The sequence below is a fragment of the Fibrella rubiginis genome, from assembly GCF_017353185.1.
GTDB lineage: Bacteria > Bacteroidota > Bacteroidia > Cytophagales > Spirosomataceae > Fibrella > Fibrella rubiginis.
Genome location: NZ_JAFMYV010000001.1, coordinates 576,716 through 692,058, shown reverse-complemented (window position 1 = coordinate 692,058; position 115,343 = coordinate 576,716). Strand labels below are relative to the sequence as shown.

At 56.1% G+C, this 115,343-nt stretch carries 94 protein-coding genes and 1 pseudogene (1 of these 95 cut by a window edge); 51 read left to right on the top strand and 44 right to left on the bottom strand.

The window, feature by feature from the left end; translation table 11 throughout:
• Positions 1–107: 107 nt before the first annotated feature.
• The 4 genes from J2I47_RS02665 (at position 108) to J2I47_RS02650 (ending at position 6,060) form a co-directional block, all read left to right on the top strand.
• Positions 108–929, top strand: a complete 822-nt coding sequence (locus J2I47_RS02665; RefSeq protein ID WP_207362995.1) for a universal stress protein — start codon at positions 108–110, stop codon at positions 927–929.
• Positions 930–1,056: 127 nt separating this feature from the next.
• The gene (locus J2I47_RS02660) at positions 1,057–3,492 is read left to right on the top strand and encodes a heavy metal translocating P-type ATPase (RefSeq protein ID WP_207362994.1); all 2,436 of its coding nucleotides are present in this window, start codon (positions 1,057–1,059) and stop codon (positions 3,490–3,492) included.
• Between the two features lie 279 nt (positions 3,493–3,771).
• The gene (locus J2I47_RS02655; RefSeq protein WP_207362993.1) at positions 3,772–4,980 is read left to right on the top strand and encodes an ATP-binding protein; all 1,209 of its coding nucleotides are present in this window, start codon (positions 3,772–3,774) and stop codon (positions 4,978–4,980) included.
• A gap of 81 nt (positions 4,981–5,061) precedes the next feature.
• Positions 5,062–6,060: a hypothetical protein gene (locus J2I47_RS02650; protein WP_207362992.1), complete on the top strand. Its 999-nt coding sequence runs from the start codon at positions 5,062–5,064 to the stop codon at positions 6,058–6,060.
• Between the two features lie 41 nt (positions 6,061–6,101).
• Here the strand turns inward: J2I47_RS02650 and J2I47_RS02645 are convergent, their stop codons facing one another.
• The 3 genes from J2I47_RS02645 to J2I47_RS02635 all read right to left on the bottom strand — a co-directional run bounded on the left by J2I47_RS02645 (position 6,102) and on the right by J2I47_RS02635 (position 7,918).
• On the bottom strand, positions 6,102–6,500 hold the full coding sequence (locus J2I47_RS02645; RefSeq protein ID WP_207362991.1) for a group III truncated hemoglobin: 399 nt from the start codon (positions 6,498–6,500) through the stop codon (positions 6,102–6,104).
• Between the two features lie 322 nt (positions 6,501–6,822).
• Positions 6,823–7,245, bottom strand: a complete 423-nt coding sequence (locus J2I47_RS02640; RefSeq protein ID WP_207362990.1) for a hypothetical protein — start codon at positions 7,243–7,245, stop codon at positions 6,823–6,825.
• Between the two features lie 112 nt (positions 7,246–7,357).
• A complete protein-coding gene (locus J2I47_RS02635) occupies positions 7,358–7,918 on the bottom strand; it encodes a cupin domain-containing protein (RefSeq protein WP_207362989.1) in 561 nt (186 codons plus the stop codon).
• Between the two features lie 208 nt (positions 7,919–8,126).
• On the opposite strand from J2I47_RS02635, the gene ccoS reads away from it, so the two are divergent.
• From ccoS to J2I47_RS02600, 7 genes are all read left to right on the top strand, one after another.
• A complete protein-coding gene (gene ccoS / locus J2I47_RS02630; protein WP_207362988.1) occupies positions 8,127–8,318 on the top strand; it encodes a cbb3-type cytochrome oxidase assembly protein CcoS in 192 nt (63 codons plus the stop codon).
• On the top strand, positions 8,315–10,519 hold the full coding sequence (ccoN, locus tag J2I47_RS02625; RefSeq protein ID WP_207362987.1) for a cytochrome-c oxidase, cbb3-type subunit I: 2,205 nt from the start codon (positions 8,315–8,317) through the stop codon (positions 10,517–10,519). The genes ccoS and ccoN overlap by 4 nt, the downstream gene beginning before the upstream one ends.
• Positions 10,520–10,636: 117 nt before the next feature.
• Positions 10,637–10,795 carry a hypothetical protein gene (locus J2I47_RS02620; protein WP_207362986.1) on the top strand — a complete coding sequence of 53 codons (159 nt, stop codon included), beginning with the start codon at positions 10,637–10,639 and terminating at the stop codon, positions 10,793–10,795.
• A 151-nt stretch (positions 10,796–10,946) separates the two neighbouring features.
• A complete protein-coding gene (locus tag J2I47_RS02615; RefSeq protein ID WP_207362985.1) occupies positions 10,947–11,729 on the top strand; it encodes a cbb3-type cytochrome c oxidase N-terminal domain-containing protein in 783 nt (260 codons plus the stop codon).
• 12 nt (positions 11,730–11,741) lie between these two features.
• Positions 11,742–13,151 carry a cytochrome c oxidase accessory protein CcoG gene (gene ccoG / locus J2I47_RS02610; RefSeq protein WP_207362984.1) on the top strand — a complete coding sequence of 470 codons (1,410 nt, stop codon included), beginning with the start codon at positions 11,742–11,744 and terminating at the stop codon, positions 13,149–13,151.
• A gap of 260 nt (positions 13,152–13,411) precedes the next feature.
• On the top strand, positions 13,412–13,843 hold the full coding sequence (locus tag J2I47_RS02605) for a FixH family protein (RefSeq protein WP_207362983.1): 432 nt from the start codon (positions 13,412–13,414) through the stop codon (positions 13,841–13,843).
• On the top strand, positions 13,840–14,556 hold the full coding sequence (locus J2I47_RS02600; protein WP_207362982.1) for a sulfite exporter TauE/SafE family protein: 717 nt from the start codon (positions 13,840–13,842) through the stop codon (positions 14,554–14,556). Before J2I47_RS02605 ends, J2I47_RS02600 begins: the two co-directional genes overlap by 4 nt.
• 111 nt (positions 14,557–14,667) lie before the next feature.
• On the opposite strand, the gene J2I47_RS02595 is transcribed toward J2I47_RS02600, so the two are convergent.
• Entirely contained in the window at positions 14,668–14,823 is a 156-nt protein-coding gene (locus J2I47_RS02595) for a hypothetical protein (RefSeq protein WP_207362981.1), read from the bottom strand.
• 93 nt (positions 14,824–14,916) lie between these two features.
• Positions 14,917–15,243 (bottom strand): thioredoxin family protein, encoded by a 327-nt coding sequence (locus J2I47_RS02590; protein ID WP_229374212.1) that lies wholly within the window; start codon positions 15,241–15,243, stop codon positions 14,917–14,919.
• 152 nt (positions 15,244–15,395) lie between these two features.
• Between J2I47_RS02590 and J2I47_RS02585 the strand changes: the two genes are divergently transcribed.
• From J2I47_RS02585 to J2I47_RS02565, 5 genes are all read left to right on the top strand, one after another.
• Positions 15,396–17,012, top strand: a complete 1,617-nt coding sequence (locus J2I47_RS02585) for a sensor histidine kinase (protein WP_207362980.1) — start codon at positions 15,396–15,398, stop codon at positions 17,010–17,012.
• Positions 16,990–18,036: a response regulator gene (locus J2I47_RS02580; protein ID WP_207362979.1), complete on the top strand. Its 1,047-nt coding sequence runs from the start codon at positions 16,990–16,992 to the stop codon at positions 18,034–18,036. The genes J2I47_RS02585 and J2I47_RS02580 overlap by 23 nt, the downstream gene beginning before the upstream one ends.
• Positions 18,037–18,256: 220 nt before the next feature.
• On the top strand, positions 18,257–18,733 hold the full coding sequence (locus J2I47_RS02575) for a hypothetical protein (RefSeq protein ID WP_207362978.1): 477 nt from the start codon (positions 18,257–18,259) through the stop codon (positions 18,731–18,733).
• A gap of 18 nt (positions 18,734–18,751) precedes the next feature.
• Positions 18,752–19,744, top strand: a complete 993-nt coding sequence (locus J2I47_RS02570; protein ID WP_207362977.1) for a 2-hydroxyacid dehydrogenase — start codon at positions 18,752–18,754, stop codon at positions 19,742–19,744.
• A gap of 8 nt (positions 19,745–19,752) precedes the next feature.
• Entirely contained in the window at positions 19,753–20,448 is a 696-nt protein-coding gene (locus J2I47_RS02565) for a hypothetical protein (RefSeq protein ID WP_207362976.1), read from the top strand.
• 116 nt (positions 20,449–20,564) lie between these two features.
• Here J2I47_RS02565 and J2I47_RS02560 read toward each other — a convergent pair whose 3' ends face one another.
• Positions 20,565–21,101 (bottom strand): pyridoxamine 5'-phosphate oxidase family protein, encoded by a 537-nt coding sequence (locus J2I47_RS02560; protein WP_207362975.1) that lies wholly within the window; start codon positions 21,099–21,101, stop codon positions 20,565–20,567.
• A 275-nt stretch (positions 21,102–21,376) separates the two neighbouring features.
• Here J2I47_RS02560 and J2I47_RS02555 point away from each other — a divergent pair, with 275 nt between their 5' ends.
• The 3 genes from J2I47_RS02555 (at position 21,377) to J2I47_RS02545 (ending at position 23,387) form a co-directional block, all read left to right on the top strand.
• The gene (locus J2I47_RS02555) at positions 21,377–21,790 is read left to right on the top strand and encodes a T9SS type A sorting domain-containing protein (protein ID WP_207362974.1); all 414 of its coding nucleotides are present in this window, start codon (positions 21,377–21,379) and stop codon (positions 21,788–21,790) included.
• A 305-nt stretch (positions 21,791–22,095) separates the two neighbouring features.
• Complete coding sequence (locus J2I47_RS02550) at positions 22,096–22,596, top strand: hypothetical protein (protein WP_207362973.1); 501 nt, start codon at positions 22,096–22,098, stop codon at positions 22,594–22,596.
• Positions 22,597–22,607: 11 nt separating this feature from the next.
• Complete coding sequence (locus tag J2I47_RS02545) at positions 22,608–23,387, top strand: LOG family protein (RefSeq protein ID WP_207362972.1); 780 nt, start codon at positions 22,608–22,610, stop codon at positions 23,385–23,387.
• A gap of 130 nt (positions 23,388–23,517) precedes the next feature.
• Here J2I47_RS02545 and J2I47_RS02540 read toward each other — a convergent pair whose 3' ends face one another.
• Positions 23,518–24,657, bottom strand: a complete 1,140-nt coding sequence (locus J2I47_RS02540) for a L,D-transpeptidase family protein (protein WP_207362971.1) — start codon at positions 24,655–24,657, stop codon at positions 23,518–23,520.
• A 186-nt stretch (positions 24,658–24,843) separates the two neighbouring features.
• Here J2I47_RS02540 and J2I47_RS02535 point away from each other — a divergent pair, with 186 nt between their 5' ends.
• The 4 genes from J2I47_RS02535 to J2I47_RS02520 are packed head-to-tail and all read left to right on the top strand — an operon-like array spanning position 24,844 to position 27,731.
• On the top strand, positions 24,844–25,086 hold the full coding sequence (locus J2I47_RS02535; protein WP_207362970.1) for a FixH family protein: 243 nt from the start codon (positions 24,844–24,846) through the stop codon (positions 25,084–25,086).
• Between the two features lie 21 nt (positions 25,087–25,107).
• On the top strand, positions 25,108–25,938 hold the full coding sequence (locus J2I47_RS02530) for a universal stress protein (RefSeq protein WP_207362969.1): 831 nt from the start codon (positions 25,108–25,110) through the stop codon (positions 25,936–25,938).
• 39 nt (positions 25,939–25,977) lie between these two features.
• Positions 25,978–26,847: a universal stress protein gene (locus J2I47_RS02525; RefSeq protein ID WP_207362968.1), complete on the top strand. Its 870-nt coding sequence runs from the start codon at positions 25,978–25,980 to the stop codon at positions 26,845–26,847.
• An 11-nt stretch (positions 26,848–26,858) separates the two neighbouring features.
• A complete protein-coding gene (locus J2I47_RS02520) occupies positions 26,859–27,731 on the top strand; it encodes a universal stress protein (RefSeq protein ID WP_207362967.1) in 873 nt (290 codons plus the stop codon).
• Positions 27,732–27,787: 56 nt separating this feature from the next.
• Here J2I47_RS02520 and J2I47_RS02515 read toward each other — a convergent pair whose 3' ends face one another.
• From J2I47_RS02515 to purE, 7 genes are all read right to left on the bottom strand, one after another.
• Entirely contained in the window at positions 27,788–28,666 is an 879-nt protein-coding gene (locus tag J2I47_RS02515; RefSeq protein ID WP_207362966.1) for a universal stress protein, read from the bottom strand.
• Positions 28,667–28,690: 24 nt separating this feature from the next.
• Positions 28,691–29,644, bottom strand: a complete 954-nt coding sequence (locus tag J2I47_RS02510) for a 1-phosphofructokinase family hexose kinase (RefSeq protein ID WP_207362965.1) — start codon at positions 29,642–29,644, stop codon at positions 28,691–28,693.
• 212 nt (positions 29,645–29,856) lie between these two features.
• Positions 29,857–30,354: a hypothetical protein gene (locus tag J2I47_RS02505; protein WP_207362964.1), complete on the bottom strand. Its 498-nt coding sequence runs from the start codon at positions 30,352–30,354 to the stop codon at positions 29,857–29,859.
• Positions 30,355–30,600: 246 nt separating this feature from the next.
• The gene (locus J2I47_RS02500; RefSeq protein ID WP_207362963.1) at positions 30,601–30,900 is read right to left on the bottom strand and encodes a GIY-YIG nuclease family protein; all 300 of its coding nucleotides are present in this window, start codon (positions 30,898–30,900) and stop codon (positions 30,601–30,603) included.
• Positions 30,901–30,930: 30 nt separating this feature from the next.
• Entirely contained in the window at positions 30,931–31,452 is a 522-nt protein-coding gene (locus J2I47_RS02495; protein ID WP_207362962.1) for a hypothetical protein, read from the bottom strand.
• A 387-nt stretch (positions 31,453–31,839) separates the two neighbouring features.
• Positions 31,840–32,574, bottom strand: a complete 735-nt coding sequence (locus tag J2I47_RS02490; protein ID WP_207362961.1) for a LysM peptidoglycan-binding domain-containing protein — start codon at positions 32,572–32,574, stop codon at positions 31,840–31,842.
• 133 nt (positions 32,575–32,707) lie between these two features.
• Positions 32,708–33,184, bottom strand: a complete 477-nt coding sequence (purE, locus tag J2I47_RS02485; protein ID WP_229374211.1) for a 5-(carboxyamino)imidazole ribonucleotide mutase — start codon at positions 33,182–33,184, stop codon at positions 32,708–32,710.
• A 165-nt stretch (positions 33,185–33,349) separates the two neighbouring features.
• On the opposite strand from purE, the gene J2I47_RS02480 reads away from it, so the two are divergent.
• Complete coding sequence (locus tag J2I47_RS02480) at positions 33,350–34,435, top strand: endonuclease/exonuclease/phosphatase family protein (protein WP_207362960.1); 1,086 nt, start codon at positions 33,350–33,352, stop codon at positions 34,433–34,435.
• Positions 34,436–34,482: 47 nt separating this feature from the next.
• On the top strand, positions 34,483–34,740 hold the full coding sequence (locus J2I47_RS26450) for a four helix bundle protein (protein ID WP_229374210.1): 258 nt from the start codon (positions 34,483–34,485) through the stop codon (positions 34,738–34,740).
• A 192-nt stretch (positions 34,741–34,932) separates the two neighbouring features.
• Here J2I47_RS26450 and J2I47_RS02470 read toward each other — a convergent pair whose 3' ends face one another.
• Both J2I47_RS02470 and J2I47_RS02465 read right to left on the bottom strand, forming a co-directional pair.
• On the bottom strand, positions 34,933–36,456 hold the full coding sequence (locus J2I47_RS02470; RefSeq protein ID WP_207362959.1) for a tetratricopeptide repeat protein: 1,524 nt from the start codon (positions 36,454–36,456) through the stop codon (positions 34,933–34,935).
• Positions 36,443–37,309 (bottom strand): DUF481 domain-containing protein, encoded by an 867-nt coding sequence (locus J2I47_RS02465; protein ID WP_207362958.1) that lies wholly within the window; start codon positions 37,307–37,309, stop codon positions 36,443–36,445. The genes J2I47_RS02470 and J2I47_RS02465 overlap by 14 nt, the downstream gene beginning before the upstream one ends.
• A gap of 95 nt (positions 37,310–37,404) precedes the next feature.
• On the opposite strand from J2I47_RS02465, the gene J2I47_RS02460 reads away from it, so the two are divergent.
• From J2I47_RS02460 to J2I47_RS02450, 3 genes are all read left to right on the top strand, one after another.
• Complete coding sequence (locus J2I47_RS02460) at positions 37,405–38,394, top strand: Gfo/Idh/MocA family protein (RefSeq protein WP_207362957.1); 990 nt, start codon at positions 37,405–37,407, stop codon at positions 38,392–38,394.
• 121 nt (positions 38,395–38,515) lie between these two features.
• Complete coding sequence (locus J2I47_RS02455) at positions 38,516–39,703, top strand: AIR synthase related protein (RefSeq protein ID WP_207362956.1); 1,188 nt, start codon at positions 38,516–38,518, stop codon at positions 39,701–39,703.
• Positions 39,704–39,761: 58 nt separating this feature from the next.
• A complete protein-coding gene (locus tag J2I47_RS02450; RefSeq protein ID WP_207362955.1) occupies positions 39,762–41,063 on the top strand; it encodes a T9SS type A sorting domain-containing protein in 1,302 nt (433 codons plus the stop codon).
• On the opposite strand, the gene J2I47_RS02445 is transcribed toward J2I47_RS02450, so the two are convergent.
• The 3 genes from J2I47_RS02445 to ffh form a co-directional block, all read right to left on the bottom strand.
• Positions 41,052–42,533, bottom strand: a complete 1,482-nt coding sequence (locus J2I47_RS02445; protein ID WP_207362954.1) for a S41 family peptidase — start codon at positions 42,531–42,533, stop codon at positions 41,052–41,054. The genes J2I47_RS02450 and J2I47_RS02445 overlap by 12 nt on opposite strands.
• Before the next feature lie 133 nt (positions 42,534–42,666).
• Complete coding sequence (locus J2I47_RS02440; RefSeq protein WP_207362953.1) at positions 42,667–43,125, bottom strand: hypothetical protein; 459 nt, start codon at positions 43,123–43,125, stop codon at positions 42,667–42,669.
• Between the two features lie 131 nt (positions 43,126–43,256).
• Complete coding sequence (gene ffh / locus J2I47_RS02435; RefSeq protein WP_207362952.1) at positions 43,257–44,576, bottom strand: signal recognition particle protein; 1,320 nt, start codon at positions 44,574–44,576, stop codon at positions 43,257–43,259.
• Positions 44,577–44,788: 212 nt separating this feature from the next.
• On the opposite strand from ffh, the gene J2I47_RS02430 reads away from it, so the two are divergent.
• Positions 44,789–45,091, top strand: a complete 303-nt coding sequence (locus J2I47_RS02430) for a superantigen-like protein SSL4 (RefSeq protein ID WP_207362951.1) — start codon at positions 44,789–44,791, stop codon at positions 45,089–45,091.
• Between the two features lie 94 nt (positions 45,092–45,185).
• Here J2I47_RS02430 and J2I47_RS02425 read toward each other — a convergent pair whose 3' ends face one another.
• From J2I47_RS02425 to J2I47_RS02415, 3 genes are all read right to left on the bottom strand, one after another.
• The gene (locus J2I47_RS02425) at positions 45,186–46,415 is read right to left on the bottom strand and encodes an aldose epimerase family protein (RefSeq protein ID WP_207362950.1); all 1,230 of its coding nucleotides are present in this window, start codon (positions 46,413–46,415) and stop codon (positions 45,186–45,188) included.
• Positions 46,416–46,624: 209 nt separating this feature from the next.
• Positions 46,625–47,545 carry a malate dehydrogenase gene (gene mdh / locus J2I47_RS02420; protein ID WP_207362949.1) on the bottom strand — a complete coding sequence of 307 codons (921 nt, stop codon included), beginning with the start codon at positions 47,543–47,545 and terminating at the stop codon, positions 46,625–46,627.
• 125 nt (positions 47,546–47,670) lie between these two features.
• The gene (locus J2I47_RS02415) at positions 47,671–48,471 is read right to left on the bottom strand and encodes a Rossmann-like and DUF2520 domain-containing protein (RefSeq protein WP_207362948.1); all 801 of its coding nucleotides are present in this window, start codon (positions 48,469–48,471) and stop codon (positions 47,671–47,673) included.
• Positions 48,472–48,629: 158 nt separating this feature from the next.
• Here J2I47_RS02415 and J2I47_RS02410 point away from each other — a divergent pair, with 158 nt between their 5' ends.
• From J2I47_RS02410 to J2I47_RS02395, 4 genes are all read left to right on the top strand, one after another.
• Entirely contained in the window at positions 48,630–50,135 is a 1,506-nt protein-coding gene (locus tag J2I47_RS02410; protein ID WP_207362947.1) for a 4Fe-4S binding protein, read from the top strand.
• A gap of 287 nt (positions 50,136–50,422) precedes the next feature.
• Positions 50,423–51,148 carry a DNA methyltransferase family protein gene (locus J2I47_RS02405; protein ID WP_207362946.1) on the top strand — a complete coding sequence of 242 codons (726 nt, stop codon included), beginning with the start codon at positions 50,423–50,425 and terminating at the stop codon, positions 51,146–51,148.
• Positions 51,090–52,610 carry an Eco57I restriction-modification methylase domain-containing protein gene (locus J2I47_RS02400; RefSeq protein ID WP_207362945.1) on the top strand — a complete coding sequence of 507 codons (1,521 nt, stop codon included), beginning with the start codon at positions 51,090–51,092 and terminating at the stop codon, positions 52,608–52,610. The genes J2I47_RS02405 and J2I47_RS02400 overlap by 59 nt, the downstream gene beginning before the upstream one ends.
• Before the next feature lie 5 nt (positions 52,611–52,615).
• The gene (locus J2I47_RS02395; RefSeq protein WP_207362944.1) at positions 52,616–55,120 is read left to right on the top strand and encodes a GIY-YIG nuclease family protein; all 2,505 of its coding nucleotides are present in this window, start codon (positions 52,616–52,618) and stop codon (positions 55,118–55,120) included.
• A 289-nt stretch (positions 55,121–55,409) separates the two neighbouring features.
• Here the strand turns inward: J2I47_RS02395 and J2I47_RS02390 are convergent, their stop codons facing one another.
• On the bottom strand, positions 55,410–56,627 hold the full coding sequence (locus J2I47_RS02390) for a hypothetical protein (protein WP_207362943.1): 1,218 nt from the start codon (positions 56,625–56,627) through the stop codon (positions 55,410–55,412).
• Positions 56,628–56,956: 329 nt separating this feature from the next.
• Here J2I47_RS02390 and J2I47_RS02385 point away from each other — a divergent pair.
• The 5 genes and pseudogenes from J2I47_RS02385 to J2I47_RS02365 all read left to right on the top strand — a co-directional run.
• Positions 56,957–57,226 (top strand): annotated as a pseudogene (locus J2I47_RS02385) (4Fe-4S binding protein); the annotation flags it as partial.
• A 265-nt stretch (positions 57,227–57,491) separates the two neighbouring features.
• Positions 57,492–58,103, top strand: a complete 612-nt coding sequence (locus J2I47_RS02380; RefSeq protein WP_207362942.1) for a hypothetical protein — start codon at positions 57,492–57,494, stop codon at positions 58,101–58,103.
• 87 nt (positions 58,104–58,190) lie between these two features.
• Positions 58,191–58,475: a hypothetical protein gene (locus J2I47_RS02375; protein WP_207362941.1), complete on the top strand. Its 285-nt coding sequence runs from the start codon at positions 58,191–58,193 to the stop codon at positions 58,473–58,475.
• A gap of 156 nt (positions 58,476–58,631) precedes the next feature.
• Complete coding sequence (locus tag J2I47_RS02370; RefSeq protein ID WP_207362940.1) at positions 58,632–59,612, top strand: pyruvate dehydrogenase complex E1 component subunit beta; 981 nt, start codon at positions 58,632–58,634, stop codon at positions 59,610–59,612.
• A gap of 202 nt (positions 59,613–59,814) precedes the next feature.
• The gene (locus tag J2I47_RS02365) at positions 59,815–60,135 is read left to right on the top strand and encodes a hypothetical protein (RefSeq protein ID WP_207362939.1); all 321 of its coding nucleotides are present in this window, start codon (positions 59,815–59,817) and stop codon (positions 60,133–60,135) included.
• Between the two features lie 27 nt (positions 60,136–60,162).
• On the opposite strand, the gene J2I47_RS02360 is transcribed toward J2I47_RS02365, so the two are convergent.
• The 6 genes from J2I47_RS02360 to J2I47_RS02335 form a co-directional block, all read right to left on the bottom strand.
• Positions 60,163–60,624, bottom strand: a complete 462-nt coding sequence (locus tag J2I47_RS02360; RefSeq protein WP_207362938.1) for a DUF6691 family protein — start codon at positions 60,622–60,624, stop codon at positions 60,163–60,165.
• Between the two features lie 196 nt (positions 60,625–60,820).
• On the bottom strand, positions 60,821–61,396 hold the full coding sequence (locus tag J2I47_RS02355; protein ID WP_207362937.1) for a YeeE/YedE family protein: 576 nt from the start codon (positions 61,394–61,396) through the stop codon (positions 60,821–60,823).
• Between the two features lie 53 nt (positions 61,397–61,449).
• Positions 61,450–62,856 carry an MBL fold metallo-hydrolase gene (locus J2I47_RS02350; protein ID WP_207362936.1) on the bottom strand — a complete coding sequence of 469 codons (1,407 nt, stop codon included), beginning with the start codon at positions 62,854–62,856 and terminating at the stop codon, positions 61,450–61,452.
• Positions 62,857–62,953: 97 nt separating this feature from the next.
• On the bottom strand, positions 62,954–63,754 hold the full coding sequence (locus J2I47_RS02345; RefSeq protein WP_207362935.1) for a sulfite exporter TauE/SafE family protein: 801 nt from the start codon (positions 63,752–63,754) through the stop codon (positions 62,954–62,956).
• Positions 63,755–63,813: 59 nt separating this feature from the next.
• Complete coding sequence (locus tag J2I47_RS02340; RefSeq protein ID WP_207362934.1) at positions 63,814–64,521, bottom strand: hypothetical protein; 708 nt, start codon at positions 64,519–64,521, stop codon at positions 63,814–63,816.
• Between the two features lie 118 nt (positions 64,522–64,639).
• Positions 64,640–65,995 carry an NAD-dependent succinate-semialdehyde dehydrogenase gene (locus J2I47_RS02335; protein ID WP_207362933.1) on the bottom strand — a complete coding sequence of 452 codons (1,356 nt, stop codon included), beginning with the start codon at positions 65,993–65,995 and terminating at the stop codon, positions 64,640–64,642.
• 194 nt (positions 65,996–66,189) lie between these two features.
• Here J2I47_RS02335 and J2I47_RS02330 point away from each other — a divergent pair, with 194 nt between their 5' ends.
• Together J2I47_RS02330 and J2I47_RS02325 are read left to right on the top strand one after the other, a co-directional pair.
• Positions 66,190–69,291, top strand: a complete 3,102-nt coding sequence (locus tag J2I47_RS02330) for a SusC/RagA family TonB-linked outer membrane protein (protein ID WP_207362932.1) — start codon at positions 66,190–66,192, stop codon at positions 69,289–69,291.
• 14 nt (positions 69,292–69,305) lie between these two features.
• Positions 69,306–70,949, top strand: a complete 1,644-nt coding sequence (locus tag J2I47_RS02325; RefSeq protein ID WP_207362931.1) for a RagB/SusD family nutrient uptake outer membrane protein — start codon at positions 69,306–69,308, stop codon at positions 70,947–70,949.
• Between the two features lie 86 nt (positions 70,950–71,035).
• Here the strand turns inward: J2I47_RS02325 and J2I47_RS02320 are convergent, their stop codons facing one another.
• The 3 genes from J2I47_RS02320 to J2I47_RS02310 all read right to left on the bottom strand — a co-directional run bounded on the left by J2I47_RS02320 (position 71,036) and on the right by J2I47_RS02310 (position 76,301).
• The gene (locus J2I47_RS02320; RefSeq protein ID WP_207362930.1) at positions 71,036–72,538 is read right to left on the bottom strand and encodes an APC family permease; all 1,503 of its coding nucleotides are present in this window, start codon (positions 72,536–72,538) and stop codon (positions 71,036–71,038) included.
• A gap of 129 nt (positions 72,539–72,667) precedes the next feature.
• The gene (gene secDF, locus J2I47_RS02315) at positions 72,668–75,793 is read right to left on the bottom strand and encodes a protein translocase subunit SecDF (RefSeq protein WP_207362929.1); all 3,126 of its coding nucleotides are present in this window, start codon (positions 75,791–75,793) and stop codon (positions 72,668–72,670) included.
• Between the two features lie 136 nt (positions 75,794–75,929).
• The gene (locus J2I47_RS02310; protein ID WP_229374209.1) at positions 75,930–76,301 is read right to left on the bottom strand and encodes a hypothetical protein; all 372 of its coding nucleotides are present in this window, start codon (positions 76,299–76,301) and stop codon (positions 75,930–75,932) included.
• A gap of 279 nt (positions 76,302–76,580) precedes the next feature.
• Here J2I47_RS02310 and J2I47_RS02305 point away from each other — a divergent pair, with 279 nt between their 5' ends.
• Positions 76,581–78,254: an alpha-amylase family protein gene (locus J2I47_RS02305; protein ID WP_229374208.1), complete on the top strand. Its 1,674-nt coding sequence runs from the start codon at positions 76,581–76,583 to the stop codon at positions 78,252–78,254.
• Between the two features lie 182 nt (positions 78,255–78,436).
• Here J2I47_RS02305 and J2I47_RS02300 read toward each other — a convergent pair whose 3' ends face one another.
• The 11 genes from J2I47_RS02300 to J2I47_RS02250 all read right to left on the bottom strand — a co-directional run bounded on the left by J2I47_RS02300 (position 78,437) and on the right by J2I47_RS02250 (position 96,431).
• Positions 78,437–79,564: an FG-GAP repeat domain-containing protein gene (locus tag J2I47_RS02300; RefSeq protein ID WP_207362927.1), complete on the bottom strand. Its 1,128-nt coding sequence runs from the start codon at positions 79,562–79,564 to the stop codon at positions 78,437–78,439.
• A gap of 135 nt (positions 79,565–79,699) precedes the next feature.
• Complete coding sequence (locus J2I47_RS02295) at positions 79,700–83,284, bottom strand: PVC-type heme-binding CxxCH protein (protein ID WP_207362926.1); 3,585 nt, start codon at positions 83,282–83,284, stop codon at positions 79,700–79,702.
• Between the two features lie 229 nt (positions 83,285–83,513).
• Positions 83,514–84,815, bottom strand: coding sequence for an aminotransferase class V-fold PLP-dependent enzyme (locus J2I47_RS02290; protein ID WP_207362925.1), 1,302 nt, complete (start codon positions 84,813–84,815; stop codon positions 83,514–83,516).
• Positions 84,816–85,012: 197 nt separating this feature from the next.
• Positions 85,013–86,284, bottom strand: coding sequence for an MFS transporter (locus tag J2I47_RS02285; RefSeq protein ID WP_207362924.1), 1,272 nt, complete (start codon positions 86,282–86,284; stop codon positions 85,013–85,015).
• Between the two features lie 130 nt (positions 86,285–86,414).
• Positions 86,415–87,803, bottom strand: coding sequence for a sensor histidine kinase (locus tag J2I47_RS02280; protein ID WP_207362923.1), 1,389 nt, complete (start codon positions 87,801–87,803; stop codon positions 86,415–86,417).
• 258 nt (positions 87,804–88,061) lie between these two features.
• On the bottom strand, positions 88,062–90,434 hold the full coding sequence (locus J2I47_RS02275; RefSeq protein ID WP_207362922.1) for a TonB-dependent receptor: 2,373 nt from the start codon (positions 90,432–90,434) through the stop codon (positions 88,062–88,064).
• A gap of 47 nt (positions 90,435–90,481) precedes the next feature.
• Positions 90,482–91,132, bottom strand: coding sequence for a DUF2306 domain-containing protein (locus J2I47_RS02270; protein WP_207362921.1), 651 nt, complete (start codon positions 91,130–91,132; stop codon positions 90,482–90,484).
• Between the two features lie 260 nt (positions 91,133–91,392).
• Complete coding sequence (locus J2I47_RS02265; protein ID WP_207362920.1) at positions 91,393–93,267, bottom strand: STN domain-containing protein; 1,875 nt, start codon at positions 93,265–93,267, stop codon at positions 91,393–91,395.
• A 46-nt stretch (positions 93,268–93,313) separates the two neighbouring features.
• Positions 93,314–94,354 (bottom strand): FecR family protein, encoded by a 1,041-nt coding sequence (locus tag J2I47_RS02260; protein ID WP_207362919.1) that lies wholly within the window; start codon positions 94,352–94,354, stop codon positions 93,314–93,316.
• Complete coding sequence (locus J2I47_RS02255) at positions 94,354–94,980, bottom strand: RNA polymerase sigma-70 factor (RefSeq protein ID WP_310587609.1); 627 nt, start codon at positions 94,978–94,980, stop codon at positions 94,354–94,356. The genes J2I47_RS02260 and J2I47_RS02255 overlap by 1 nt, the downstream gene beginning before the upstream one ends.
• Before the next feature lie 92 nt (positions 94,981–95,072).
• On the bottom strand, positions 95,073–96,431 hold the full coding sequence (locus J2I47_RS02250) for a sigma-54-dependent transcriptional regulator (protein WP_207362918.1): 1,359 nt from the start codon (positions 96,429–96,431) through the stop codon (positions 95,073–95,075).
• 66 nt (positions 96,432–96,497) lie between these two features.
• Here J2I47_RS02250 and J2I47_RS02245 point away from each other — a divergent pair, with 66 nt between their 5' ends.
• The gene (locus J2I47_RS02245; protein WP_207362917.1) at positions 96,498–98,261 is read left to right on the top strand and encodes an ArnT family glycosyltransferase; all 1,764 of its coding nucleotides are present in this window, start codon (positions 96,498–96,500) and stop codon (positions 98,259–98,261) included.
• 24 nt (positions 98,262–98,285) lie between these two features.
• Here J2I47_RS02245 and J2I47_RS02240 read toward each other — a convergent pair whose 3' ends face one another.
• Positions 98,286–101,354, bottom strand: a complete 3,069-nt coding sequence (locus tag J2I47_RS02240; RefSeq protein ID WP_207362916.1) for a PAS domain-containing protein — start codon at positions 101,352–101,354, stop codon at positions 98,286–98,288.
• Between the two features lie 247 nt (positions 101,355–101,601).
• Between J2I47_RS02240 and J2I47_RS02235 the strand changes: the two genes are divergently transcribed.
• The 9 genes from J2I47_RS02235 to J2I47_RS02195 form a co-directional block, all read left to right on the top strand.
• A complete protein-coding gene (locus tag J2I47_RS02235; RefSeq protein WP_207362915.1) occupies positions 101,602–103,587 on the top strand; it encodes a M1 family metallopeptidase in 1,986 nt (661 codons plus the stop codon).
• Between the two features lie 4 nt (positions 103,588–103,591).
• Positions 103,592–104,422: a hypothetical protein gene (locus tag J2I47_RS02230; RefSeq protein WP_207362914.1), complete on the top strand. Its 831-nt coding sequence runs from the start codon at positions 103,592–103,594 to the stop codon at positions 104,420–104,422.
• A gap of 31 nt (positions 104,423–104,453) precedes the next feature.
• A complete protein-coding gene (locus tag J2I47_RS02225) occupies positions 104,454–105,716 on the top strand; it encodes an MFS transporter (protein WP_207362913.1) in 1,263 nt (420 codons plus the stop codon).
• Positions 105,717–105,829: 113 nt separating this feature from the next.
• Entirely contained in the window at positions 105,830–107,077 is a 1,248-nt protein-coding gene (locus J2I47_RS02220) for an MFS transporter (RefSeq protein WP_207362912.1), read from the top strand.
• Between the two features lie 222 nt (positions 107,078–107,299).
• Complete coding sequence (locus J2I47_RS02215; RefSeq protein WP_207362911.1) at positions 107,300–108,388, top strand: FHA domain-containing protein; 1,089 nt, start codon at positions 107,300–107,302, stop codon at positions 108,386–108,388.
• Positions 108,389–108,537: 149 nt separating this feature from the next.
• On the top strand, positions 108,538–109,602 hold the full coding sequence (locus tag J2I47_RS02210; RefSeq protein ID WP_207362910.1) for a PP2C family protein-serine/threonine phosphatase: 1,065 nt from the start codon (positions 108,538–108,540) through the stop codon (positions 109,600–109,602).
• Between the two features lie 30 nt (positions 109,603–109,632).
• Positions 109,633–111,294, top strand: coding sequence for a serine/threonine-protein kinase (locus tag J2I47_RS02205; RefSeq protein ID WP_207362909.1), 1,662 nt, complete (start codon positions 109,633–109,635; stop codon positions 111,292–111,294).
• Positions 111,275–112,639: a serine/threonine protein kinase gene (locus tag J2I47_RS02200; RefSeq protein WP_207362908.1), complete on the top strand. Its 1,365-nt coding sequence runs from the start codon at positions 111,275–111,277 to the stop codon at positions 112,637–112,639. The genes J2I47_RS02205 and J2I47_RS02200 overlap by 20 nt, the downstream gene beginning before the upstream one ends.
• A gap of 8 nt (positions 112,640–112,647) precedes the next feature.
• Positions 112,648–115,343 carry the 5' portion of an FtsW/RodA/SpoVE family cell cycle protein gene (locus J2I47_RS02195; RefSeq protein WP_207362907.1) on the top strand. The gene runs 1,318 nt beyond the window's last position, so the window shows 2,696 of its 4,014 coding nt (coding positions 1–2,696); its start codon is at positions 112,648–112,650; its stop codon lies off the right edge, out of view.

The following is a 115,343-nucleotide window of genomic DNA, read 5'->3' as shown; positions in this document are numbered from 1 at the left end:
GTCGACAAAGATCAGGCCCTTACCTGATGTGCATCAGGTAAGGGCTCGTTTTGCCGTGGTTGCTTTGTCATCAGCTAAACCACGACAAAAACGAACCTGACTGCTTTATGAAAACCATTGCTGTTGCCACCGACCTTACGCCCAATGCCAACCGGGCCACCCACTTCGCCATGCAACTGGCCCATGCCCAGCAGGCCAGTTTGGTTTTGATCAACGCCTTTCATTTCTGGCCGTCTAATCCCGCCGAAATTGGCGGTGATTTTCCGCTGAGTGCCAAGGCCATGTATGCCGACAGCCAGAAGCACCTGACCGAATTGGCACGGACACTACAGGCGCAGTTTGGCACCGACGTACCCATCCGGTGCATCACCCGCGAGGGCTACGCCATCCCGTCGATTCGGGCGGTGGCCGAAGCCGAAAAAGCCGATTTGCTGGTTATGTCGACAGTGGGTTCAGCCCCGCAAAGCGCGCAGCTGATGGGCAGCGTGGCTACCGAAATGATTGCCGAAACAACGGTGCCGCTGCTGCTTGTACCGCCCCACGCAGCCTATGGAACCATTGGCAATGTTGTACTGGGCATTGACCTCAACACCCCTCCCGACGCCATCACGCTCGACTCAACGCTTCACTTCGCCCGGCTCTTCGGCTGTGTCATTAATGTGCTGTGTGTCAATGACAAACCAGACGACCCCCTCATTCGCGAACGGGCCGAGCATATCCGGCGGCTGATAGGCTCGGTGCCGCACACCCTGACGATTGTAACGGGCGACGAAGTCTACGACACGCTGTTGACCTTTGCGCACACCAACAAAGCTGACCTGATCATGATGCTGCCCCAGCACCACAACTGGTTCTGGCGGCTCTTCACTGAAGGCAACACCGAACGCACAGCCCGCCTCACCGATATTCCACTGCTGGCTATAGTCTAGTGCGTTTATCTGGTGTCGTGTGTACCGCAAACCCGTATGCCGAGGCGGCTGTTCGGGTTGATGGAGGTCAACACCCGGCCTGATTTGCGTCATGCAACCGGAACGGACCAGGGTGGAACTTGCCCCTATGACGACCACTGCTCAACCCGCCCTACGCTGCTACCACTGCGGCGATACCTGCCCCGACCAGCCCGTTCAGCTGGGCGACAAAGCCTTTTGCTGCGCCGGTTGCCGTACGGTCTATCAGGTGCTGAGCGACCACCAGTTGTGCCAGTATTACGACCTTAATCAGCAGCCGGGCGTTTCGACCAAAAACGGCCCGCAAACGGCCCGGACGGCCTTTCTGGATCACCCCGACATCGTGGAAAAGCTGCTCACGTTCAGCAATGAGACCACGGCTACCACCACGTTTTTTGTCCCTACCATCCATTGCTCGTCATGTCTGTACCTGCTTGAGCACCTCTACAAAATTGAGCCGGGCATTACCCAAACGCGGGTCGATTTTCTGAAAAAACAGGTTCATGTTACCTACCAAAAAACGCAGTTAACGCTCCGGCAGGTGGTGGACCTGCTCACGTCGCTGGGGTACGAACCGCTCATCAGCCTGACCGACGTGGTGCAGCAGGGACAGAAACCCACCTACCGCCCCCTACTCTACCGGCTGGCGGTGGCGGGGTTCTGCGCGGGCAACATCATGCTGTTTAGCTTTCCCGACTACCTCGGCCTCGACGACCCCCTGTTCAAACAGTGGTTTGGTTTTTTTAACCTGCTGCTGGCTCTGCCGGTAGTGTTTTATTCGGCGTCAGGCTATTTCACATCCGTCTGGCAAAGCCTGCGCCGTCACGTTCGTGGCAGGCTCATCAACATCGACGCGCCAATTTTGCTGGGTATTCTGGTGGCCTTTTTCCGGGGCTGCTACGAAGTACTTTTTCAGCACGGCGCGGGTTATTTCGATTCGCTGACCGGGCTGATATTCTTTCTGTTATGCGGCAAATGGTTTCAGCAGCGCACCGTCGATTTTCTTTCTTTCGAGCGTGATTTCACCGCCTATTTCCCGTTGGCCGTAACACGGTTGTCGGGCGAAACCGAAGAGCCTATTCCCGTGGCGAACCTGCGGAAGGGCGACCGCATACGGGTGCGGCACGGCGAACTGGTCCCCGCCGACGCGCTGCTCTACCGGGGCAACGGCCAACTGGATTACAGCTTCGTGACGGGCGAGTCGGTGCCGGAGCCAAAACAGCCGGGCGACCTGATCTACGCCGGGGGGCGGCAGTTGGGCGAGGCCATCGACCTGGAGGTGGTGCGCGAAACGGCGCAGAGCTACCTCACCCAACTCTGGAACAATGAAGCCTTTACGAAAAAACAAAGCCGGTTTCGCTCCTTCGCCGACGGGGTGGGTACGTACTTCACCGTCATCGTGCTAACCCTCGCCCTGGTGGTGGGGGCGTATTGGCTGCTGTTTGCGCATGACCCGGCGCGGGCAGTCAACGCGTTTACGGCCGTGCTCATCATTGCCTGTCCGTGTGCGCTGTCGCTGTCGTACCCCTTCGCGATGGGCAACGGTCTGCGGCGGCTCGGGCAGCAGAAATGCTACCTCAAAAACGCCGACGTCATCGAACAGCTCGCCGCCTGCGACACCATCGTGTTCGACAAAACGGGCACGCTGACGGGTTCCGGTGAGCGAATGCGTGAAACCGCCTGTGCAGGAAATAAGGCTTTGAGCGTTGTAGAAGCATTTTCTGCGCCATTAACAAGCTACGAACGAGCCCTGGTGGCAGCGGTGGTACGGCAGTCGGTGCACCCGCTGAGCCGGCAGCTGACAAGCCATCTGACCGATGCGCCCGTGCTGGCTATCGAGGGCTTCACGGAAGTGCTGGGGCATGGTGTACAGGCCGTGGTCGATGGCTGGATCGTGAAAGTGGGCAGGTCGTCGTTTGTGACGGCTGAGTTTGTCCCCGACGTCAGCGAAACCACCGCGCACGTCAGCATCGAGCACCTGTACCGCGGCTGTTTCCAGATTCCCGTAGCCTACCGGCCCGGCCTGAACGCGATGATGACCCAACTGGCTGGCACCTATCAGCTCCATCTGCTCTCTGGCGATAACACCACCCTGACGAGTAACCCCCTGCTGGCTAAGTGGTTTGCCCCAGCGCATATGACGTTCAACTGTCCCCCGCAGGCCAAGCTCGACCGGGTAAAGGCACTACAGGCGCAGGGTCATCGTGTGCTCATGATCGGCGATGGGCTCAACGACGCCGGTGCCCTGAAACAAGCCGACGTGGGCATGGCCATCACTGACGACACAATCCAGTTTACCCCCGCCAGCGACGCCATTCTGGACGCCGGTTCATTGACCCAACTACCTGAATCTCTGCGCTATAGCCGCTTCGGCATGAACCTCGTCCGGTTCAGTTTCGGCGTATCGGTAGGCTACAACCTCATCGGGCTCAGCTACGCCCTCACCGGCCACCTCTCCCCCCTCGTCGCCGCCATCCTGATGCCCATCAGTTCCGCCACGATGCTCGCCATTGCAGCCATAGGTATGCGGTCGTGGCGGAAGTAAGCAGTTAACTAGTGGCCGTTCCCTCGGCCCGTAGGGACATAAGAGCCGCAGGCGTCGGTAGGAGAACCGTCTATGCCACTGTCCTCATGTCCCGTAGGGACACAATAGTCGCAGACGCCAACAGCCGCACACGTTACTCCAACGCTACACTGTTGTGCCTCTGACGGGACGTCAACCAGATTATAGCAATAGCAAGTATGTGGCAGACCCGAAAAGAAAAATTGCTTTTTACAGAAAGCAACTTTTAGCCTAAATTGCTTTCTGTAAAAAGCAATTTCTGTGGAAAATCTAGTTGCCAAATATGCTGCCAAGCGGCAACGTACATCGCTGACCTTCGTTCGCGATACCATCAATGTCATTGATTGGGAGCGAAATCAACTCATTGGGATCAAAGGAGCGCGGGGCGTTGGCAAGACAACGCTGGTGTTGCAATATCTGAAGCAACTGGCGAAACCAAGCGGTACCACGCTCTATGTAAGCCTCGATGACCTCTATTTCAGTGCCAATCGGCTCTATGATCTGGGGGCCACTTTTGTACGCAGTGGTGGTCAGGTACTGGCTCTCGACGAAGTACACCGCTACGCCAACTGGACGCAGGAGATCAAAAATCTGTACGATGATTTCCCTGACCTACGCATCATCTTCACTGGTTCGTCGGTAATTCACCTGGAGCGCAGCAAAGGCGATTTGAGCCGCCGGGCGGTGATGTACACACTGCATGGCCTGTCGTTCCGCGAGTTTTTGCAGATTCAGAATCTGGCCCAGCTACCCGTGCTGTCGCTGGATGATTTGCTGCTACGCCACTCCGAAATCGCCGCTGATCTGACTGCCACGTTCAAGCCACTAGCCCATCTGTCGACCTATTTTCAATACGGCTATTATCCCTATTTTCTGGAAAACGCGGATGTCTATGGTCAGAAGCTGACCGAAACGATCCGGCTGAGCCTGGAGATGGATTTGCCCGCTGCCTACGACATCAGCTACACCACTGTCGATAAGCTCAAGACGTTTCTGGTGGTGCTGGCGGAGAGCGTGCCGCTCAAACCTAACGTCTCAAAACTAAGCGAAAGCCTGCACGTGACCCGCAACACGGTAATCGATTTTTTGCATTACCTGGAAGAGCTGGGCATCCTGACGCTGCTTCACCGCGACCGTGTAGGCATGACCCGGATGCAGAAACCAGATAAGGTCTACCTGGCCCACCCAAACCTGCAATATGCCCTTGGTAGCCTGCAGACGGGGTTAGTACCCAACACCGGCACCCTACGCGAAAGCTTTTTTCTGAGCCAAACCCACCCCGTTCATCAGGTTGAATACACCGATCAGGGCGACTTCCTGCTCGACCGCCGCATCACCATCGAAGTAGGTGGCGCGGGCAAAACCGGGCAGCAGATCGCCACCCTCCCCAACGCCTACATCGCCGCCGACGACATCGAAATAGGCTTCGAGCAGAAGGTACCGCTGTGGCTGTTTGGGTTGTTGTACTGAAAGGTATAGCAATTGGCTGTACAAAGTAATTCGCTAAATTTATGACATGCACTGTTTAATAACCAAAGCGCAAGATAAATAATGGTCAATATTTTCAAAACAACGGATATGTTTGGACTAGGGCCTGCTATTATGGACTATTTCGCTTTCATCCCAGAAAACGAAGTGAACTATAATTACTATAAACTTAGACATCCAGGTGAAATTTATAATTTGGTCACGACAAGATTAATCACGGATGTCATAATTTTATCACATAAAGTAACAAATTATAATGAGGAAACAGATGATATATATCCATATTTTAGAATGGTTTTATACGACTTGTTTAAATTCTACGATTCATGCTTTGAAATAATGTTATGTTTCGCGGAGAAACATCCTGACAGACCTACTGGTTTTGTCGATAGGTGGCTTGAAAAAAAGCATTATATGATCGTCAGTGATTTCAAAGACAATTTCAAAAACGACGTTGAATTAATATTTTTGAAAAATTTATACAATAAATTGAAACATACAAGTAGTGAGATAAGATTTTTAAAAGTAAATAGCCAAGATGAGATAGGGTTTGGGTATTGGTTAGAAGTAGCAAATGATCACGGTGGAGTCGAACCCGACAGTCCTCCAACTTCCATAGCAAGTGAAATTAGGCGTATACAGTACATGATATACAAAATCAGCGATGCGTTATTAGAAGCTTTAAAAGTTCATGTGAGTTTATACTTTCCAGACAACACTTATTTGCACCAGTTGAGAGACGTAGAAGATACGATGTTTTTTCATTTACACGAAACTGTAAGGGATTTTCCTTTGTTTTTCTTAAAAAGTGAAAAACACAATATCTACTATAAAAGTAATTTCCTTAAAAACAATAACGGAAATCATATAGAATTTTCCAAAGAATTAATATCAGAAGATTTAATCAATAAGTATTTTACATCTCCTGTACATGGAGGATTTACAAATAGTGGTGATGGTTATACCAGACAATTCGCAATGCCTCACATGGGCCTTACAAATGAGAAACTAAATGATTTTAATTTACATGATATATCCAAACATCCCCCCAAGTTAATATAAAATTAACTGTACAATATTTCATAGTAATTCGAGAAAATTCTTCACCCATTCAATAATTCCATTCCCCTTAACCGGCCCTGCATGACGGTGGCGATGCCCTGGGCGCGGAGTAGGGCTTCCTGGGTGCGTTCGCCCGTGAAATGCTCGGTCAGGGTTTGTCGGAAAAGGGCTAGCCATTGCGTAAAGTGGGCGGGGCGGATGGGCGTTTTTCGGGCCAGCTCGAAATGGACGGGCATGGGGTTACCTGCATACGTACCCGTACCCAACAGCATACTCGACCAGAACCGCTCAATCTTGGGCAGGTGTTCGGGCCAGTTTACCTGCGCTACGCCGTCGAAGATGGGGCCGAGGTCGGGGTCCTGCCGGATACGCTCGTAGAAATGGGCCACGAATAGGGCAATGTCGGCGTCGGTGTCAATGTCGCGGGTCGGGGTGGGCATGCTTAATTGGCTTAGTATGTTGGTGTTACACTGGGTTAGTTCCCATGTGTATTGCTGATAGGCGCGTATTGCTGACGCGCGGCCCTTCGACAGGCTCAGGGTGACAGCCCATCTAATGCAGTTCAGTGAACTGATTCAAGTTTGTTGTCACCCTGAGCCTGTCGAAGGGCCGTGCGTCAGCCACTCGCGTCAGCAATACGCGCCTATCAGCAATACACCACAAAGCTACCTATACGTTTCGTCGCGGTTGTGGCGGAGGTGAATGATGTGTAGTTTTTAAACAGGCAAACCGTAAAGTCTTTGATAATGACCCTATTGTGTGTTAAATTAAATTCAGTCCGACCAGTTCGGCGAGGTAGGTGTTGCAGCGGCTTTTGATCTGGTCATAGCTGAGTAACGCACTGGAAATAAGCGCGTTGCTACTAACCGGCGACGTGAAATGAACATCGGTACAGGTGGCGGGTGGTGGGGTTGATGCACAGCCCCGACCATCGCAGACAACGTCTGTCTGGAGCTGATGGATATTGGTTTTCAACCGGCTAAGGGCCGAGGCGTAGGTCTGACTGAACTCGCTCAGGCTGCGGTAGGTATCAACCGGCAGGTCGGTTAGCAGGGAGAGCAGCTGGTCAATTTCGGCTTCGCTCTGCGAGAGTCGGCTGGCCCAGGACTGGTGTTGCGCCCGGCAACTGAGCACGCGGCTCTGGGCCTGATCCAGAGCAAAGGTGGGCAAGAGTGTGTTGTTCATGGTCATCGTTTACAGGAGGAAACCAGGCCACAAACGTCCGCCCCACGGCCTGCCCCGCACCTGATACGGGTCAGGCCATCGGGTGAGTTTCGTCAGCGAATGCCCGGCATGGTCAGTCAACGGTCATGGGTGGGCCCACGACTTTCATATCGTTTTGGGCGAAAATGGCGGCCAGTTCAGCGGGTGTCGGGGGCGTTTTCAGGGCGGCGACGGCCACAAAAAAATCTTCCAGCTTCCCGGCGGGTTGCATAGTCACCATCATTTTGCCCCGTTCGCTGAGCTGTATCCACGAATGCGGCACCTGCCGGGGCAGAAAAATCGTCTCGCCACTCTTGAGCCGATACTTGTCGTCGCCAATCTGAAAGGCGTACTCCCCGTCGATGACGGTAAAGACTTCGTCCTGATATGGGTGAACGTGCATGGGCGTACCCCGGCCGGGCGAGAGGCTGGTTTGCTCGAAAATGGCCAGATCGCCGTTCGTGTCTTTACCCGACACTTTTACGGCCAACACATTGGCATTAACGCCCTGGAGGTGGATTGGACCATGGTAGCGCCCTTCGCCAGCGGCTACTTTAAACCCCTTCTTTTCCCGATCGGCGGGGCTGACATCCGGGTTGCTGGCCATTAGTGGAACCGCGGCTAGTGTGTTGAGCATAAACATTCTGCGTTGCATGGGTTTGTCGGCGCGTTTGTTCCTGCGCCATACCGAAGCTACGCGGTGCCCCCCCCGTTCCGGTTGCCGTTGGCTAATACGTGGCTCTGAGTTGATTAACCGTGTCGGCGCGCCAGCACCTGATTTTAATCAACCAGTGAGCTAACAGGCCTCATGTGGGGGTGGGTGGGGCGGCGGCACCTTTGTCCCGGTCAATCACACACCGCCAATGGGTATCCTCTTTTTCATGATCGGCATCAGCTTCACCATCGCGCTGGGATTTCTGGGAGCCTTTATCTGGTCTATGAAGACCGGGCAGCAGGACGATCTCTACACCCCCGCCATCCGGATGCTGCTCGACGATGATGCCCCGGCTAACCCCTCGCCTGCTTCCTCAAACACCAACGCTACCGCCCTATGAACGTCTCGCCTGAACGACCCATCAATATCATCTCCCCGGATCGGGCCAAACTCGGCCAACCGCTGTCCGGCTCGCCAACGGGTGCTCCCCCCACGCTCGAACGCTTTGCTTATGACAACCGCATCGTGCGCGATTTCGGCGTAGCCACCATCATCTGGGGCATCATCGGCATGGTCATTGGCGTGCTGATTGCCTCCCAGTTATTCGCCCCGGCGGCCAACCTCGGCAACCAGTATACCACCTTCGGGCGCATTCGGCCGCTGCACACCAACGCGGTCATTTTCGCCTTTGTGGGCAACGCCATTTTCATGGGCGTCTACTACTCGCTGCAACGGCTCTGCAAGGCGCGGATGTTCTCCGACCTGCTCAGCAAAGTCCATTTCTGGGGCTGGCAGGCCATTATTGTGGCGGCGGTAGCCACTCTGCCGCTGGGCCTCACTACCTCCCACGAATACGCCGAACTGGAGTGGCCCATCGACATTGCCATCACGGTGATCTGGGTTGTTTTCGGGGTGAACATGTTCGGCACGATCATCAAACGGCGCGAGCGGCATCTGTACGTGGCCATCTGGTTCTACATCGCCACGTTCGTCACGGTGGCCGTGCTGCACATCGTCAACTCGTTCGAGATGCCGGTGAGCCTGTTCAAAAGTTATTACGTCTACGCCGGGGTGCAGGACGCGCTGGTGCAATGGTGGTACGGCCACAACGCCGTGGCTTTCTTCCTGACCACGCCCTACCTGGGCATGATGTATTACTTTTTGCCCAAAATGGCCGGTCGGCCCATCTATTCCTACAAGCTGTCGATCCTGCATTTCTGGGCGCTCATTTTCATCTACATCTGGGCGGGGCCGCACCATCTGCTCTACAACAGCGTACCCGACTGGGCGCAGTCGCTGGGTGTGGTCTTCTCTGTTATGCTCATTGCCCCGTCGTGGGGCGGCATGATCAACGGGCTGCTTACCCTGCGCGGGGCCTGGGACAAGGTGCGCGAAGACGCCATTCTGAAATTTATGGTGGTGGGCCTGACGGCCTACGGCATGGCTACGTTTGAGGGACCCATGCTGGCCCTGAAAAACGTCAACGCCATTGCTCACTTCACCGACTGGGTGGTGGCCCACGTGCACGTTGGGGCGCTGGGCTGGAACGGCTTTCTGACCTTCGCCATCCTGTACTGGCTCATTCCTCGGTTGTACAAGACGCCGCTGTACTCGAAAAAGCTGCTCAACGCCCACTTCTGGATTGGCACGCTGGGCATTCTGTTCTACGCCATTCCGATGTATGTATCGGGCTTTTTGCAGGGTATGATGTGGAAACAGTTCACACCCGATGGCCTGCTGAAATACCCCAATTTTCTGGAGACGACGCTGCAACTGTTGCCGTTGCACATGATGCGGGCATTTGGCGGGGTACTCTACCTGACGGGGGCGATCATGATGGGTTATAACCTGTTCAAAACCATGGCCACCGGTACGCTCGTGGCGAACGAACCCGCCGAAGCACCCGCCCTGGAAGCCATTTACGTACCCACGGGGCAGGACACCTACTGGCACCGCTGGATCGAGCGAAAGCCGATGCCGCTGCTGGTGGGGTCGCTGGTGGTGATCCTGATTGGCACGATGGTGGAGCTGATCCCAACGTTTATGGTCAACTCCAACGTGCCCACCATCGCGTCGGTGATGCCCTATACAGCGCTGGAGGTGGAAGGCCGCGACCTCTACATCCGCGAGGGCTGCGTAAACTGCCACAGTCAGATGGTGCGGCCGTTCCGGTCGGAAACCGAACGCTACGGCGAGTACTCGAAGGCAGGCGAATTTGTGTATGACCACCCGTTTTTGTGGGGCAGCAAACGCATCGGCCCCGACCTGCACCGCGTGGGTGGCAAGTACCCCAACGCCTGGCATTTCCACCACATGCACGAACCCGTGTCGATGTCGCCCGGCTCGATCATGCCGCCTTACCCGTGGCTGCTGACCCAAAAGCTCGACGTGCATCTGACCACCAAAAAGCTCCGGGCACTGCGCTCGGTGGGCGTTCCCTACACCGATCAGGCTATCGCCAATGCCCCCGCCGATCTGCAGACGCAGGCCAAAACGATCAGCACCGACCTCGCCGCCAACGGCATCAACGTGCAACCCGACCGTGAAATCGTAGCCCTCATCGCCTACCTCCAACGGTTGGGGACGGACATTAAAAAATAAGTGATAAACGATGAACGGGAAGTGATGAGTTGGCTGACGCCAGCATAATCATGCCGCACCGGAATACCGGCCATCCCACTCATCACTTACCGTTCATCACTCACCACTAAAAAAGTCATGTTCAAGCAATTCATCGCCAAAATTCCGGGTGCCGACACCTACATGGTGACCTCATTCCTGATCTTCCTCGTGTTCTTCGCGCTGGTAGGTTTATACCTGATTTTCGCCGACAAAAAGCACCTCAGCCACTTGAGTCAGTTGCCATTAGAGGACTAAAACCACCCCACCCCCAGCCCCTCCCCTTAAACCAAGGGGAGGGGGACTACTTCGGCGTAAGCTACGCTTCCCGAAACACTAGCGAAGCTGCTCTAAAGCGGCTCCCCTCCCCTCCAGTTGAGGGGAGGGGCTGGGGGTGGGGTCACACGCCATGACCAACCCATCTACCTTCTGGAACCCCACGTCGGGCACCGACCTGCTCTGGCTGTTTATCACCATCCTGATTGCAGCGGCGGTGCTGCTGACCCTGGCCATCAGCCTTTATTTGCTGCTTACCCTGCAAAAACTACTTGAGCCACAGGTGGTTGCGCAGCCGGTGGTGCCGAAAGAATCGTTCTGGAAACGGTTTATCGGGCTGCATTCGCTGGAACAGGAGCATACGCTGGCGATGGAGCACACCTACGACAACATCGTGGAGCTTGACAACCCGCCGCCACCGTGGTTCATGGCCCTGTTCTACGGCACTATCGCCTTCGGGCTGGTGTACCTGGGCATCTACCATGTCTTCGGCACCGGCGATGTTATGGCGCAGGAGTACACCCAGGAAGTAGCCATCGCCAACCAGCAGCGCGAGGCATATATCAAGCTGGTGGCGGGTAAGATCAACGAAAACACTGTAACACAACTAGCTGACAGCAAAGGCATTGCCGCAGGCCAGGCCCTGTTTACGACCTACTGCACGGCCTGCCACGGCACCAAAGGTGAAGGCATCGTTGGCCCCAACCTGACCGACGATTTCTGGCTCCACGGTGGCACAATCAAGGCGGTCTATCACACCATCAACGAGGGCGTCCCCGAAAAAGGGATGGTGTCGTGGAAGAAGCAACTCAACCCGCTTCAGGTGCAGCAGGTAGCCAGTTTTATTCTGTCAATAAAAGGTACCAACCCACCCAACGGCAAAGCCCCGCAAGGAGAAAAAATGGCGATGCAGTAAACAAACAACCCTATGACAACCACCGCCACCTTCCGCGAAGTGCCACCGAACCAGACCGACAGCGGCAGCCGGAAATGGCTCTACCCACGTCTGGCTACGGGACGGTATTTTCGGGGGCGGGTGGGGCTGGCCATGGTACTGCTGGCGGGCCTGTTTGCCGGACCGTGGGTACGCATTGCGGGTGAGCCGCTGTTTCTGTTCAACGTGCTCGAACGGCGATTCGTATTTTTCGGCGTACCGTTCTGGCCGCAGGACTTCTACCTTGTTGCCATCGGCCTGCTGGTGTTTATTGTCTTCATCGCCGGCTTCACGGTGGTCTACGGGCGGGTGTGGTGCGGGTGGGCCTGTCCGCAAACGCTCTTTATGGAGATGGTATTCCGGCCCATCGAAGACTGGATTGAGGGGGACCATAAGGCAAAAAGACGCCTCGACGCGGCCCCATGGACGGCCAACAAGATCTGGCGTAAAACGCTCAAAAACAGCCTGTTCGTACTCATTTCGTTTGTTATTGCCAACACCTTTCTGGCCTATATTATCGGCACCGACGCGCTGCTGGCCATCGTCACCGACAACCCCGCCCACCACCTCGTCGGGCTGGGGGCGATGGTTGTGTTTACGGGCGTTTTCTACGGTGTGTTTGCCCACCTCCGCGAAATTGTCTGCCTCGTTATCTGTCCCTACGGTCGCCTGCAAAGTGCGCTGCTCGACAAGCAATCCATCATCGTGGCCTACGATGACCGCCGCGGCGAACCGAGGGGGAAGAAAATGAAACATGAAGGTTTTCCGGCTTCCTCAGCGTTTCCTGAACAGCCCGCCCACGGTGACTGCATCGACTGCCAGATCTGCGTGCAGGTGTGCCCCACGGGCATTGATATTCGGAATGGGCTGCAGATGGAGTGCATCAACTGCACGCAGTGCATGGACGCCTGCGACACGGTGATGGACAAAATTGAACGCCCCCGCGGCCTGATCCGCTATGATTCACTGGAGGGCATCGAGACGGGAAAACCGTGGCGCATGACCACCCGCATGTGGGCCTACACGGCCGTTTTGGCCCTGTTGGTAGGGGTCTGGGTAGTCCTGCTCACCACCCGCGCCGACCTCAGCATCACACTCTTACGGGCACCGGGCCAGCTATTTCAACGCGCCGCCGACGGACAAATCATGAACCTGTATACCCTCGACGTGTTGAACAAAACTAGCCATCCCATCACCGTTTCCTTGCGCCCAACCGTGGCTGGGGCCACCATCCGCTACGTGCAACCGCTGACCCAGCTAGCCGGTGGAACCTCAGCCACGGCCACGTTTTTCATCGCTATTCCGCCCAACAAACTGGCCGGCAGCAGCCTGAGCATTCCCATTGATTTAGTAGAAAACGGCAAGGTCGTTGAGCAGATACAGACCCGATTTTTCAACCAATGAAAGCGCTGATGATGCAGGTGGGTCTGATGTGGCTACGCGTTGTAGTGTGGCTTCGCTAGCTAGGCCCTTCGACAGGCTCAGGGTGACAGGCTAATAAGCAATCATCTCTAGTTGATTCAAGGTCGTGGTCACCCTGAGCCTGTCGAAGGGCCTAGCTAGCGAAGCCACACTACAACGCGTAGCCAGGCGAAAGCAACTACGCCGAAGCCAACTATTCACTCACCGGACCGCCGGACCGTCACTCATTCACTCATTATACTATGTCCTGGGGCAAAGCTATTATCCTGATTTTCATCCTGTTTGCGGGCTTCATCGGCACCCTGGTGTACCTGATGCACCGCGAACGGATCGACCTTGTCCGCGATGATTACTATCAGGACGAAATCGCCTATCAACGGCAGATCAACCGCGTGGTCAATGCCCGGCATATCGACGTGACGACGATTATTCAGTACGTACCCACCCGCCACGAAATCCGGCTCAACCTGCCCGATTCGCTCCGGCACGGCACCTTCCTGCTCTACCGCCCCGCCGACCGCCGGCATGATGTGCGACTGGCGCTGACCGCCACCACGCCAACGGTCAGCACCATTGCCATGCAGGAGAAACCCGGCGGACTCTGGCGGGCGCAACTCACCTGGAGCAATGGACAGCGCGACTTCTATACCGACCGTGAACTGACCCTTCCATGAACGTCTGGTACGTCACCGCCCTGTTGACCGGTCTGGCCGGAAGCCTGCACTGCATTGGCATGTGTGGGCCGCTGGCGATGGCCCTGCCCGTGGGTCGTTTTCCAACCGCGCAACGTGGGCTGGTTCGGGGGCTGTATCACGCGGGCAGACTGCTGGCCTACAGCCTGTTAGGCGCGGTGGTGGGTACACTGGGGCAGGGCCTGCTGCTGGCCGACTTGCAGCGACCCGTAGCCATCGGCGCGGGGGTATGGCTACTGCTCTGGGTGATCTGGGCAAAGACCTTGCCCGGTGGTTTTCACGCATCAGCCATCACCGGCAAGCTGACGGCGTCACTGGCGAGACTGCTCCGGCAACCCACTCTGCCACACATGGCCGGGCTGGGCTTCTTAAACGGACTGCTGCCCTGTGGTTCTGTTTACGTGGCCCTCGCGGGGGCGCTGGCTACGCCTTCGCCGGTGGCCGGGGCGGCTTATATGCTTGTCTTCGGGCTGGGTACGTTGCCTGCCATGATCGGCCTGAATGTGCTCATAAGCCGCCTTACACCCCTCACGAGGCAGTATTTGGGCCGGAGTTTGCCCGTGACCACCGTGCTTGTGGCCCTCTGGCTGATTGTGCGTGGCGTTGGGCTTTCCGGCAACACCTCTGCCAGTCATTCCGGGGCAATTCCGGTTTGTCATGGCAACGGCGTTTTGCTGACGGCGAAAGGGCAGTAACAATCTACTACTACTACTGGCGTTGGCCTGCCTATACTACAACCAACACCGGCCAGCTATCGACATGTTTCGATAGCTGGCCGGTGTTGGTTAACTCATTGGCGTTCCGGTCTACTTCCCGCCTTTTTTGGGTTTGGGCGACAGATCCGGGGGCGCAATGGCGGTGCCGGTCTGTTCATATTTGGGAATTTTATGCACACCATGCACCTTGGGGGCCTTAGTGGCTACCTTTTTTCCGTTCTTGTTTTTCTTCTCGTCGTTCGACATACCACGTTGGGTTTATAGAGAGAACACCCTACCGCACAAAACGCTTTAATTAATACTGTCCGCGGGGTGTCTGTGGCCTGGTCTGGCCCGCAATCAACCGCCCAGCAACCGCTGCGACAGGGCTGTTAGCGTGGCCTCGTCGGGGATACCCTCCTGCCGCCAGAGTTCCACCCCCCGTCGCACCAGCACAAACGCCGGGGTGTGGATGATGTCGAAACTCCGGGTTACCTCCGGGTGAGTAGCCTCGTCGATTTTCAGAATGCGCAGCGAGCCGTTCAGATGGCGTTGCAACGAATCGGCGAGGGAGGTCAGGGTGGCGCGCTGCTGCCGGTCGGGCGGCATAAACAGCAGCAGTACCGCCAGGTTGGCCGGAATGATCAGGGGGGGTGTGTCGCTGAGTGTCATGGTCGGATAGCCCATGGTAGTCTACCTGTTTACAAATCAATGGGTCGTGTAAAAGTGCAGGGTTTCGTTACCAAATGGACTGATACCGATCAGCTATCGCCCTGATTGTTGGCCCGTTTCTAAAAAATTCGCTGTAGATTGTGATGAAGCAGTCCTCAGCCTTTCCTATGCTCACCGAACTCTATTCAAGCGCATTAACGGATTTACTTTTCGAGAAAAGCGATGATTTTATTGCCATCTACGACCTCACAAACGGGCGATTTTCGCGCGTGAATCAGGCCGGGGTTCGTATGCTGGGCTATGCCTCTGAGCAGGCCCTGCTGGATGACCCCATCCGGTCGCGCTCCCTGCGCAACCAACCCCTCAGCGACGAAGGGCGCGACAGCCTGATTGCCCGAATCCTGGCCCTGGGCCACCATGAGGAAGAAGCCGAAATAGCCCGGCTGGATGGGCAAACATTCTGGGGACAGTTGATGATCAGCGCCTTCTCGGCCAACGGCCGGTTTTATGGTCTGGTGCGGCTCACCGATCAGGGACGACTGCACCAGGCCGAACGGGAGCTGGAACATAGCGTGCGGCGCTACGAAGCCATTTTTTCAAACGCCACCATCGGCATTATCGTCTGCGATGGACACGGACAGATCGTATCGGCCAACCAGCTCGCCGACCAGCAGTTTGGTTACGAAACCGGTCAGTTGCTCACGCGGACCATTGAGCAACTGGTGCCCACGGGCGTGAGTCGCTATCACGAAAAGCTGCGCCACTCGTTTAACGACAACCCGCAGGTGCGCTCAATGGGCCGTAACCGCGACCTGCACGCCCAGCGCAAAGACGGCTCAGTGTTTCCGGTTGAGATCAGCCTCAGCTATTTCCGGCTCGAAGATGCGCTCTATGTGGTGGCCTACATCATTGACATTACGTTCAAAAAAGAAGCCGAACGGCAGTTGCTCGACCACCGCGACCACATCGAACGGCTCAACGCCGACCTGGAACAGAAAGTAGCCGACCGCACCCACGCGCTCATGAACACGCTGGAGCAACTGGAGCAGTCGAAAGATGAGCTATCGCGGGCACTGGCGGCCGAGCGCGAACTGGGCGAGTTGAAATCGCGCTTCGTGAGCATGGCCTCCCACGAGTTTCGCACCCCCCTGACGGCGGTGCTGACGTCGGCCACGCTGATTGAAAAATACCCCGGCGGTGATCAGCAGGACAAGCGCCAGAAACACATTGCCCGCATCCGGTCGTCGGTAAACCACCTCAACGACATTTTGGAGGAGTTTTTGTCGGTAGGCAAGCTGGAAGAAGGCAAGATTGAGGCCCACCCCGCCGAAGTGGATCTGGGCGCGTTGGTGACCGAGACCGTGGCCGACATGCGCGAGTTGCTTAAGCCCGATCAGCAGATTCAGACCCACCTGCCCAACAACCAGCCCATCTGGCTCGACCCGTCGTTGCTGCGAAAAACGCTGGTCAACCTGCTTTCCAACGCCGTTAAGTACTCCGGTCCGGGGTCGGTGGTGACGGTGCGGGGCGACTTTGCCGATGGGCAGCTGACGCTAACCGTTCAGGATCAGGGCGTGGGCATTGCCCCCGACGATAAGGAGCACCTCTTCGAACGATTTTTTCGGGCTAAAAACGTCACCAACGTGGCCGGTACGGGCCTTGGTTTGCATATTGTGGCCCGGTACGTAGAACTTATGGGCGGCCACGTCGATCTGCAAAGTGAACTAAACAGGGGCACTACCGTCACCATCACCCTTCCGTATGAAAACCATTCTCCTGATTGAAGACAACGACGCCATCCGCGAAAACACCGCCGAGATTCTGGAGCTGACCGGCTACACCGTGTACACGGCCGAAAACGGCAAAATCGGCGTGGAAAAGGCCCTGGCTGCCAAACCCGACCTGGTCATCTGCGACATCATGATGCCCGTGCTCGATGGCTACGGCGTACTGCATATTTTCAACAAAAACCCCAGCCTGGCGGGAGTGCCGTTTATTTTCCTGACCGCCAAAACCGAGCGCACCGATTTCCGCAAAGGCATGGAACTGGGGGCCGACGATTACCTGACCAAGCCCTTCGACGAGTCGGAACTGCTCAGCGCCATTGAAGGGCGGCTGAACCGGTTTGTGAATTTGAAAACGGAGTATAACCTCCAGGACAATGGGCTCGACCGGTTCCTCGACGATGCCCGGCAGATGGGCAATCTGCAAAGCCTGTCGGCCGACCGCAAGGTGCATGCCGTCAAGAAAAAACAGTACGTCTACTCGGAAGGCGACGAACCCACGCGGCTGTATTTTCTGCAGTCGGGCAAGGTCAAGACTGTGCGCACCAACGCCGACGGCAAGGAACTGCTGACGGGCTTGTACAACGCCGGAGATTTTTTCGGCTACATGGCCCTGCTGGAAGGTACCGACTATACCGACTCGGCGGTGACGCTCGACGATGCGGAACTGGTGTATATTCCCAAAGCTGATTTTCAACAACTGGTACTGGCCAGCCCGGCCGTTAGCCAGCAGTTTATCCGGCTACTGGCGGGCCGGGTAGCCGAGCGCGAAACGCAACTGCTGGGCATGGCCTACAGCTCGCTCCGCCGCCGCGTGGCCGACACGCTCCTGCGCCTCACCGACGGTCAGCCCGACGCCCTCATCCAACTCTCGCGCGATGACCTGGCGGCTATGATCGGCACGGCCACCGAGTCGCTGATCCGCACCCTGACCGAGTTCAAGCAGGACGGCCTCATCGAGCAGACAGCCACAGGCGCTATCCGGGTCGTTCAGGCCGAGAAGCTACGCCGGGCTAACTGGTGAAAGGGTAACCCCACCCCCGGCCCCTCCCCTCAAAATGGAGGGGAGGGGAGCGACTTCGCAGCAGCTAAGCGCGTCAGCGGAGCTACTGTAGTGCGGCTCCCCTCCATTTGAGGGGAGGGGTTGGGGGGTGGGGTAAAAATCAAGCCTGCGCCTGAGCAGCGTCAGGTTCATGGGCGGGCGGGGCGGCTACGTTTGTGGCCAAAGAAATGTCCGCTGGCTCATGCAAACCGCCCTGTTCATTACCGATTGTTCCGTCGACACTGCCCTTTCGCTTCGTACCTGGCTAGCCCAGCCGCGGCATCATCCCCTCCGGTTACGCGTCGTTTACCCCTATGATACGCCCGCCGGAGAACCCCTGCACAAATCTGTTTGCCAACCCGCCAGGACAGAGGCCATAGCCCGACTGGCCAACTGGACCGCCATGCTCGGTGCAGTAGACACCACCTGCCTGCACACGGAAGTGCTCTTTGCTACCCCCAGCGTGGCGCTGTCCAGCCACCTGCTGATCCGGGATTACGACTATCTGCTCCTCGACGACTGGTCGGCCGTTGACCAACTACCGCAGAACGCACTGCCGGGCAAGATACGCACCGTGGTCAGGTCGCTGCGTGAGACAGCATACCTGCCAAAAGTCAGCTGCCCACCTGAGGCCCGTCAGGAACTGGCAGTTGGGCAGGAGGCAATTTTGGGTGTTTAGTTTAAGCCGAAACGCCCCATGAAAATCGCCTTTTTCAGCACCCTGCCTTTTGAACAGACTGAGTTTGCTTCCTGTAACAGTCACCACCAGATCACCTACATTCCCCAAAGCCTGACCCTACAAATCGTTGTGCTGGCGCAGGGTTACGGTGCCGTCTGTGCCTTCGTCAACGACGACCTGAGCCGCCCCGTGCTGGAGGCCCTGAACGCCATGGGCGTGGGCGTAGTAGGCATGCGGTGCGTGGGGCTCGACAACGTTGATCAGGTGGCCATGCACGACCTGGGCATGACGCTGCTTCACGTACCCGGCTATTCGCCCTATTCGGTTGCCGAGCAGGGCGTAGCGTTGCTGCTGGGGCTGGTTCGGCACCTGCCCACGGCCCACCGGCGCGTACAGGCGGGCAACTTTTCCATCGACGGGCTGATGGGGTTCGACCTCCACGGCAAGACCGTGGGCGTAGTGGGTACGGGGCATATTGGCAAAGCCTTCACCCGCATCATGCAGGGCTTTGGTTGTAAGCTCCTGGCCTACGACATCCGCCCCGACCGGAAGCTGCTGGAAGACGGTGTTCGCTACGTATCGCTCTCCGAACTGCTTCAGCAGGCCGACGTGGTTTCGCTTCACTGCCCGCTGACACCTTTAACCGATTACCTGATCAACGAGCAGTCACTGTCGTTGATGAAGCCTTCGGCCATCCTGATCAACACCGGGCGGGGCCGCCTGGTGGATACCGCCGCCGTGCTCAACGCCCTGGATCGGGGGCAACTGGCGGGCTATAGTGCCGACGTGTACGAACGTGAGCGAACCTATTTCCACTACGATTTTTCGGAATGGGGCGTTGCCGACGATCTCTTAAACCGGCTCCGGCGCCATCCGAAGGCACTACTCACGGCCCACCAGGGCTTTCTGACGCAGGAGGCCCTCCGGCAAATTGCCCGGGGGCTGGTTAACCAGTTTACATTCTACGACAATCAGCAAACGGTGCTCGTCACGAAAGCGTCGATGTGCTAACCACTACCATGAAAATGCTCTTACCCTTCCTTTTTCTAACCACCTGCCTTTCCCCCACACTGGCCCAAACGGGCCGGGTGACGGGCGGGGCCGGTTTTTTTCGCATGGGCTATGCCAGCCTGCACCGGGTAGGACAAACGCTGGATCAATTTAGCTCAACGGGGCAGTATGGCCTCAGCAACGACTTTATATGCATTGGTGGTGAAGGCTACGCCCGACTGAACAAATACATTCTGGGTGGTGGCGGTTTTGGCATGATGGCCCACGGTATGGGTAGCCCTACCTACCATGCCGAGCCGTTTGGCGGGGGCGGCTATCTCTATGCAGGGCGCCTTGTGGTCGATACCCACCGGTTCTGGCTATACCCAACGGCGGGGGCGGGCCTGACCGTCATTGGCCTCACCCAACGCCAGCAGATAGGTACGTCGACGCAGGAATCGTCGGTGACGCTGCCCAATGTAGCGCTGCAGGTGGGCGTAGGTGCCGACTGGATGCCGGTGGCGTTTGGCGAAGGTGACGGCTACGGCGGTTTACTACTGGGTATGCGGGCGGGCTACCAGATCAGCCCCAGCTCGTCGGGTTGGCAGAGCACCGGCGACGTGCCCTCTGACCGGCCTCGCTATGCGACCAATGGCTTTTTTGTAACCATGACCATCGGCGTTGGCGGCTTCCGCTACGCCCAACCCAAGCGGGTTATTTACTGATGGCCAGCCGCTTATGATACAACCTCATTCAATTGGTACTGATGCACAAAAGCCGCCCTGGTTTCCCGGAGCGGCTTTTCTATATATGGTATACGGGCAATGATACGGCCACTTACCTACACCGTGATCTTGCCTTCGATGGAGTCGTCGAGGGTTTTACCCAGTACGGCACCGGCTGCCATCTTCAGGAGCGCAATGGCATCGCCATGTTTGTTGTCCCAGTAGTAACCTTCTTTGGTGGCTACTTTAATGACCGTGATGCGGGGGTCGTCTTCGCCTCCGGTGAACCAGGTTTTAAGAAGCGGCGTCCACAGTTCATGGATCAGGGCTTTGTCTTTGGAGATCGTAGCCGTGCCGTAGATGCTCAGGAAATCGGAGTTCGACCCACCCTGAAACAAGAGTTGCACCGCGCTGTCGTGCTTGATCTCCTGATTTTTGTGGCTGTCGTCGGCACTCAGAAACCAGAAATTGCCTGCCTCATCTACTTTCTGCACGGCCATTGGGCGCACCGTCAGTGGGCTACCGGTCTGAATGTCGGTGCAGAAGTAACAACTGTTCGTTTTTTCGGCAAGCTCTTTGATCTTCTTGCCAGCTTCGGTGGCCTGCAGGTCTTTGTGGTTTTCTTCGGGCTGCTGGCGGTTAATGCTGTCCATAACGTTGCGTGTTGGGGTTACTGACCAGGGCAGAATAAGCAAACTAGCTCGCTTTGCACCAACCCGGCCATGATACAGATAAACCCGTTCTGCAGGCAGATGTTCGCGCCGGGCTGACCGTTTGCCCAATCAGACGCAATGGTCGGCCGTTCATCAGGCTCAAAAACCGTTCCGGTAGTTTGCAATGCATAGTACCAAACAAGGCATATATCTTTGTTTCGCACTCCGGCAATAAACGGGAGTGTAGTGAACCACGTAAAAAACATCAATCTGTCATGAAAACGCTTATCAAACTCCTGTTGGCTCTCTCGCTGGGCCTGTCGCTCACAATGGCTTCTTTGGCCGCACCCGTGGGCATTATTCACCCTAAAACGGCCGTTGCCTACAAAACCGGCGTCTACGTAAATGCAAGCGGAAAACTCAATGTGGCGCTTAACAAAGAGACCGGCGGCAACGTATCAGTGGTGCTGAAAAACACCAAAGGCGATATCCTTTTTGCGCACACGACGGGTAAGAACGAACAGGCATACCGCGTCCGCCTCAGCCTCGACCAACTGCCCGACGGCACCTACACGATTGAGTTCAGCAACGGCTTCGAGACCACGCAGCAAACCGTGACGCTATCGACCAGCGCACCCGCCGTAGTACAGCGCGTAATCATGACCGATGGCGTTGCCCGCACCAACTGACCATGAGCCATACCCCGTCTGGCACACTGGCTGTCTGCCCCAGAAAGCCGGCTGGTTTCGGAAACCAGCCGGCTTTTTACTTGCGCTCCCCACCACAGTCGCTTCCCAACAGGAAAAGGCGGGTGTTCCCTGCCTAACCACCATGGCAGCATGCCGAGTGCGCGTTCTCTGTCGATCAGCAGCGGCCGACTGACCGATACTTGCTGAGCAACATCAGTTGTCGACCTGACACAGGCCCTGGGCAAACGGGTAGGTGGCTGGTAGCTTTGGGCAGAAAAAGACCTCACCCCAAACCCGGCTACGCCATGAAAACGCTCGACTATTTCGTTGCCCTCGCCTACGTGGTTGTCAACGCTTTTTCGCTACTGCAAGTGGTAGGCAGTTTCCGCTGGCCCACCATCACGCGCTTTGTTTTCTTCCTCATTTTTCTCATCGCGGCCATTGTCAACACCCGCACGGTGCTCAACACGCCCTGGGTCTATGAAAGCTATGCCGACTATGCCATTCCGATCTACAGCCGGTTTATTCTTGGTCCGTTTGGCACCATCATCACGCCCATGGTGCTGTGCATTGCCGTGGGGCAGGTTTGCATCGCGCTGTCGATGTTCATGAAAGGTCCCTGGTTTCAGGTGGGTTGTCTGGGGGGCATGGCGTTTTGCCTGGCTATCGCTCCATTGGGGCTGGGTGCCGCGTTTCCGTCGACGGTGCTGATGGCCTATGCCTTCTACCGCCTCTATAAACACGAAGACCGCCAGACCGTGGCCGACGTACTTGATCGCAACCAGGTACTGTTACCCCTTGATTGATAGCCCTCTTTATGACCACATCTCCCCCACCACTGCCAGCCGTTGACCCCACCCCCCGGCCGCCTATCCGGCCGCTGCTAACCGATTCGCTGGCGCAGGCACTCGACGGACCCAAAGACCGCCAGTCTGAGCTGCGGTTTATTTTCCAGATAGGCTGGCAGTTTTTGAAGGGGTTGCGTACGCTGCACTTTGTGGGGCCGTGCGTAACCGTTTTTGGCTCAGCGCGTTTTCGCGAGGGGCACGTCTACTACGAGAAGGCCCGGCAGATAGGCCGCGCCATCCATGAACTGGGCTTCACGACCATGACGGGCGGGGGACCGGGCCTGATGGAGGCCGCTAACCGGGGAGCTTACGAAGCCGGTGGCCGGTCGGTGGGGTGCAACATCCGCCTGCCGTTCGAGCAGCAGCCCAATCCTTATTTGCACACAAGTGTCACCATCGACTTCTTTTTTGTGCGGAAGGTGCTGCTGCTGAAATACTCTTATGCCTTTGTGGTGATGCCCGGCGGCTGGGGCACCATGGACGAACTGTTCGAAACACTGACGCTGGTGCAGACCGCCGTGATCCACAATTTTCCGGTGGTGCTCATGGGCCGCGACTACTACCAGCCACTGATGAACTACATGCAGGCTATGAGCCGGGCGGGCACTATCGGGGAGCAGGATCTGCAGCTCGTTTGCCTCACCGACGACGTGGCCGAAGCGCAGCAGCATATTCAGGCCTACGTGGCCCAGCATTACAAAATCATCCGCCGCCGCAAACCCCTCTGGTGGTTGCTGGAACGGGTTTAATGGGCAGGGGCCTAAACGCCAGCGGGTAACGCGCCGCAGATCAAATTGCTCAGCGCAGTTTCTGACGTGCGATGACTGACGCCTGAGTAGGCCCGTGGCTGGCTGTCAGGTACAGTAAGCCGTCCCGTATTCACTCCCCGGCAACCAGGGTTCGGCCCTGCCGCCAGACGTGATACACGTCCGGGTACACCCGTACGGCCCCGTCGGCGTCCATCTCCAACACGTTGTAGGTGATGATCACCGGTACGGCGCGGGGCAGTGGCAGGGTTTTGGGGCTGGCATTGACCGGGCAGGTGTTGAGGTAGTCGGCTCCAAAGCGGGCGCGGCCCAGCAGCAGGTTAGCCAGTTCGGCGGGTTTCTCGACGCGGATGCAGCCGTGGCTCAGAAACCTGTTTTCGCCCTTAAACAGCCGCCGCACATTGGTATCGTGCAGGTAGATATCATAGGGATCCGTGACGTTGAATTTCAGCACGCCCAACGCGTTACCGCAGCCCGTCGATTGACGGAGCCGGTAAGGGAACGCCTTCACCGGTGCCGTCCAGTTTACGGTGCCGGGGTCAACGGCCTGCCCACGGGCATCAACAAGCTGCATGTTCAGTATATCCAGGGCTACGGCGGGGTTCTTCCTGATTTTGGGCAGTAATTCGTTCACCATGATAGACCGGGGTACGTTCCAGTAGGGGTACATTACCAGGCTGGGTACGTAGGCCGTAAAGTTGGGCGTAGGGGTATCGGGTTTGCCCACCACCACCCGGCTGTTAAGCAGGGTGTTACCCAGCCGGTCTGTTACCCGCAGCGAGGCAGACGGGATGTTGACCACGATGCGGTTGCCGGTGGCGAAACGGTTGAGCCAGCGGTAGGTGTTCAGCGTCTCCTGCACCTGTTCAATGGTAAGCGAATCGGCCAGGTAATCGTCTACCAGGCAGCGCATGCAGTAAGCCTTCAGAGCGAGGTAGTTGCGGTCGTGCGATTCCATGGAATCGAGCAGTGGGCACCAGTCGGCCTCAGCCAGAAACAGTGTTGTCAGCCGGGCAATCCGGGTTGTGTCGAGTTGTTCAGCCACACCCTGATACCCCATCCGGCCGGGCGTATGGCCGTAAACAATCTGGGTAAAGTAACGCGTCAGCGTGGGGGCATCAGGCCGATTGCCAAGGCTGTCTACACCAATAGAGTGGGCGTAGTAGCGCAGCCGGTTCCAGTCGTCGGGCAGTTGGGCAACGGCGGTAAGGGTGGTGATAGACAACAGGAAAAGAGCGGTTAATCGGCGCATGGCGATAGGGGTTTGGGAGGCGAATCAGGTACAGCACAAAGGTGCGGCATGCCCCAGCGGGCGGGACTGACCCCCGCCAGTCTGCCACCTGAAATCAATCAAGCACCGGGTTGACGGGCGTCATGCGCGGGGCTGTTGCCACCGGCCACTTTTGTGGTGTTTATTTCCGTTTAACCAATCACCGCCATGACATTTGAACCCGCTGCCCATCGGCTGGCCTTTGTGCTGCCCCTCTCTTTTCAAAAAGGCGATGTCACCTTCTACCCCACCACGCAGGGGCCCGACGTGCGGGTAGCCATTGAACCCGACGCCCGGCCGCGGCACGTGATCTCGACGGCACAACTGACCAAAGGCGTGTGGGTAGCCCGGCTTCAGTGGTCCGACGGGCAGCAGCAATACTACCAGGAACAGGAACTAATTGTATCATAATCCTATGACTGTCAAATTATTATGACTACGATCCTGTTAGCCACCGATTTCTCGCTGAGTGCCCACTGGGCCACCGACTACGCCCGGCAACTGGCCGAACGCCTGCATGCCCGGCTGGTGCTGCTTCACGTGTATGACCCGCTACCCACCAACGCGCCCGCGCATGAGTGGCTCACCTCTACCGCCGAGGCGCAGTATGTTCAGGCTATTCACCAGCTCACGAGCCTACGGCATGAGTTGATGGGTGCGGCAGAGGAACGCCTGGCTATATCGATCATTGCCCGGCCCGGATCAGCCGGGGTCGGCTCGCCGGCCGACACGATTCTTGAGGTGGCCCTACGCGAAAAGGCCGACCTGCTGGTGATGGGCCTCGTGGGCGACCATCCGCATGAAGCACGGTTGCAGGGCAGTCTGGCCACCGGCCTCATTCCCCACACCCCCGTACCCCTGCTGCTGGTGCCGCCCGGCGCAACCTACCACGCCATTCAGAACATGGTGCTGGCGCTCGATTTGTCGGCACCCATCAACAGCCTGGCGCTGGATACCGCCCGGCAGTTTGCCCGCCTGTTTCAGGCCACCATAGACATCATCTGCGTAGAAGACGAACCAACAGACACACAGCGGGTTGCCGCCCGGCACGTTCGTAAGCTGTTGCAGCATGACCCGCACACGTTCTGTTTTTTGCCCGGCTACGACCTGCCCGCCGCCCTCGATGCCTACTTCGCCGAAGCCAAAGCCGACCTGATCATGCTTCTGCCCAAAGGCCATACCTGGCTACACACGTTTTTGCTCGAATCGGTCACGCAGCAGGTAGCCCGGCTGGCTACGGTGCCCGTACTGGCGGCCGCTTAACGCATTGCTGATTAACCACTTGAAACCTAGATCGTTCCCATGAAAAAGATTCTTTTGCTGACCGATTTTTCGGAAGCCGCCCACAATGCCCTTCACTTTACCCGGTCCTTTTTCAGCGATACCGTCGCCGATTTTCACCTGCTTTGCGCCCACCCCGTTGAGGCCGACCCCTTCTACAGCCAGAAGCACGTGACGCAAACCGCCCACACGGCCTTCTCCGAACAACTGTTCAACCTGGTTACCGACCTTCGGCAACAGGCCACCACCAACTGGCACACGTACCGCGCAACGGCGCTGCCCGGTCCGCTGCTGTCTGTTGTGCAGGGTGTGCTCACCACCGACAACTACGATTATGTGGTGGTTGGGGCCAAGAAAGACGGTACCAGTGTGTTGTTCGGCAACACGGCCACCACCCTCATCCGGCAGCTGGAAGCCAACGTGCTGGTGATACCAGTCGATGCCAGGCCGAAGCCCGTACGGAGTGTGGTGCTGGCGACTGATTTTGCACGGCTGAAAAACTGCAAGCTGCTTTGTCCGCTCAAAGAACTCGTCACCCTCAAGGGAGCTACCCTCACCCTGCTCACCATCGACACGCCGGGCAAGCAACCGGTACATACTGAGCAGGAGGTGCGCATCCGGCAGTTTCTGCTGCCCATAGAACCCGCCGTAGCCCGGTTGCAGGCCCCCGACCCCCGGCAGGGTATCGACGCCTACCTGGCCGGGCACCCGGTTGACCTGCTGGTTACGATTCCTCACCACAAAGGCTGGATCGACGCGCTGAACGGCACCAGTGTAACGCGGTCACTGGCCTACACCCCACCCGTGCCCATGCTCACGATCTACGACAACGGGCATTCTGACCAGCCCCGCCTCATCAACGATTTATCGAACCTGGACTATGCCCTTTAACTCCCCCTGTCATGTATAAGATCCTGTTATTGACCGACTTCTCAGCGGCCTCGCGCCACGCCATTGCCTACGCCCAGGCCCTGTTTTCCGATACCGCCGCCAATTTTTGCCTGCTCAACGCCTACCCGATTGAACCCGCCATGGAATATGGCGCGGCCTTTTTGCTGGCCGAAGGGCGGGAGGCCGCCGAGCAGAACCTGCACGAATTTCGGCAGGCCGTGACCGAGACACCCCAGCCCGATTACCACACCTACCGTACGCTGGTGGCGCTGGGCGAACCAATCGACGCCGTAGCGCGGCTGCTGGAAACGGAACATATCGACCTGATTGTGGTGGGCGCAACGGGGGCGGGCAACAGCGAACGGACAGGCAGCGTGGCCACGGGGCTGCTCCGGCTGGCCAATACCCACGTGCTGGTGGTACCCGTCACCGCCCCCATCCGCCCGTTGCAGCAGATCGTGCTGGCTACCGACTACCGCTCGGTCAACGACGCGCAGTCGCTGGTGTTACTGACCGACCTGGCCAGCCGCAAGGCCGCTCTGCTCACGCTGCTCACCATCGAAAACCCCAAAAAGCCCGACAGCCAGCCCACAGACGCGTCGCGGCGGTATGTGCAGAAAGCCTTTGACGGTGTTCAAACCGATCTGTACACGATCCACGACACCGACGTGCGGCACGGTATTCAGGCTTACCTCGATCTGCACCCGGTGGACATGCTGGTGCTGTTGCCCCACCACAAAAGCCTGTTCGACGTGCTTCGTAAGCAGAGCGTGAGCCGGTCGGTAGCCTACCACCCACCCGTGCCCGTGCTGGCCCTCTACGACGAACTAACCCCGGCCGATAGCCCGGATATCGACCATATTCCGTTTGCTACGTACCTGTGATGCAGGGCTATAAGCAGAACGGGGACCTGAGCTAGTTGCTCAGGTCCCCGTTCTGCTTATAGCCATGTGGTGCCGGTTCCTTCCAGAATTACCAGTGGCGTGTGTTCGGGCTTGAGTGGCAGCGTGAGTACGGGCAACGGGGCGTGGTTGGCTACGTCTTCGGCCACACTGCCCTGCAACAGATGGCGCAACCCCCGGTGCCCATGAGTGCCCAGCACAATCAGGTCGGCCTTTTTCTCCTGAGCAAACGCCAGCAGTCCTTCTTCCACGTCATAGGCATCCAGCTGGTTGAGCGTACAGACGCCCAGCCTGTAGCGGGCGGCGAACGTTTCCATCCGCGAACGGCCCTCTTCGGTAGACACAAAATGGCCCGGCGTGTTCACAAACAACAGGTGTACGGTGGGGAAGTCGAACGTGTCGAACCAGTCGTTCATCAGATTGATCGACGCCTCGAAAGGCTCCCGAAAGTCAGACGCAAACACAACTGTTTTGAGGTTGAGGTAGGCGGGTGGATTTTTGAGCACCAGCACGGGCATATTTGCCTGCCGGATCAGGTGTTCAGCGTTCGAGCCAAACAGGGCTTCCCTGATTCCGCTGGCACCCGTCGAGGCCACCACCAGTATATCGGCCGAGGCCAGCTGTTCATCGCTGAAAATGGCTGTCGGGTCGGCGTCGACCAGCACGTAGGTATGTACGGTCAGGTTTTGCAGGCAGGGAAGCGTGAGCAGGTCGTCGAACAGCAGCTCAACCCGGCCCAGTGCCTGCCGGTGCTGCTCGTTGGCGTCGTGCAGCCGGGGGGCGTAGCCGGGGCTGGTGCCAGAAAGTACGTGTACCAGTTGCAGGCTGGCGTGAAGCTGACGGGCCAGTTGAGCGGCCACCGGCAGCGCCCGGGCCGTTTCGGGCGAAAAGTCGGTTGGAAAGAGGATCTTCTTCATGGCAAGAAAGGGGTTGAAGACGGGTTATGCCACCGCCGGAACGGGCTGCTGATGTGGCTGGTCGATCCAGGTCAGCAGCCGCTGTACGTCGGCCAGGTGAAAGAGTTCGGTGCCGGGGTTCATAGTAGCCGCCGTTCCACAGGCCACCCCCAGCCGGATGGCGTCGGCATAGGATTCGCCCCGGCTGAGCGCATAGACCATACCACCCACCAGGCTATCGCCCGCACCAACGGTACTGACTTTCTGAACGGGTGGTGCCTGCACATAGTCTGGCCCGTCGGCGGTAACGAGCATGGCGCCGCGTGGCCCCAGCGAGACAACCACAACTTCGCATTGTTGCTGCTGGATAAGCGTCATGGCGGCGGCCGTAATCTGGTCTGTTTCGAGGCGGTCTGTCCCCACCAGCCGGGCGAGTTCGCCCAGGTTAGGCTTGATCATGAACACCCCTTCGGCCAGGGCCGCCCGCAGCGGTTCACCTGCCGTGTCGAGCACCAGCCGCCAATTTCGGGTTTTGGCGATGTGGGCTATCTGGGCGTAAAAATTGGTGGGCAAGCCGGGCGGCAGGCTACCACTCACCACCAGGTAGTCTATGGGTGGCGGCAGTGTCTCTATGCGGGCCAGACAGGCCGCGGCTTCGGTAGCATTGAGGGTAGGACCGGGCGTGCCAAACCGAAACTGCTGGTTGGTAAGCGTCTCTGTCAGCACGAAGCACTCGCGGGTAGCGTCGGTGATGCCAATAACCTCATAGGGCACATCCGCCGCTTTCAGTAAGTTGTTCAGAGTGAGACCATTAGATCCGCCGGCGGTGTACAGGGCAGTGACGTCACCACCCAACCGCCGAACGGCTTTGGCCACGTTGATACCCCCGCCACCGGCATCATAGTGCGGTTGTGAGCAGTGGAGTTTGTGTTCCGGTATCAGCCGATCTACGGTCATGCTGACGTCGACGGCCGGGTTGAGCGTGAGTGTGATAAGCATGGGGCGACGAATTTTTCACCAAAAATGCCCACCCTACCCATCTCCCGCCCTGACAGAAATCACCCAACCCCCTGATTTAATCAGCCTCACCAACGAGCGTATTGGGAAGATGAGCAGCAACACCACCGCGTGCTTTTTCACCCTTGAATCGTTGGGGGCAGTCCCACATCGCACCCCCAGATGCCTGTCGCAGGTAACATGACTGCGCGAAGCTATAGCTGGGTTAGCAGTTTGTTAGCCATTGCCACCCTTTGAATGCGTTGGTGAATCCACCAGGCTCCAACTGGCAAGAGAAAAACTAATAAGAATGTCGTGAGACCTTTGAAACTAACTAGCAATCCTGCTTCGGCTGACACGAGCAGTCGTGTGACGGTGAACGCTAAAAAGCCATAGCACAACAGCCGCCAGATCGCAACGTTGGTATCACCAATATGAGCAGTGTCGAACCCCAATAAAGCTTGAAGCGTTATCGCAATAACTAATAGTAGAAGAGCAATATAGAATCCAATTTTGGCCTGCTGATTGTCAACAGAACTCGTTTTGTTTAGAATCCTGTAAGCTAAAAAATACCAACTGAATAAGAGTAGGCTAAAAAGCCAGAATACCAGCTCACTGCTTTTGTAGGGGTCAGGAAGAATCAAATCAGTCCAAACGGTTATGAGTAGTAAAAAGACAATCAGTTTGTGATTAGTTTCTAAAAACAGTCTCATGATGGAATGGTAGCATTTATCGTACAAAAACTCACTGTCTCAGTTAGGCACTTACCTGTTGTCCGGAACGCAGCTTGCCAGAATATGCTGAGTTGACCCAACTCCTCTGAGGGCTGATGGCTTTGCCACTACTTGCGCAAATGACGCACGGTACCGGCTAACCTTTACACCCTCAGCCGTGTTGGGCACTCCAACTTGGCTAAGCTACAAGTGATTCCTGTCGCTCGTAACCGCCGCCCTGCGGAGCTAATTTAGGTTATAGCCAAATTGCCCTCTTGATAGTAACACTTCTTTCCAATACGATTCTCGCCTGATAATATCTGCGTCGTCAACGCGCATGGTGCGGTACTCCAATAGCGTGAAAGAGAAAAAATCTCTGGCATGCTGTACACCCTTTTCTGCGATCAGCTTTGTCAATTCATCGTTGAAACCATGTCCTGTACCGGCATAAATTGCCCACCTTGACCAAACACCATAGTCGCCGTAGGCAGAACCAACGTATTTTTTGCCATTTGACCGGTCAGTAATCAGATAAATGCCCTTCACATGCTCTAAAGCAGCTTTCCAATCTGAATTTTAGTACTTGTAAAGAAGCTCCAGTTCCAAAAACGATAGGTTGATGTTCTCGTAGCCGGGAAATTTGATACCGTCAAAAGGTCGTTTAAGTACTTCAGCAACGATGAGGTCATTGAAATAACTTTCAAGTAAAAAAGCTCGCCCCCTCATACCTTGATAGCGGTGAAAATCTATGATTAATCTGCCGATGTAATCTTTGTAAAGCTCCGATAAGACTACCGAATAGCCCCTTTGAGTAGCTGAGTAATCTTCGTGTCGTTCTACTACTTTAAAGATTCCGCCAAAAAGCCATTTGCCTGGCTCATGATGAAACTCAATCAAACTAAAGATGTGCGTTCTGTTAAAGTCATTTTTGTTGGCTCGATGCTGGTTCCAACTCAACCAATTATCCCAACCACTCAGATACGCGTCCAGTGGTCTGCCTCCGGGACTTTGGCAAGCCAAATGAAGTTTATATTGATAAGCATCATCACTCGAGATATTAAAAAAATCAGAAAGCTTAATCGGGTTGAGGTTTGTCATATGCGATAAATTTATTGAGTACGTTAATCGGCAATAAAGCAAGAATGCAAGTTGTAGTTAGTTGGGCCACAGGTAGGTGCTGTTGCTGGAAGTTGGGCGTGTCAAGCGGAGCCTGAAGCCACCATCAATTCGTTCTGTCGGCTGTAGCCGCAACCTGTCGGACGGAGGCAAAAATGGCCACAAACTGCGTTCTGCGCCCTGTGGATTGGCCCTGTCGGCGGTACGTTGGCCTACCGCCAAAGCTCCAAGCTTAGTATTGCAACCGGTTGTTAATGAATAAGTTGGCCCAACATGTTAATGTGCGCGAATTTGAAGAACTAACTGTTCGTAAGTGGCTATTTATCAGTACTTATTAGTTCCGCAATTGTAATCATTAACATCCCGGTGCTACTCTTTTTCTGGCAGGGGGATGATCAGTTTTTCGCCGCGGACGGCCAGGTCTTTGGTTTTGTGATTGGCTTTCATGATCGCCTCTTTCGATACGCCGTACTTCTGGGCCACTACCCGCAGCACATCACCCGCACCCACGGTATGAACGGTCTTTATCTTCACCCGGAGTTTGGTCACGCCCGATTTCACGTCGTTCTCCGACACGTTGGGATTGAGCGCTTTCAGGGTGCTCAGTTTCATGTTCATCCGGCTGGCAATACCATAAAACGTTTCACCATCACCCACGGTATAGGTCGAGGTAGTACCACCCACGTTGACGGATTCAGGCTTCTTTTCGGGCTTTTTTACTGTCTCGGCGGGCTTTTCAGCTTCCGGTTTCTTTGCGGGTTTGTCACCTTCATCGGTAGCCACATCGTCAGCAGGAGCCTTGTCGGCGGGCTTGTCGGCTACGTCATCGTCTTCCGGGGCGGGAGCCTGCGACAGGTCTACGGGCACGGGTAGCGACGAGGTGTCGGGCATGACGTTTTCGGGGTTGTCGGTCTGCCCCATCGCCGCCTGATCAGTGGTGTCGAGCGGCACGTTGGTCAGTTCTTTGGCGTTGCCGGTATCGTCAGACAGGCTATCGTAGCCAATGTAGAGCAGGGCCGCAATGAGGCCAATCAGCACCAGCAGGGTCAGTATCGGCAGTGAGGTGTTGCCAGCCTGCGGGGTATTTTTTGTAGAATCGTCCATGAGGGAAAGGGAAGGAATTTACGAATTACGATTGACGAATTACGATTTGGGCTGACGCTCCAGTAGGCTAGAGCAAGCGTACTCGTGCGTCAGCAACAAATCGTAATTCGTCAATCGTCATTCGTAAATCAGTTTACAGTTGCTCATTCATGGCCGCTACTTTGGCCTTTAGGTCTTCTTTATAAATGGCTAATCGGCTGGCCAGGGCATCGTCGGAGGTAGCCAGGATCTGCGCGGCCAGGATACCGGCGTTCAGGGCACCGTCCAGCGCCACGGTAGCCACGGGTACGCCGCCGGGCATTTGCAGGATAGACAGGACCGAATCCCAGCCGTCGATGGAGTTGCTTGAATGGATCGGCACGCCAATCACGGGCAGGGTTGTGAGCGAGGCCACCATGCCGGGCAGATGCGCCGCACCGCCCGCCCCCGCCACAATCACGCGCAGACCACGATCACGGGCCGTTTTGGCGTATTCGACCATTTTTTCGGGGGTGCGGTGGGCCGAAACGATCTGCATCTCCCAGGCCACGCCAAACTCCGTCAATATATCGGCGGCTTTCTGCATCACCGGCCGGTCGGAGATGCTGCCCATTATCAATCCTACTTTCATTACCTGCGAAATAACGCGTTTGCCCCCACTTTAGCCGGGCCAGTGCCTACTTTTTATTGAATGTAAGCCTCTGGAGTTTGTTTTGGCACAATAGGCAATGCTATTTACACCGTCAGGTAGCGTCTAGTCTGCCGCGCCGCCTGTCTGTCTTCCATCACGACCCTCATGACTACTACCGACTGGGGCTGGCTGTTGTACGGCCTGCTTATTACGTTCTTATCGTTTGTTCACCTCGTGCGCATTGAAGCCTGGTGGGTGCGGATCTGGGACTTCCCCCACTCGCAACTTGCCGTTCTGGCGGTGGTTGGCTTGCTGGGCTGGGCCTTGTTTGTGCAGGATTATAGCTGGCCAATGTGGCTGGCTCCGGCGGGGTTGACGGCCGCCCTGGCCTATCAGGGCTGGCTTATCTGGCCCTATACGCCCCTGCACCCCCGGCAGGTAGTCCGGCAGCGTCGGCCACGTGGTCAGCGTGGCCATGCCATCCATGATCCCAACACACTCCGGCTCCTGAGCGCCAACGTGCTGATGACCAACACCCAATGCCCTAAAGTGCTGGAACAGGCGCGGTTGCACCAGCCTGATTTGATCCTGATTCTGGAGGCCAGCCACCAATGGGCGCGGGAACTGAAACCGCTGGAGGCCGACTATCCTTACCGGATTTTGTGCCCACAGGAGAACACCTACGGCATGCTGTTCTATTCAAAACTGCCCATTGCCAACCAGCAGCTGCGTTTTTTGGTGGAAGACGACATCCCCTCCATCTACGCGCAACTAACCCTGCGGTCGGGGCAGGTGGTGCATTTTTACGGCATTCACCCCCAGCCGCCCAGCCCCACCGAGCATTACCGGTCTACCGAGCGCGATGCCGAACTGGTGCTGGTAGGGCGCGAGGCCCGGCAACAAACCGAACCCGTACTGGTGGCGGGCGATCTGAACGACGTGGCCTGGTCGCACACTACGCGCCTGTTTCAACGCATCAGCGGCCTGCTCGACCCGCGCGTGGGGCGTGGGCTTTTCAGCACCTTCCACGCCAACTATTTCTTCCTGCGCTGGCCATTGGATCATGTGTTTGTCTCGCACCATTTCCGCCTCCGCACCCTGCGCCGGCTGCCCAACTGCGGCTCCGACCATTTCCCCATCCTGGTTTCGCTCGTCTACCACCCCGACCCCAAACGCGCCACCCAGGCCCCTAAACCCGAAGGCGACGACCTCGAAGAAGCCGAAGGCATTGTGGAGAGAAGTAGGGAATGAATGATGAATTTATATCGTTTTATTTGTAGTATAACAAGCATTTTGTAATGGAAAACCGTAACCGTAAACCTGATCTCCTGAAAGACAAAACACTTGGCTTTGCAATTAGGATTGTTAATCTGAACAAATATCTAGTCTACGAAAAGAATGAATATACCATTAGTAAGCAGATTCTCCGGTCTGGAACAAATCTGGGAGCTATGGTTCGTGAAGCCGCTAATGCTGAGTCTTCGGTAGATTTTATTCACAAGCTAAGCATCGCTCAGAAGGAAACCGGGGAAACACAGTACTGGCTCGAATTATAGTTTAAAACCAACTACATTGCTCACAAAGAATATGAATCAATTGTTGCGGACTCAGACGAAATTATGCGTTTATTGAGAAGCTCAATTCTTACTAAAAAGAAAAATAGTGCAACCAAAATTATTTCGCTCATTACAGTCATAGGGCTATTTTGTTGGCTAAGTTGATGACTATTATTCATCATTCATCGCTCATCATTGATTCAGCGCCGCTCTCGCCTTGTTATCTACGCTGTTTTTGTATTCGTGGTGTTTATAGGTCAGCGCCTTTTCAAAAGCTTGCCGGGCTTTAGCGGGGTTGTGGAACTGCTGGTAGATGTAGCCAAGTTGCAGGGACGACGTAGCCCCGAAGGATAGCTGGTCGGGTTCGCTGAGGGCAACGGCCCGCTCAAAGGCCGCAACAGCCATCGGTAAGTTACTCATCTTCTGATAAATACGACCCAGTCGGTAGTGGTATTCAGCCCGTTCGGAAACAGTGGCGAACGAGGCTTCGGTGTAGGGTCTGAGCCACGCCTGCGCCTGCTCCAGATAGCCCCCGTCCGAGGCCATTCGCGCCTGCATCAGCACGCGCTGCCCCGCGCCGGGAAACGTTTTGCGGTAGGTCTCGGCGGCTTTTTGGGCGGCTTTGTCGGCTTCTACGGTAGTACGGCCCCGCGCCAACAGAAGCGAAATTTCGGGGCGGGCATGGGCCGCGTCGCCGCTTAGCCAGTAGCACAGGAAGCGTTTATAGTGGGTGTCTTTTACAAAATTCTGTCCGCGATAGTGGCTCAGGAAGCGCTCGTAATGGCCCAACGCGGCGGTATACTGCCCTTTTTGCAGGTAGATGTCGCCCAGCAGGTTGTCGATAATGGGCAGGGGCACATAGGCCGGGCCGGTGGGGCGGGTACTCAGCCAGGCCAGCGCCCGCTCCGAATGGGCATTTTTCATCTCGGTCGTCGCCGCAAAAAAACGCACCAGCAAATTATCCGGCGCCTCATCTACAAACTGCCGAAGCGCACCTTCGTTGGCGTCGGAAAAGCGCAGTACATAGGCCCGGATCAGGAGTTCGGTCAGGCGGGCTTCGGTGCTGAAAACGGGGTCCTGCTGCGCCCGTTGCAGGTCTGCCAGACCCTGCTGTACGTTGCCCCGCAGTCCCAGCAGCCGAGCCACCCAGGCGTAAGAATCGGGCACCGAACCAATCATAATGCGCAACGTGCCCAGCGACTTATAGGTGGGCAGAAAATCGGGGAAACGGGCCTGATTGGCCACCAGCAGCTTATAAGCCTTGATTACCCCCCAGCTTGCGGCGAGGTCTTTCCCGAATTTGAGCTTCACAAAAGCCCAGTGCAACCGCACCTCGGCCAGCAACAATCGCTGATACGGCGACGCCTCGTCCAGATCCTCCAGCCGGTCCAGACGGGCCGATTCATTAGGGACGAGTTGGGCCAGCAGCCGGTCATCGTCGGAAGCCAGCAGGGCCAGCATGTCGGCGTAGTTAGCCACGTAGAGATAGAGACCATTGGTTTTGTTTGTCTCTGCCGCCAGAATCTGCCGGGCCGGTTGCAGTTTACCCTTGGTTAGCTCAGCGTATGCCCGTTGCAGCCCCGGTGTCCAGACAAAATCCTGCGCACAGGCGGGCAGGGCCAGCAGGAGCAGCAGGCAGCGCAAAACCCTGCCCACTGCCCCGAAGCGGCAGACCGCAGCCAAAACGTCGGACCGCCACTGTTTACTTCTTCTCATAGGTCATGCCCAGTGTTAGGCGGGTGTCATTGTTGACACGGCCCGGCACTACTACGCTTTCGTAAGAGTTGGCAAAGGTGGTGCGGAAACTCAGGTTGGCGCTGAATTTATATTGCAGGCTGATGCTTGCGTTCCAGCGCACGTTGAGCGGCTGCTCAGGTTGTCGGCTCAGGGCGGGCTGGTAGAACGTGGTGTGCGAAATGCTCCACTGGTCATTGCCAAACGTGTATTCGCCGAAGAGCCGGGCCGAATTTCGCCAGACGTTGATGTCGTTAAGCTGCGCAAAATCGGTGTTCTCGTGCAGGAGCACGTCTGTCAGCGATATGTAGGCCCGTTGGCGGCTCAGCAGCTTATAACCTAGTCCGGCCGCCACGGTATAGCGGTTTAGAATCTGCCGCAGGTTGCTTTTTTCGTATGCGCCAAACGCGAGGTAATACAGCCGCTTTTCGTGGAAAAACGTGACGCGGGCATCACCAAAATATTCGCGCTCGTTGAGCGTTCCGCTTTGTCGCCCATACACAAACGAGGGCGTAGTAGAGAGTTTAGCTATGTGGCTCAGGGCCAGATCAAACGAGCCCACCAGCTGTAGCAGCGACCGGCTCACGTTGCCACTCGTAAACGTGCCGTCGGCCGTGAACCGAAACCGGTAGTCGACATGCGTGGTGTCATCGTCGTCCAGCTCTTTCTCGTCGTCCTGCCCCAGCGCCGTAGCCGTGGTGTCGGCGGCGGGCGTCACCTTCTTCGTGCTGTCGGGGGCCGACGGGCGCAGCGGGTCGGGCTGGTCGGTGTTTTGAGCAAGGGTGGCCGTGGATAACAGGCAGGCCCATAGCATCATAAAGACAAACGGCTTCATACAGGGAGCGGTAGGCTAAGAAAATTGCCCGGGCAAAATGGCCCATAGGCAGTCGGTTCGCAAATCATTACGACCTTAGCGGTCAAAAAAACACCATGCAGACTACCCGTTGGGCCATTCTGGGCCTGGGGCGCATTGCCCATAAATTTGCGCAGGACCTGATGACCCTGCCCAACGCCGACCTTGTGGCCGTGGCCTCTACCGATCAGGCCCGCGCCGACGAGTTCGCCGCCCAGTATACCCGCCCCGACGGCAACCACCCCCGCGCCCTGGCCCGCTATGAAGACCTGCTCCCCCTGGCCGACGAGATCGACGTGGTCTACGTGGCTACGCGCCATGTATACCACCGTGCCAACACCCTGCTTTGCCTCAATGGCGGACTGGCCGTGCTCTGCGAAAAGCCCTTTGGGATGGACATTGGCGAGGCCAACCAGATGCTCGACGTGGCCGAGGCACGGCAGACGTTTTTGATGGAAGCCCTCTGGAGCCGGTTCATGCCTACCATTCAGCAGGCCAAAGCCTGGGCCGACGAAGGGGCCATTGGCAAGGTGCTCACCATCAAAGCCGATTTTGGTTTTAAAGCCCAGTATGACCCCAGCACCCGCCTGTTCGATAAAGCACTGGGTGGTGGATCGCTGCTCGACATTGGCATCTACCCTCTGTTTATCAGCTACTTAATAAACGGTATGCCCGCCAGCATTCAGGCGGCAGCCACGCTGGCTCCCACCGGTGCCGACGAACAGTGCGGGATGGTGCTGACCTATAAAAACGGCGCTATGGCGGTATTGAACAGCACGTTTATGGCCAACACCGAAAACCTGGCTATCATCTACGGTACCGAAGGCACCATCCGTATCCACAGCCGTTTCCACGAAAGTACCGCCGTGACCCTCGAAAAACCCGACGCCGAGCCAATCACGATAACCTTTGACCGGAGCACGCACGGCTACATCTACGAAGCCCAGCACGTGATGGACTGCCTTACCGAAGGCCTCACCGAAAGCCCCCTCTGGAACCACGCCGACAGCCGCAACCTGATGACCCTGCTCGACGAAGTGCGCCGGGTAGTGGGAATAGACTATTGAAGGGTTTTGGATTGGGGATTTCGGATTGCGGATTGGGCTTACGCCAGAGCAAACGTACTCTGGCGTAAGCCCAATCCGCAATCCGAAATCCCCAATCCAAAATCCCTTTTACCTTTGCCCTATGACTGACCGCTATGCCCAACGGGGCGTTTCTGCCGATAAAGAAGACGTTCACAACGCCATTGCCCGCCTCGACAAAGGGCTCTTCCCGAAAGCGTTCTGCAAAATCGTGCCCGATGCACTGGCGGGTGATCCCGACTTTTGCACCATCATGCACGCCGACGGGGCCGGTACTAAATCGTCGTTGGCGTACCTCTACTGGCGCGAAACCGGCGATCTGAGCGTCTGGAAAGGTATTGCGCAGGACGCCGTGGTCATGAACACCGACGATCTGCTCTGTGTGGGTGCCACGGGACCCATGCTGCTTTCCTCGACAATTGGGCGAAACAAAACCCTGATTCCAGGCGAAGTCATTGCCGAAATCATCAACGGCACGGAAGAAGTGTTGCAGATGCTCCGCGAACACGGCATCGACATTCAGAGCACCGGTGGCGAGACCGCCGACGTGGGCGACCTGGTCCGCACCATCATTGTGGATAGCACCGTGATTGCCCGGATGCGCCGCGCCGACGTGATCAGCAACGACGGCATCCGCCCCGGCGACGTCATTGTGGGCCTGGCGTCTTTTGGGCAGGCCACCTACGAAACCGACTACAACGGCGGCATGGGCAGCAACGGCCTCACCTCCGCCCGCCACGACGTGCTGGCCCACGACCTCGCCGCCAAATACCCCGAAAGCTTTGACCCTGCCGTTGATAAGAGCCTGATTTACAGCGGAAGTAAAAGCCTAAACGAACTCATCGAGATCCAAGATCCAACGTCCAGTAGCCAACGTCTACTGTCTGTTGGCAAACTAATTCTCTCACCCACGCGCACGTATGCGCCGGTGATAAAAACGCTGCTTGATCAGCTACGCGGCGACATCCACGGCATGGTGCATTGTTCGGGTGGGGCGCAAACGAAGGTGCTGCACTTTGTGGAGAACCTGCACATCATCAAAGACAAGCTGTTTCCGGTGCCGCCGCTGTTCAGCCTCATTCAGCAGGAGAGTCAGACGCCCTGGCAGGAGATGTACAAAGTCTTCAACATGGGCCACCGCATGGAAATCTACCTCCACCCCACCCACGCCCAGACCGTGATCGACGTTTCGCGCTTATTTGGCATCAACGCGCAGATAATCGGTCACGTCGAAGCGCACAAAGGCAAGCAGGTCACGATCCGTAGCGAAGCGGGTGTTTTTACTTATTAAATAGTTGACAACCTATTGAAAAGCAGTAGTTTGGTGGCCCGTAATTGTACGAACCACCATGAAACTACTGCTTTTTTGTGTCCTGTTGGGAGGAATTGGTCATCGGTCACAGGCTCAGGACACGTTTTTCGAGCAGCACTTTTCTATCGGCTCATCTCTTAGCACCTACATTGGTAACGATCCTAAAAGCCAGTTCACCTTAATAGAAGGCAATTCAAATACGTGTGTAGCCGGAAATAGCACCGCGGCTATCACAAATAGCACCCTTGAATTCTACCGACCCCGCGGTTGTTCTGGTCAGGTCATCGCCACGAGATCAATAGACTTTCTTACCATCCCAAGATCACTTTATATTCAGTTCTCACTTGAAGTTGAGACCAGTGCTGATGGCATTGGGGCTGCATTTATCGGTTTTGGAGCCAATGGGGCTAATAGCGCCTATGTCGACAATGGTACTTATCGTAATGATGAGACGTTCGCTAAACTAACAATTGGTTTTAAGGCATCGACAGCTGCGAACGCGTTCACGTTGCGCGACGTAAACACGAATATCACTTCAGCCGCTTTCACTGGCAGAAAAACAATCACCTGGGTATTGAACAATAGTGGTTTTGTTGTTACCTACCTGACGCCTGATGGAAGCACACAGAGGTTAGCCAACAACCTATATGATGCCTGGATAGGCAACACACGGGTGTTGACCAACCGGCCCGCTATAACGGCAGACATTGACATCAAGCGGTTCAAAATCGTCTTTGAAGGGGGACAATCATCTGTTGGAAAAATCTGGATTGGTGATCTTCTTTTTCGTGACGTCAGTGGTATTTTGCCTGTTTCCATTACCGATTTTCGTGCGTTGGTTAATGGGCCAAGGGTTGATCTGAGTTGGCAAACGGAAAACGTAGCAGACGGATCATTCTTTGATGTTGAACGAAGTCGCAATGGACTCGAATACGCTGTCATTCAACACATTAGCTATGAACTGGACCGGACTCATTACGGTTACACCGACCATGCGCCACTTCCCGGAACAAGCTATTACCGATTGCGGCAGCACAGCCCCGACGGCATTACTACCCTGAGTCGGCCCGTTGCCGTCAATGTTGTTACAACCGCGCCCGGCCTGACCGTACTTGATAATCCGGGCAACGGCTTGGTTATCCAATTGTACTCCAACAACCTGATCGGAGCCACCTACCAACTCGCGAGCCTTACCGGTCAGCGGCTACCCTGCCAGACAAGCGAAACGCCCGACGGACAGGTGACACTACAGCCGCAGCATCCCCTTCCATCGGGCGTTTACTTACTCACCGCCACCACCGGAACAGTCCGGCTCACGCGGCGGGTATTAATTCAGTAGCTTGCCGTTGGGCTGTAGCTTCAGGTCTATGAACATGTTTTGGCCACCTGCCTTGCGATCAAGCGATGAACCCAAAGCGGTAACGTTGCCAACACTCCCCAAACGACCACCCGTTGTCAGGCCCTTCATATGGTTGATGGCGGCAGCCAACAGAGGATCACGCGTATCACCAATGGGTACCAGCGGGTAAGAAAATTCATTGACGGCCACCGTTGGCGTGAAACCAGTCCAATAATCTGACTCATTGTTCTTGTTGAACGACCGGAACACAATTGGCTGCATACCCCACTGATTCTTCGGGTTTTTGTCGTCGGTAATCGTGATTGAACCTACGTTTTTACCGTAGCTTGTTGCACCAATGGTATTCACCGTCATAAATGGACGCAGCCCGTTGATGATTAACTCACTGGCCGATGCTGTTCCACGGGTGGTCAGTACATACAATCGCTGCAACTGATCTCCGATGTTGTTTGCCTTGACGCTGAAGTAGTTATAAAAGAAATCGTTGCCGTATTTCGGATTGTTCTTGATCTCGTTGGTGATGAGTGCATTCCACTCCGTACGTGCATAGGGGACTTTTGCCTGACCATTCAGCCCCTTCACCAACAGACTAGCCAATTGAGTAGATGAGGCTACTGACCCACCACCATTGTAGCGCAGGTCGAGCACCATCTCGTTGACTCCCTGCTGTTTGAACTTGCCAAAAATAGCGTTCACCTGATCGTCATACTGCGTTGAGTTCGAGTTGTTCGGGCCAGGTACAAACTGGTTGTACATCAGGTAGCCAATCTTACGGGTGCCGTCAGTGTAAACTGAATCTTTAAAGATTGGATTTTCCTGAAAAACCACCGGCGTAATAGACTTGGTGGTTGTGGTATTCGTATATACGCCATTTTGTAGAGTAGCAATACCGTACGTCTGCGTAACGGTCTCATCAGCAAAAGCCTTGTTGATCACGGTCTGATCGGTAGTCAGCGTAACGCCGTTAACTGAATAAAAGGCGTCACCCCGCTTCAGACCAGCTTTGTCTGCGGGAGAACCGGGCAATACATACAAAATGATCCCATACACGTTGCTCGTACCACTGGGATTAATCAGCCGGAAATCGGCACCAGTGGTCTTACTTTCGCCACTCAGCAGTGCTTTTAACTCAGCCGAACTCTCCTGAATCCAGGAGAACCGGTCGCGCTGCGGATTTGCTGTATTGCCATAATCATAGAGTAACGAATAGAAAAAATCACTGGGTGCCTTGGTTGTATCAGGTTTAGCAGGAATCTTGTCTGTCCAGTAGTAGTAATCCCGCATATTGCTCAAAATCCAGTTATCTACGTAACCATTGGTCGCCGTGGTGGGAGGAGTAGTACCCGACGGATTGACCACAACCGGGTCCTTCTTGCAGGAAGTCAGCAGGGCTGTACCAGCAAAGGCCAGCAGCAGCGAAGTACGTAACGTAAGCACCTTTTTGATCATCGAAGTTTGTTGTTTGGAACACTGTACCTATAACGTAAAAAACCCGCTCAGCGTGGCTATGAGCGGGCTAAAATAGTATTAAAATGAGCTACTGACGAATGAGAACTAACTGATCAGCAGATAGACATTGCACTTAAGGCATTGTATTGCCGCCTCGTTTATTAAACTGATACACAAAGCCGAGATACGAATAAAAAATGCCCGACTTAAAGTTGGCGGCGGCTGAGGGCGAGAGTTCAAACGCCACCCGGAGGTTAGGGATACTCACCACCGGGGCTACCCGCACGCCCACATGCAGGGAATAACCGTCCAGCACTTTCCCACCATCAATGGCATTGAGCGCGGTAAGCTTAATGCCCGGCCCTACATAGAAATTGGCCCGCTCAGTGCGGCTCACATTAAACATTGGGCAGAACGTGGTGCTCAACTGCTCGAACAGCGAGTTAGTCTGCAACCGGGCATCCAGCCAAACCGGCTTGTCAGGATTGGTGCTCACCGTAAATAACCCAAAACTGTTGAACGGATAATAGGCTACCGACGCCTGGCAAAACGCCGTAGCGGGGAAAAAGAGAAGAAAGAGAAGTGTCTTCATAGATTTAATCAAGGGCTACAACACAGAGATGCACAGAGGACCACGGAGTTACACAGAGATTTTTTATCGCTATTTTTTCCCTTTGTAACTCCGTGGTCCTCTGTGCATCTCTGTGTTGTAGCCCCTCTTTTTTACCGCATCATCTTCGGCATTTTGCCCGACGCCTGCATGTTGTTCATTTTTTTCATCATCTTCCGCATCTCGTCAAACTGCTTCAACAAGTTGGTAACCTGCTGAAGGTCAGTACCTGAACCGGCGGCAATACGCTTCTTACGACTTGTGTCAATGATGTCGGGACGTTCGCGCTCTTTGGGTGTCATTGAGCTGATGATGGCTTCTATAGGGGCAAATGACTGGTTATCCAGATCGAGGTCTTTCACCATCTTGCCCATGCCGGGGATCATGCCGAGCAGGTCTTTGATGTTGCCCATCTTCTTGATCTGCTGCAACTGGCTCAGGAAGTCGTTAAAGTCGAACTGGTTCTTCCGCATCTTGGCGTTGATGCGGCGGGCTTCGTCGTCGTCAAACGCCTGCTGCGCCCGTTCCACCAGCGAGATCACGTCGCCCATACCCAGAATCCGGCTGGCCATACGGTCGGGGTAGAAGATATCGAGGGCGTCCATTTTCTCGCCCGTGCTCATGAACTTGATGGGCTTGTTCACCACCGCCCGGATGGAGAGAGCCGCTCCACCCCGCGAATCACCGTCGAGTTTGGTGAGCACCACCCCATCGAAATCGAGGCGTTCGTTGAATGTTTTGGCGGTGTTGACAGCGTCCTGTCCCGTCATGGAATCGACCACAAACAGTGTTTCTGTTGGATTGAGGGCTTTTTTCACATTCTCAATCTCCTGCATCATGGCTTCATCCACGGCCAGACGACCGGCCGTATCCACGATCACCACCTTTTTGTTGGTGCGCTTGGCGTGGGCCAGGGCGTTGGTCACGATAGAAACGGCGTTTTTGTTTTCTGGCTCCGAAAAGACCTCAACACCCACCTGCTCACCCAACACCTTGAGCTGGTCGATGGCGGCGGGACGGTAAATATCGGCGGCTACGAGCAGCACATTTTTGCCCTGCTTCTTGATGTAAGCGGCCAGCTTTCCCGAGAATGTGGTCTTGCCCGACCCCTGCAGCCCTGCAATCAGGATAACGGCGGGATCACCTTTCAGGTTGATCTGTTTGGCTTCGGTGCCCATCAGTTCGGTCAGTTCTTCCTGCACGATCTTGACAAACAACTGCCCCGGTTCAACGGCAATAAGCACTTTCCGATCCAGTGCCTTCTGCTTCACGCGGTCGGTTACGTCCTTGGCAACCTTATAGTTTACGTCGGCATCGGTGAGGGCGCGGCGCACCTCTTTGATCGTAGCGGCAACGTTGATTTCAGTAATGCGCCCCTGCCCTTTTAGGGTCTTAAACGCCTTATCAAGCTTATTCTGTAGGTTCTCGAACATAATACGACAAAGATAATACGTTTATGGGCAGCAGCCCGCCCCGACCGTTTTCCTTCTATCAGTGTATGTACATTATATACTTATACCGTGAATTAATTGATATTAAATTTTACGAATGACACAATGCCCATACATTTCTTTCGTCTTTAAAGTATATCTTGCTCTTTGTAACTGAGAAACTGCCTAACCGCAAAATTAACTAGTGCCTCCTTATGAAACGCGCTTTAACAACTCGTGTGGCTGTGTGCTTGCTAACAAGTGGCCTATTCTACACCTCAACCATGGTGGCCCTGGCTTCACCATCACAGTCGGTTAACCGACCTGCCCAGGAGGCCTCACGTACCACAACCGCCCGTACTAAATCTGCCGAGACTCGCTCTACGCCTGTCAAATCGTCGCCAGAGGTAGCGGTGGCCAAACCAACACCCAAGAAAGATGCCCCCGGCAAACGCTTCTGGGGTCGGATCATGGATCATTTCCGCGAGATTCACTCGGCCGAAAAAAAGCCAAAATAGGGTTTAAGGTGTAAGGTGCAATGTCTAAGGCTGGCTGACGCGAACATACTCTTGCGTCAGCCAACCTTAGACATTGCACCTTACACCTTAAACCCTATTTCCCAAACCGATACACCGTAGTCTGCGTGTAGGTCTGGCCGGGTTTCAACAAAATAGAGGGATAGCTCGGGTGGTTCGGCGAGTCGGGGTAGTGCTGGGCTTCCAGCGCCAGCCCCTCGCGGAAATTGGCCGCCCTGCCATATTTGCCGGGGTCATTAGCCGTGAAGAAGTTGCCGCCGTAGAACTGCAGCCCCGGCTCGGTGGTCAACACGGTCATCTTAATACCCGACTTGTCGCCGGTTACGTCGGCCACCTCACTGAGCGTACCCATTTTGTGGTTCAGTACCCAGTTGTGGTCATAGCCTTTGCCAAAGGTCAGCTGCTCGTTTTTGGTCTCTACCCGCGCGCCGATGGCCGTGGGCTTGCGAAAATCAAACGGCGTATTGGCCACCGGAACAGGTTCACCCTGAGGAATCAGCCCTTTGTCTACCGCCGAAAACTTATCGGCATCGATACGCAGGACATGGTTGTTGATGGTGCCGCTACCCTCTCCGTTCAGGTTGAAAAAGGCATGGCTCGTGGGGTTCACCGGCGTCACCTTGTCGGTCGTGGCTTTGTAGTCGATCTTCAGACCGGGCTGACCCGCCACCGACTCATCAATTGAATAGGTTACGGTGGTGGTCAGGTTGCCGGGAAAACCACCTTCGCCATCTTTGGCCACGTAGGTCAGCTGCACCGTGTGGTCGTTGATCTGCCTGGCCTCCCAGACGCGGGTATGAAAGCCACTTGGTCCGCCGTGCAGCGTATTGCCGTTGTTATTGAGTTCGGTATGGTAGGTCTTGCCATCCAGCGTGAACGTACCCTTGGCAATCCGGTTGCCCACCCGCCCCACAATGGGGCCATAAAAACCTTCGTTGGCCTTTTGGTAGGCGGCTGTATTGCCAAAACCCATCACCACGTCCGTCATTTTGCCGGCTTTGTCAGGTACCAGCAGGCTCACTATGCGAGCCCCGTAGTTGGTTATAGCCACCTCAATACCCTTCCCTTTCAAGATATACAGTCCCGTTTTCTTACCGCCAATCAGCGTTTCGAACGGTTCCGGGTTGGGCAGTTTATACGTGATTGCCGTGGTATCGGCGCCGGTAGCACTGGCTGTCGTGTCGGGGTTGGGGGTAGCGGCGGCGGGCGTATTGGCCATGTTGGAATCTGTTTTTTTGGTCGACGACTGGCAGCCAGCCGTACTAAGCAGGCCCAGCAGCAGAGCCGGATAGATGAGTTTTTGCATGGGTGTAGCCAAATTGAGTAATCAGCAGGGAAAGAGTCGGATATAATGGAGTTACTACAAAAAAATACGTCGACCAGGGGCCGACGTAATTCTTGATTACTAACCTATGATGAAACAAGTTTCATTGCAGATAAAAGAAGGTGAATCGAAAAATTACCCCTCTCAACTGACTAAACGGGCCAAAAAAGACGGAGTAGCTTAAACGAGCCTTACAGCACGCTGTTCATGCTCCGCACGGCCTCGGCAGATTTGTTGAACGTGGCCTGTTCGTCGTCGGTGAGTTTGTAGTCGATGATCTGTTCCCAGCCGTCTTTACCAATGACAACGGGCACACCCAGGCAGATATCCGACTGACCGTACTCGCCGTTGAGGGCTACGCAGCAGGGGAAAATGTGCTTCTGGTCGCGCACGATACTCTCAACGAGTTCGGCCACGGCCGCACCGGGGGCATACCAGGCTGAGGTGCCGATGAGTTTGGTTAGCGTAGCGCCGCCTACCATGGTGTCGGCCGCTACTTTTTGCAGCGTAGCCTCGTCCAGAAACTGGCTCACAGGTACACCATTGCGGGTGGCGAGGCGAGTGAGCGGAATCATGGTCGTGTCGCCGTGACCGCCAATCACCGTGGCGTGGATGTCGTTGGGCGGGCAGTCGAGGGCCATAGACAGGTACGTCTTGAATCGCGCCGAATCCAGAATACCACCCATGCCGATAATCCGGTTTTTGGGCAGGCCCGACGTTTGCAGCGTCAGTTGGGTCATGGTGTCCATGGGGTTCGACACGATGATGATGATTGCATCGGGCGAGTGCTGCAGGATGCTTTCCGTCACGCCTTTCACAATGTTGGCGTTGGTGCCAATCAACTCTTCACGTGTCATGCCCGGCTTGCGCGGAATGCCCGACGTGATCACAACAACCCCCGACCCGGCGGTTTTGGTATAATCATTGGTTGAGCCGGTGATTTTGGTGTCGAACCCGCACAGTGTGGCAGTCTGGAACATGTCGAGGGCTTTGCCTTCGGCCAGGCCTTCTTTGATGTCGAGCAGAACGACCTCCTCGGCCAGCTCGCGACGCATAATGTTATCAGCACAAGTGGCTCCCACGGCCCCGGCTCCTACAACGGTGATTTTCATGAAAAAACGGAATGAGTATAGAATTTAGAATCCGGAGGTAAAGGTAAAGGCGAAAGAATGAAAGACCGAAAGAGTGAAAGGGCGAAAGCAGCTTACGCTAGAGCAAACTTTCACTCTTTCACTATTCACGCTTTCGCCCTTTCGCTAATGCTCTCACTCACCACCCCATATAATCGGGCCACAACGGGGCGGGTGCGCAGGTAGGCCAGGTGGTTTTGCATCACCTGCGTATCGTGGCGGCGGGCGGGACCGGTTTGCACGTCGGCGGGGTGTTCGGCGTCGAGGGCTTTGCGGATAGTTTCGCGGATGAGGGGCTTCAGAAGATCAAATTCAAGGTCTTCGGCGTCGGTGATATCTTTGGCGAGGGCCATGAAGTGGTTGGTGAAGTTGCAGGCCAGCACCGCCGCCACGTGCAACGCCCGCCGTTCGGCTGAGTCGACGAGGTATACAATCGTGCTGATCTCCTGCCCCATCGTCACCAATTGACCTTCTGTTTCGTCATTGTCGGCTTCGATGCAGAGAGGAATCTGTTCAAAATCGAGCAGCGCACGACCCCGCGTGAAGGTTTGCAGGGGATAGAATACGCCTGTTTTCACCGGAATATCGCTGTAGATACCCACCAGTTGCTGTAATCTCTCCAGCGGTTGCCCACCCGACGTATGCACCAGCGTGGCCCCTTCGGGCAGTACAATCCGGGCGCATACCTCGTCGATGGCATTGTCGGGAACGGCCAGAATAAACAATTGCGACGGGTTTTCGGCCAGGTTCAGGTCTGAAATGGGCCGGGCGTCGTAGAGCATGGTGGCCAGTTGCCGGGCGTGGGTCAGCTGCCGGCTATAAACGGACAGTACGTGATGTCCCGCGTTTTCCAGTGCCGGTGCCAGATGCCAGGCCACGTTGCCTGCGCCAATAAAGGTGATGGTCATGGATGTGAATGTACAATGAACAATGAATAATGTACAATGGTATTACCCGCAATACGTCTCAAGGCAAACCCATTCGCCAAAGGAGGCGTATATGTTACAAATTGGCAAAGCTCCATTGTACATTGTTCATTGTACATTGTACATTCAAACGATTCATTATGCCCGCTTTCCTGCGCCCCCTTGGTCTTGGCCTGTTCCTGCTTGGCTTTGCCGTTTTCATCTTCGTGCTGACACTCGGCCAGTTCGAGTTGACAGAACCGGTGGTCAAACAGACGCTGAAACCGGAACACCAAACGGCCCTGGCATCACGGCTGGAGCCACTTCTGGGCAAAACATATACGAATCAGTGGGCCTTTGTAGGCGACCTGCGCGGCGCCATCAACGGCTACAATGCTGAGCAGGAAGCTAAACAAAACTGGAAAGCCGTCATCTACGACGAGTACCTCTTCGACCTCACCAAACGGAGCACTGTTGGGTCTCCCGTAGCTAATGCCGGGCTGTGGTTTTGGCTCAGCTTTGGGCTGGCGGCGCTGGGCGGCATTCTCTTCGCGCTCCCCCGCCTGAATGACAAACCGGGCATTCGCAACAACGGCCTTATGCGTCACCCCGCCACCCACGTAGGCTGGATCGGTATTGTGCTGGGTACGTTTCTGATCGGGTTCTACGTGCTGCTGTATTTCTACCCCGAATACATCACTAACTGGACTTTGCTGGTCGACCCACTCAGCCGCGCACTAAACGGCGGCACCGCCAGCAAATGGTTTCTCTACGGTACGCTGTATACGGTTATTGTACTGGTCATGGGCGTACGGATGCTTATCAACTACCGCCACAGCCGGTATCAGCAGTACCGCACACTGTCGGTAATGGGCTTCCAGTTGTTTTTCGCGTTCCTCATTCCCGAATTGATGAGCCTGCTCAACGCGCCCTACCAGGACCTGAAAAGCATCTGGCCGCTGGACTACGACTTCTTTTTCGACTATGAAATCAACGCCAAACTAAAGGCCGGTACGCTGGGCATCTTCATGTTCGTCTGGGGCACGGCGCTCTCTACGGTGGGGGTGCCGGTGATTACCTATTTCACGGGCAAACGCTGGTATTGCTCGTGGGTGTGTGGCTGCGGTGGCCTGGCCGAAACCCTCGGCGACCCCTTCCGGCACCTGTCCGACAAGTCGCTGAAGGCCTGGAAATTCGAGCGCGTGATTGTGCATTCGGTGCTGGTGTTTGCCGTAGTCATGACTGCGCTGGTGTTGTACTCATACGTTTCGGGTCAGTCGGCTCTGTTTGGGTTTCTCGACTCCTACAGCGTGCGGAAGGCGTATGGTTTTCTGATCGGGTCTATTTTCGCGGGGGTAGTGGGTACGGGCTTTTACCCGCTCATGGGCAGCCGTGTGTGGTGCCGATTCGGCTGTCCGCTGGCGGCGTATCTGGGTATCGTTCAGCGGTTTAAATCGCGCTTCCGCATCACCACCAACGGCGGGCAGTGCATCTCCTGCGGCAACTGTTCCACCTACTGCGAAATGGGCATCGACGTGCGGGCCTATGCCCAAAAAGGACAAGACATCGTGCGTTCCTCGTGCGTGGGCTGCGGTATCTGCTCATCCGTCTGCCCACGGGGCGTACTCAACCTGGAAAACGGCCCGGTGTCGTCGCGGAAGATTTAACAAGCTGTTTGAGATAGCGGAGCAGCCCCAGCGGGGTGTCCTGTCAAAAGCTTAAGATGATTCTAATTGACCATAAGCCCTGTAGGGGCGACCCGGATAGGCCGCTCCTGACGGAGCTAACTAGCATTTGTTGCCCCATGTTGCTATTAATAGGACACCCCGCTGGGACTGCTCCGCTATCTCAAACCGGTTTTTTTCAGAGAATCAAAATCACTAAAAACGTGGGCCTGATATCGTGGCCTTAGCGCGAACGCGCTAACTTAGCTACACAGTAGCATACATGAATAATGACTGAGTTAGCTCAAGTAATACAAGCGGACAGGCAAGTAAAATCTAAGAAGCGAGTAGCCGATCACGGCGAAGTATTTACGTCGGAACGAGAAGTAAACGCCATGCTCGATTTGGTTAAAGACGAAACCGAGCGAATCGACTCCCGCTTTCTGGAACCCGCCTGCGGCACCGGCAACTTCCTGGTTGAGGTGCTACGCCGAAAACTGACTGTCGTAACAAGTTGGTACGCAAGCCGCCAAGCTCAGTGGGAACGCTATGCAGCCCAAGCCGTCTCCAGTATTTATGGTGTTGATATCCTTGAAGACAACGTGGAAGAGTGCCGTGAGCGACTATTTCAGTTAGTAGATACGCAATACAAGCAGCTTTTTAGTGACCGTTGTTCCAATGCTTGCCGAGCTACATATCGATTCATTCTAAGTCGGAATATTCTATGGGGAGACGCGCTCAACCTGAAGACACCGGACGAAAAAGCCGAGCCGATTATCTTCTCTGAATGGGGATTCGCTACCGGTAACATGGTGAAACGGCGTGATTACACAATGGATAAACTGCTAAAAAATCAGCCTATGGAAGGCCCAAACCTGTTTTCGGACATGGGTGATCAGGCATTTATTCCAACACCAATTGAAGACTATCCACTCACGCACTTCCTGAATCTGGCCGATGACGCCCTCAACGAATTACAACCCGGACGTACTGACCTGTCTGGCCAATCTGAGTAACGACGAAGTATTTACACCGCCTTCGCTGGCAAACCAAATTCTTGATTCGTTGCCCGCCGACCTGTGGCAAAACAAAGACGCTACCTTTCTTGACCCCGTTTGCAAATCGGGTGTGTTCCTGCGAGAGATCGCCAAACGGCTCTTGGTGGGCCTTGAAACGCAAATCCCCGATCCGCAACAACGGATTGACCACATCTACAAAAACCAGCTCTTTGGCCTTGCCATCACCGAACTAACTGGCCTGCTCTCGCGCCGAAGTGTCTACTGCTCCAAAACTGCCAACGGTACGTACTCCGTCTGTGACCACTTCGGCGACGAGCAAGGAAACATCCGGTTTCAGCGGACGGAACACACCTGGAAAAATGGCAATTGCACTTACTGCGGAGCCACCAAAGAACGCTACGACCGGGGCAACGACCTGGAAACCTACGCCTACCAATTTATTCATACCGACAAGCCCGAAAAACTGGTAAAAAAAATGCGATTTGACGTCATCATCGGCAACCCACCGTATCAACTTAGTGATAGTGGCTTTGGCGAAAGTGCAAAGCCCATTTATCATCTGTTTGTTGAGCAAGCTAAGAAACTCAATCCACGTTATTTAACGATGATTATTCCGTCCCGTTGGTTCGCTGGCGGAAAAGGATTAAGCGGATTTCGTAATTCCATGCTGCGTGACCACCGCATATCTCACCTAATAGACTATCCAAAACTGTACGACGCATTTCCTAATGTAAAAATCAGAGGCGGAGTCTCGTACTTCTTATGGGATCGAGATTATGATGGTGAATGCTCTGTACAAACGATGTGGAATAGCGAACCAGTCGGCCAACCAACGAAGCGGTTTTTAGACAGTTACGATGTTTTAGTCCGTAGAAACGAAGCCATTCCCATTCTTAATAAAGTTCGTGCGTTCCGCATTGGAGATCAGCCAGAACTGACTTTGGAAAGGCGGGTTTCTAGTAGAAAGCCCTTCGGCTTTCCTACAAATTATCACGGGGCTGAATCACCTGAAGGTTTGCAGGCAGCGATTAAGTTTTATGGCTCACAACGGATATCTTGGGTTGAGCGGTCAGATATTCAGCAAAATTCGGAGTGGATTGACAAATGGAAGGTTTTGATGACCCGTGTCCAGGGTACGAGTGCTGCGGTTGAAACGATGTTTCTTAGTAAACCTATAATTGGAGAACCTGGTCAAGCATGTTCGGAGACATACTTGGTAGCTGGTGTGTTCGACAGCAAATTGATGGCTGAACGTTATGCAACATATTTACGGACACGGTTTGTACGCTTTCTTGTATCTCTACGCAAAGGGACACAAGATGCTGCAAAGGATGTGTACGCTTTTGTTCCTGATATTCCTCTGGATTGTGATTGGACCGATGAGAAATTATATCAGCGGTACAGATTAAACGAGGTCGAGATTGCTACTATAGAGAGTACAGTACGTCCTATGGAATAACGTTTATGAGCCAACCTTTCTTTCCGCCGCGGCCCCCGGCTACGCCAACTATCTATGCCTACGAACTGATCGACGTACCCGGTCATTCGGGGTGGCTCAAGGTTGGCTACACCAACCGGAACGCCAAAGACCGCGTTGCCGAGCAACTAAAAACCAGTCAGGTCAAGTACACCATCGTGTTGGAGGAGTCGGCGATGCGGACCGACGGCAGCGCGTTCAACGACCATGACATTCACCGTTATCTTCGTAAGAAGGGCATCCACAACCCGGATGGCGAATGGTTTGTCTGCACAGTGGCGCAGGTGAAAGCGGCAGTCATTGCCTTAAAAAGCGGCGAGGCAAACGAAGACAATCGGACGCTTACCTTCGGGATGCGCCCTGAACAAACCGAGGCCGTTGAGAAGACGAGTGCTTATTTTCAGAGCTTTCACGGCGAAAATCCGGGCCAGACGCCCCACTTTCTTTGGAACGCCAAAATGCGGTTTGGCAAAACCTTCGCCACGTACCAATTGGCAAAGAAAATGGGCTGGAAGAAAGTCCTGGTGCTGACGTTTAAGCCCGCCGTGCAAAATGCCTGGGAAGAAGATTTGCAAACCCACGTCGATTTTGCCGGATGGCAGTTCATCTCGCGCAACGGTTCGCTGTCCTTCGAGCAAGCCGACAAAACAAAGCCCATTGTCTGCTTTGGTTCTTTTCAGGATTATTTGGGTAAGAACGAAGCCGGGGGCATCAAGCCCCGCAACGGGTGGGTACACGCCACCCACTGGGATTGTGTGGTCATGGATGAGTACCACTACGGGGCCTGGCGCGAGAGTGCCAAAGAACTCTTTGAAGCTGAGGGCAAAAAAGAGGTGGCCTTTGGTGAGGGCGAAGGCATCGATTACTTCGATGAGAGCATTATGCCCATCACCACCAACGGGTATCTATACTTGTCAGGTACGCCCTTCCGGGCCATTGCCTCCGGCGAATTTATTGAAGAACAAATTTATAACTGGACGTACTCCGACGAGCAACGGGCCAAAGAACAGTGGCCGGGCCAGCCAAACCCGTATGCCTCTCTACCCCGCATGGTCATGCTCACCTACCAGCTGCCCGACTCGATCCGGGAAATTGCGACGGGTGGCGAGTTCAACGAGTTTGACCTGAACGTGTTCTTTTCGGCACTTGGCGATGATGTACTGGCCCGGTTCAAGTACGAAACGGAAGTTCAGAAGTGGCTTGATCTCATACGTGGGTCGTATTTGGAGGAGGCCGTCAACAACCTCAAAATGGGTGTCGAAAAGCCGCCCATGCCCTTTTCTGATTCCCGACTGCTCAACCTGTTGTCGCACACATTCTGGTTTCTACCCACGGTAGCGGCCTGCCACGCGATGAAGAATCTGTTGGCCCAAAAGCAGAACCGGTTCTACCATGACTATACCGTAGTTGTAGCGGCGGGCAATAGTGCGGGGTTGGGTGTCGAAGCCTTAAAACCCGTACAGGCAGCAATGGTCAATCCACTGACGTCCAAGACGATTACCTTATCATGCGGCAAATTAACGACTGGTGTTTCGGTCAAACCCTGGACGGGCATTCTCATGCTACGGAACTCGTCAAGCCCAGAAACGTACTTCCAGGCTGCTTTCCGGGTACAAACGCCCTGGACAGTTAGAAACTCCGATAGCCTATCGCCAAACAAAGAGGAGATTGTAAAAGAGGAATGCTACGTGTTTGATTTTGCCCCCGACCGTGCATTGCGGCAGGTAGCCGACTACAGTTGCCGATTGAACGTAAACGAGAGCAACCCAGAGGCGAAAGTGGCCGAGTTTATTCATTTCCTGCCCGTGTTGGCCTATGATGGCAGTTCTATGAAGCAGGTCGACGCAGCGGGCATTTTAGATATGGCGATGAGTGGCACGACCGCCACGTTGCTAGCCCGCCGTTGGGAGAGTGCGTTGCTGGTCAACGTAGATAACAACACCTTGCAACGCCTAATGAACAACAAAGATGCCATGACGGCTCTAATGACGATTGAAGGCTTTCGTAATCTGAACAAGGAGATTGAAACGATCATCAATAAGTCAGACTCGGTTCAAAAAGCAAAGAAGAAGGCAAATGATAAGCCACTGACAGACAAGGAGAAAGGCAAAATGACTGAGGAAGAAAAAGAGTACAAGAATCTGCGCAAACAGATTCAGGAAAAGCTCATCAAGTTTGCCACGCGGGTGCCCGTCTTCATGTACTTGACCGATTACCGGGAGCGAAGCCTGAAAGATGTTATCACCCAACTTGAGCCGGGTCTGTTCAAAAAAGTAACGGGCTTAATGGTTAAAGATTTTGAGTTGCTGGTTAGCCTAAACGTGTTTAACAGTGCGCTGATGAATGACGCCGTCTATAAATTTAAGCGATATGAAGACGCTAGCTTAGCATACGTAGGTATTAGTAAACACATTGGCGAAGACGTCGGCCTCTATGACACGGTTTTAAGTGCCGACGATTATCAAGCTAGCTTTGTTAATGAGAATCACTGATGTAACTCCCTATGCAACCCGCCGCCGCAAACCTTAATAGCTGTATCGCCAGTTTGCTATGGACAAGCCGCTGATGTTGATTTGAGATTTTAAGACAATGCGAAAGCGTAATGAAGAGGTTGATTTAATTTTTACAGGATGAGCAGTACTTAAGCTAAAACAATAGCCAGTTGTCAGTTAGAAATATCTCTTAGATTAAAACCTGTGCTGAGACAAAATCTTAAAAATTAGCATGCTCAAAAAATGCATTATCGTGTATTAAGAGTAAGATTAGCTGTACACACAATGGCTATTTCAACTTGTCGATCAGCGATTTGGTAGATACGGGTATACCAAGCGAGATATTGGTGAACGGTCGTCCAGTATTGATATCTTTAAGATCGATTGCCGCGGTTATGCCAAGCAGTTTTATTGTTGCTTGGGCCCGGACACCAACTGTGACATAACGCTCATATAAAAAAGTAGCCCTTCCTGAAATGCGACTATTGCTGCTTACTACACCCACAAACGGTTCCAGAAATAAATCAAAGACCTTGGTTGCCCGCTCGACAGCTACCCCTACAGCATAATAGTATTGATCTATATTTCTTCCTGGGGCAAAAATATTGTCATTGCTAGTTGGTTTACTACCGATAACAAGATTACGATTAGCCAATTCCTGCGTAAAAGGCACAGTGTCGCGAATTACTGACCCAACTACCCCGATTTCTGTGGTAACAGTACGACGTACATACTCTAAATGTCCAGCCCAAGAGATTCGTGTATCTTTCTTTGATATTAAAGCGTAGAATAAATCGGCATAAAGCCCTGCACTTTGTGTCGACACCCGACTGTCAATTGAGAACGTTTGTACGGCAAGCTGACTCTCTCCTACTTTCAATGGATTTCTTGGAGTTGTATTGATATATCGGACCTGCGGTATTGCAGTAGCCGAATCGACAGAAAAATTTCGGTTTGAGAATCCGCCGACCCGCATGTGTACTCTAGGGCTTAAGTCAAATTTAAAGATACCCTCGAATGAAAAGTTTGTCAACGTACTACGTTGGCTAGTTGGGTCGAGGTTAGAGCCAGCAAACAACAGAAAGTCATTACGCAGAATGGCTGGTGGTTCTGGCTCCTCCCTAAATGCATCTAGTAATACTGTAAATGACTTTTGCTTCCCAGGATTGCCTTCTAGCTTGTAAGTCATCAGCAAGGTGTAGTCCTGTAAGTTATGTTCGGTAGTATCATTTGAAACAATCAAGGGAATAAACCATTCACCATCCCCTGTGAACGAATGCGTGGCTGGTTCTGGGTCTGAGTTCAACTTAACAGAACCGGGATTGACGAGCGTGACAGTTACAATGACCGGCTTTGAAATGCCTTTGGCAACTACCTTAACACCTGCCGATGAGACATCAGGATGACGAAATAACCTCGTTGGCTGCTTAGGAAAATCAATAGTTTGACCTATGGCTAAAGTAGTAAGCGATAGGTAGAGTAAAAGCGAGGGTAGGTGTATTTTCATGGCCAGAAGTTGAACTGAACAGGTGCGTCTACTAATTTCTAATACAGTTGGTAGATGCGACAAAAATCATACATGGCCTATTCTGCCAAAAGGGGAAAATTACCCTTTCTCGCAACAGAAAAATCCCCTATTCTTTTGATCCATGCACACCTTAGCTACCCGTCAACCGCTGTCGGGTTTGGTTCTGCACTCAACCTGGGGAGGCCAATACGTGTCTACCGCAATGCGGAAGCTATTTGATTTACATAACGGCTTTTAGGATATTTCAAAGCAAAAAGCCCGCCTTGTGAAGGAAGGCTTTTAGACTAACTGTTGTTTGCTGTAAATCTTGGTGCCGGTTTGGCTGTCCGTTGGCGGCGTATCTGGGTATCGTTCAGCGGTTTAAGTCGCGCTTTCGCATCACCACCAACGGCGGGCAGTGCATCTCCTGCGGCAACTGTTCCACCTACTGCGAAATGGGCATCGACGTGCGGGCCTACGCCCAAAAGGGGCAGGACATCGTGCGTTCGTCGTGCGTGGGCTGCGGCATCTGCTCGTCGGTCTGCCCCCGGGGGGTACTCAACCTGGAAAACGGCCCGGTTAGCACACGAAAAATTTAAGGTCAGCGATCACAAATGAGCCGAATCCGTAAGCTGGTTAACTAGCAATTATACCCGTAAGTGGTCTTTTCCCTCGAAAAACATACTCTTAACTAATTAATTTGTGTTTTACGTGGAAAAAAATGGTAACTACTCGTGCTTGTCGACACTTGTAACTAAACGTCAACGCCAGCTGAAACTTGCTTTGCTTTCCCAGGCTTTTTTCATCTGTGTCTGCGCACACTTGGCCGAAAAGTTGTGGTGATTCTTTTGAGCTTTGACAACTATGCGTTTACTCATCTGCGTCCTACTGGCTTTGGCCAGCATCACCTGTCGTCAAAAAGACAATTTTATTCCAGTGCCAGACCAGCATGGGGGATTTGTCGAGATGACAGCAAATGGTAAGTCCCTCGACGACCCGGCATGCCCTATTTGCCCCAAAGATGTTGCATCGCTTAAACTCGTTTGCTACGCCCGGCAGGAAGCCGATACAACTATTCAGGCACTCAACGGCGTATTTCGCTACATCTGGATTGATCTGTATGACAACACAGGAGACGATGTAGGCCAAGTCTATTTCCGTGTGTCGAATTTCAATCCGGGCAGAAAACAACTTATGCAAGATGCTCCACCTTTATGGAACAGCATGACTACCTATATTGACTACTGGGATTGGGACACCCCTCTCGGTGTTTTCGACTTTGACAGTACCCAGCCTTATACGCTGGTGATTGACAAGTATGATGCTGTAGAGCAGTACGTCGAAGGTCGGTTTGATGTCGGCTATAGCAGTGCTGATGTTTCCATACCCATGCGTTCCAACCCGTCTACTGTGCGACTTGCAGGCCGCTTTAAAGCAAAAATTCGCTTGGTTAAAGAAGGAGAGTTTATAGAGTGACGACTGTTTCCCTACTGCCATACTGAACATAAGAAACGGCCCGGTGAGTACAAGGAAGCGTTGAGCTATCAGACCAGTTGCTACGTTATGATGACTTCTTACCTACGCCCCAGCCTGCGGGTACTTATCTGGAGCCTGCTGGTGGCTCTTTGCCTCAACCACTTCACGACAAGTCTGAATCCCTTTCAAGGGCTTGTTGTTCTGGTTCTCATCACCACTGCTGTGCTTGTGCAGTTGGTCTTATTACGCCGGAAAGGGTGGGTTTACGTGGGTACCTTTCTACTCTGGCTGATTGTGCTGACAACTATCTTCAGCTATATCGACGGCCGGATCTACGATCATCCGAGGCGGTATTATTCCATTCAGAAATAATCCGAATGTTTAGAACAGGCCCGCTGGGTCTGTGCATACGGCTTACTCTATCCTGAATTGCCACTCTGCGCTTCCTGTGCTAATTTTGGGCGAATTTCTGAACGGGCCGGACTGCCCGTCCGTTCGGTTCGTAAGCAGCTTACAACGCACTGATCCATGAGAGAAATACAATTCCGCGAAGCCCTGCGCGAGGCCCTGACGGAAGAAATGCGCCGCGACCCGCTTGTTTACCTGATGGGCGAAGAAGTGGCCGAATACAATGGTGCCTATAAAGTAAGTCAGGGTATGCTCGACGAGTTTGGCCCCGAACGTGTGATCGACACGCCCATTGCCGAGCTTGGTTTTGCCGGTATTGGCGTGGGGTCGGCCATCAACGGGTTGCGTCCGGTGATCGAGTTCATGACGTTCAACTTCTCGTTAGTGGCTATCGATCAGGTGATTAACTCGGCGGCCAAGATCATGTCGATGTCGGGCGGGCAATATTCATGCCCCATCGTGTTTCGCGGACCAACGGGCAACGCAGGGATGCTCTCGAGCCAGCACTCGCAGAATTTCGAGAACTGGTTTGCCAATACGCCCGGCCTGAAGGTGGTCGTTCCTTCAAACCCCTACGACGCCAAGGGCCTGCTCAAAAGCTCGATCCGCGACAATGACCCCGTCATTTTCATGGAGTCGGAGTTGATGTATGGTGATAAAGGGCAGGTGCCCGAAGAAGAGTATTTGATTCCGCTGGGGCAGGCGAACGTGGTGCGTGAAGGTACCGACGTCACGATTGTGTCATTCGGTAAGATCATGAAAGTGGCCCTCGCAGCAGCCGACGAACTGGCTAAGAATGGTGTTTCTGCCGAAGTGATTGACCTGCGCACGGTGCGGCCCATTGACTACGACACGATTCTCGATTCGGTAAAAAAAACCAACCGTTGCGTGATTGTGGAAGAAGCCTGGCCCCTGGCGGCTATCTCGTCGGAGTTGACGTACAACATTCAGCGCCACGCCTTCGATTACCTCGACGCGCCCGTTATTCGGGTCAACAGCCTCGACTTGCCCCTCCCCTACGCACCTACGTTGATTGAGGCTATTTTGCCAAGTCTGAAGCGCACACTGGAAGCCGTTGACTCGGTGATGTATAAGCGCTAAATCAACTGCCTGTAATTGCCTTTCCAAAAAGCGCCGTCCTCACCATGTCGGCGCTTTTTTTGGTGGCATTTTTTTTGTCAGTCAGCAAAAGGGATATTGGCCGCAAAAATTGCACCACCCGAAAAACTGTACGATTTGGAAAATAGTTTGATAATTTGTCAAACACCGCTTTAAAAATGCTCGCTTTTTCTCCGCAAAATTCATGCGTAGTCAATCGCTAACGATCTACGAAGTAACCGTTTCACCCATCGGTTCGCTGAACACATTACGCCATCGTGACCCCACGGTGGTTTACTTTTCCAACCTGCGCAAAGCCGTTGACGCTATCACGGGCGAACTGGCGTTCAATGGCTGGCCCGCCAAAGTAAACTACACGGCGGTGTACCGTGGCGTGAAAGAACGGGGATTTTACACCTGCGAATTCGACGTGGGCGGCACCCGCGTATTTCGGATAAAAGTGCTGCCCAAACTCCTTAACCCACCCCTGCCCAGACTGGGTATGGATGAAAATCCGGGAAGGTGAGGAAGAGAGTGGTAAGTGATAAACTCATCACTTACCACTACTTACCGCCCCATATACCCACGTTCCGGCGATGGCGCTGAGGAGGGTGACGGAGACAACACCGAAGCCCGCGCCGATCTGGGCGAACAGCGGCCCCGGACAAGCCCCCGTAATGGCCCACCCACACCCGAACAGCAGCCCGCCATAGATTTGTCCTTTATTAAACTGCTTGGGTGCAATCGAGATTGGGCTTCCGTCTAACGTCTTGACCCTGAATCGTTTGATAAGCTGCACCGACAGCATCCCGACCAGCACCGCCGAGCCGATTACGCCGTACATATGGAACGAATCGAGGCGGAACATTTCCTGGATGCGGAACCAGGAAATGACTTCGGCTTTAACGAAGACAATACCAAAAAGCAGCCCTACAATGCCGTAGACCCAGTTACCGACGGGGCGTCTTGCCGGGACCACAACAGGGATTTCAATTTCTTCTAGTTGAGTATTCATCGTGAGGTTGTATTGATTGTGTAAATGAAATAGTGTGCATTGGCTTCGCGCTCTAAGCCCTTCGACAAGCTCAGGGTGACAGGGAAGTTGAATCAACTCAAGAAGACTGAATCAATTTGACCGTCACCCTGAGCTTGTCGAAGGGCTTAGAGCGCGAAGCCGTCTAGCGCGAAGCCAATGCACAACCTTAATCCTGTCAAAAGCCAGCCAGTTTCATGAGCCAGGGCAGGCCCAGGTGGGTCATGGCAAAGCCGCCCACCATGAAGCTGATGGTGGCTACCAGCGAGGGCCATTGCAGGTTTGAGAGGCCCATGATGGCGTGACCCGACGTGCAGCCACCCGCCCAGCGTGTGCCAAAACCCACCAGAAAACCACCGAAGACAAAGAAAATTAACCCCTTCATCGTCAGCACGTTACTCCAGTTGAACAGATCGGCGGGGAGCAAGCCGGAGGTAAAGTCACCGATGCCGAGTGTTTGCAGGGCCTGGACAGTGGCGGGGGCAATGGTCATGGCGTGGGGATTGGTAAGCAACACGCCACCCACAAAACCACCCACCAGAATACCGCCCACAAACCAGAGGTTCCAGGCCTCCTTGCGCCAGTCGTAGGTGAAAAAGTCGAGGTTGGCGGGCATACAGGCCGCGCAGATGTGCCGGAGCGACGACGAAATACCGAAGGCCCGATTACCCAGTATGAGCAGCGTCGGCACGGTAAGGCCAATGAGCGGCCCGGCCACATACCAGGGCCAGGGCTGCGAAATAAACTCAATCATGATAGTTAGATAAAGTTGGTTACTGAATCACCAGACATAAGGCTGGCAGCCAGTCAGTGCACGTTTTGCTCATTGGCAGCCAGCAGTTCCGGGGCTACTTGTTTGATGGCGGCCAATCCCCCTTCCACGTTTACCACGTTGTCGAAACCACGGGCTTTCAGGATCGAGTTGGCCACCATAGACCGGTAGCCACCCGCGCAATGCACGTACACAGGCTCGGTATGGCTGATACTGGCAAGGTGGTCATTGAGCGTGTCGAGCGGGCTGTTTTCGGCAGTAGCCAGGTGCTCCACGTCGAATTCAGTGGGCTTCCGCACGTCCAGCACCGGGGCTTGGGGGTTAGCCGCTAACCGCTGCACAAAGGCATCGGCAGAAATAGACTCGATCGTATCAATCTCATTACCAGCTTGTTGCCAGGCTGGAAAGCCCCCTTCCAAATAGCCAATGCACTGATCGTAGCCAACGCGGGCCAGGCGCAGAACGGTTTCCTGCTCCAGCCCCACGGGCGTGATAAGCGCAATGGGCTGGGTAAGGTCAGGGATAAGCGCACCCACCCAGGGAGCAAACTGCCCGTTGAGGCCGATGTTGATACTGTTGGGAATGAAGCCTTTGGCAAAATTAGCGGCATCCCGCACGTCGAGCATCAGCGCACCGGTTTCATTCACCGCTGCCTCGAACGCCGCCGCCGACAGGGCATGACTACCCCGTTGCATCACCCGGTCAATCGGCTCGTACCCTTCCTTGTTGAGCCGCGCATTCTGAGCAAAATAAGCCGGTGCTTTACCCAGCCCGTCGAGCACCTGCTCCACAAAGTCGGCCTTCGACTTAGCCCGCAGGGCGTAGTTGAACAGTTTCTGATTGCCCAGCGTATCGGTGGTTTCTTTGCTCATGTTCTTGCCACAGGCCGACCCCGCGCCGTGGGCCGGATACACAATCACATCGTCAGACAGGGGCATGATTTTCGTGTGGAGGCTGTCGTAGAGCATTCCGGCCAGATCACGTTCGGTCAGGTCACCTTTTATGGCCAGATCAGGACGCCCCACGTCGCCAATGAAGAGGGTGTCACCGGTGAAAATGGCGTGGTCTTTACCCGTTTCGTCCGTCAGCAGGTATGTCGTCGATTCGAGGGTATGGCCGGGCGTATGGATAGCTTTGATAAACACCTTACCCAGCTTAAATACCTCACCATCAGTGGCATGGTGTACCGCGTACGTGGTATTGGCCGTAGGACCATAAACGATGGTTGCCCCTGTCTTTTTGGCCAGATCAATATGCCCCGACACAAAATCGGCGTGGAAGTGGGTCTCAAAAATGTATTTGATTTTAGCGCCGGCCTTTTCGGCCTTCCGTACGTATGGCGACGTTTCGCGGAGGGGGTCGATGATGGCGGCTTCACCATTACTTTCAATATAATAGGCTCCCTGCGCCAGACAGCCCGTATATAGTTGCTCAATTTTCATAAGTCAGTCGTAATCAGTACTTGTTTGAAAACAGTGTTGGGGTATGTTTGGGTTCTGAAGAGGCTGACAGACCGCCGCTTGAGATGGTTCACGCGGTCTACTTTATCACTTCCCGCACAATCATATAAACCGCCACGGTCAGCACAAACCAGCCGAAGCCTTTGCGCAGCTTTTCGGGCGCGACGAACCGCGACAGATACATACCCAAAAAGATGCCGAGGATAGACAGGCCGGTAAAGGGCAGCAGAAATCCCCAGCGCATGGATACGTGCTGCACGTCGCCGAGGAAGCCCACGAAGGAGTTTACCGCGATGATGAGCACCGACGTGGCTACGGCGCGGTGAATGGGCAACCCCGCCAGCAACACCAGCATGGGTACGATCAGAAAGCCCCCCCCGGCCCCGATTAGCCCCGTGAGCAGCCCCACGGCCAGCCCATCCAGCGCCAGCGAACCAAACCGAATTCTGCCGTCGTTGGCCATGCCTACATCGGGCTGTTTGGCCCGGATCATGGCGCGGGCGGCAAAGAGCATGACGAAAGCAAAAAACAGCAGCATGGCATCGCTTTTGGCCAGGCTCACGGTGCCGAACTGCACCAGCGGGTCGGGCAGGGCGGGCACCAGGTACCGCCTGCTGAGGTAGACCGACGCAAACGATGGTATGGCAAACGTGCCCGTCACGCGCAGATCGACGCGTTTTTTGAGGATATGATTCACCGACCCCACCAGTGAAGTAGTGCCCACCACAAACAGCGAATAGGTGGTAGCCAGCAGGGTTGGGATGCCAAAAATGTAAACGAAAATGGGTACTGTCAGGATAGACCCCCCGCCGCCAGCCAGGCCAATGACCAGCCCAACTATAATTGCCGATGTGTATCCTGCCAGTTCCTGTACGTTCATCACGGCTGCAAACCTACGATAACCGAGGGCAGTTCTGTGCGAGATGGGCCACGATCAGGTTACCGTATGCCAAAACCGAGTTGGGCATACCAGCCACCCGCATTGAGGCTAGGACCATTGGGCAGGCTGACATTGTTGGCCCAGTACCAGTTTTGGCCGTCGAGACCCAGCATGTAGCCCCCCGCCAGAAAAAATCCCTGCCGTTTCAGCTGCCTGGTGCTACTGTTGCGCATCCGTAGCCAGACCCGCCCACCCATGTTGAGCGGAAACGTGAGGTGGTTCAGCGAAATACCTTTGGCGTTACCGGCCACGTAGCTGTTGAAACCACCCACCTGATTGTCTTTCGAGGCTTCAATAGTGGAGGTCAGTACACCGATGCCAATGAGCGGACCAATGATAAGCGCCCCTTTATTCACCACGTCCAGTTCCAGATTAAGCTGCGTATTCAGCCCGGTCAACGCCGTGCGGCTATTGCCCGACAGGTTTTCGTTGGTATTCATCAGCGCCTGAAACCCCAGCCGCACCGGCAGTTTGCCCGTGAGAGGACCGCACAGAGCCACTCCAATACCAAAACGGGCACTATTATCATGAACGGCGTTGTAGCCATTGCGGGTCAGGATGGCATTGACGGGACCGTAATCAGACACCTGAATACCAGCCACTACATCTAACCCAACCCGAACGTTGGCATCTGAATTCTGCGCAAAAGACGTAACAGCGATAGCCTGAAAGAAGCCAATAAGAAACCGTATCTGACGAAGTTGCATAAGCGCTATGTGGCGTAGGGAGAGGAGACGACCGCCCCTTATTTTGCCACAATACTACGGTACCGTGGACGGTAAGGTGTTTAATAACGGTTAAATTAACAGGCAAGTATTGATTCCATTACGCAACGTACAGCGTTTTAGTTGCGCAAAACTCGCGGATGCCCGTATGTGCCAGTTCACGACCATATCCCGATTTCTTTACACCGCCAATGGGCAGCCGGGCATCTGAACGCACCACGGCGTTGACAAAAACGCTGCCCACCTGTAGCTGCCGGGCCACTTGGGCGGCGCGGTCCAGGTCAGCAGTCCAGATAGTGGCACTAAGCCCGTAGCGCGACTCGTTGGCCAGCCGCACGGCGTCGGCGGCATCGCGGACGGTGGTGATGGCAGCAATAGGACCAAAGGTTTCTTCCCGAAAAGCGATGTTGTCGGCCTGTACGTTTCGGAGCAGCGTAGGTGCAAACAGGGTGCCTTCGCCCTGCCCGCCCACGAGCAGTTCGGCTCCCTGCTGCCGGGCGGCGGCCAGCTGTTTCCGAAGTGTATCGGCCAGGTCCAGCCGGGCAATGGGCCCCATCTGAATAGCCGGGTCCAGCGGGTTGCCCTGCCGGATAGCGCGAATCAAGTCAGTCACGCGGTGGGTGAAGTCATCGGCCACGGCGGCTTCCACCAGCCAGCGTTTGGCGGCAATGCATACCTGCCCGGCATTACTCATTCGTGAGGTCACGGCGGCTTTAGCGGCAGCTTCCAGATCAGCGTCGGCCAGCACCAGCAGGGGATCGGAGCCACCCAGTTCGAGCACGCACTTTTTGATGCTCGCCCCCGCCAGTTGGGCCACCGACGAACCGGCCCGTTCGCTGCCGGTAAGGGTGATCATGTTGATCCGGTTGTCGGCAATGATGGGTTGCAGGGCGGGTACGTCTACGGGCAGGCAGGCAAACACACCGTCGGGAAAACCTGCTTCGCGGAAGGCGTTTTCAATGGCTAACCCGCACCCCAGCGTGTTGGGAGCGGGTTTCAGCAAGGTCACGTTGCCCGCCATCAGGGCGGGAACGGCGTAGCGAAACACCTGCCAGAATGGAAAATTCCAGGGCATAATACCCAATACCACGCCCACCGGTTCGTAACTGATACCGCTCATCTGGGCCTCAGTGTCAATGGCTTCGGGACGTAAAAAGGCCTCGGCATGGGTGGCGTAGTGCTCACATTGTGCCGCGCACTTCTCGATCTCCCCCCGCGACTCAGTCAGGATTTTGCCCATTTCGTGGGTCATCAGCAAAGCCAGTTGCTCCTGCTTTTGACGCAACACCACCGCCAGCCGCCTAAAACAGTCGGACCGGTACGGAAACGACCGCATGGACCAGTCGGCAAACTGCGTTGCCGCCCTTTCCAGCCGGGTTTCGATGTCGGCGTTGGTGTAGGCAGGGTACTGGGCGAGGTGTTCGCCGGTGTATGGGTTTGTGGTCTGGAAGATCATGAGCGAGTGGAGTGTGCCGGGTTACTGCCGTACGGCAGTAACCCGTGTATAGGTAACACCGGTGGCACAAAAACAGCTTCCTGTTAGTTGGTGTGTCCATTGCCAATGTATTAAGAACACTCTATAGATTAAGTCGTTTTAATACGAACAACAATCGTACAACTGAATTAAACACGAATAAACCACTACGTATAATGACTGCTTTTCTGCGCACCCGCTTTCTGTGGTGCCTGCTGTGTACTTGTCAGGCACTCTGTCTTAGTCCCGCGCGGGCACAATCGCCCGCCACCCCACCCACCGCCGGGTCAGTTATCACCGGCACCGTAACCACCACCGACGGCGAGGCCCTGCCCGGCGTGACGATCCTCCAAAAGGGCACCAACCGGGGTACCACGACCGATCTGAACGGTACCTTTTCCCTTACTATCCCCGACCGCACCGTTACGCTGACCGTCAGCTTTGTGGGGTACGCGGCGCAGGACATCCCGGTGGGCAATCAAACCTCGCTGACCATTCAACTCAAAGAAGATGCACTGGCGCTTAGCGAAGTAGTGGTAGTGGGCTATGGTACGCAAAAACGCTCGTCGCTCACCGGCGCGGTGGCCGACATTTCGGGGCGCGACATTGTGCAAAGTCCGCAACCCAACGTCGCCAACTCGCTCGTAGGTCGCACACCGGGCCTGATTGCGCTGAACCGTTCCGGCGAGCCGGGCCGGGACGGATCCCAGTTTTTTATCCGGGGCCGAAGCACCCTGGGCGACACCAACCCGCTTATTGTCATCGACGGCGTAGCCAACCGACTGGGGGGGCTGGACCGGCTGGATCCGAATGAGATTGAGAGCGTTTCTATTCTAAAAGATGCCTCCGGGTCCATTTACGGGGCGCAGGCCGCCAACGGCGTTATTTTGGTGACGACACGGCGGGGCAAAAAAGGCAAGCCCCAGGTGACGTATAATTTTAACCAGGGGTTTTCATCGCCGACACGGATCCCGCAAATGGCCGACGCCGCCACGTATGCGCAGATCCTGAACGAAATCAACTACTACACCGACCCGTCGCAGGGGCTGAACAGCCGATACTCTACCGCCGAGATTGAGAAATTCCGGAACGGTTCGGACCCCATCAACTACCCAAACACCAACTGGCTGAAGGCCATTCTAAAGCCCGTTTCGCCCCAACACCGCCATACGCTGGGTATCAGCGGGGGCAACGACGACGTGCGGTACCTCGTGTCGGTGGGTAATCTGTATCAGGACGGCATCTACCGAAACGGCACCGCCAACTACAACCAATACAGCCTGCGGGCCAACATCGACGCCAATGCGGGCAAGAACCTGACCTTCGGACTCGACCTCAACGGGCGGCAGGAAGACCGCAACTACCCCCTCGACAGCGCCGCCCGGATCTTTCGCTATGCCCTCCGCGCTTACCCCACCCTGGTTGACCGCTACCCCAACGGCCTGCCCGGCTCCGGCACCGATCAGGGCCGCAACCCGGTGTTGCAGGTGACCGACGCCCTGGGCAACCAGCGCGACCGGCGTACCTACCTCAACACTACCCTCCGCGCCCGCGAGAACGTCCCGTTCGTGCCGGGGTTGTATGTGGATGGGTTCGTGGCGGTGGATAAGCTGTTTCAGTTCAACAGAACGTTTCGCATTCCCTGGACTACCTACAACTACAACGCCCAGGCCAACACCTACGACCCGCAACTGAACCAGGACAACAACGCCGGGCTCAGCGAAACGCAGGCCAACGTCACCCAGATCACGCTCAACGGACGGGTGGGCTACGACCGGCAATTTGGCGTTCACGGAGTCAGCGGGTTTCTGGCCTACGAGCAAAGCACCTACCGCAGCGATAATTTCGAGGCGTTCCGAAACGGCTTTCTGAGCACCGCCATCGACCAGTTGTTTGCCGGCAGCGAAACCGGCGCACAGGCCAATGGCGCGGCATTTGAATCGGCCCGGCAAAACTACTTCGGACGTCTGCAATACAATTATCAGGACCGCTACCTGCTTGAAATTCAGGGACGTTACGACGGCTCGTATAATTTTGCGCAGGCCAAACGGTTCGGCTTTTTTCCGGCTATTCTGGCGGGGTGGCGCATCTCAGAAGAGCCGTGGTTTAAGTCGTCGGGTACAGGCTTTATTAATAGCCTGAAATTGCGGGCCTCTTACGGCCTGCTGGGCAACGACCGCATTGCGCAATACCAGTACCTGTCGGCCTTTACCTTCGATCAGGGGTATTTTCTGGGGCCAACCGGAGGGCGGCAGCCGGGGTTGTCGTCGGGGGTAGAGGCCAACCCCAACGTGACCTGGGAAACAGCCCGCACGGCCAACCTGGCCATTGACGCCCAGCTTTTCAACGGCAAACTGAACCTGACGTTCGATGTCTTTTCAACGCGGCGGAATAACATTCTGACGCGCCGCAACCAGTCGGTGCCCGATTATACGGGCCTGACCCTACCCAACGAAAACATTGGCATTCTGACCAACAAAGGTTTCGACGCGCAACTGACGCACAACAATTCCTTCGGGCCGGTTAACACGTCGGTTGGGGTGAACTTCACCTACGCCCGCAACCGGGTGGTATTTCTGGATGAAGTCACCAACCTGCCAGCCTACCAGCGACAGGAAGGCAGCGCCCTGAGCGACGTCAGCTACGGCGGGCTGCTCTACCGCAGCATCGGCATTTTCCGTACGCAGGCTGAGGTAGACGCCTACCCGCACGTGTTGGGGGCCGGGCCGGGCGACCTGCGTTTCGAGGATGTGAACGGCGACAACGTGATTGACGAGAAAGACCGGATTCGGCCTCCCTACACCAGCGTTCCGGAAATTGTCTACGGCCTGCCTCTCAGCGTTAGCTACCGCGGTTTGAGCCTGAACATACTGGTGCAGGGGCAGGCGCGGGTAAGCCAGTATCTGCTGCTGGAATCGGGGTCAACGGGCAACTTTTTCGCGGCAGATGCGGCCAACCGCTGGCGTCCCGATAACACTGACGGCACCTTTCCGCGGGTGGCCGCCAAGATGTACGACAGCGTCAACGGGGCTTATCCGAACACGTACTGGCTGAAAAACGCCAGTTTCGTCCGGCTGAAAAACGTGGAGTTAGGCTATACCCTGCCTACCACGCTGCTGTCGAAAGCCAAGATTCAGTCGGTGCGCGTTTATGTCAGCGCGTTTAACCTGTTCACCATCGATCAGCTCAAAACCATCGACCCCGAAGCCGGCTCGTCGCTTGGCTGGTCTTACCCACAACAGCGGCTCGTTAATGTTGGTCTGAACATACGGCTATAACCACCCCAAACACCATGAAAACGATCTTATATAGTACCCTGCTGCTGGCTGCCCTCTGCGTGGCTGGCTGCAACCACGACATCCTCGACAAGCAGCCCATCGACCGGCTTAGTGGCGATGTGGTCTGGACCGATGCCAACCTGGTGTCGGCGTTTGTCAACTCCAAATACCGCGATTTGGGCTTCGGCTTCAACTGGAACGGCGACGAAGTAATGTGGGCATCGGCCTCCGACGAGTCGATGTTCAAGCACGATTACGGCGTCTGGACGATCAATAAAAGCGAGCTTTCCCCATCCAATCTGGGCATCTTGAGTAGCGGCGCGGCAGAATACAACGGCAACATGAACCCCTGGGCCAAGAACTACCGCTATATCAAAGACGCCAACACGTTCTTCGAGAAGATTGCTTCGGTGCCCAATCTCAGCACCGACCTCCGCAATCAGCACACAGGCGAAATGAAGTTTTTGCGGGCCTATCGCTACTTCGACCTCGTGCGCAACTACGGCGGGGTACCCCTCATCACGCAGTCCTTCGCCCTGGGGTCCGACTTTACGCAGGTGACGCGCAATACGGTGCAGGAGTGCATCAATTTTGTGGTGAAAGAGGCCGACGAAGCTGCCGCCCTGCTGCCCGTCCAATATGGCGACGCCGATCTGGGGCGGGCCACGAAAGGAGCGGCTCTGGCCCTGAAAGCCCGGATGCTGCTCTATGCTGCCAGTCCTGCCTACGGCCCCTCGGCCACCTGGGCACAGGCCGCCACCGCCGCCAAAGCAGTAGTTAGCCTCAACCGCTATTCGCTCTACCCCGATTACCAACAGCTATTTCTAACGCCTCGTAATCAGGAGATTATTCTGGACCGCACGCAGACAACGGGCACCGACAGCTACATCAACCTCGAACGCTGGAATGGCCCCAACGGTTACGGCGGCTGGGCGGGCAACATGCCCACGCAAAACCTCGTAGACAGTTACGAAACCACGTCGGGCAAGGCCATCACCGATGCTTCATCGGGCTACGACCCGCAAAACCCGTATGTGAACCGCGACCCCCGTTTCTACGCCACGGTACTCTACAACGGCGCCCCCTACCGGGGCCGGGCCGTGGAGACGTTCATGCCGGGTGGTAAAGACAGCCCCGATGGCCCCGAACCCTTCAACACCTCGCTGACGGGCTATTACCTGCGTAAGTTTATCAACGAAAACCGGGCGTTCAGTGCCTCGGTGGGTAGCCAGTCGCCGTGGATTTATTTCCGGTTGGGCGAAGTGCTGCTGAACTACGCCGAAGCCCAAAATGAAGCCGTTGGTCCCGATGCCAGTGTCTACGATGCGGTGAACCAGCTACGTGTCCGCGCCAAAATGCCGCCCCTGCCAACGGGACTGTCGCAAAGCCAGATGCGCGACCGCATCCGCCGTGAACGACAGGTGGAACTAGCCTACGAAGAGCACCGCTACTACGACGTGCGCCGGTGGGGCATTGCGGCCCAGACAGAGAATCAGCCTGTTCGGGGCGTGAGCATCACCCGCGACGCCGGCGGCAAGCTGACATATACCTACACGTCGGTGCAGGAACGCCGCTATGCCGACCGCAACCTGTTTTTGCCTATTCCACTAAAAGAGGTGCAGGCTAACCCAAAGCTGGCGCAAAATCCGGGGTATTAGCGCGGGTGATTAACCTTTATACCCATTATAGAAAAAGCCCGGTCACTCCATGAGTAACCGGGCTTTTTGATAGCACTACGTCTGCATCACTCCTGATTATTCAGGTTACTGTGGCGGCGGCTATAAAGGAAATAGACGATTACGCCCAGCGTACACCAGATCACAAACGTGAGTTTGGTGTCGGTACGGAGGTGATACATCAGGTACAGGTTGGCGCAGATACCCAACGTGGCCACCACCGGCAGGGCGGGCGTTCTGTAGGGGCGTTCCAGGTTTGGCTCACGCACGCGCAACAGCCACACCGCGCCGCAGATCATGGCAAAGGCCAGCAGCGTACCCGACGAACAGAGTTCCGATACCTTATCAATAGGCGTCAGGGCGGCCACTGTCGAGACAATACCACCCACCAAAATCGTGCTTTTCCAGGGCGTTTTAAACGTCGGGTGAATCGAGGCGAACAGGTTTTTCGGGAGCAGACCGTCTTTAGCCATGCCCAGGAAAATCCGGGTTTGTCCCAGCATCATCACCAGCATTACGGAGGTAAGTCCGGCAATGGCGGCAATCGTGATCAGGTACACCGCCCAGGTAAGCCCTTTGTCGGCGAAAGCCTGCGCCACAGGGGCTTTCAGGTCCAGCGCATCGTAGCGCACCATACCTGTCAGCACCAGCGATACAAGGATGTAGAGTACGGTGCAGATGATAAGCGAGGCGATGATAGCGAAGGGAACATCTTTCTTGGGGTTGATGGCTTCCCCCGCCTGCGTCGAAACGGCGTCGAAACCGATATAGGCAAAGAACACGATGCCCGCTGCCGTCACGATACCGTCGAAACCGTAGTGCGTCTGACCTGTTTTGTCAACCACCGGATTGGGAATGAAAGGAGTCCAGTTGGCACTTTCCACGTAGAATGCACCGGCAACGATGACGAAAATAACCGTGGCTACCTTCACAATGACGATCACGTTGTTGGTGCTGGCGGCTTCTTTGATACCCTTCACCAGGATGTAGGTAACCACCCATACGATCAGAAACGCAGGCAGGTTAACGGCAAACGTGAAATCTGGAATTGTTTCGCCGGCTTTCCGCAGGGCTTCTGCTTTTTCCTGCGCCGTAACGGGGTCATTCATCAGCCACAGCGGCGGATTGATGCCTACCAGATGCAGTAGTTTTTCGAAATAGCCCGACCAGCTTACGGCCACGGTGGTGGCCCCCATCATGTATTCCAGAATCAGGTTCCAGCCGATGAGCCAGGCAAAAATTTCGCCGACGGTACCATATGAGTACGCATAGGCAGACCCTTCAACGGGCAAAATAGACGCAAATTCGGCGTAGCAAAGGGCCGCAAAGGCACAGGCAACGCCCGCCATCATAAACGATAGGGCCAGCGCCGGACCTGCCCATTCGTTGGCTGCGATACCGGTTAGTACAAACACGCCGCCACCAATAACGGCTCCAATACCCAGTGACGTAAGCCCCCAGCGCGTAAGTACGCGCTTGAGTTCACTCTTTTTCATATCGGCTTCGTAAGCCGCCAAGGGCTTTTTCCGCCAAATGCTGGTGGTATCTACAGATTTTACTTTTGCTTCCATGCAGAAAAAGGATGTTTGTTGGTTTGTTGGTCTGGCTGTTTGTCTGTTTGCCGGTTCAGTCGCTTTACCGAATTTCTATCGGCAGAAACAACAAAGAACAAACAAACAGACGAACAACCAAACAATCTGTTACTTCTGCGACGGCTTGATGATTGGCGTTTTCACCTTTTTCTCTTTGGCAGCGGCAGCCTGCGTAAACTCTTCGGGCGTGGCAGCTTCCTTGTCGGTGAAATCAGCCGGGATGGCGCTGTAACCTGTCTTGGGCATAATCAATCCGCCCGGCTTGTCGTCGGCATCTACTTTGTCGCGGGTCAGGGTGTCGACCACAATGGGCGTTGCCACAAACAGTGACGAATACGTACCCACGATAACACCGATGAGCATGGCGAACGAGAAGCCCCGGATGGTGGCCCCACCGAAGATGAACAGCACCAGCAGCACCAGCATCGTCGACAGACCCGTTACGGCCGTGCGGCTCAGGGTGCTGTTGAGGGCGTTGTTGATGATCGTCGGGATGGATTCGCTCTTGCCCCGGTTTTCGTTCAGGTACTCACGCACCCGGTCAAACACCACAACGGTATCGTTCATCGAGTAGCCCATGATGGTCAGCAGGGCACCTACAAACGCCTGGTCAATGTCCAGCGAGAAAGGCAGCAGCCCATTGCCGACGGAAAAAATAGCCAGGATAATAAGTACGTCGTGGAATAGAGCCACCACGGCACCATAGCCAAAAGCCAGCTTTTTAAACCGGATCAGAATATAGCCGAATACCACCGCCACGGCCAGCAGGATAGACCAGAGGGCCGAAATGATGAGGTCGTAGGCAATGGTAGGCCCTACTTTCTGCGAGCTTTCGATGCTGGCTTTGTTGCCGTTGATCTTGCTCAATCCGCTCAGTACCTTCGCTTCTACCTGCTTGTCGGCATCGGGCGCGGTGTTGTCGATGTCGTAGCTCGTGGTCATTTTCACCTGATCGGAGCCAATGCCCGTGCCGCCATAGGTTTTCACCTCAGGCTCACTGCCACCCAGCGACGGTGCCAATGCGGCCCGCACCTGATCGGTCGTAATCGACTTCTCGAACTTGATCACGTATGACCGGCCACCCTTGAAATCGACTCCCAGGCCGAAACCTTTGAAAATGATCGAGATGATACCCGCCGCAATAATCGTCGACGAGATAATGTAGTATGTCCGGCGGTGCGATACGAAGTCGAAGTCAGAGCCTTTGAACAGGTTCTTGGCCCACGACGACGAGAAGCTCAGGTTGCCTCCTTTCGCGGCATACCATTCAATCATCAACCGAGTGATCAGTAGGGCGGCAAACAGCGACGTAGCGATACCGATGATCAGCGTCGTAGCAAACCCTTTGATGAGACCCGTACCGAACAAAAACAGGATGATACCCGTCAGGAAGGTCGTCACGTTCGAGTCGATAATGGACGAGAGCGCGTTTTTGAACCCGTCGGCAATGGCCAGCCGCAGGTTTTTGCCCAGTTCAAGTTCTTCTTTGATCCGCTCGTAAATCAGCACGTTGGCATCGACCGACATACCGATGGTCAGCACGATACCGGCAATACCCGGCATGGTGAGCACCGTACCCGGCACGGCAGCCATGACACCCATTAGGAAGAACAGGTTGACAAACAGCGTAACGTCGGCAATAAGACCCGCGCGACCGTAGTAGAGGGCCACGAAAATCAGCACGATCAGCAAACCTACCAGCGACGAAACGATACCCGCCTGAATGGCCTGCGATCCCAGCGTGGCACCCACGATGTTTTCTTCGACGATTGATGCAGGAGCATCTAACTTACCGGCTTTCAGCACGTTAGCCATGTCCTTGGTCTCGTCTGTAGTGAAATTACCCGTGATGCTTGAGCTACCGTTGGGAATCTCCGACTGCACGTTGGGTGCGGTGTACACCAGACCGTCGAGCAAAATGGCTACGGGGCGGTTGATGTTGGCGGCGGTGAGGGCACGCCACTTTTTGGCACCCTCGGCGTTCATGCGCATCGTTACTTCGGGCTGACCGCGGTCGCTCAGGTCATTGGCGGCATCCGAGATCACGTCGCCTTCCAGGGGTGCTTTGCCGCCGGGCTTCCGCAGGAAATACAGGGGCAGCAATTCGCGCTTGGGTGCGTTGTTCGACATGGCCATTTCCTGCGATTTACGTGCCCAGGAGAACTCCACGTCGTTGGGGAACAGGCCGCGTACTTCGGGGTCGTTCAGAATGGCATTGGCGCGGGCGGTGTCTTTAATGTCAACCGCCATTTCGAAGTTCGAGATCGGGATGAACAGGTTGGTCAATGCCGCCGTGCCCTGCGCCGAATCTACCTTAGCTGTTGAAGTTGAGGCCGTTGCCGTAGCCGTAGAAGCGGTTTGCTTACCCAATTGGGCAGCCAGATCACCACCTGCGGGGGCTGTACCCGAAATCGTGGTGGTTGGTTTGGCTTTCGCCTGCGCAGCCTTACGGTCGATTTCGGCTTTGGCCAGATAGGCACCCAGGCCCTCCAGCGCGGGGGCCAGTTCGCTGATGCGGTACACGTCGCAGAACTCCAGTTTGGCCGCGCCCGTCAGCAGGCGACGAATTCGGTCGGGGTTATCCACGCCGGGCAGTTCAATCAAAATCCGACCCGTACCGGGCAGGCGCTGCACGTTGGGGTTGGTTACGCCAAACTTATCCACCCGCGCCTGAATCACGCGGAACGACCGGTCGATGGCACCAGCCACTTCGTCGGTCAGCAACCGCTTCACTTCGGTGTCTGACGACTGGTAGTTGATCCGGCTCCGGTTCGAGTTGGTGGCAAATACACTGGCCAGTTTAGCACCGGGCACCAGCTCTTTGTAGTTGTTGATAAACAGGTCAACGAAGCTTGCCTGACTCGTTTGCTGGTCTTTGGCAGCGCGTTTCAGGGCCTCATTAAACTGCGGGTCGCGGGTGTTGCCGGCCAGGCTTTTCAGCACGGCGGCGGGCGACACTTCGAGCACCACGTGCATACCGCCCTGCAGGTCAAGGCCCAGGCCAAGTTCGCGCTCGGTTACTTCCTGGAGGGTGTTGCCTAAATAAACGGGGCGTTTCCAGAGCGAATCCAGGTAAGCCTGCTTGCGCTTCACGTCGACTTTACCGTCGGCACCGGTGGCCACGCGCTCGGCCGTCTTCTTGATATTGCGCGAAACAAATGTAAACGACAGGTAATACAGGCATAAGACCGATATGATACCCGTCAAAATCAGAACTACGGTTCTGTTTTGCATGATGTATGTAAAATAGATGTTGGAGGAAAATGAAAAAAGGAGTTTAAAGTTTGATGTCTAAGGTTCAATGTTGCTTCGCGTCAGCCAGTACGCGCGCGAAGCAACATTGAACCTTAGACATTAAACTTTAAACTCCCTATGGTGCATTCGGGGCAATGAAGTGCCCGAAGACGTGCCTGAGGTACGAGAAATAGAAATAAGGAACCTCAAACTGGCGGCGCAGAATGGGCCGCGACAGGTTCAGAAAGCGCCAGATAGGCGCGGGTAGCAGGTAGGCTACGTGTGAAAAATCGAATGAATGGCCGGGCGCGACAACCGCTTCAAACGAAGCAGCTTTTACGATCACGTCAGACTTACCCTCCGCTGACTTGTGGGCTTTCTTAGCCGCAACAGCCTGTGCCACAGCTACGTTCGACTGCCAGACCGAGGCCCCTCCGCCGTTAACAAACAGCAGCAGCCCCGTCAGAAACAGGAGCAAAGAGCGGTAAGAAAGCGTTGACGACGTCATGGGTTACGAAGAAGGACTACAAAAGTCGCACCAAAATAGACCGAAAGCAAGACGGAGTAGCATCCGTTTTTCATTAGTCGTGCCTAATCGTTAGTTTTCCATACACTGACCAAATCGCATTGGCTGGCAGCATATATGCACACCCCCAAACCTACGAGTAGACGTAATTTTCTGAAAGATTCGGTAGCAGGGGCTATGTTAGCACCCAGCTTTACGCACATAACGCCGCGGCCGATAGCCTCGCCGGAGGTACCGCTGCCCCCCGCCCCAAATTCTGTTTTGACCCGTAACCGTAATCTCTTCAACGGTGATACCTGCGTTTATTTTTACAACCCCGAACTCTGGCAACCGGAAGACTTCTCACTGAAGACCGTAAAAAATCCCCGGACGGGAAAGCTCAATACCAGGCCCACGCTACAGGGAGGGCCTTTTTCGGCCAAAGCCATCCACCGCTATGTCGACGTGCTGGCCGACAATGGTGTGGATACGTTTGTTATCAACGCCAACGCCTCGCGGGCCTGGTACCCCAGCAAAACGATTCCGAGTATTCTTGACGGCTACAAACGCGGCGACCGCAGCTTTTTCCGGGGTCATGCCATCTGTCAGGGCATCACCAAACCCGCCGCCATTGAAGACTTTCTCGACCATTTCGTGCCGTTCATGAACAGCTACCAGGACCTGCTCGACGCGGGCGTGGACTGGCTGGCCGAGACCGCCAAAGCCTGCCGACGGCGGGGGGTGTCGCCCTGGGTGAGCATCCGGATGAACGACCTGCACGGCTGCAACAATTTTGAGGGCAGCTTTTTTAACCTGCCACTGCTGAAGCAGAAGGACATGCGGCTGGAGTGCAGTTCGTATGGCGATCAGAACTGGCTGTACCGGCAGGGGCTGAACTACGAAAAGCCGGAGGTCCGTCGGCAGATGTTCGAGCAGATTCGGGAGGTGGTGGAGGACTACGATTTCGAGGGCATTGAACTCGACTGGTGGCGGCAACCCCTCTGCTGCGAACCGGGGGCCTCCGCCGAAACCACCGCCATGATCTCCGACTGGATTCGGGAAATACGGGCACTCACGGAGCGGCAAGCCCAGAAAACGGGTCGCCCCTACCCGCTTAGCCTGCGCATCCCCGGTCGGCTGGCCATGCTCAAACACATTGGTCTGGACGTGGCCGCCCTCTGCCGCGAAGGCACTATCGACCTGGTTTGCCCCACCGGTTTTTTCTGCACCACCTGGGACATGCCCCATGATGCCCTCCGCCGGGAACTGGGCGACCGCGTAGCCATATACGGGGTTATTGAAGGGTCCCCTAACTCCCTACCGGTCTTCGACAAAAAGGGAAAGCGAACGAAAGGCCTACGCGACACCGCCGCCAGTCTGGAGCTGATGCGGGGCAGCGCCGTTAGCAGCCTGGTGTTGGGTGCCGGGGGCATTGAGTGGTTCAACTTCTTTGTCACCGACCAACCCCGCCTACCCGGCCTGCGCGCCGACTACACGGCCCTGGGCAAGATGCATCAGCTTGACCAATTGCGCGGTCAACCCAAGCAGTATGCCTTCGGCATGAACGGCACGTCGCAGAGCATTACCCCGTTTGAAACGCCCGCCCAACTGCCCGTGGTGCTGGAGCGAAAGGGCCAATACGCGTTCAAAACGGTCATGTGCGCCGAACCCACCGACCAGGGGCTGGTGCTGCTGGTGCAACTGGTGCTAAAAGCCGGTAGTCGGTTTGAGGGGGCATCGGTATCAGTCAACGGCTCCTGGCCCGAAACGCTGTTCACCCGCTCCGACGAACTGCTGTTCCCCTGCGGCCCCTATACGCACCTCACCAAAGACCATATCGGCCACATCTGCCAACTGCCTGTCTCGCTCATCCGCGATGGCTGGAACGAAATCCTGGTAGAGCACGGCAGCAAACAGCCGCTGGGTTTGGTCACAGTTGAACTGGGAGTGAAGTAAAGTGGCGAGTAAGCGTGTTGCTGTCATGTGTGGCTTCGCGCTTGGTGCCCTTCGACAGGCTCAGGGTGACAGGGACATTGAATCAAGTCAAGAATCTGATTCAATGTCCCTGTCACCCTGAGCCTGTCGAAGGGCACCAAGCGCGAAGCCACCACAGCGCGAAGCCCCAGCTCCCAATTCAACTAACCTTCATTGAAAAACACGACTAATCCATCTTTTCCGGCCACGATGATGTCGAGGCGACCGGTATTGCGCAGGTCGTGGAGGGCGAAAAAAATGCCGGTGCCTTTGCCCACGCCGGGTGGTCCGTAGGCAATGGTGTGGCGGGTGAATTCGTGGCCGTTCCAGGTGAAATAGTACAACCCTACGGCATCGTAGCTGCCGGGGTCACTGTCGTTATGAGCGCGGAATCGCTTGCCGGTGATGAGGTCGGGGCGTTTGTCGCCGTCGATGTCGGCCCACTCTAGGGTATGGTATTGCGCGCTTTTCTCGTCGATAACGTGCTTTGTCCAGGTGCGGGTTTGGGTGGCCCTGTCCAGCTTTTGTTCGTACCAGTGCAGGCCATAGCCGTGCGCCTGCCCCACAATCAGGTCGGGTAGCTTGTCGCCGGTGAGGTCGGTGACGATGATGGGCACACTGGCCGTACCAAAATCAAATTCGTCGCGTAGTGCCCAACGCTCGTTGCCCATGTTTTCCAGCCATCCTTTGGCCATGACAAAATCGCCCCGGCCATCGCCGTTAACATCGCCGAAACCCAGGCCATGCCCCTGCGTGGGCGCCACGTTTACCCGCCGAAACGTATTGGGTTTTTCCAGCACAAAATAGCTCAGCGGTTTGCCGGGGTTGTTGGGCACAATCTCCGGTTTGCCGTCGCCATCTACGTCATAGGCGCGGGTAGTTTCGGTGTTACCCACAGAAGCGATGTCATGTACCGGCCAAGTTTCGTTAACCGCCGCGCCAATGTTTTCCAGCCACCGCAGCGTACCGCCCCAGTAACCCCCCGTCACCACGTCGAGGTCACCGTCGCCATCCACGTCAAGGGGTATCGTGGAGAAATCGTCGTAGTACTGGTTGTATCGTTTCTGGTTGCCAATGAGCTTCCGCCTCCGAAATGAGTTGGCGCGGTCCGCACTATTCTCGTACCAGAAATCACCCGACACCAGATCGGGTTTGCCGTCTTTATTCACGTCGATAACCCCCACTGATTCGTAGCTTTCTGCCGCCACAAAATGCCGCGTAAACCGCACCTCACGCGGGGACCGGGTATCAGCCGTGGTGAGCAGGATGAAAAGGAGGAGGATTATTTTCATGAGGATATAGGTAATATAGACCCGCACCGGCGGCCCGGGCAGATTTTTATGATTATTACGATTTAAAATATTGATAAACAGAATCTTAACTAATCATAATGATCGTAAAAATCCGCGTTCTATAGTGCTGGTTATTCATTTCACGGTCAGCAGATAGCTAAGCAAATCGTTGAATTCCTTTTCGGCCAGCACCGTCCCGAACTGATCGGGCATGAGCGTATGGCGGGAGGGCTGCACCTCGGCGATGTCGTGGCGCGGCACCACAAATTCGGTCCCCGTCACGTCGGCGTAGGTGATCGACTGGGCATCGTCGCGGCGGAACAGGGCCGTACGGACGCCACCCGATTTGAGCTTGATGGTATACATCCGAAACGCCTCCGACATGTTGCGGTTGGGGTCCAGAATTTTGGTCGCCAGTGCTTTGCTGCCCCAGCTACCAATACCGTCGAGTTGGGGGCCGATCAGTCCGCCTTCTTTGTTAATCTGGTGGCAGGTGGCGCAATGCGTCGCAAACAGTTGTCGGCCATTGTCGGCCACGCCACTCAGCAGCGTAAACGAGCTTAGTCGACTCGTAATCAGCTTTTCGCGGGCCTCGTCAATCGGCGACAGGTTGGCCGTAAGCCTATCGTATTGCTCCTTTTGCGGTTTGCTGATGTTCAGCAGCAGTCGGTCCTGGATACCGGGTTGCACCAGCACACGGGTGTATAACGTGCCCGTATGCACCTGCGCCATGATCAGGTCTTTGCCCATTGCCGAACTCGCCAGCGACTTGAGCAACTCCATTTGCACTTCACCTTTGGTCCGTTTCAGCGCCGACTCCATCACGGCCTGAATCTCCGGGCGGGGCGAATCACCCAGGACGGTGGCCAGTTCGGTGCGAAAGTTGACCGGGTAGTGCTCGTCTTCGATGTAGCCGCCCAGAAGCCGGGCGTAACGAACAGGAGCCAGCTTCATCAGCGATTTGGCAGCCGCCAGCCGGAGATAGTAAGGCAGTGATGTATCAGACAGGGTCGCTTGCAGGGTAGGCTCCAGGACAGTAATGCCATACTCGCCTATTAACTCTAAGGCAAACCGTTTCTGCTCGTCAATTTCCTTAGGGCTGACCGTGGGTAATAGCGGCGTGGACAGCCGCTGTACGTTGCTCAACCGGATGATGCCCGATGACTGATCGACGATTTCCAGCCGCACCGGTTCGCCCTCGTGGGCCGACAGATCCCAGACCACCTGATCGGCGCGGTAATCGTCGGACTTGTCGAATTCCGCGCAGGCCAGTTGATGAGTTGTGTCGGTGGCCGATACCAGCCGCACCAGGTGTTTAGGGCCTTTTCCTAATAACGAGTTCAACTGTATTACGCTGAATGACAGTTGCTTAGGAACCATGAATATGGGCGACTTCACCACGCCTTTGTAACCCCCCAGATCAAAACCGAAGAATTTCTGATCTTTGGCAAAACCCATCGTTTGCGGCGGCGGACTGAAAAAGATGGGGTTGTCTTTCAGGTAAACGGGTTCCGCCAGCCGAAACGTCCAGTCAGACCGTGGCCCGTCCAGCAGCGCATTAGCCAACAATACCGCCCACCGTTTTACCGATTCATTGGTCACCGACCCCTGCTTTTTGATGGCCTGCTGAACACTCTTGAACAGGGTGAACTGCGCGCTGTTGTCGGCAGCGTATTTGTCGCGCACAAACTGCACCAGCGCATCGCGTTCAGCGGCGGTGAGGAACCGGGCGGCATGGCCGAGGTACGTCAGTTCATCGGCTTTGCTCAGGGGCAGCATCTTTACAGCCTGGAACAAAAACTGCCCGGCATATTCCTCAGCTACTCCACTCATGGGTCTGGCCAGCGCCAGTTGTTGGGTGGTGGTCCAGCTTGCTGCAGCTACCTCCCAACCCAGCGGTTTGTTGCGGAGTAAGGTTCGTAGCGCCAGCTGCAACGTATAGGTCAGGTGAGTATCCAGCGAGTCGACGCCCGGCATGGATTTGCCCGGCATGGACTTGCCAGGCATAGACTTGCCGGCCTGGACGTTGAGCAGTGCCCGTACGGTTTCCAGATTAGGGTAGTCGGTCAGGGCCTCGACCGCTGCCCGCCGAACGTGCGGATTCGAGTCGGAAAGTCCGCGCCGGGCCTCCGCCAGCAGGGTATCCGACTGTTCCGGCGATTCATGCAATACCCGCATGGCGTGGGTGCGAATAACGGCCTGTTTGTGACGTAACGCACTCAACAACTGCGCCCTGGGCAATGCATGAAGCTGATTCAATACCCACAGGCTATGCACGTACTGATCGGGCGGTGTACTTTTTTTGGCCAGAACAGCCCGCAACGGTTCCGCCGCCGGTTGACCAATTCGATTGACGAGTTGATCCATAACCAGCATCCTGACGGGCATATTGCCTTTCGCCAGCGCATTAATCAACTCAGGCACAGCAGCCTTCGTCCAGTCGGTGTAGCCGAGTTTGTCGGTTTTCCCTTTGTAGGTAATGCGCCAGATGCGGCCCCGCTGCCGGTCGCGGCCGGGGTTGTCGAGCGGCACTTCATAATGGCCAATAATGCGGTTGTAGAAGTCGGCCACGTACAGGGCACCGTCCGGCCCCTCCACGATATCGACCGGGCGAAACCAGGAGTCATCGCTGCGCAGGAGTTCGCCCTCGTTCTTCGCCACCGGCGATGAACCGTTGAACGTGAACGAGTTACGGTAAATTCGACACTTCACTACGTCGCCAACGTAAAAGCTCCTGCGGTAGGCTTCGGGGAAAAACGGACTCGACGGCAGGGCGATGCCGGCCAGGGCCGTGGCTTCGTGTTCGTGGGGTTTCATGGCCGGGGCAAAGCCGATGCCTTCCGAAATACGCCCGAAATGCTGGTATTCCGCCCCCCGGATCAACTGCGTCAGCGGCGACGAGTGGCTGTCGGGGGAATACAGATAACCCCAGTTGTCGTAGACCAGCCCGAACGGATTCACCCGGCCTTTGCTTACGAGTTCGGCCCGGCTGCCATCCGGTCGGAAACGGAACGTGCTACCCGACTCCAGCTTGGCCGTGTCGCCATCATTGCCCGGCACTTTCGACAGGTTCGTGAACCCATGACACGCCTGAATCCAGCCGTCGAAACCCCGCGTGAGGTGGTTGACCATGCCGTGGGTATCGGTGTAGCCAAACGGTCCCAGCAACCGCCGGCTTTGGTCTGGTTTATCGTCGCCGTTGGTGTCGGTGAAGCGGTACAGGTTGGGAATACTGAAAGCCAGCAGTCCGTCGTGGGTGGGCAGCAGCCCAATGGGAATGTTCAGCGTATCGAGCACGGTGGTGACCGAATCGGCCCGCCCGTCGTGGTTGCGGTCTTCCAGGATCAGAATCCGGTCGGTACCCTTACCTGCTTTGGCCGCAAACGGGTACTCCCCCGACTGCGTAATCCACATCCGCCCTCTGGCATCGAAGCTTATATTCAGCGGCTTACCGATGAGTGGTTCTGAGGCAAACAGGTTGATTTCGAACCCAGGTGGCAGCACAAACCCGGCCCGTTCGGCTTCGGGGCTGCGCGGGTCGCTTTTGCGGATGTGCTCATCGAAATCACCGCCGCCGAACCGGGTTTTGGCCGTGTCGGCAGGGGCGGTTTGGCCTGGTTGTGTTCCTGTTTTAGTAAACTTCAGAGCCGCAGTGCAGCCAATCACACCTGTCAGGAGCAGCAGGTAGCTTGTCTGTAGTATGTTGATCCTGAAGGGCATGTGGATGTATTTGTTATTGACTCGTTTTTGTTCCGGCGAGTCTTACCCCGCCCCCAGCCCCTCCCCTTAAACAAGGGGAGGGGAGCCTTACCAAGATTAAGAAGCGCACTAGGTTTGCCTTATTGCTGAAGAGTTTGTCAACTCGTCTCCCCTCCCCTTGTTTAAGGGGAGGGGCCGGGGGCGGGGTAGCTCCTCGCAGAAAAACAACCTAGTACCCACGCCTCCCCTCCTACTTTCGCTTATCAGCAATCTGCGTAATGGCCGTTACCAGCCGGTCGAGGTCGGCGGGGGACGTGTAGACGTGGGGCGTGATGCGAACGCAACTGATGTTTTCCCAGGTGGTGGGCGACGTGTTGATTTTGTATTTACCAAACAGTTGCCCTTCAAATTCGGGGATGGTCATACCGTCGATGCTGACTCCACAGATACCGCAGGAGAACGGCGCTTTCAATGACGTGTGCAACCGCACACCGGGCAGCTTTTGTACGCGTTCGGCCCAGTAGTTTTTCAGGTAACGTACCCGCTCTTCTTTGCGCTTCGTGCCAATGGCATTATGCACATTCACCGCCTCACCAATGGCCTGTTCAATGGCGAAACTGCGTGTACCGATGGTCTCGAACTTCCGGATATCGTCGCCCTGGGGTTTGCTGTTGCAGAACAGGGGCCAGATGCCCGCAATCTTCTCGCGCCTGACCCAGAGCATGCCCGTACCCACGGGTGCCGACAGGAATTTGTGGAGGCTGGTACCGAAGTAATCGCAGCCCAGCGACGGGATCGTAAAATCCAGTAAACCAAACGAATGCGCCCCATCCACCAGCACCTCGATGCCTCGTTTTTTGGCCATCTGGCAAATCTTCTGCACCGGCATGATCTGCCCCATCCAGTTGATCACGTGGGTAACGTGGATGATTTTGGTGGCGGGCGTAATGGCCTTTTCGTATTCCCGCACAATGACGTCGTCGTCTTCGATGGGGAACGTGAAATTGAGCTGTTTGTAGATGACGCCCTCCCGCCCCGCCCGCTGCCGCCACGCCTGCACCACGTTGGGGTAGTCCTGCAGGGTGCCAATAACTTCGTCGCCGCGCTTCAGGTTCAGTCCGTAAATCACCGTCAGCAGGGCCTCGGTGGCGTTGCGGTTAATGGCAATCTCCTCCGCCGACGTGCCCGCCAGCAAGGCCAGTTTGTCGCGCAGGGCTTCGCGCCCCTGGTCCAGCAGCCGCCACATATAATACGAAGGCCCCTGATTGATCATGGCGTTGTAGCGATCCAGGGCCTGTTGCACCACCAGCGGCGCGGGCGACACCCCGCCGTTGTTGAGAATCAGAATATTAGACGACGATGCGGGGTAGGCCTGCTGAATCAAATGCCAGTAATCTTCGTCGACAGCCACCTGCTGCGGGGTCAGGTGGGCCAGGCGCGTGTCAGCCTCCAACCAGGCCGCGGCGTGGGCCTGCGCAAACAGGCTGGACGCCGAAAAAGCCCCACCGGCCAGCGCTAACTGCTGAAAAAAAGTACGTCGAGTAGGATACATAGAGAAGAGGTAAAATAGACCGCAGATTTTTATGATTAAGCTGATCGACACGGCTTTTTTTGGACAGGATTATCAGGATTTCAGGATTGACAGGATTCTAAGTTTGCTCTACCAATTTGTTCGGAAGTAAAAAGAAAATCCTGTTCATCCTGAAATCCTGATAATCCTGTCCAAAAAAGCCGTGTCGATCAGCTTAATCATAAAAATCTGCGGTCCACTTTTTCGGGTTTGATGGCGTATACAAGGGCGGCGCAGAGGATCAATAATATGGATGCCAGGCGGAAAAGCAGGCTCAGGTTTACATGGCCGTCGCGCAGGATGCCCCCGGCGTAGATGCCCAGGCCACCCACCACGCAGCTAAACAGGTTCAGTATGCCGTAGCCCGTGGCTCGGTAACGCGGGTCAGTGATTTGGCAGAGAATAGGCATCATGTTGGCATCGGCGAAGGTGCGCGTGAGGGCGTAGACCATGAATCCCGCCACAGCCACCGCCAGCACGGTTGTACTGCTGCCCAGAAAAATGGCCGGGGCGGCAAGGCAGAAACCGATGGCCGGCACCAGCATCCGCCCCCGCACGTTGGTTTGGCTCCAGCGGTCGGCCCAAAAACCGCCGATCAATACGCCAACAAGGGCGGCGGCATGAAAGTAAGCCGTGCTGTAGATACCAGCCTGGGTTTGCGAGAGCGTAAACTGCTCTCTGAAATACGTCGGTAACCAACCCAGCACCAGCCAGTTAGCCACGCCCAGCAGTCCCCAAAAACCCAGTGCCAACCAGAACGCTGGTCGGCGAAAAAGGTTCTTTAGGGCAGCTACGAAGTGTATTTTACCCTCTGCTGATGCTGTTTTGGTTGCAGGTAATGTCGATTGGCGGGGAGCGTCGCGGAGCAGCAGGGCCAGCAAAACGGCATAGCCTACACCCAGGCTACCCAGCGTAGAGAAGGCCGTGTTCCAGTGCCAGTTGTCGGCTATGTAGCCACCCAGGAAACCCAGGCTTTGCCCCGCCATGATACCCGCCATGTGGATGCCCGTGGCCAGCGACCGGGTATGACCCCGGTGGTAGTCGGCGATGAGGGCGAGGGCGGCGGGGATGTAGCCCGCTTCGCTGATGCCCATGAGCGCGCGCGTGGCCAGCAACTGGGGAAACGTAGTGGCGTGAGCCGTGAGCCACGTCACCACCGACCACACGAACAGGCTACCCACAATGACGCGGCTCCGGCTGAAGCGGTCGGCCATAAACCCCGCCAGGGGGCTGAGCAGACCATACACCCACAAAAACACCGACGTCAGCAAACCAAACTGGGCGTCGGTCATGGGCATATCGGCCAGGATGCTTATCCGCATGGTGGTAATCATGATGCGGTCGAGGTAGTTCAGGCATCCCACCACGCACAGCAACGCCACCACCAGCCAGGCCCTTGCAGGCAAGACCGACGGGGCAGGACGGGTAGCTTCTAGAGTAGCAGATGCCATAGATATGCCGGGAGTACCCGAATCTGGCTAATATAAGCGGCAAGTCAAACAACATTAAGCAAAAACAACGGCAGCCCGATGTGCTGGCCCAGAACACAATCTCTTTTATAAGGCCGACCCGGCTGGAGAACTAGAACGTCAAACAAAACGCGGTGCCCTGACCTACGGTGGTATCAACGGTGAGTTGGCCACCCTGTTGCTGCATCATCTGGCGCGAGAGGCTAAGGCCGATGCCAGAACCCGATTTTTTGGTGGTAAAAAATGGGATGAAAATCTGCTCCAGGGCTTCGGGTTCGATGCCGGGACCGTTATCAGCCACGCGGATTGTGAGGCGGGCCGCATCGGGCAGGGCCTCGAAGTGAATGACCGGATTCGGTGTGCGCTCTACAGCTTCGCGGGCATTTTTCAGCAGATTCAACAGGATCATTTCTACCTGCGCTTCGTCGGCACGGATCGTACGCAGGGCGTCGGGCAGGGTCACGCGCAGGTCAATGTTTTGCTCGTCGAACGTGGGGCGGACCAGGGCGGCTACGCGCTGCATCAGGGCCGACACGGGCACGTCGGCCAAGCGCGGCGCGGGGATGGTGGTAAAGTGGCGGTAGGCATCTACAAAACGCATAATCCCCTCGCCGCGCTGCGCAATGGTAGCCAGTGCGTCGCGCAGGTCGCCCACGGCTTCAGTCAATACAGGGGCATTGGGGCCGTCTGTCGGCATGTTTTCGGCAATGTCGTGTTCCAGAATGGTCTGCATCGTACCCGTCAGCGATACCAGTGGCGTGACCGAATTCATGATCTCGTGGCGCAGTACTTTGGTCAGGTTCTGCCACGCATCGACCTCCTTTTGCTGCAATTCCGACCGAATGTTTTGCAGCGACGCCAGCGTGACCAGCCGCCCCCGCAACCGCACGTCGGTGGTGCGGATGGCGAGGTCATTACCCTGCCCGGCGGCGTAGGCAAAGGCCGCCTGCCGCCCCGGCCCCGTCAGCCGACCGGGCAAGTCGGGGTGCAGCGCTTCGAGGTCCGACAACATCCGCAGCCGGTAGGTGTTGAGCAGTTTCAACGCCGCCTGATTGACCAGTTCCACCTGCCCGGAAGCATCAAAAGCCAGCAACCCTACGCTTACGTGCTGCACAATGGTGTTGAGGTACTGGAGGTTGGCTTCCTTCTCGGCCCGCGCCTGCCGAAACGCCTCCAGCACCTCGTTAAACTGCTGGTTGACCTGCGCAAACGACGGCCCCAGCTTGTTGTTGGCGTTGAAGGTGATGGCAAAATCGGAGTATCGCACCGACTCCAGAAAGAACGTGAGCTTGCGGTTGATACCCGTTACGTACTGGTAGAGGTTCGTTACCAGCCAAAGCAGGAAGAGCCCTGTCACGATCAGTAACGGCATAGTGAGGGTGGGCACAATGGTGCTGCGGGTTATCAGCCCCTGCCGCATCAGCCACAGGTACGTGGCTAGCCCGACCAGCAGGAACAGTCCACCGATGCGCACGACAATACCTATCGCAAATCGATTCATCAATACAGTACAGGAACCGAACGGTCGTCGATTTCTCCCCCGAACTTCGCGCCAGATTCAGAACATTACAAGGCATTGGTTTTCTTAACCGTGATTTGAGGTGTGGCGTGGTTGATTTATTGGAGAGGATTTCGGCGGTCGCCGCGCGGGATTGATGCAGGATTGACGGGATTTTGAGTTTGCTCCAAGGTAAAGAGGGCATCCTGTTCATCCCTTAAATCCCTTTAATCCTGTCCAATAAATCAACCACGTCACATCTCAAAACGCTACTCTATAACTCAACACAGGCAACAAACCCGTTTGGTAATACGTGCGGGTATTACCGGTCTGTGGATCGAACCAGTTGCCGAATACGTTTTGGCGGTTCGTTATGTTCTGGACGTCGAGTGAGAAGGTACGGGTGCTACGGGGACGGTTCTTTTTCCAGCTAAATCGAATGTCGGTGCGGAAGTAATCGGGTAGTTTGTTGGTGTAAGCCAGGTTATCGATTCGGATCGTTTCGCCCCGCTGCCGCGACGTGGGTACGTCGATGGGCGTTTGACGAAAACCACCAGTATATGTCAGCTTGATGTTGATCCCCAGCGTGTTACGCCCATTTAACACAAACTCTTTGCCCGCCAAAAAGCTCGTGGCGTGGCCCCCGTCGAAGCGGCTGCGGCGCCAGATTTGGTCGGACCCTTGGTACTCCGACCGGTAGAGCGACGACGACAGCAGGAAGTAGACACCGTTGTGCAGAAACCGCTCCAGCGTCAATTCCAGCCCATAATTGCGGCCCCGGCCCGTGCTGACCAACGGGAATGAATAGAACCCGTCGGTGTCATTGATGAGCGCAAACGACGAGGTCGTGTCGGCAGCGATGGGGATGTTGAACAACGACTGATAATAGCTCTCGACTTTCAGGCGAAGGTAGTCGGTGAGGCGGCGGTCGTAGGCCAGCACGAAGTGGTGCGCCCGCGTGAACCCCAGTGATTGATTGGTTCGTGGTGTGGGCACGTCCGCTCTGGGTACATCGCCGACCGGGCGGCTGGCAAAGAGCGTGGCGGGGTTTTGCGTTTGGCTGTGTAGACCGTAGCCGAAGCTGAGGGCCTGCCCCGCGCCAAACGCCCACCGCACCGAGGCGCGCGGTTCGAGGGCAGCGGTGCCGTTGAGGGCAAGCCGCAGGTAGTGCAATCCGGCGTTGAGGGTTAGGGCTTCGGTAGGGCGGTAGTTCCACTGCGCGAAAGCCTGTAGAGTACTGGTACGTTGGTTGGCGACGTTGACCGTCCGCACGAGCCGCCGTTGCTCGGCATCCCAGGCGTTGCGGGCCAGTTCATAGCCGATCTGCGTGCCAATCAGCCCTGCCCGAAACGTGTGTTGGGCATTGAGTTTGTGGGTGAGCGTAGTCGACAAAATGCCTTTGCGGATCACGTAGCCCTCTTCCGCCCGCAACGCTGGTGCGTAGGTAGGCAACAGCCAATCGGTGCGCGACCGATTTTCGTAGCCCGACAGCAGGGCCACCGTTTTTAGGTAAGTTCGCGGGCCGATGTTGAGGGCGTGGGTGAGGCCCGCCGCGCCGGTGTTGGCGGTGTAGCGCTGATCGTAGCGGTCAAACTCGCCGGTCCAGGTGGTCGAGTCGCGCTTGGCATCGACATTTTGGGTGCTCAGCCCGCCGAAACCAAAGAGCGTGAACGTACCCAGTCGGTTGGTGGGCAGATAGACGTTGAACGACAGGTCCTGAAAGTTGGTCTGCCCCGGCCCCACGTCCAGCCCCGCCTTGCTGAGCAGCGACAGCGTGGAGTAGCGGTAGTTGAACAGATACGACCCTTTGTAGCCCTTTTTGAACGGCCCCTCCGCCGACACGTCAAGGCCCAGCACACCCGCCTGCAGGGTACGTTCGGCCTTTTGGTTGTTGCCCCGCCGCAGCCGCAGATCAAACACACCCGACAGCGCGTTGCCGTATTCGGCGGCGAAGGCCCCGGTCAAAAAATCGGAATTGGCGAGCAGTTGGGCACTCAGGATGGAGATACCGCCCGACGCCATGCCCACCCCGCCGAAGTGGTTGGGATTGGGAATCTCAACGCCCTCCATGCGCCACAGCAGCCCGTTGGGCGTGTTGCCCCGGATCACGATCATGTTGTTGCCGTCGTTGGCCCCAACCACCCCGGCGTAGGCGGTGGCCATGCGGGCGGGATCGTTAACGGCGGCGGCGAACCGTTGTGTCTCCTCGACCGAAAACGTCCGCGCCGACACTGTCGAGAGTTCGTTAATGGGCTTGTCTTTTTCGAGCGTGGGGCGCACCACCACCTCGGCCAACTGCCCCACGGTTTCTTCCAGGGCGATGGTGAGGACGAGTTCTTTGCCCGCATCGACCACGACATTGGCAAGCAGGGCCTCTTTATACCCCACAAACGATATTTTGAGCGTCTGCCGCCCCACGGGTACGTTCGTCAGCCGAAACGATCCGTCGGCTTCGGTCATGGTGCCTCGCACGGGGTTGGCACTCAGCAGCACCAGGGTGGCCCCCGGAATGGGCGTTTGCACCGCCTGATCCACCACCGACCCGCGAATGGTTTGCGTAAACCCCGCCTGCCCCCAGGCAGACACCGACAGCAACAGGCTCACAAGCAGAGCCGACAGAAAGGAAGAAGACATAGCGTGCAGTTAGTTTGCCGCTATGACAGGTAGAAAGGCAGGAACCCCTATTGATGCGCAGGTACGTCTGCGTGCGAAGCTGATAAGCTTGGCGATAGTATTCCTGATTGAATCAACCACCACGCCACAACCAGATTTGGCAACCAGCATGACCAGGCGACGAGGGCGTAGGCCGGGGCGAAACCGCCGAAGAGCATGATGAGAAGGGGCAGTTGCAGGCGGAGCGTTACCCCGGCGAACGTTGCGGCGTAACTGTATACCATCAACTGTTGGTGGGCTTCAACTCGGCGTTGGCGGATGCGTATGTAGGCAAGAAATGTGGTGGTGAACCAGATCACGCCCAAACTCACGAAGCCGGTGGCCGGGATGAGTCCGCCCGTAGCAAAGACGCCAATACCGATGCCAGCGATGGCACTAAGCAACACCGACACGACGTAGACGTTGCCGATGCGCCGGTGCCAAAGGGGCTTGCGGCGCAGCAGCCGTTTGTTGAATTGCAACCAGCCGGTCAAAAGCGCCCCCCCGCCAAAACCGATGTGCGTGTAGAAACCCACGTTCCAGAACGTGTTGGCAGTCAACGCAGCGGGTTTCGAGCCAAGGAAACCCTGTTTCATGTCGGTCAGGACATAGGCGGCGGGGTACAGGCCGATCAGCACGGCGAGGACGGCAACAAGCAGGTAGAGGCCTTTTTTAAGCATACTGTTTTTTAGCGTAGATGGCGAAAGCGGCTGTCAGGTTGCATCGACGTAAGAAGGGTGAAAAGGTGATTCATCCGTGTTCGAATGAGTCATAGTGAGTGGCGTGGTCATATGTCTAATCCCTACACGAGTAGTCTTTCGGTCGCGTAGCGACCGAAAGACTACTGAGGCTACTCCTTAACCTACATGCAACTCACGGATCCCGTTGGGCAACCACTACGTCCCCACTTGCTATCACGAATAGCGTTAACTCGCCCCAATCACAACCGAACGGCCAGGTTACCTTGCCAGCCGAGCCAGCCGGTCCATTGGGTGCGGGAGTTGGCGGGCGGGTCGGAGGAGACGAGCAGGGCGGGGAGGGTGATGCCGCGCAGGGCATTGCGGTCGCGGTTGGTGGGGTGGTAAGCGTTGAGCGTCGGGCCAACAGAGAAGGACAAGCGCCCGGCGAGTTGCCTGGTCAGCAGTGGCGAAAGGCGCAGCAGCCGGTTTTCTTCGGCCACGGGTTCGTTCACCCGGTTAAGCTGATGCACAAACCCCTCCAGCGCCAGCGACCAGCCCCGAAATTCGGTGGTGCGGGTGCCCAGGCCATAGCCGAAACTCCAGACGTTGGTGGCCGGGTTAAGGCCCGCCGTGAAGATGTTGTAGAACCGCTGCACGCCCGTGCGGAAGCTGACGTTCAGCGTCGTCACCTCGTTGGCCGATAGGCTCAGGTCGCGGTAGCCGCCCTGCTTCACGTAGCTAAAAAAGCCAATCGGCACCCGTTTCGAGACGTTGGCTACGTTAATGAACCCCAGCTGCCCCCCACGCGCCACCGTATCGGCATAGTTGAGAAACCCGCTGACCTGCCAGCCGCGCAACGTACCCGCTATGTGGTTACTGAAGCCCGCGAGTTGCACACCTGCCATATCGCCCGGCGCTATGTTGGTAAATCCTGCCGCCTGCATACCCACCACGTTGCGCCGGACCACGTTCAGGAAACCCGCCAGTTGCACGCCCCGCACGTTGCCGCCCACAAGGTTCAGAAAACCTGCCGCTTGCAGGGGGTCCACGTTGCCCTGGTTTGTATTCAGGAAGCCGGCCAGTTGCACACCACGCGTGTTGCCCCCAACCAGGTTGCCAAAGCCCGACAGTTGCACGCCCTGCACATCCTGCCGCACGATGTTGTACAGCCCGCCCAGTTCCAGTTTCCGCACCCCCAGCGAATAGCCAACCAGCATATTGAGTGAATAGTCGTTGATGATGCGACCGTCAAGGGCGCGGTTGCTGCCAAGGGTCGGCAAAAAGCTCACCTGCCAGGTTCGGTAGAGGGTGTCGCGGTCAAGGTTTATGTCGGTGATGAGTTGCTTGGCCGACAATGCCCACCGGCCCATACGGCGGCGGGTACGGGCCAGAAACGAAGGCGGCACTACCACGGTGGCGGAGTCGGTGGATGGGTAAATAAGTGGGTACGTGGCCGCCAACGAGATCAGCGTTGTGTCGGTGAGTGACCCAGTATGTACCGGAAGCTGATCGGCTACGAGTGGCAGGCGCGGGACCGAATCGCCAAAAACGACACGGCGGGCGGCGAGGGTGAGGTAAATATTGAGGGGCTGCGTCCGGCGGGTCGAGACCGTCAGTGACCGGTTGACGTATGTTTCGCGGCGCACTTCCAGCCGTATAGTTGGCAGGACCGTCGGAAGTTTAAGCCGGTAATAGCCATACCCATTCGAGACTGCCGACCGCAGCGAGGTGCGTTCAAAAAGCGTTACGGCCCCAATCCGGGCGGCGGTTTCGCTGTCGATTATGTAGCCGTCGAGGATAAAATCTTTCGGCTGGGCGGGTTCGTCGGCCTTAAGCAAAATCACGTGATTACCCCGAACCCGCACGCGCACACTGCCGCCAAACAACTGCCCCAAGACCTCGCGCACGGGCCGGTTGACAACCCGGAGCGTCACGGGCGGGCGTTGGGTCAGCAAGGTCGGATTGTATGAAAAGCTAAACTGCCCCGCCCGACTAATGGCCGTCAGTGCCTGTTCCAGCGACTCGTTGCGCAGGTTGAGCGAAATAAGCCGTTCAAGAGGCGGGCGCGTTTGGGCTTCCGATAATACACTGACTAGCAAGCCAATAACTAATAGAATGGTACGAAATGCAGTCATCTCCGTCGTGGTTTTAACCCTATGACAGTCGACATGGTGTTTACCCCTATTCACACCCCTCCCCCACCAATACCCACGCGGCACCGTCGCGGCGGAGGCGCAACGACAAGGTTTCGGCCACCACGGGCAGCACCGTATCAAGTGGTTCATGGTCGAATTCGGCACTGAGCCGACAACGACGCAGGCCAACGGTCGAGAGGCGAATGTCGGCGCCGTAGGTTTCGCGCAACGTCTGCACCACCGCAGCCAGCGATTCGTTAGCGAAAGTCAGTCGACCCGTCAGGTAGGCCAGGTTATTTTTATCGAGGGGGCGTACGCGGCGCAGGGTGTCACCCTTCGCCAGGTACGTTGCCTGCTGATCGGCTTCCAGCACGACCGCTTCTCGCGGGGCACTTACCCGCACCCGCCCCGACCGAACGGCCACCCGCACGCTATCGCCCACGACCCGCACCCCAAACGATGTACCCAGCACCCGCACAATGGTTTGCCCGGCCTGCACCCGGAACGGATGCCTGGCATCATGCGCCACCTCAAAAAAAGCCTCGCCCATCAGCGTCACGTCGCGGCTGCTGTCGGCGAAGGCGGTGGGGTACGTAAGTTGGCTGTTGCGGTTGAGCGTAATGCGTGAGCCGTCGGGCAGGGTCAGTTGGCGGGTAGCGGTCGTGGTTGTGGCCAATAACATCGCTAGTGACTGGGACGACGTACCGGGCTGCACCACGCGCCATAGCAACAACCCAAACCCGCCTAGTAACACCACCGCCGCCACCCGGCCATAACGCCCCAGCCAGGTACGTGCCGGTATCGGGAGCTGGAGAACCGGTTTTACAGAAGCGGGCGTAGGTACGTTGGCAGCAGGGCGTTGCAGTTGCGACCGAACGCGTTGCCAGGCAGCGTCGGTGTCGATACCATCGTCGAGGGGTCGGCGGGCCGCGGCTTGCCAAAGGCGGGCAAACCGGTCAAACTCGCGTTGGTTGTCGGCGTCGGTCAGCCAGCGACGTACCTGGTCGGCCTCGGTCTCAGAGGCTTCGCCCGCCAGGTACTTACCCAGCAGGGCATCGTCGATGGGGAATTGCGGTTCAGTTGCCATTAGCAGATGGCCTCCCCGGCCAGCAGACATAGAAGTGGTAGATAGTCGCTCAATTCGGTGCGCAGGATACGGAGTGCTTTGCCAATCTGATTTTCGACTGTTTTAAGAGCAATGCCCAACTGGTCAGCAATTTCTTTGTACGATAATTCGTCGAAGCGGCTCAGTTCAAATGCCCGTCGGCACTGTTCGGGTAGTTGCCCAATAGCGTGTTGAAGGCGCGTGTTCAATTCGTCGGCGATGATCCCCTGCGTGGGGCTGGGTACATCGGCGTAGAGTTCCGTGGCGGCCCGTTCGCGGTGGGCCGCCTGCGTCTTTTGCTGGTCGAGCCGGTTCAAGCAGCGGTTGTGTACAGCCCGGTACAGATAGGCCTTTAATGAACTGGTAATCAGCAGCGTTTCTCGGCATTCCCAGATAGCCAGAAACACGGTTTGCACTACTTCTTCGGCCTCATCGGTATCGTGTAGAATAGGCAGGGCGTAGCGGCAAAGCGGGGCGTAATGCTGGCGAAAGATACCCTCAAACACCGCTTCGTTGCCGAGGCGGATGGCACCAATCAGGCTATCGTCCGGGTTGGTCTGCACAGATGGGCGGGTCGCTGTCAGGTCGTTGCGGAGTTTGTGTCGCACCTATGACAGCCAGACGGGCGCGTACCCCTACGTAGGATGTGAAAAAAGTTGGCTGGTGTAAACCTCACCGCGGCGGCGGACCTTCCCCTTCTTCACATCCCATATTTCTCCATCCTCCTGTACAATGCCTGCCGCGAAAGGCCAAGTTGTCGGGCCACGTCGGTAATGTTGCCGCCGTGTTTTTGCATAGCCTGCTGAATGAGGCGGCGCTCCACATCTTCGAGTTGCATGGTGTCGCCGCCGGGCAGGCCTCCGGTGCCCTGCATGGACGCAGGAGAGGAACCAAAGAAAAAATCGTCGGGCGTGAGTACGGGACCACGCGCCAGAATCACGGCGCGCTCAATGGCGTGTTGCAGTTCGCGGACGTTGCCCGGCCAGTGGTATTGCTTCAGGTGCTTTACCAGGTCGGGGCTGACCTGACCCACGGCGCGGTTGTATTGCTTGCGGTAGATGCGCAAAAAATGCTCGGCCAGAGGGCCAATGTCGTCGGGACGGTCGCGGAGGGGTGGAATGTGCAGTTCGATGGTGTTGACCCGGTAAAGCAAATCCTGCCGGAACGATCGGTCGGCCACGCGGGCGTTGAGGTCGGCGTTGGTGGCGCACACCAGCCGCACGTCGATAGAGCGGGGTTTGTTGCTGCCCACGCGCGTCACCTGCCGCTGTTGTAGCACCGTCAGCAAGCGGGCCTGCTGCGCCAGCCCGACGTTGCCAATTTCGTCGAGAAAAATAGTGCCACTGTTCGCTTCTTCAAACCGTCCGGCGCGGTCGTCGCGGGCGTCGGTAAAGGCGCCTTTGACGTGACCAAAGAGTTCACTTTCAAAGAGGCTGTCGGGCAACGCACCTAGGTCGGCACAGACAAAAGGCTTGTCGCGGCGGTTGGAAAGGCGGTGAATCTCGCGGGCCAACACATCTTTACCGGTGCCATTCTCGCCCAGCAACAGGATGTTGGCATCCGTAGGGGCTACACGTTCGATGGTGTCAAGTATCTGCCGCATGGCCGCGCTTTGGGCAATGACCGTGGGCGGTGATGTGCCTTTCTGGCCCGAAGACGAAGTTTCACTTCCCGCTTGTTTGCCCTCAATGGCCGTTTTGATGACCTCTACGAGCTTATCATTCTCCCAGGGTTTCAGCACAAAATCGCTGGCCCCGGCTTTGATGGCCCGCACCGCCATCTCCACGTCGCCGTAGGCTGTAAACAACACCACGCGGGTGGTGGGGTCGGCATCCAGGATGCGGTCGAGCCAGTCGAAGCCTTCCTTGCCCGAACTCACATCGCGCGTGAAATTCATGTCGAGCAGGATGGCGTCGTAACGGGTCTGACCCAGCAAAAACGGCAGTTTGTCGGGGTTCTTTTCAATATCGACCTGCCCAACGTGGCGTTTCAGCAGCAATTTGGCCGCCAGCAACACATCGGCGTCGTCGTCTACTATAAGGAGTTTGGCAGTCTGCATGGGGTAAATATAGTCGTAAGAAGGTAGTCAATAGTCATCAGCCGACTATTGACTAGTTTTGCCCTTATGTTCTCTAATCGCCTATTTTATACGTTGCTTGCGCTGGTCGTCGCTATCAATTTCACGGCCCTTTGCCTGCCCATTATGGAACCCGACAACGGGTTGTACGCTACCGTGGCCAAGCAAATGTACCTCACCGGCGATTACCTGAATCTGTATTCGTGTGGACTGGATTTTCTGGACAAGCCGCGGCTGCCGTTTCTGCTTAACGTACTGTTTATGAAGTTATTTGGCTTTGGCTCACCCACTGCGGCAACGGCGGCGTATAAGCTGCCCGCGCTGCTGTGTTTCAGCGGAAGCCTGTGGTATACGTACCACTTTGCCCGCCTGAATTACAGTCGAACAGTAGCGCAGCTGGCTATGCTGATCTTCGGCACGGCCTACCACGTGATCCTTTCCAACACCGACGTGCGGGCCGAGCCGTTTCTGACCCTGTTCATCATCGGACCGGCGTTTCATTTCACGAAGGTGTGGCAACAGGGCGAACGGAATGAGCATGCGTCTCTAAGGATGATTCCCCGTAGCCATTGGTTGCATCTGGTGGCGGGCTCAGCACTGACGGCCTGCGCCATGATGACCAAAGGGCCGGTGGTGCCCATCGCCACCGTTGGAGCCGGACTGGTTATAAACGCCTTGCTGACAGGGCATTGGCGGGGTCTTTTTCATGTCCGCTGGTTGCTGGCGATACTGTTGACGCTGCTGTTTATTACCCCCGAATTATATGCCCTCTACCAGCAATTCGACCTGCACCCGGAAAAGGTCATTTATGGCAAAACGGGCACGTCGGGGGTGCGGTTTTTCTTTTGGGACAGTCAGGTGGGCCGGTTTCTGAACAACGGCCCCCTGCGCGGCAACGGCGATCCGTTGTTTTTCACGCACACGCTGCTGTGGGCACTGTTACCCTGGGCATTTCTGGCCTACGCCGCCGTGGGCCGGGCCATTATGGGCCTTATTCGACGCAATAACCGGGACGCCCCGGCCCTGCCCGAATACGTGTCGCTGGGGGCAGGGCTGACCTTATTTGTCCTGTTTTCGGCGTCGCGGTTTCAGTTGCCGCACTACCTCAACATCGTCTTTCCCTTCTATGCCGTGCTGGCTGCTCACTACCTTACCACCTTGACAGATAAGGCGTTACATGGCTGGACCATCGCTCAGACAATCATGGCAGGGCTGATTCTGACCTTCGTTACGGGCGTCTTTGTGTGGTATCAACCCGAACGCCTCACAACGGGTTTGGTCTGGATTTTGGTGCTGACGCTGGGCACGGTCATCGTCTTCTGGCGGAGTGATAACGTCAACGAAGTTGCCGACAAAGCCAGCGCGTTGCTCACCGTGCTGATGGGCCGGATGGTGGGGCTGATGGTATTGATTGGGGGATTGATTAACCTGTTTTTCTACCCGTCGGTGATGCGGTATCAGGCCGGGATGGTGGCCGCCCAATACACCAACGCCCGCCCCGACTGGACAGGCACAACATACCTCTACGGTTTTCAGACTTTCGGCGAAAGTTCGTGGACATACGAGTACTACACCCGGCACCCTACGCAGTACGTCTACCAGGATTCTACCCTGCGGCGGCTTACCCAAACCGCCCCGGTTCATGTGTTTACTACGGCTGTTTATGCCGACTCCTTAGCCAACAAAGGCTTCAACGTCAGGCGAATAGCCTCTTTTCCCTACTACCGCGTCAGTCAGCTATCGGCCCAGTTTCTTAACCCCGCCACCCGCCCCCAAACATTGAAAGCATACGTACTGGCGAGGGTATACTGAGTGGAGGGGTAGCTACCCCTCCACTCAGTATACCGGCAGGTATACGGTAAAGGTACTGCCCTGACCGGGTTGGCTGCTTACGGCGATGGCGCCGTTATGCCGCGCTACAATTTTCTGGCAAATGGCGAGGCCAATGCCTGAACCGACATAGGCACTGCGGCCATGTAGCCGCTGGAAAATCTGAAAAATACGTTCCGTCTGCTTTTCGTCGAAGCCAATGCCATTATCTGAAATGGCTATTTCGTAGAACATGTCGGGCGTGCTTTTGGCGGGTTGCAGTAACGCTGGTGGTATGGCCGCCCGGTCAACAATACGGCTGCTAACCCGAATGAAGGGCACCACGCCTTTTGGGCAGAACTTGATGGCGTTTGAGAGCAGATTCTGGAAAAGCTGCCGCATCTGCAACGGGTCAGCTTTCAGCGTTGGCAGATTGATCAGTTCAAACTGCGCTTTACTTTGGTAGATAGCCGCCCACAGATCGTCTTCCCGGACAGCGTCGATTAGTTTGGCCAGGTTAACCGACTTGAACGGATCATGTCGCGAATCGACCTGCGAATAGGTCAGCAAATCCTCAATCAATTGGCGCATGCGTTCGGCGGCACCGTTCATGCGCCGGATGATATCGGTCACTTCGGGCACAAACTGCCCGGCATACTGTGTGTTCAGGATGTTGGCAAAGGAGGTGATTTTGCGTAATGGTTCCTGCAAATCATGACTGGCTACGTAGGCAAACGACTGCAGGTTTTCGTTCGAGCGTTTGAGTTCATAGTTAGCCACTTCCAGTTCCCGCCGGTATTGATAGATGTCGGTCATATCCCGCGCGGCCACCACCAGCCCATCGCCAAAGCGAGCCAGCGAAAAATCGTACCAGCGGCCGTTGAGTGGCACTTCTACCCGCGCGGGCTTGCCGGTATTGACCACGTCCTTGTACTGCTGGAAAATAGGCATTTCCAGCGCCCCCGGAAAATAGGTCGACACCCGCCGGAACCGTATTTTATCAATCGGATTCTGTAACAGATCAGCCGCTACCTGATTAAGCTGGGTCATTCGGAAGTCAACAATCTCTCCGGCGTCGTTGCGGACGCTTTCCTGCACCACAATGGCCGTTGGCGTGGTGTTCATCACCCGTTCCAGCAGATCGGCATATTGTTGCTGAGCCAATTCGGCTTCTTTCAGGGCCGTTACGTCGATGTAGGTATACAGGATACAGCCGTCTACGCAGCTAAACGACCCTTCAAACCAGCCTTTGATGCCATGCGAATCGAACGGGAACGTGAGGCGCAGGGGCTCTCCGGTTTCTACCACCTGTACATACTGCCCAAACATATCGGACAGATGCCAACCCGGAAACAAGTCACGCATCAGTCCGCCCGTTAGTTTCTCGACCGAAATACCAGTGATACGGGCGTTGTATTCGTTGGTTAGCACGTACCTGAAATCAGTGATTTGCCCCTGCTTATTGCGTATGGGCCGGGCCAGCATCAGGCCCGCCTGCGTATTATCAATAACCTGCTGCAGCAATGCCCCCTGTTGTATTCTTTCACGTTCATACAGTCTTAACCGACTCACTTCCAATACGTTAACCAGGATACCGTCGCCCCAGGGCTGAGCCGCAATTTCGTACCAGGCTTCGTAGCCATTATTGTTATGGTAATGCTCAAACTGCTCGGCTTGTCCCGTATCAATCACGCGGGCATAGCGTTCCAGCAACGCTGTTTTTTTCACCGAAGGTAACAGTTCAGACAGCGGCTTCTGCGTTGCCTCGTTAGCCGGGGCGCGGGTCATGGCTATCGATGCTTCATTACGGAACACTGGCTTGACGTCGATAATGGCACCGGCCTCGTTGCGGATAGCCTGGTAGGCAGCAATGCCCATTAGCGACGTGTGCTGAATGCTTTCCAGCAAGTCGGCCTGCTGACGAGCTTTTAGTTCGGCCTCCTTCTGCAAACTGATGTCGGTATAGGAAACCACCACCCCGTCGCCGTAGGCCGATACGGCCCCCAACATCCAGACATCATAACCATCGGCGGTGTAGTGCACCTCAAACTGCTGTGCTACCTGCGTTTCGGTCACCGCCACATACCGGGCAAACACACCGGAACTAATTACGCCGGGAACCACACTAGTTAACAGATTATTAGTGATATCGGCTTCGGGCAGGCCCGCCTGCTGTATCATAGCCCGGTTCACCAGCACCACCCGAAAATCTGTGATGCAACCCTGCTCATCACGTATTGCCTCCAGCATCAGAATTGATGTCAGGGCGTTGTCCAGCACCGTTTTATACTGTTCAGCCTGTTGTTGAATGAGTAGTTCGGCGTGCTTGCGCTCGGTTATATCAGTCCAGCTGATAATTAGTCCGTCGTTCAGCTTTTGGGTTTGAATAATAGCCCAGCAATCAAGGCCATCAAGGCCGTAATATAGTTCGAGATATTGCGGCTCACCCGTGTCGATGGTTTTGGCGTAGCTGGCAAAGACGTCTGTTTCGTAAATGCCCGGATACAGTTTGCCGTAACGCTGTCCCGCCATATCTGTGGCAGTATAGCCCGCCATGGTGGCGGCAACCTGGTTTACAGCCACAATCAGGATATCGTCGATCTGCCCGCTGTCGTCCCGGATAGCCTGACCCACTACCACACCGCAGGTCACCGTCTCGAGCAGGGTGTCGATAAACTGGATGTGCTGTCGCCCATCCTGAACGGCCCGCCCAACAAACCCAACCTCGCGGCAGGTGAGCAACACACCGTCGTCTGATTTTGCGGCCAGCATATCATACTGATGCAGGCTACCGTCCAGTTGCCAGCGGCAATCCATGTCGAACCGAACAGGCCGCCCCGATTCCACCACCAGACTGTAGAGCTGGATAAGGTATTCAGCCTCAGATTTGGGAAATAACTGGCTAGCCAACTGACCAATCATTGCCGACAGGGGGCGATTCCAGGTAGCCAGTGCCACCTCGTTGATTAGCGTCAGCCGGAAATCAATGATCCTGCCGTCAGCCTGTCGTACAGCCTGGTACCCTACCATTCCGTTCATCGTCTGCGTTAGCTCAACATCATAAACTGACTTTACAGATGTATCATTTGCTGTCATAATGAATAAGGTTGGCTAACTAATTAAGTGTTTTTACCTAAACCTGTTTGTTCACGTTACCACTCTAGACAATATTAATACAATCAACCAATAGTTAATCGCAATTTTTCGGCGGGATCTACCCTAGAAATGTACGTAAATTTCCTTCAAGTCAGTCGCTTATCAACTAACGGTCAGGTGGCAGTCTGACCGGGAATAGACAGCGTGTAGTATATTGGCCTTCGCTACTGCCTATACCTAGCTGGCCATGAATCTACGCTCCAGTTTTTTCCGGTTACTATTGTGGTGGCCATTCATCTTGGTTCTGAGCAGCCCATTCTCCGGGGCATTTGCTTTGCCGTTGTCGCCGCGCATAGCCAATTATACCATCGACGTGCGGCTGAATACCGACACCAAACGCCTCGACGGACGGCAAACGCTTACCTGGCGCAACACCTCGCCCGACGTAGTTACCGAGCTGCACTTTCACTTGTACCTCAACGCTTTCCGCGACAAGAAATCGACGTTCATGCGCGAATCCGGGGGGCAGTTGCGGGGCGACGAGCTAGATGACTCCAAGCCGGAGAACTTCGGCTGGACCAGGCTCACGGCCCTCAGCAACCGCCAAACCGGCGAAAACCTCCTGGCGGGGGTTCAATTTATCCGTCCCGACGACGCTAACGCTACTGACTATACGGTGCTGCGCGTACCGCTAAAACAGGGCCTGAAACCGGGCGAGACCGTTGTGCTCGATATGGCGTTTCAGGCCAAACTGCCCCGCATCTTTGCCCGTACGGGTTTCAGCCGCGACTTCTTCCTGGTGGGTCAATGGTTTCCCAAAATCGGTGTCTACGAACCCGCCGGGATGCGGGGCAGGGCTACCGGCGGCTGGAACTGCCACCAATTCCACGCCCATTCCGAGTTCTACGCCGACTATGGCACCTACGCCGTAAGCCTAACTGTTCCCCAAAAAATGGTGGTTGGAGCAACGGGCCAACGCACCGCCGAAACGCCTAACCGCGACGGCACCAAAACCCTTCGCTACCGCGCCGACGACGTGATTGATTTTGCCTGGACGGCCGCGCCGCAAACGCAGGTGGTAAACGACGTTTGGCAGGGGAAAACCGGCAACAGGGTGCAGATACAGCTATTGATGCAACCCGAACACGCCAACCAGGCCACGCGCCACGCCAACGCCCTGAAAGCCGCCCTGACTTACTTCGACAAACAGGTGGGCACCTACCCCTACCCCATCATTACAGTGGTCGATCCACCCGTGCACGCGTCGGGGGCGGCGGGCATGGAATACCCCATGTTTATTACGGCGGGCACCAGTTGGGGATTGCCCAACGGAGCGCGTTTCCCCGAACTGGTTACGGTGCATGAGTTTGGGCACCAGTACTTTATGCAGCTGCTGGCGAGTAACGAATTTGAAGAAGCGTGGCTCGACGAGGGGTTTAACCAATATTACGAAGGCCGCATTATGGACGAGGCCGGGCCACCGCTGGGCTACTCGGCACGGAACAGTCAGATCGACCTGTGGGGTTTTCGGATGGGTGACCTGGAAACGTCACGCTCCGGTTATGCCCACCTCGACAACCCCGGCATTGGCCCGTCGTATGGCAACGTATGGCAACTGCCCAACGGTTATTACGGCGAACTGACCTATTCGAAAACCGCCACCTGGCTCCGTACGCTGGAGGGACTGGTGGGGCGGCGCGTGATGGACGAAATTATGCAGACGTACTTCCTCCGCTGGCGGTTTCGGCATCCCAACGCGCAGAGCTTTATCAACGTGGTCAACGAAGTAGTACCCCAACGGCTGGGGCAAACCTGGCCGGGTGCTGCCTACGGCCCCAACCTGAACTGGTTTTTCGATCAGGTACTTTTCGGCGACCGCGTCTGCGACTACAAGCTGGCGCGCATCTGGAACTACGCCGATGGCACCGCCGCCGTGCGCGTAGATCGCCTCGGCGACATGCAGTTGCCCATCGAGCTACTGGTTCGTACTTCCACCGGACGCGAACAAACATTCTATTGGGATGGCAAAGCCAAGACGCATATGTTCAGCATTCCGGGCAAAAGCCGCATTGTCTGGGCACACGCCGATCCGAAACAGAAACTGTATATGGACATTGACCTCAACAACAACAGCCGCGCGGTTAGCCCGTCGTCGGCCCCGGCGGGGAAATATGCAGGTAAGTTTTTGTTCTGGCTCCAAAACACCATGCAATGGCTGGCGTGGCTGGTCTAACTCTATGCTTTCCACCCTTCTCGCTACCCTCCGTCAGCCGCGTATGCTGTTGCTGCTATACGGCATCACGCTTCTGCTGTCCCTGCCTGTCACGCTGAGCCTGTTTGGGGCCATCAACACCGAAACTGAACGCTCGCTGGCCCCCCTGAACCTGCTCAACGGCTTCGATTACACCGTGTTCAGCGATTTCATGAACCGCCACGACGGGGCTATCTGGCCATTGCTCCGGGCGGGCTGGTACAGCGTGCTGGTTTACCTGATAACGGCCATCTGGACTACGGGCGGGGTACTCAACAGCTTTGCTACGGGCTACCGGGCGGTGTCGTTCTGGCAGGCGGGGACGTACTATTTCGGGCGAAATGCGCGGCTGTTTGGCGTCACGCTGCTGTTTGCCATTCCCCTGCTGGTGGTGGCTATATTGATTGGCTCACTGCTGGTGATTGCGGTTGAAGACACCCTCACCGAGCGGGGTATTGCCCTGATTGGCTTTGCTGTACTGGCCATTTTCGGGCTATTGCTGACCTTGCTCCTCTGCGTAGCCAACTACGCGCGGGTGATGCTTTTCCGTACGGATGATGCCGTGGCGTTTCGGGCGTTTGGCATAGCGGGGCGATTTGTGCTGACTAATCTGCGGGCCACCTTTGGTCCTTACCTACTCATAATAGCCGTTGGTAGTGCCCTGTTTGGTTTGTATTTTCTGCTCGAAGCCCTCCTGCCCACCCGCAACTGGTTTCTCATCCTACTGCTGACTCTGGTGCAGCAGGCGTTCATTTTTGGTCAGATTATCCTGAAAGTATGGGCTTTGCGCGTGGCATTTGAGCAGGTAAAACGCTGAAATTGGCCCGGAATCGCCTAAACTTGTACCCATGCAACCGGCAACCTCTTCCAAAACAGCTACCGCCACCGTCGGCCTGTTCAGTTTACCCGTCATCGTGGCCGCCCTCGGCTACTTCGTCGACATCTACGACCTGCTGCTCTTCGGCATCGTGCGCGTTCCCAGCCTGAAATCGCTCGGCCTCACTCCCGACCAGATTTCGACGGAAGGCACCCACATTTTCAACTGGCAAATGGGCGGTCTGCTCCTTGGCGGTATCCTCTGGGGGGTGCTGGGCGATAAGCGCGGACGGCTGTCGGTGCTGTTCGGCTCCATCATCACCTATTCGCTGGCCAACATCGCCTGCGGGTTCATTCCGAAAGTGACGTTCATGGACCCCCTCACCTATTACGCCCTCATGCGGTTCATTGCGGGCGTGGGCCTGGCGGGCGAACTGGGCGCGGGCATCACGCTCGTGAGCGAGGTGCTGCCCACCCGGCTGCGGGCCGTGGGCACGTCGCTGGTGGCGGGGGTGGGCCTTTCCGGGGCCGTGGTGGCCTATTTTACCGTTAAACTCTTCGACTGGCCGTCGGCTTATTTTATTGGGGGCAGCCTGGGTTTTGGTTTGTTGCTGCTCCGCGTAGGTGTGGTCGAATCGGGCATGTTTGCGCAGGTGTCGGCCAACGACTCGGTGAAAAAGGGGGATTTCATGGCGTTTTTCACCAGCAAAGACCGGTTTACCCGCTACATGAAGTGCATCGGCATTGGCATTCCCACCTGGTTTGTGATCGGTATTCTCGCCACGTTTTCCAACGAATTTGGCACGGCACTGGGCATTCGGGAGGAGGTGAAACCGGGCCTCGCCATTATGTGGTGCTACATCGGCCTGTCCACCGGCGATCTGGCCAGCGGGTTCATCAGTCAGGCCCTGGCTTCGCGCAAAAAAGCCGTGACGGGGCTGATGCTGTTTACGGTGCTGTCTACCGTTGTCTACCTCTTTTTCGGACTAAAAACGGCCCTGTCGCTCTATATTACCTGTCTGGCGCTTGGTTTCGGCATTGGCTACTGGGCCATGTTTGTTACTATTGGAGCCGAGCAGTTTGGCACGAACCTCCGCGCCACCGCCGCCACCACCGTACCCAACATGGTCCGCGGACTCACCATTCCGATGACGCTGCTCTACCAATACCTGAAGCCCGGTGCCTCGGTCATTGGCGCGGGCGCCATCGTGGGTCTGCTCGCCTTTGCCCTCGGCTTCTACAGCATCCTCACCATCCCCGAAACGCATGGGAAAGAGCTGGACTTTGTGGAGTGAATTGATTTACGATGTACGATGTACGATTTACGATTCATGGCTTACGCCAGAGTAAACCTGCGCTGGCGTCAGCAAAAATCGAAATTCGTAAATCGTAAATCGTAAATCAATTCATGCCCTCCCACCGCCTCTCTCCCCTCCTTACCCTCCCCGTTATTGTCTCGGCACTGGGGTTCTTCGTGGATGTATATGACATGCTGATTTTCAGCATTGTACGCGTACCCAGTTTGCAATCGATGGGGTTGAGCAAGGCCGACGTGTCGAGCATTGGGGCCTTTATTCTGTATTGTCAACAGGCGGGGCTACTGGTGGGCGGCATCCTCTGGGGTGTCATCGGCGACCGTCGCGGACGGATGTCGGTGTTGTTTGGCTCCATCGTCATGTACTCACTGGCTAACCTCGCCTGTGGGCTGGTGCCTTACATCACGTTCATGCGCCCCACCGACTATTATGCCTTCATGCGGTTTGTGGCCGGTGTGGGCCTTTCGGGCGAAATCGGGGCGGCGATGGTGCTGGTGGCGGAGATCTTGCCGAAAGCCATTCGCGGTTACGGCACGGCTATGGTGGCGGGCGTAGGCTACCTCGGCGCGGGCATGGCCTATATCGTAAACAGCCTCTTCGACTGGCAAACGGCTTTTTTCGTGGGTGGCGGCATGGGGCTGGCCTTGTTACTGCTCCGCGTCCGCCTGTTTGAATCAGGCCTGTTTACGGCCCTGAAAGGGGAACACGTGACGATCAGCCGCGGGAATTTTACGCAGTTTTTCCGCAAATGGGCGGGCATCCGCAAATACCTGCGGTGCGTGGCGGTGGGACTGCCTACCTGGTTTATTGTGGGCATTCTGGCCACCTTCGCCAATGAGTTTGGCGAGGCCATGCACCTGACAAACGCCGTAGAGCCGGGGCGCTGCGTCATGCTGCTCTACATTGGTCTGGCCGCTGGCGATATGCTGTCGGGACCGCTGAGTCAATGGCTCCGCTCCCGCAAACGCGCCGTGGCTTACCTGCTGCTGTCCAGCGTAGTCCTCTGCACAGCCTATTTGTTCGGCGGGATAAAAACAACGGCGGTGCTCTACGCTATCTGTCTGCTGCTGGGTTTCTGCACGGGCTACATTGCCATGTACCTGACTATGGTGGCCGAGCAGTACGGCACTAACCTCCGTGCCACGGCCACCACATCGGTGCCCAGCATAGTGCGCGGTATGCTCATTCCAATGACCCTTACGTTTCAATCCCTTAAACCGTCGCTGGGTACATTAAACGCCGCCGCATTCATCGGCGTACTCGTCTTCGGCCTTGCCTTCTGGAGTCTCTCGCAGATGGAAGAGACTTTTGCCAAAGAGCTTGATTTTGTGGAGGTGTAAGTGATTCAGTGCACTACTCCTGAATCGGTAGCAACCAACTGACTCTTGAATCGGTATTGTTTACACCTCCCTCCATCAAAATAGCTGCGTGTATCCACTACATCTGCTTAATCTGCGCCATCTATACCTAAGCCATTGGAGCGGTTTTACTCAACATCTGGACGATGGGAACGTTATTTAGGGTATACTTTCTCACACAACCCTACTCACTTTTCCGTCTTGATGGAAAAAAAGCCTAATCGCTTTCTGCAACAGCTTGGCAACCTGATCATTCCGACTGCCGAAACCACCGCGCCGACCCTCGTCTCCAACGAGCGGATACTGCACGAGATCATTGCCTGCTTCGATAAATCGCTGGCCCGCGAAAGCGTGGGTACCCGGTTACTATTTGATTCTCACTTTCTAATTATTCTCAACCCCGCCGCCTACGAAGAACGGCTGGCGGCCCTGCCCGTGATCGTGGATGAGGCCGTACGGACGTTCTACGACCACCTGAAACAGCGCAAACGCCCGCAGGATACCATCGTGCCGGTGGCGTCGCACTGGTATTTCAAGTTTGGGCCGGGGAAAGAATATAATGGCAAGGTGATCGGCCCCGGCGACATGGAAGTGATCGGCTCGCTGTCGGGCAATGCCGTGGGGGGTGAAGGGGCCAAACCCGCCCCACCGGCCCCCGCCCGACCAGCTAATGTGAAGGTAACGCGCAAGGTAAAAAATACGAACGTCTACGATACGCTCGACACCAACATGCTGGCGTTCAGCCACATTGACTTTCGGGAATCAGGGGCGTTTTCGGTCAAAATAGACTTCGAGCAGTTTGTTGAACCGGTTCCAGCACCGGAACCGGCGGCTCCAGAGGCCTCGACGGCGGTTAAGGACGCGCCGCCAACGGCACCCGTTTCGGCCCCAAAACCGGCAGCCAACCAGGCGCCAACGGTGGCGGCGGTGCGGAAAGAGCACCCGACGGCCCTGGCCCGGATCGACTGCTACATGGCCGACACAAACGTGGAAGAAACCTACTGGATGCAGGACCGCGAGGTGGTGCTGGCCCGCCGCGAATCCGATAACGAGGCGTTTCCAAACTACATACGCCTCGATTCGCCCTACGTGTCGAACCCCCACGCCCGGATACGGTATAACGACACCATGCAGGCGTTTGAACTGGCTTCGTTTAGCCGCAACGAGACGCGCATCAACGAGCAGATCGTGACCCGTAGCGACCCCGCCAACCCAACGTGGTCGCCCCTACCCCGCAAAGCGCAGATACTGCTGAACGGCGTTGTGACGTTGACCTTTGAGGGAACAATTTGAGTTTAATGCGAAAAGGCTAACGTTTACTGTCTACGGACGAAATTGTCATTCCGGCCCCCTTATGCTTTCTTTTATCCTGCTCCTTTTCGTCGGCTTTGTGGTGGTTCAACATTTTCGGAACCTGCCCCAGTAAGCCGTAGCGATACATTATGATGCACGTACACTTGGCCGGACGCACCGACGTGGGGCGGCAACGGCGCGATAATCAGGACACCTTTATCTGCCAGCCCATCTGGTCGGCGGACAAGCGTGAACCCACAGAACACCAGCCCGACGCGCTGATGGGCAATCCGTCGGCGTTGCTGGTTGTCATCGACGGTGTGGGTGGCTACGCGGGGGGCGAACGGGCCTCGACTATTGCCCGTGAGGCCATTTTGCGCTACATGGAAACCCCCACCGGCGACACCCTGACGATGCTCCGTGAAGCTGTAATCTACGCCAACAACCAGATTGATCAGGAACGACGCAAAGAGCCGGGCCTGTCTATGATGTGTTGCGTACTGACCGCTGCCGTGACCGACAACCAGACCAACAAGGTGTATTACGTACACGTCGGCGACACCCGACTGTACCGGTTCCGGGCACAGGTGGTGGAGTCTGCTGAGGCTTCGGATGAACGAACCATGCTGCTCGACAAAATCACGAGCGACCATTCGGTGGTGGGGGTTCGGGAAGATGCCAATCAGCTTACCGAAGCCGAAGCCATGCATCACCCGCGCCGTAACGAAGTGCTGCGCACGGTAGGGTCGGCCCCGCACCGGATCGACGACACAGACTTTCTGGAGTCGGGAGAAACCGATTTTCTGCCTGGCGACGGGCTGCTGCTTTGTAGCGACGGCCTTACCGATATGATCACCCGCGCCATGATTAAAGGCGTATTGCGCGACGTTGCTTTCGAGCAAAATACTCTAGACGAACAGATAGATGAACTCATCCGGCTGGCCAACGAAGCAGGCGGCCAGGATAACATTACGGTCGTGCTGGCGTTGAATCCTCCACAGCCCCACACAATGGATTTGCCCGAAAACAAACCGGCTGAACTAATCACGGCCGATACGGAGTTAACGCCAACGAATGAATTACCAACACCGGTCAGCCAGCCAGCCGTTACCCCGCCCGTTGAGACCAATGCCGACCCTTCGGGCAATTGGTGGCTTATTGGGGCGTTGCTGGCCGTTATGGCGGCGGTTACCTACTTTTTCATAATTCGATGAACCACACCTACTCAACGTTAGTCTCTTACAATGGCCACTGTTAGTTTCAACACGCATTTTCCGGGCTATACCGTGCTGGGCGAACTCGGCAGGGGGAACGCGCGCGTGCTGAAAGCCCGGCACGATGCCAGTGGCGAACTGGTGGCTATCAAACACTTCGCCCTCAACACGGACGAGGGCACACTACAGCGTTTCCAGCAGGAATCGGAGATTATGACGCGCCTCATCCACCCCAACATTGTGCGGGTGCGCGAGGTACGGCTCGACGCCGCCCTGCCCTATATCGTGATGGAACTGGTCGAGGGCGGCAGCGTGCGCCAACTGCTCGACGAAAACCAGACGCTGCCCGTAGCCACCACCGTCCGGCTGGGACTGCAGGTAATCGAAGCATTCAAAGTCATTCATAATCAAGGCGTTGTTCACCGCGACATCAAGCCGGAGAATATTCTCTACCGGCAGTTGCCCAGCGGTGAACTGCATTTTCTGCTCACCGATTTTGGCATTGCCCGCCTCCGCGAACAGCCCGCCACCGTGACGGGGCAGTCGCTGATGACCTACGAGTATGCCTCGCCGGAGCAGTTTGAAGACCCCAAAAACGTGAGCGCCGCCACGGACTATTACTCGCTGGGGGTCGTGCTGTTTGAGTGCCTCAATGGCCATGTGCCCTTTGCCATGACCGAGGGCGTGGGCATCGTTACGTTTATGAACATGGTGCTGACCCAGGCCCCTAACCTGGACACCACCCTCGAACGGCCCCTGCCCATTAGCCTGGCTAACCTCCTTCAGGGGCTGTTACGCAAGCGGGCGTCGGAACGGATTCATCAGCCCGACGCGGTGAAGGTGGCGCTGAAACAGGCTGAAATCGAGCAGTTACTGGCGGAACAGAATGACGTCATCCCCGACGCCACCATTGCCGGTATCAAGACGGAAGCACCGGCAGCGCAGCCCATTCCCGTTGAGCCTGCCACGCCAGAACGGCGCAAAACAGCCCCCGCTCCGGTGGCGGCTCCGGCAGCTGCCCCTGCAACAGAAGTCACTGACCCACAAACCGTTACACCGCGCAGTGGCGGCATCAACGGCCGAATTATTTTGGCTACCGTACTGGCTACAGTGCTGCTGGTGGGCGCGTTTGTGGTGTATAACGAACTGAAAAAGCCGGCGCCGGGCAAGAGCACAGCAACACCCGCCCGTGAGACAACCGGCCTGAGTAGCATCTTTTCGAGCAACGAACCAGAAACGGCCGACAGTGCCGCCGTTGATTCGGTAGCCAGCCGTAAACCTGTTCGGCGCGACTCAACAGCTGCCGAAAAACGGGCGGCGGCAGAGGCACTCGCCCTGGAGCACCGTCTGGAAAATGCCAAACTGGCCAAGCTCGTGTCGGTGCAGGTGGTTGGTTTTAAAACTGGCCTGCTCGGCGGTATAAGCAACCTACAGGTACGCCTCGAAAATCCGACCAAGCTAACCTTCACCAGAATCAGGGTGCGAATTTCGTACATCAAAGAAAGCGGCGACGTTTTTTCGACCACAAACATCTATTTCGCCAACATTGGCCCCTACGACGAACTTACGCGTTCAGCGCCCGACAGCCGACGAGGAACCAGCGTCCGGGCGAAGATTATAGCCTACGACTCTCCCGATATTCCAGACCTCCATCCACCCGCTCCAACTACCGATGCCGACAGTCAGTTTTAACGTTAATTTTCCTGATTACGAGATCATTAGCGAGTTGGGACGGGGCAACGCGCGGGTGCTCAAAGCCCGCCATCGCCCCACCGGCGACCTGGTGGCGATCAAGCAGTTTGCGCTCAACACCGACCCCGACACGCTCCGCCGGTTTACCCGCGAATCAGAGATTATGACGGGCATCGAGCACCCCAACGTGGTGAAGGTGCGCGAGATGCAGCTGGAGGCCGCCATGCCTTATATGGTCATGGACTTTGTGGAAGGCGGCGACGTGCGCTCGCTGCTGAAAACCGAAGGCCACCTTCCCCTATCCACCGTGACCCGGTTGGGGTTGCAGATGGCCGAGGCCTTCAAAGCCATCCACGAACGGGGCATTGTTCACCGCGACATCAAGCCCGAAAATATCCTGTATCGGCGGCTCATCAGCGGTGAACTGCACTTTCTGCTGACCGACTTTGGCATTGCCAAAATTCAGGCCAACGACAGCACCCGAACCCGCACCGGGCAGTCGCTGATGACCTACGAATATGCCGCCCCGGAGCAATTCGATGACCCGCGACAGGTAAATATCGCGTCAGATTATTATGCCCTGGGTGTGGTGCTCTACGAAGCCCTTACCGGGCAAGTACCGTTTGTGCTACACAACGATGCGGGCCTGGCCTCATTCATGAAACAGGTGCTGACGGCGCAGCCTTCACCACCACAACTAACTGACAATCAATTCTTACCACCTAGTTTGTCGGAAGCAATCCGGCAGATGCTGCTGAAAGATCCGGGGCAGCGGCTGCAAAGTGCCAACGTGCTGGAGCTGCTGCTGGAACAGGCCAAGGTAGAACTGTTGCGGGCCAATTCGCCCAATAGCCAGGTCAACGCCGACGCTATGGCATCGGCGGGCTGGACGGTTGCGTCACCCGCCCCTAAACCCGAACCGGTGTATGCGCCACCCGTCTATGAAGAGCCGGTGTATGACGAGCCGGCCCCAGACCGGAGCATGTGGTGGTTTTTTGGCGGCGTTGGCGTAGTAGGGGTCATTGTGCTGCTGTTTGTGTTTCTCAACCAGAAACGCCCCGCCGAAGGCTTGTATCCGCCCGTTGATTCAACGGCTACGGCCACACCCGTTGATTCGAGCATGTTGTATCAGCCATCAATACCCCGGTCTACAACTACCGAAGCCACCGCAACGGAAGACACACAGCCCAGCAGCGACACCGTTGCCGAAGAACCCGTTCAGGATACCCCCGCCCCGCAGGAACGCAGTGAGAATGGCGACGATGACCATGGTCGCCGTCGGGGCCGGGGTCGGGATAGTGAGCTGGATTCGGCAGCCACCATGCAGCGGGATACGACGTTTTAATACCCTTTATGAAAAACACGCTTTTCCATCACGAACGCATCTACCTATTGGGCGCTACGGCCCTGCTGCTGGTGCTGTTTGTGCAGTTATTTTTTAACCTTGACCCCATTCTGGACCGCGCCGACGAGGCCTATGCCAATGGCTCGGCGGTGAACCTGCGGGCGGGCGTACGAGCCAACACGCTGCGCAACCTGCTCGCCAAAGGCACTTATTACACCGACCCGCGCGACATTGACCTGATCGTTGATTCACTGCCCGCCCGGCTCAACCGGGCTAAAAAAGAAGGAACCGACCAGCTCGACAACGTGGGGGCCATCAACAAACGCGGCCTGGGTATTGCCGTACCTACCGACTGGCAACCCGCCATTGGGGGTACCGACTTCAGCAGTCGGCTCCGGCTGTCGCGCTTCCAGATGGGATTTGACTCGCTATTGTATATCAGCGAGTTACGTCGACCAAAACCATATCCCTCTACGGTGGGAGCGGGCGGACTGACTATTTCGGGCGTTGTGCAGGACGCCGCCGACGAGCCCCGCCCCCTGCCCGACGTGCTGGTGCAGCTTCGGCAGCACAAACCCCAGCCCGAAAACACGGACCCTGCCATTGAGGCCCCTGACCCCGACCAGCTCACCTACGCCCGCACCGATGCGGCCGGCCATTTTGCCTTCGCGGGTCTCAGTCCCGACGCGGGCTACAGCGTCATTCCGTTGCGGCCTGGCATGGAATTCGGCACCCGGCGCGGCACCGCCAAACTAAGCCGGGCGGTGGAGTACACGTTTACGGGTCGTCCCCACACGCTGCGGCCCATCGGGTCGGTGGTATACGGGCAGTTAAAGCAGGATCACGCCTTCACGGTGCGCACCCCTGGCGAATTCCGGCTGGCGTTCTGGGCTGTGGCGCTGGGTTTTCTGCTGGCATTCTGGGCGGTACACATTTTCTGGAGCTTCCGCCGTTTTCACCCCGACGCGCTGCTTCTGCCCGTGCTCATGCTGCTCACGGGCCTGTCGGTGCTGACGCTGCTGGCCATTCAGGACCCCTTGCAGGACACCTTTTATGGCGCCGAAGCCGTGCAGGGCGTGGCAATTGGACTAGCGGGCATGGCCCTGATTTCGCAGATCAACATTGGCCGCTGGTACACTAAATGGTGGTTCGACCCCCTGGCCAATATTGCCAGTCGCAACACATTCAAGCTCACGGGCTGGACCTGGCTGTTGCTGGCGGTGAGCCTGGCCATCGTCGTGCTGTTTATCGGAACGGGGCCGGAGGGTAGCGGTGTGCGGGTGAACCTGCGCATTGGCGGGCTGCTGTTTCAACCCTCAGAACTGATCAAATACCTCATTATCCTGTTTCTGGCGGGTTTTTTCGCGGCCAACGAAGAGCAGCTCCGCAACCTGCCCGATCTGCGCTGGCGGTGGCGGGTAAGCGCGGGGGCCTTCGTGGCAACGGGCCTGCTGATGGGCATTTACCTGCTCCTGGGCGACATGGGTCCGGCGCTGGTGGTGGGGTTCACCTTCCTCCTGTTCTATACCATTGCCCGCAACACACTGGGCATCACCCTGCTTACGGGGTTGGCCTACGGCGTGGCGCTGGCCTTTTTGCCGGGTACACTGGCTACACTGATGGGCCTGCTGGTGGCGGTGGCCTTGCTGCTGGGAACGGGTCGCGCCAAGTCGACCACGGCCCTGGGTTGGCTCGCCCTGCTGGCCGAAGGGCCTATGTTGCTGCTGCTCGTGATTGCCGCCTTTGCCTTCGGTGATCAGATCCCGTTTGTGGGAGATCGCCTTGCCGACCGCAAAGCCATGTGGCTAAGTCCCTGGAACAATGATGTGTATGGCGGCGACCACCTGGCGCACAGTTTCTGGACAATGGCCTCTGGCGGCTGGACGGGGCAGGGCCTGGGCAAGGGGTTCGCCAACGCCATGCCCGCTTCCCATACCGATATGATTTTGCCCAGTCTGGCCGAAGAACTGGGTTGGGCGGGGCTGGTGTCGGTCTGTCTGCTCTTGTTTGTGCTGCTCCACCGCACGCTGCTGCACGCACGGCGGGCGGGGCAACCGTTCAGCTTTTACCTCGGCGCGGGCATTGCCCTGGCTACGGGGGTGCAGTTTCTGCTGATTGCGGGCGGTTCGCTGGGGTTATTGCCCCTGACGGGTATTTCAGTCCCGTTTCTGAGCTATGGCAAGGTGTCCATGATCATCAACCTCTCGGCCATGGGTGTGGTATTTGCCATTGCCAGTCGCCCCGGTCTGGCCTTGCAACACGCCTATATCGAGCAGCACTACGACCCCGTTCTGGCAACGGGCATCATGGGTTTTCTGGCGGGAACACTCATTTTGGCCGGAAAATCGGCCGACGTAGCCCTGCTTCGCTGGGACAAATTCATCGTACGTCCGGCGCGGGTGGTGGGGCGCAACGGGCTACCCGTATACAGCTACAACCCCCGCATTGGCCGCATTACCGATGCCCTCGCGGCGGGTACCATCTATGACCGCGCCGGGCGGGTGCTGGCTACCAGCTCCGCCGACACCGTGCGGCGGAATATGCCTCAGCTAAAGCAGGTTGGGCTGGATACGAAGAGTGTGCTGACCAGTTCGAGCCGGCGGGCGGAGCGATACTACCCGTTTGGTAATCAGATGTTCTTCTGGGTGGGTGATGCCAACACAAAACTGTTCTGGGGGCAGCAGAACGGCTATTTTGCCGAAGC

Bases quoted from the DNA above. Each gene is read 5' to 3' on its own strand.
- J2I47_RS02600 (WP_207362982.1), top strand. From the start codon at position 13,840: ATGAACGTCTGGTACGTCACCGCCCTGTTGACCGGTCTGGCCGGAAGC.
- J2I47_RS02335 (WP_207362933.1), bottom strand. From the start codon at position 65,995: ATGATCTTCCAGACCACAAACCCATACACCGGCGAACACCTCGCCCAG.
- J2I47_RS02660 (WP_207362994.1), top strand. From the start codon at position 1,057: ATGACGACCACTGCTCAACCCGCCCTACGCTGCTACCACTGCGGCGAT.
- J2I47_RS02205 (WP_207362909.1), top strand. From the start codon at position 109,633: ATGGCCACTGTTAGTTTCAACACGCATTTTCCGGGCTATACCGTGCTG.
- J2I47_RS02620 (WP_207362986.1), top strand. From the start codon at position 10,637: ATGTTCAAGCAATTCATCGCCAAAATTCCGGGTGCCGACACCTACATG.
- J2I47_RS02665 (WP_207362995.1), top strand. From the start codon at position 108: ATGAAAACCATTGCTGTTGCCACCGACCTTACGCCCAATGCCAACCGG.
- J2I47_RS02635 (WP_207362989.1), bottom strand. From the start codon at position 7,918: ATGCAACGCAGAATGTTTATGCTCAACACACTAGCCGCGGTTCCACTA.
- mdh (WP_207362949.1), bottom strand. From the start codon at position 47,545: ATGAAAATCACCGTTGTAGGAGCCGGGGCCGTGGGAGCCACTTGTGCT.
- J2I47_RS26450 (WP_229374210.1), top strand. From the start codon at position 34,483: ATGGAAAACCGTAACCGTAAACCTGATCTCCTGAAAGACAAAACACTT.
- J2I47_RS02245 (WP_207362917.1), top strand. From the start codon at position 96,498: ATGTTCTCTAATCGCCTATTTTATACGTTGCTTGCGCTGGTCGTCGCT.
- secDF (WP_207362929.1), bottom strand. From the start codon at position 75,793: ATGCAAAACAGAACCGTAGTTCTGATTTTGACGGGTATCATATCGGTC.
- J2I47_RS02460 (WP_207362957.1), top strand. From the start codon at position 37,405: ATGCAGACTACCCGTTGGGCCATTCTGGGCCTGGGGCGCATTGCCCAT.
- ffh (WP_207362952.1), bottom strand. From the start codon at position 44,576: ATGTTCGAGAACCTACAGAATAAGCTTGATAAGGCGTTTAAGACCCTA.
- J2I47_RS02200 (WP_207362908.1), top strand. From the start codon at position 111,275: ATGCCGACAGTCAGTTTTAACGTTAATTTTCCTGATTACGAGATCATT.
- J2I47_RS02285 (WP_207362924.1), bottom strand. From the start codon at position 86,284: ATGGCATCTGCTACTCTAGAAGCTACCCGTCCTGCCCCGTCGGTCTTG.
- J2I47_RS02310 (WP_229374209.1), bottom strand. From the start codon at position 76,301: ATGACGTCGTCAACGCTTTCTTACCGCTCTTTGCTCCTGTTTCTGACG.
- J2I47_RS02290 (WP_207362925.1), bottom strand. From the start codon at position 84,815: ATGTATCCTACTCGACGTACTTTTTTTCAGCAGTTAGCGCTGGCCGGT.
- J2I47_RS02355 (WP_207362937.1), bottom strand. From the start codon at position 61,396: ATGATTGAGTTTATTTCGCAGCCCTGGCCCTGGTATGTGGCCGGGCCG.
- purE (WP_229374211.1), bottom strand. From the start codon at position 33,184: ATGAAAGTAGGATTGATAATGGGCAGCATCTCCGACCGGCCGGTGATG.
- J2I47_RS02225 (WP_207362913.1), top strand. From the start codon at position 104,454: ATGCAACCGGCAACCTCTTCCAAAACAGCTACCGCCACCGTCGGCCTG.
- J2I47_RS02585 (WP_207362980.1), top strand. From the start codon at position 15,396: ATGCTCACCGAACTCTATTCAAGCGCATTAACGGATTTACTTTTCGAG.
- J2I47_RS02650 (WP_207362992.1), top strand. From the start codon at position 5,062: ATGGTCAATATTTTCAAAACAACGGATATGTTTGGACTAGGGCCTGCT.
- J2I47_RS02260 (WP_207362919.1), bottom strand. From the start codon at position 94,354: ATGGCAACTGAACCGCAATTCCCCATCGACGATGCCCTGCTGGGTAAG.
- J2I47_RS02325 (WP_207362931.1), top strand. From the start codon at position 69,306: ATGAAAACGATCTTATATAGTACCCTGCTGCTGGCTGCCCTCTGCGTG.
- J2I47_RS02525 (WP_207362968.1), top strand. From the start codon at position 25,978: ATGAAAAAGATTCTTTTGCTGACCGATTTTTCGGAAGCCGCCCACAAT.
- J2I47_RS02590 (WP_229374212.1), bottom strand. From the start codon at position 15,243: ATGGGCTATCCGACCATGACACTCAGCGACACACCCCCCCTGATCATT.
- J2I47_RS02445 (WP_207362954.1), bottom strand. From the start codon at position 42,533: ATGATCAAAAAGGTGCTTACGTTACGTACTTCGCTGCTGCTGGCCTTT.
- ccoS (WP_207362988.1), top strand. From the start codon at position 8,127: ATGGGTATCCTCTTTTTCATGATCGGCATCAGCTTCACCATCGCGCTG.
- J2I47_RS02405 (WP_207362946.1), top strand. From the start codon at position 50,423: ATGACTGAGTTAGCTCAAGTAATACAAGCGGACAGGCAAGTAAAATCT.
- J2I47_RS02210 (WP_207362910.1), top strand. From the start codon at position 108,538: ATGATGCACGTACACTTGGCCGGACGCACCGACGTGGGGCGGCAACGG.
- J2I47_RS02350 (WP_207362936.1), bottom strand. From the start codon at position 62,856: ATGAAAATTGAGCAACTATATACGGGCTGTCTGGCGCAGGGAGCCTAT.
- J2I47_RS02565 (WP_207362976.1), top strand. From the start codon at position 19,753: ATGAAAATGCTCTTACCCTTCCTTTTTCTAACCACCTGCCTTTCCCCC.
- J2I47_RS02300 (WP_207362927.1), bottom strand. From the start codon at position 79,564: ATGAAAATAATCCTCCTCCTTTTCATCCTGCTCACCACGGCTGATACC.
- ccoG (WP_207362984.1), top strand. From the start codon at position 11,742: ATGACAACCACCGCCACCTTCCGCGAAGTGCCACCGAACCAGACCGAC.
- J2I47_RS02415 (WP_207362948.1), bottom strand. From the start codon at position 48,471: ATGACCATCACCTTTATTGGCGCAGGCAACGTGGCCTGGCATCTGGCA.
- J2I47_RS02440 (WP_207362953.1), bottom strand. From the start codon at position 43,125: ATGAAGACACTTCTCTTTCTTCTCTTTTTCCCCGCTACGGCGTTTTGC.
- J2I47_RS02220 (WP_207362912.1), top strand. From the start codon at position 105,830: ATGCCCTCCCACCGCCTCTCTCCCCTCCTTACCCTCCCCGTTATTGTC.
- J2I47_RS02455 (WP_207362956.1), top strand. From the start codon at position 38,516: ATGACTGACCGCTATGCCCAACGGGGCGTTTCTGCCGATAAAGAAGAC.
- J2I47_RS02340 (WP_207362934.1), bottom strand. From the start codon at position 64,521: ATGCAACTTCGTCAGATACGGTTTCTTATTGGCTTCTTTCAGGCTATC.
- J2I47_RS02410 (WP_207362947.1), top strand. From the start codon at position 48,630: ATGCCCGCTTTCCTGCGCCCCCTTGGTCTTGGCCTGTTCCTGCTTGGC.
- J2I47_RS02550 (WP_207362973.1), top strand. From the start codon at position 22,096: ATGAAAACGCTCGACTATTTCGTTGCCCTCGCCTACGTGGTTGTCAAC.
- J2I47_RS02505 (WP_207362964.1), bottom strand. From the start codon at position 30,354: ATGAGACTGTTTTTAGAAACTAATCACAAACTGATTGTCTTTTTACTA.
- J2I47_RS02640 (WP_207362990.1), bottom strand. From the start codon at position 7,245: ATGAACAACACACTCTTGCCCACCTTTGCTCTGGATCAGGCCCAGAGC.
- J2I47_RS02375 (WP_207362941.1), top strand. From the start codon at position 58,191: ATGATGACTTCTTACCTACGCCCCAGCCTGCGGGTACTTATCTGGAGC.
- J2I47_RS02545 (WP_207362972.1), top strand. From the start codon at position 22,608: ATGACCACATCTCCCCCACCACTGCCAGCCGTTGACCCCACCCCCCGG.
- J2I47_RS02595 (WP_207362981.1), bottom strand. From the start codon at position 14,823: ATGTCGAACGACGAGAAGAAAAACAAGAACGGAAAAAAGGTAGCCACT.
- ccoN (WP_207362987.1), top strand. From the start codon at position 8,315: ATGAACGTCTCGCCTGAACGACCCATCAATATCATCTCCCCGGATCGG.
- J2I47_RS02400 (WP_207362945.1), top strand. From the start codon at position 51,090: ATGACGCCCTCAACGAATTACAACCCGGACGTACTGACCTGTCTGGCC.
- J2I47_RS02215 (WP_207362911.1), top strand. From the start codon at position 107,300: ATGGAAAAAAAGCCTAATCGCTTTCTGCAACAGCTTGGCAACCTGATC.
- J2I47_RS02365 (WP_207362939.1), top strand. From the start codon at position 59,815: ATGCGTAGTCAATCGCTAACGATCTACGAAGTAACCGTTTCACCCATC.
- J2I47_RS02570 (WP_207362977.1), top strand. From the start codon at position 18,752: ATGAAAATCGCCTTTTTCAGCACCCTGCCTTTTGAACAGACTGAGTTT.
- J2I47_RS02395 (WP_207362944.1), top strand. From the start codon at position 52,616: ATGAGCCAACCTTTCTTTCCGCCGCGGCCCCCGGCTACGCCAACTATC.
- J2I47_RS02560 (WP_207362975.1), bottom strand. From the start codon at position 21,101: ATGGACAGCATTAACCGCCAGCAGCCCGAAGAAAACCACAAAGACCTG.
- J2I47_RS02345 (WP_207362935.1), bottom strand. From the start codon at position 63,754: ATGAACGTACAGGAACTGGCAGGATACACATCGGCAATTATAGTTGGG.
- J2I47_RS02370 (WP_207362940.1), top strand. From the start codon at position 58,632: ATGAGAGAAATACAATTCCGCGAAGCCCTGCGCGAGGCCCTGACGGAA.
- J2I47_RS02605 (WP_207362983.1), top strand. From the start codon at position 13,412: ATGTCCTGGGGCAAAGCTATTATCCTGATTTTCATCCTGTTTGCGGGC.
- J2I47_RS02360 (WP_207362938.1), bottom strand. From the start codon at position 60,624: ATGAATACTCAACTAGAAGAAATTGAAATCCCTGTTGTGGTCCCGGCA.
- J2I47_RS02510 (WP_207362965.1), bottom strand. From the start codon at position 29,644: ATGCTTATCACACTCACGCTCAACCCGGCCGTCGACGTCAGCATGACC.
- J2I47_RS02275 (WP_207362922.1), bottom strand. From the start codon at position 90,434: ATGTCTTCTTCCTTTCTGTCGGCTCTGCTTGTGAGCCTGTTGCTGTCG.
- J2I47_RS02515 (WP_207362966.1), bottom strand. From the start codon at position 28,666: ATGAAGAAGATCCTCTTTCCAACCGACTTTTCGCCCGAAACGGCCCGG.
- J2I47_RS02280 (WP_207362923.1), bottom strand. From the start codon at position 87,803: ATGAATCGATTTGCGATAGGTATTGTCGTGCGCATCGGTGGACTGTTC.
- J2I47_RS02645 (WP_207362991.1), bottom strand. From the start codon at position 6,500: ATGCCCACCCCGACCCGCGACATTGACACCGACGCCGACATTGCCCTA.
- J2I47_RS02425 (WP_207362950.1), bottom strand. From the start codon at position 46,415: ATGCAAAAACTCATCTATCCGGCTCTGCTGCTGGGCCTGCTTAGTACG.
- J2I47_RS02230 (WP_207362914.1), top strand. From the start codon at position 103,592: ATGCTTTCCACCCTTCTCGCTACCCTCCGTCAGCCGCGTATGCTGTTG.
- J2I47_RS02240 (WP_207362916.1), bottom strand. From the start codon at position 101,354: ATGACAGCAAATGATACATCTGTAAAGTCAGTTTATGATGTTGAGCTA.
- J2I47_RS02555 (WP_207362974.1), top strand. From the start codon at position 21,377: ATGAAAACGCTTATCAAACTCCTGTTGGCTCTCTCGCTGGGCCTGTCG.
- J2I47_RS02465 (WP_207362958.1), bottom strand. From the start codon at position 37,309: ATGAAGCCGTTTGTCTTTATGATGCTATGGGCCTGCCTGTTATCCACG.
- J2I47_RS02270 (WP_207362921.1), bottom strand. From the start codon at position 91,132: ATGCTTAAAAAAGGCCTCTACCTGCTTGTTGCCGTCCTCGCCGTGCTG.
- J2I47_RS02530 (WP_207362969.1), top strand. From the start codon at position 25,108: ATGACTACGATCCTGTTAGCCACCGATTTCTCGCTGAGTGCCCACTGG.
- J2I47_RS02540 (WP_207362971.1), bottom strand. From the start codon at position 24,657: ATGCGCCGATTAACCGCTCTTTTCCTGTTGTCTATCACCACCCTTACC.
- J2I47_RS02250 (WP_207362918.1), bottom strand. From the start codon at position 96,431: ATGCAGACTGCCAAACTCCTTATAGTAGACGACGACGCCGATGTGTTG.
- J2I47_RS02450 (WP_207362955.1), top strand. From the start codon at position 39,762: ATGAAACTACTGCTTTTTTGTGTCCTGTTGGGAGGAATTGGTCATCGG.
- J2I47_RS02480 (WP_207362960.1), top strand. From the start codon at position 33,350: ATGACTACTACCGACTGGGGCTGGCTGTTGTACGGCCTGCTTATTACG.
- J2I47_RS02430 (WP_207362951.1), top strand. From the start codon at position 44,789: ATGAAACGCGCTTTAACAACTCGTGTGGCTGTGTGCTTGCTAACAAGT.
- J2I47_RS02535 (WP_207362970.1), top strand. From the start codon at position 24,844: ATGACATTTGAACCCGCTGCCCATCGGCTGGCCTTTGTGCTGCCCCTC.
- J2I47_RS02580 (WP_207362979.1), top strand. From the start codon at position 16,990: ATGAAAACCATTCTCCTGATTGAAGACAACGACGCCATCCGCGAAAAC.
- J2I47_RS02490 (WP_207362961.1), bottom strand. From the start codon at position 32,574: ATGGACGATTCTACAAAAAATACCCCGCAGGCTGGCAACACCTCACTG.
- J2I47_RS02390 (WP_207362943.1), bottom strand. From the start codon at position 56,627: ATGAAAATACACCTACCCTCGCTTTTACTCTACCTATCGCTTACTACT.
- J2I47_RS02495 (WP_207362962.1), bottom strand. From the start codon at position 31,452: ATGACAAACCTCAACCCGATTAAGCTTTCTGATTTTTTTAATATCTCG.
- J2I47_RS02265 (WP_207362920.1), bottom strand. From the start codon at position 93,267: ATGACTGCATTTCGTACCATTCTATTAGTTATTGGCTTGCTAGTCAGT.
- J2I47_RS02520 (WP_207362967.1), top strand. From the start codon at position 26,859: ATGTATAAGATCCTGTTATTGACCGACTTCTCAGCGGCCTCGCGCCAC.
- J2I47_RS02470 (WP_207362959.1), bottom strand. From the start codon at position 36,456: ATGAGAAGAAGTAAACAGTGGCGGTCCGACGTTTTGGCTGCGGTCTGC.
- J2I47_RS02380 (WP_207362942.1), top strand. From the start codon at position 57,492: ATGCGTTTACTCATCTGCGTCCTACTGGCTTTGGCCAGCATCACCTGT.
- J2I47_RS02615 (WP_207362985.1), top strand. From the start codon at position 10,947: ATGACCAACCCATCTACCTTCTGGAACCCCACGTCGGGCACCGACCTG.
- J2I47_RS02295 (WP_207362926.1), bottom strand. From the start codon at position 83,284: ATGCCCTTCAGGATCAACATACTACAGACAAGCTACCTGCTGCTCCTG.
- J2I47_RS02575 (WP_207362978.1), top strand. From the start codon at position 18,257: ATGCAAACCGCCCTGTTCATTACCGATTGTTCCGTCGACACTGCCCTT.
- J2I47_RS02330 (WP_207362932.1), top strand. From the start codon at position 66,190: ATGACTGCTTTTCTGCGCACCCGCTTTCTGTGGTGCCTGCTGTGTACT.
- J2I47_RS02320 (WP_207362930.1), bottom strand. From the start codon at position 72,538: ATGGAAGCAAAAGTAAAATCTGTAGATACCACCAGCATTTGGCGGAAA.
- J2I47_RS02235 (WP_207362915.1), top strand. From the start codon at position 101,602: ATGAATCTACGCTCCAGTTTTTTCCGGTTACTATTGTGGTGGCCATTC.